115 protein-coding genes, 2 tRNA genes and 1 riboswitch (1 of these 118 cut by a window edge) are annotated in these 109,459 nt (G+C 64.8%); of the genes, 55 read left to right on the top strand and 62 right to left on the bottom strand.

What is annotated here, in order from left to right:
• On the bottom strand, positions 1 to 500 hold the 5' end (the start) of the coding sequence (gene ileS, locus XH84_RS16655; RefSeq protein WP_128921571.1) for an isoleucine--tRNA ligase. It extends 2,545 nt beyond the left edge of the window; the window shows 500 of its 3,045 coding nt (coding positions 1–500); the start codon lies at positions 498 to 500; the stop codon falls past the left edge of the window.
• 207 nt (positions 501 to 707) lie between these two features.
• Complete coding sequence (locus tag XH84_RS16650) at positions 708 to 1,679, bottom strand: bifunctional riboflavin kinase/FAD synthetase (RefSeq protein WP_128921570.1); 972 nt, start codon at positions 1,677 to 1,679, stop codon at positions 708 to 710.
• A 230-nt stretch (positions 1,680 to 1,909) separates the two neighbouring features.
• Between XH84_RS16650 and XH84_RS16645 the strand changes: the two genes are divergently transcribed.
• Positions 1,910 to 2,305: a response regulator gene (locus tag XH84_RS16645; protein WP_008567674.1), complete on the top strand. Its 396-nt coding sequence runs from the start codon at positions 1,910 to 1,912 to the stop codon at positions 2,303 to 2,305.
• Positions 2,306 to 2,501: 196 nt separating this feature from the next.
• On the opposite strand, the gene XH84_RS16640 is transcribed toward XH84_RS16645, so the two are convergent.
• The 9 genes from XH84_RS16640 to uvrC all read right to left on the bottom strand — a co-directional run bounded on the left by XH84_RS16640 (position 2,502) and on the right by uvrC (position 11,300).
• On the bottom strand, positions 2,502 to 3,356 hold the full coding sequence (locus XH84_RS16640) for a TIGR01459 family HAD-type hydrolase (RefSeq protein ID WP_128921569.1): 855 nt from the start codon (positions 3,354 to 3,356) through the stop codon (positions 2,502 to 2,504).
• Positions 3,357 to 3,371: 15 nt separating this feature from the next.
• Complete coding sequence (locus tag XH84_RS16635) at positions 3,372 to 4,877, bottom strand: EAL domain-containing protein (RefSeq protein WP_128921568.1); 1,506 nt, start codon at positions 4,875 to 4,877, stop codon at positions 3,372 to 3,374.
• A 162-nt stretch (positions 4,878 to 5,039) separates the two neighbouring features.
• Positions 5,040 to 6,170 (bottom strand): YihY/virulence factor BrkB family protein, encoded by a 1,131-nt coding sequence (locus XH84_RS16630; RefSeq protein WP_128921567.1) that lies wholly within the window; start codon positions 6,168 to 6,170, stop codon positions 5,040 to 5,042.
• Positions 6,171 to 6,758 (bottom strand): phage holin family protein, encoded by a 588-nt coding sequence (locus XH84_RS16625; protein WP_128921566.1) that lies wholly within the window; start codon positions 6,756 to 6,758, stop codon positions 6,171 to 6,173.
• Between the two features lie 92 nt (positions 6,759 to 6,850).
• Positions 6,851 to 7,810, bottom strand: coding sequence for a 50S ribosomal protein L3 N(5)-glutamine methyltransferase (gene prmB / locus XH84_RS16620; RefSeq protein ID WP_128921565.1), 960 nt, complete (start codon positions 7,808 to 7,810; stop codon positions 6,851 to 6,853).
• Entirely contained in the window at positions 7,810 to 8,292 is a 483-nt protein-coding gene (locus XH84_RS16615; protein WP_128921564.1) for a molybdenum cofactor biosynthesis protein MoaE, read from the bottom strand. Before XH84_RS16615 ends, prmB begins: the two co-directional genes overlap by 1 nt.
• A 3-nt stretch (positions 8,293 to 8,295) precedes the next feature.
• Positions 8,296 to 8,547 (bottom strand): molybdopterin converting factor subunit 1, encoded by a 252-nt coding sequence (gene moaD / locus XH84_RS16610; protein ID WP_128921563.1) that lies wholly within the window; start codon positions 8,545 to 8,547, stop codon positions 8,296 to 8,298.
• Complete coding sequence (pgsA, locus tag XH84_RS16605; RefSeq protein WP_128921562.1) at positions 8,544 to 9,161, bottom strand: CDP-diacylglycerol--glycerol-3-phosphate 3-phosphatidyltransferase; 618 nt, start codon at positions 9,159 to 9,161, stop codon at positions 8,544 to 8,546. The genes moaD and pgsA overlap by 4 nt, the downstream gene beginning before the upstream one ends.
• A gap of 96 nt (positions 9,162 to 9,257) precedes the next feature.
• Positions 9,258 to 11,300 (bottom strand): excinuclease ABC subunit UvrC, encoded by a 2,043-nt coding sequence (uvrC, locus tag XH84_RS16600; protein WP_128921561.1) that lies wholly within the window; start codon positions 11,298 to 11,300, stop codon positions 9,258 to 9,260.
• Between the two features lie 255 nt (positions 11,301 to 11,555).
• Between uvrC and XH84_RS16595 the strand changes: the two genes are divergently transcribed.
• Entirely contained in the window at positions 11,556 to 12,179 is a 624-nt protein-coding gene (locus XH84_RS16595) for an outer membrane protein (protein ID WP_164936512.1), read from the top strand.
• A gap of 127 nt (positions 12,180 to 12,306) precedes the next feature.
• Here XH84_RS16595 and XH84_RS16590 read toward each other — a convergent pair whose 3' ends face one another.
• The 4 genes from XH84_RS16590 to XH84_RS16575 form a co-directional block, all read right to left on the bottom strand.
• Positions 12,307 to 12,522, bottom strand: a complete 216-nt coding sequence (locus tag XH84_RS16590) for a cold-shock protein (protein WP_008544396.1) — start codon at positions 12,520 to 12,522, stop codon at positions 12,307 to 12,309.
• Positions 12,523 to 12,788: 266 nt separating this feature from the next.
• Positions 12,789 to 13,649: a 23S rRNA (adenine(2030)-N(6))-methyltransferase RlmJ gene (locus XH84_RS16585; protein ID WP_128921559.1), complete on the bottom strand. Its 861-nt coding sequence runs from the start codon at positions 13,647 to 13,649 to the stop codon at positions 12,789 to 12,791.
• A gap of 216 nt (positions 13,650 to 13,865) precedes the next feature.
• Positions 13,866 to 14,570: a ribonuclease T2 family protein gene (locus XH84_RS16580; protein WP_128921558.1), complete on the bottom strand. Its 705-nt coding sequence runs from the start codon at positions 14,568 to 14,570 to the stop codon at positions 13,866 to 13,868.
• Between the two features lie 119 nt (positions 14,571 to 14,689).
• Positions 14,690 to 15,151, bottom strand: a complete 462-nt coding sequence (locus XH84_RS16575; RefSeq protein WP_128921557.1) for a hypothetical protein — start codon at positions 15,149 to 15,151, stop codon at positions 14,690 to 14,692.
• A 185-nt stretch (positions 15,152 to 15,336) separates the two neighbouring features.
• Between XH84_RS16575 and XH84_RS16570 the strand changes: the two genes are divergently transcribed.
• The 3 genes from XH84_RS16570 to XH84_RS16560 are packed head-to-tail and all read left to right on the top strand — an operon-like array spanning position 15,337 to position 16,941.
• The gene (locus tag XH84_RS16570; protein ID WP_128921556.1) at positions 15,337 to 15,624 is read left to right on the top strand and encodes a hypothetical protein; all 288 of its coding nucleotides are present in this window, start codon (positions 15,337 to 15,339) and stop codon (positions 15,622 to 15,624) included.
• A 43-nt stretch (positions 15,625 to 15,667) separates the two neighbouring features.
• Positions 15,668 to 16,198: a DUF3617 domain-containing protein gene (locus XH84_RS16565; RefSeq protein WP_128921555.1), complete on the top strand. Its 531-nt coding sequence runs from the start codon at positions 15,668 to 15,670 to the stop codon at positions 16,196 to 16,198.
• Positions 16,199 to 16,212: 14 nt separating this feature from the next.
• Positions 16,213 to 16,941 carry a haloacid dehalogenase type II gene (locus XH84_RS16560; protein WP_128921554.1) on the top strand — a complete coding sequence of 243 codons (729 nt, stop codon included), beginning with the start codon at positions 16,213 to 16,215 and terminating at the stop codon, positions 16,939 to 16,941.
• A 15-nt stretch (positions 16,942 to 16,956) separates the two neighbouring features.
• Here XH84_RS16560 and XH84_RS16555 read toward each other — a convergent pair whose 3' ends face one another.
• The 3 genes from XH84_RS16555 to XH84_RS16545 are packed head-to-tail and all read right to left on the bottom strand — an operon-like array spanning position 16,957 to position 19,634.
• On the bottom strand, positions 16,957 to 18,345 hold the full coding sequence (locus XH84_RS16555; RefSeq protein WP_128921553.1) for an ATP-binding protein: 1,389 nt from the start codon (positions 18,343 to 18,345) through the stop codon (positions 16,957 to 16,959).
• Positions 18,346 to 18,363: 18 nt separating this feature from the next.
• Complete coding sequence (locus tag XH84_RS16550; protein WP_128921552.1) at positions 18,364 to 19,095, bottom strand: response regulator; 732 nt, start codon at positions 19,093 to 19,095, stop codon at positions 18,364 to 18,366.
• A complete protein-coding gene (locus XH84_RS16545) occupies positions 19,092 to 19,634 on the bottom strand; it encodes a MarR family winged helix-turn-helix transcriptional regulator (protein WP_128921551.1) in 543 nt (180 codons plus the stop codon). The genes XH84_RS16550 and XH84_RS16545 overlap by 4 nt, the downstream gene beginning before the upstream one ends.
• 337 nt (positions 19,635 to 19,971) lie before the next feature.
• Between XH84_RS16545 and XH84_RS16540 the strand changes: the two genes are divergently transcribed.
• The 4 genes from XH84_RS16540 (at position 19,972) to XH84_RS16525 (ending at position 23,728) form a co-directional block, all read left to right on the top strand.
• Positions 19,972 to 21,054 (top strand): branched-chain amino acid aminotransferase, encoded by a 1,083-nt coding sequence (locus tag XH84_RS16540; RefSeq protein WP_128921550.1) that lies wholly within the window; start codon positions 19,972 to 19,974, stop codon positions 21,052 to 21,054.
• A 207-nt stretch (positions 21,055 to 21,261) separates the two neighbouring features.
• Complete coding sequence (gene hisS / locus XH84_RS16535) at positions 21,262 to 22,818, top strand: histidine--tRNA ligase (RefSeq protein WP_128921549.1); 1,557 nt, start codon at positions 21,262 to 21,264, stop codon at positions 22,816 to 22,818.
• Positions 22,819 to 22,873: 55 nt separating this feature from the next.
• Complete coding sequence (locus XH84_RS16530) at positions 22,874 to 23,137, top strand: tautomerase family protein (protein WP_128921548.1); 264 nt, start codon at positions 22,874 to 22,876, stop codon at positions 23,135 to 23,137.
• A 198-nt stretch (positions 23,138 to 23,335) separates the two neighbouring features.
• Complete coding sequence (locus XH84_RS16525; RefSeq protein ID WP_128921547.1) at positions 23,336 to 23,728, top strand: thioesterase family protein; 393 nt, start codon at positions 23,336 to 23,338, stop codon at positions 23,726 to 23,728.
• A 123-nt stretch (positions 23,729 to 23,851) separates the two neighbouring features.
• Here XH84_RS16525 and proC read toward each other — a convergent pair whose 3' ends face one another.
• Both proC and XH84_RS16515 read right to left on the bottom strand, forming a co-directional pair.
• Positions 23,852 to 24,676, bottom strand: coding sequence for a pyrroline-5-carboxylate reductase (proC, locus tag XH84_RS16520; RefSeq protein ID WP_128921546.1), 825 nt, complete (start codon positions 24,674 to 24,676; stop codon positions 23,852 to 23,854).
• 202 nt (positions 24,677 to 24,878) lie between these two features.
• Positions 24,879 to 25,379: a type III secretion system chaperone family protein gene (locus XH84_RS16515; protein WP_128921545.1), complete on the bottom strand. Its 501-nt coding sequence runs from the start codon at positions 25,377 to 25,379 to the stop codon at positions 24,879 to 24,881.
• 407 nt (positions 25,380 to 25,786) lie between these two features.
• A riboswitch (FMN riboswitch) is annotated at positions 25,787 to 25,945 on the top strand.
• Positions 25,946 to 26,022: 77 nt separating this feature from the next.
• Here XH84_RS16515 and XH84_RS16510 point away from each other — a divergent pair.
• Positions 26,023 to 26,595, top strand: coding sequence for a 6,7-dimethyl-8-ribityllumazine synthase (locus XH84_RS16510; RefSeq protein WP_128921544.1), 573 nt, complete (start codon positions 26,023 to 26,025; stop codon positions 26,593 to 26,595).
• A 162-nt stretch (positions 26,596 to 26,757) separates the two neighbouring features.
• Here XH84_RS16510 and XH84_RS16505 read toward each other — a convergent pair whose 3' ends face one another.
• The 5 genes from XH84_RS16505 to lgt all read right to left on the bottom strand — a co-directional run bounded on the left by XH84_RS16505 (position 26,758) and on the right by lgt (position 31,487).
• On the bottom strand, positions 26,758 to 27,711 hold the full coding sequence (locus tag XH84_RS16505; RefSeq protein WP_164936511.1) for a ribose-phosphate pyrophosphokinase: 954 nt from the start codon (positions 27,709 to 27,711) through the stop codon (positions 26,758 to 26,760).
• Between the two features lie 192 nt (positions 27,712 to 27,903).
• Positions 27,904 to 28,521 carry a hypothetical protein gene (locus XH84_RS16500; RefSeq protein ID WP_128921542.1) on the bottom strand — a complete coding sequence of 206 codons (618 nt, stop codon included), beginning with the start codon at positions 28,519 to 28,521 and terminating at the stop codon, positions 27,904 to 27,906.
• Between the two features lie 216 nt (positions 28,522 to 28,737).
• Positions 28,738 to 29,505: a peptidoglycan editing factor PgeF gene (gene pgeF, locus XH84_RS16495; RefSeq protein ID WP_128921541.1), complete on the bottom strand. Its 768-nt coding sequence runs from the start codon at positions 29,503 to 29,505 to the stop codon at positions 28,738 to 28,740.
• A complete protein-coding gene (locus XH84_RS16490; protein ID WP_128921540.1) occupies positions 29,505 to 30,620 on the bottom strand; it encodes a class I SAM-dependent methyltransferase in 1,116 nt (371 codons plus the stop codon). The genes pgeF and XH84_RS16490 overlap by 1 nt, the downstream gene beginning before the upstream one ends.
• Positions 30,621 to 30,641: 21 nt before the next feature.
• Positions 30,642 to 31,487, bottom strand: coding sequence for a prolipoprotein diacylglyceryl transferase (lgt, locus tag XH84_RS16485; RefSeq protein WP_128921539.1), 846 nt, complete (start codon positions 31,485 to 31,487; stop codon positions 30,642 to 30,644).
• A gap of 391 nt (positions 31,488 to 31,878) precedes the next feature.
• Here lgt and XH84_RS16480 point away from each other — a divergent pair, with 391 nt between their 5' ends.
• The 4 genes from XH84_RS16480 (at position 31,879) to ychF (ending at position 34,943) form a co-directional block, all read left to right on the top strand.
• Positions 31,879 to 32,139, top strand: coding sequence for an accessory factor UbiK family protein (locus XH84_RS16480; RefSeq protein ID WP_128921538.1), 261 nt, complete (start codon positions 31,879 to 31,881; stop codon positions 32,137 to 32,139).
• Positions 32,140 to 32,315: 176 nt separating this feature from the next.
• Positions 32,316 to 33,029: a 50S ribosomal protein L25/general stress protein Ctc gene (locus tag XH84_RS16475; protein WP_128921537.1), complete on the top strand. Its 714-nt coding sequence runs from the start codon at positions 32,316 to 32,318 to the stop codon at positions 33,027 to 33,029.
• 60 nt (positions 33,030 to 33,089) lie between these two features.
• Positions 33,090 to 33,689 (top strand): aminoacyl-tRNA hydrolase, encoded by a 600-nt coding sequence (gene pth / locus XH84_RS16470; RefSeq protein WP_128921536.1) that lies wholly within the window; start codon positions 33,090 to 33,092, stop codon positions 33,687 to 33,689.
• A 156-nt stretch (positions 33,690 to 33,845) separates the two neighbouring features.
• Positions 33,846 to 34,943 carry a redox-regulated ATPase YchF gene (gene ychF, locus XH84_RS16465; RefSeq protein ID WP_128921535.1) on the top strand — a complete coding sequence of 366 codons (1,098 nt, stop codon included), beginning with the start codon at positions 33,846 to 33,848 and terminating at the stop codon, positions 34,941 to 34,943.
• Positions 34,944 to 35,085: 142 nt separating this feature from the next.
• Here ychF and XH84_RS16460 read toward each other — a convergent pair whose 3' ends face one another.
• Positions 35,086 to 35,382 carry a DUF4282 domain-containing protein gene (locus XH84_RS16460; protein ID WP_128921534.1) on the bottom strand — a complete coding sequence of 99 codons (297 nt, stop codon included), beginning with the start codon at positions 35,380 to 35,382 and terminating at the stop codon, positions 35,086 to 35,088.
• 166 nt (positions 35,383 to 35,548) lie between these two features.
• Between XH84_RS16460 and XH84_RS16455 the strand changes: the two genes are divergently transcribed.
• The 3 genes from XH84_RS16455 (at position 35,549) to XH84_RS39850 (ending at position 36,829) form a co-directional block, all read left to right on the top strand.
• On the top strand, positions 35,549 to 36,001 hold the full coding sequence (locus XH84_RS16455) for a MaoC family dehydratase (protein WP_128921533.1): 453 nt from the start codon (positions 35,549 to 35,551) through the stop codon (positions 35,999 to 36,001).
• Positions 36,001 to 36,483, top strand: coding sequence for a MaoC family dehydratase (locus XH84_RS16450; RefSeq protein ID WP_128921532.1), 483 nt, complete (start codon positions 36,001 to 36,003; stop codon positions 36,481 to 36,483). Before XH84_RS16455 ends, XH84_RS16450 begins: the two co-directional genes overlap by 1 nt.
• A 199-nt stretch (positions 36,484 to 36,682) precedes the next feature.
• The gene (locus XH84_RS39850; RefSeq protein ID WP_164936510.1) at positions 36,683 to 36,829 is read left to right on the top strand and encodes a hypothetical protein; all 147 of its coding nucleotides are present in this window, start codon (positions 36,683 to 36,685) and stop codon (positions 36,827 to 36,829) included.
• 42 nt (positions 36,830 to 36,871) lie between these two features.
• Here XH84_RS39850 and XH84_RS39845 read toward each other — a convergent pair whose 3' ends face one another.
• The 5 genes from XH84_RS39845 to XH84_RS16430 form a co-directional block, all read right to left on the bottom strand.
• Entirely contained in the window at positions 36,872 to 37,009 is a 138-nt protein-coding gene (locus XH84_RS39845) for a hypothetical protein (RefSeq protein ID WP_007614812.1), read from the bottom strand.
• A 359-nt stretch (positions 37,010 to 37,368) separates the two neighbouring features.
• Complete coding sequence (locus XH84_RS16445; RefSeq protein WP_097657569.1) at positions 37,369 to 37,791, bottom strand: hypothetical protein; 423 nt, start codon at positions 37,789 to 37,791, stop codon at positions 37,369 to 37,371.
• A 242-nt stretch (positions 37,792 to 38,033) separates the two neighbouring features.
• On the bottom strand, positions 38,034 to 38,957 hold the full coding sequence (locus XH84_RS16440; protein WP_128921531.1) for a hypothetical protein: 924 nt from the start codon (positions 38,955 to 38,957) through the stop codon (positions 38,034 to 38,036).
• 267 nt (positions 38,958 to 39,224) lie between these two features.
• On the bottom strand, positions 39,225 to 39,665 hold the full coding sequence (locus tag XH84_RS16435; protein ID WP_128921530.1) for a nuclear transport factor 2 family protein: 441 nt from the start codon (positions 39,663 to 39,665) through the stop codon (positions 39,225 to 39,227).
• A 231-nt stretch (positions 39,666 to 39,896) separates the two neighbouring features.
• Positions 39,897 to 40,343 (bottom strand): nuclear transport factor 2 family protein, encoded by a 447-nt coding sequence (locus XH84_RS16430; RefSeq protein ID WP_128921529.1) that lies wholly within the window; start codon positions 40,341 to 40,343, stop codon positions 39,897 to 39,899.
• A gap of 280 nt (positions 40,344 to 40,623) precedes the next feature.
• On the opposite strand from XH84_RS16430, the gene XH84_RS16425 reads away from it, so the two are divergent.
• A complete protein-coding gene (locus XH84_RS16425) occupies positions 40,624 to 40,857 on the top strand; it encodes a hypothetical protein (RefSeq protein WP_128921528.1) in 234 nt (77 codons plus the stop codon).
• Between the two features lie 104 nt (positions 40,858 to 40,961).
• On the opposite strand, the gene XH84_RS39840 is transcribed toward XH84_RS16425, so the two are convergent.
• Both XH84_RS39840 and uvrB read right to left on the bottom strand, forming a co-directional pair.
• A complete protein-coding gene (locus XH84_RS39840) occupies positions 40,962 to 41,135 on the bottom strand; it encodes a hypothetical protein (RefSeq protein WP_164936509.1) in 174 nt (57 codons plus the stop codon).
• A 259-nt stretch (positions 41,136 to 41,394) separates the two neighbouring features.
• A complete protein-coding gene (gene uvrB, locus XH84_RS16415; protein ID WP_128921527.1) occupies positions 41,395 to 44,385 on the bottom strand; it encodes an excinuclease ABC subunit UvrB in 2,991 nt (996 codons plus the stop codon).
• Positions 44,386 to 44,646: 261 nt separating this feature from the next.
• Between uvrB and XH84_RS16410 the strand changes: the two genes are divergently transcribed.
• Positions 44,647 to 45,888, top strand: a complete 1,242-nt coding sequence (locus tag XH84_RS16410; RefSeq protein WP_128921526.1) for a hypothetical protein — start codon at positions 44,647 to 44,649, stop codon at positions 45,886 to 45,888.
• A 38-nt stretch (positions 45,889 to 45,926) separates the two neighbouring features.
• Here the strand turns inward: XH84_RS16410 and XH84_RS16405 are convergent, their stop codons facing one another.
• From XH84_RS16405 to XH84_RS16395, 3 genes are all read right to left on the bottom strand, one after another.
• Positions 45,927 to 46,157 carry a hypothetical protein gene (locus tag XH84_RS16405; RefSeq protein ID WP_128921525.1) on the bottom strand — a complete coding sequence of 77 codons (231 nt, stop codon included), beginning with the start codon at positions 46,155 to 46,157 and terminating at the stop codon, positions 45,927 to 45,929.
• Between the two features lie 57 nt (positions 46,158 to 46,214).
• Positions 46,215 to 46,439 carry a hypothetical protein gene (locus tag XH84_RS16400; protein ID WP_028134417.1) on the bottom strand — a complete coding sequence of 75 codons (225 nt, stop codon included), beginning with the start codon at positions 46,437 to 46,439 and terminating at the stop codon, positions 46,215 to 46,217.
• Positions 46,440 to 46,551: 112 nt separating this feature from the next.
• The gene (locus XH84_RS16395; protein WP_128921524.1) at positions 46,552 to 47,469 is read right to left on the bottom strand and encodes a LysR substrate-binding domain-containing protein; all 918 of its coding nucleotides are present in this window, start codon (positions 47,467 to 47,469) and stop codon (positions 46,552 to 46,554) included.
• A 153-nt stretch (positions 47,470 to 47,622) separates the two neighbouring features.
• Here XH84_RS16395 and XH84_RS16390 point away from each other — a divergent pair, with 153 nt between their 5' ends.
• The 3 genes from XH84_RS16390 to XH84_RS16380 all read left to right on the top strand — a co-directional run bounded on the left by XH84_RS16390 (position 47,623) and on the right by XH84_RS16380 (position 49,430).
• Positions 47,623 to 48,402, top strand: a complete 780-nt coding sequence (locus XH84_RS16390; RefSeq protein ID WP_128921523.1) for a sulfite exporter TauE/SafE family protein — start codon at positions 47,623 to 47,625, stop codon at positions 48,400 to 48,402.
• Positions 48,399 to 48,629, top strand: a complete 231-nt coding sequence (locus XH84_RS16385; protein ID WP_128921522.1) for a hypothetical protein — start codon at positions 48,399 to 48,401, stop codon at positions 48,627 to 48,629. Before XH84_RS16390 ends, XH84_RS16385 begins: the two co-directional genes overlap by 4 nt.
• A 102-nt stretch (positions 48,630 to 48,731) precedes the next feature.
• A complete protein-coding gene (locus XH84_RS16380) occupies positions 48,732 to 49,430 on the top strand; it encodes a glutathione S-transferase family protein (protein WP_128921521.1) in 699 nt (232 codons plus the stop codon).
• Positions 49,431 to 49,555: 125 nt separating this feature from the next.
• On the opposite strand, the gene XH84_RS40820 is transcribed toward XH84_RS16380, so the two are convergent.
• A complete protein-coding gene (locus XH84_RS40820) occupies positions 49,556 to 49,750 on the bottom strand; it encodes a cysteine-rich CWC family protein (protein WP_128921520.1) in 195 nt (64 codons plus the stop codon).
• 114 nt (positions 49,751 to 49,864) lie between these two features.
• Between XH84_RS40820 and XH84_RS16370 the strand changes: the two genes are divergently transcribed.
• From XH84_RS16370 to hmuQ, 3 genes are all read left to right on the top strand, one after another.
• Complete coding sequence (locus tag XH84_RS16370) at positions 49,865 to 51,412, top strand: DUF1800 domain-containing protein (protein ID WP_128921519.1); 1,548 nt, start codon at positions 49,865 to 49,867, stop codon at positions 51,410 to 51,412.
• 2 nt (positions 51,413 to 51,414) lie between these two features.
• Positions 51,415 to 52,629 carry a DUF1501 domain-containing protein gene (locus tag XH84_RS16365; protein ID WP_128921518.1) on the top strand — a complete coding sequence of 405 codons (1,215 nt, stop codon included), beginning with the start codon at positions 51,415 to 51,417 and terminating at the stop codon, positions 52,627 to 52,629.
• 272 nt (positions 52,630 to 52,901) lie between these two features.
• Complete coding sequence (gene hmuQ, locus XH84_RS16360; RefSeq protein ID WP_128921517.1) at positions 52,902 to 53,225, top strand: heme-degrading protein HmuQ; 324 nt, start codon at positions 52,902 to 52,904, stop codon at positions 53,223 to 53,225.
• Positions 53,226 to 53,243: 18 nt separating this feature from the next.
• Here the strand turns inward: hmuQ and XH84_RS16355 are convergent, their stop codons facing one another.
• Positions 53,244 to 54,185, bottom strand: coding sequence for an aldo/keto reductase (locus XH84_RS16355; protein ID WP_128921516.1), 942 nt, complete (start codon positions 54,183 to 54,185; stop codon positions 53,244 to 53,246).
• Here XH84_RS16355 and XH84_RS41405 point away from each other — a divergent pair.
• Complete coding sequence (locus XH84_RS41405) at positions 54,184 to 54,315, top strand: hypothetical protein (RefSeq protein ID WP_283811953.1); 132 nt, start codon at positions 54,184 to 54,186, stop codon at positions 54,313 to 54,315. The two genes, XH84_RS16355 and XH84_RS41405, sit on opposite strands and share 2 nt — an antisense overlap.
• 121 nt (positions 54,316 to 54,436) lie before the next feature.
• Here the strand turns inward: XH84_RS41405 and XH84_RS16350 are convergent, their stop codons facing one another.
• From XH84_RS16350 to XH84_RS16330, 6 genes are all read right to left on the bottom strand, one after another.
• On the bottom strand, positions 54,437 to 54,892 hold the full coding sequence (locus XH84_RS16350; protein ID WP_128921515.1) for a GNAT family N-acetyltransferase: 456 nt from the start codon (positions 54,890 to 54,892) through the stop codon (positions 54,437 to 54,439).
• Positions 54,893 to 54,970: 78 nt separating this feature from the next.
• Positions 54,971 to 55,780: a PAS-domain containing protein gene (locus XH84_RS16345; RefSeq protein ID WP_128921514.1), complete on the bottom strand. Its 810-nt coding sequence runs from the start codon at positions 55,778 to 55,780 to the stop codon at positions 54,971 to 54,973.
• Positions 55,781 to 55,908: 128 nt separating this feature from the next.
• The gene (locus XH84_RS16340) at positions 55,909 to 56,067 is read right to left on the bottom strand and encodes a hypothetical protein (RefSeq protein ID WP_164936508.1); all 159 of its coding nucleotides are present in this window, start codon (positions 56,065 to 56,067) and stop codon (positions 55,909 to 55,911) included.
• Positions 56,068 to 56,140: 73 nt separating this feature from the next.
• Complete coding sequence (locus XH84_RS39835) at positions 56,141 to 56,317, bottom strand: hypothetical protein (RefSeq protein WP_164718788.1); 177 nt, start codon at positions 56,315 to 56,317, stop codon at positions 56,141 to 56,143.
• 158 nt (positions 56,318 to 56,475) lie between these two features.
• The gene (locus tag XH84_RS16335) at positions 56,476 to 57,126 is read right to left on the bottom strand and encodes a glutathione S-transferase family protein (RefSeq protein ID WP_128921512.1); all 651 of its coding nucleotides are present in this window, start codon (positions 57,124 to 57,126) and stop codon (positions 56,476 to 56,478) included.
• Positions 57,127 to 57,183: 57 nt separating this feature from the next.
• The gene (locus XH84_RS16330) at positions 57,184 to 57,468 is read right to left on the bottom strand and encodes a hypothetical protein (RefSeq protein WP_128921511.1); all 285 of its coding nucleotides are present in this window, start codon (positions 57,466 to 57,468) and stop codon (positions 57,184 to 57,186) included.
• 252 nt (positions 57,469 to 57,720) lie between these two features.
• Here XH84_RS16330 and XH84_RS16325 point away from each other — a divergent pair, with 252 nt between their 5' ends.
• The 7 genes from XH84_RS16325 (at position 57,721) to XH84_RS16295 (ending at position 66,203) form a co-directional block, all read left to right on the top strand.
• Complete coding sequence (locus XH84_RS16325; RefSeq protein WP_128921510.1) at positions 57,721 to 58,923, top strand: pyridoxal phosphate-dependent aminotransferase; 1,203 nt, start codon at positions 57,721 to 57,723, stop codon at positions 58,921 to 58,923.
• Between the two features lie 361 nt (positions 58,924 to 59,284).
• Complete coding sequence (locus tag XH84_RS16320) at positions 59,285 to 59,764, top strand: DUF992 domain-containing protein (protein WP_128921509.1); 480 nt, start codon at positions 59,285 to 59,287, stop codon at positions 59,762 to 59,764.
• Positions 59,765 to 59,964: 200 nt separating this feature from the next.
• Positions 59,965 to 62,013, top strand: a complete 2,049-nt coding sequence (locus XH84_RS16315; protein ID WP_128921508.1) for an elongation factor G — start codon at positions 59,965 to 59,967, stop codon at positions 62,011 to 62,013.
• Between the two features lie 427 nt (positions 62,014 to 62,440).
• A complete protein-coding gene (locus XH84_RS16310; RefSeq protein ID WP_128921507.1) occupies positions 62,441 to 62,713 on the top strand; it encodes a helix-turn-helix domain-containing protein in 273 nt (90 codons plus the stop codon).
• A gap of 113 nt (positions 62,714 to 62,826) precedes the next feature.
• Positions 62,827 to 64,569 carry a SulP family inorganic anion transporter gene (locus XH84_RS16305; RefSeq protein WP_128921506.1) on the top strand — a complete coding sequence of 581 codons (1,743 nt, stop codon included), beginning with the start codon at positions 62,827 to 62,829 and terminating at the stop codon, positions 64,567 to 64,569.
• 111 nt (positions 64,570 to 64,680) lie between these two features.
• Complete coding sequence (locus tag XH84_RS16300; protein WP_128921505.1) at positions 64,681 to 65,520, top strand: shikimate dehydrogenase; 840 nt, start codon at positions 64,681 to 64,683, stop codon at positions 65,518 to 65,520.
• 56 nt (positions 65,521 to 65,576) lie between these two features.
• Positions 65,577 to 66,203 (top strand): hypothetical protein, encoded by a 627-nt coding sequence (locus XH84_RS16295; RefSeq protein WP_128921504.1) that lies wholly within the window; start codon positions 65,577 to 65,579, stop codon positions 66,201 to 66,203.
• 224 nt (positions 66,204 to 66,427) lie between these two features.
• On the opposite strand, the gene XH84_RS16290 is transcribed toward XH84_RS16295, so the two are convergent.
• Positions 66,428 to 67,564, bottom strand: a complete 1,137-nt coding sequence (locus tag XH84_RS16290; protein ID WP_128921503.1) for an alpha-hydroxy acid oxidase — start codon at positions 67,562 to 67,564, stop codon at positions 66,428 to 66,430.
• Between the two features lie 115 nt (positions 67,565 to 67,679).
• On the opposite strand from XH84_RS16290, the gene XH84_RS16285 reads away from it, so the two are divergent.
• From XH84_RS16285 to XH84_RS16230, 12 genes are all read left to right on the top strand, one after another.
• Positions 67,680 to 67,889, top strand: a complete 210-nt coding sequence (locus XH84_RS16285; protein WP_128921502.1) for a hypothetical protein — start codon at positions 67,680 to 67,682, stop codon at positions 67,887 to 67,889.
• Between the two features lie 179 nt (positions 67,890 to 68,068).
• Positions 68,069 to 69,412: a phosphoglucosamine mutase gene (gene glmM, locus XH84_RS16280; RefSeq protein ID WP_128921501.1), complete on the top strand. Its 1,344-nt coding sequence runs from the start codon at positions 68,069 to 68,071 to the stop codon at positions 69,410 to 69,412.
• Positions 69,413 to 69,735: 323 nt separating this feature from the next.
• Positions 69,736 to 70,983: an MFS transporter gene (locus XH84_RS16275; RefSeq protein ID WP_164936507.1), complete on the top strand. Its 1,248-nt coding sequence runs from the start codon at positions 69,736 to 69,738 to the stop codon at positions 70,981 to 70,983.
• Positions 70,984 to 71,220: 237 nt separating this feature from the next.
• Positions 71,221 to 72,063, top strand: a complete 843-nt coding sequence (locus XH84_RS16270) for an outer membrane protein (protein ID WP_128921500.1) — start codon at positions 71,221 to 71,223, stop codon at positions 72,061 to 72,063.
• A gap of 169 nt (positions 72,064 to 72,232) precedes the next feature.
• Positions 72,233 to 72,994 carry an outer membrane protein gene (locus XH84_RS16265; RefSeq protein WP_206734173.1) on the top strand — a complete coding sequence of 254 codons (762 nt, stop codon included), beginning with the start codon at positions 72,233 to 72,235 and terminating at the stop codon, positions 72,992 to 72,994.
• 75 nt (positions 72,995 to 73,069) lie between these two features.
• Positions 73,070 to 73,660, top strand: a complete 591-nt coding sequence (locus XH84_RS16260) for a glutathione S-transferase family protein (protein WP_128921499.1) — start codon at positions 73,070 to 73,072, stop codon at positions 73,658 to 73,660.
• Positions 73,661 to 73,676: 16 nt separating this feature from the next.
• On the top strand, positions 73,677 to 74,135 hold the full coding sequence (locus tag XH84_RS16255) for a GNAT family N-acetyltransferase (RefSeq protein WP_128921498.1): 459 nt from the start codon (positions 73,677 to 73,679) through the stop codon (positions 74,133 to 74,135).
• 267 nt (positions 74,136 to 74,402) lie between these two features.
• Complete coding sequence (locus XH84_RS16250) at positions 74,403 to 74,594, top strand: hypothetical protein (RefSeq protein ID WP_245471757.1); 192 nt, start codon at positions 74,403 to 74,405, stop codon at positions 74,592 to 74,594.
• Positions 74,595 to 74,673: 79 nt separating this feature from the next.
• Positions 74,674 to 75,846 carry a phosphoserine transaminase gene (locus XH84_RS16245; RefSeq protein ID WP_128921496.1) on the top strand — a complete coding sequence of 391 codons (1,173 nt, stop codon included), beginning with the start codon at positions 74,674 to 74,676 and terminating at the stop codon, positions 75,844 to 75,846.
• A 240-nt stretch (positions 75,847 to 76,086) separates the two neighbouring features.
• A complete protein-coding gene (gene serA / locus XH84_RS16240) occupies positions 76,087 to 77,676 on the top strand; it encodes a phosphoglycerate dehydrogenase (RefSeq protein WP_128921495.1) in 1,590 nt (529 codons plus the stop codon).
• A 224-nt stretch (positions 77,677 to 77,900) separates the two neighbouring features.
• Positions 77,901 to 79,073: a thiolase family protein gene (locus XH84_RS16235; RefSeq protein WP_128921494.1), complete on the top strand. Its 1,173-nt coding sequence runs from the start codon at positions 77,901 to 77,903 to the stop codon at positions 79,071 to 79,073.
• Positions 79,074 to 79,323: 250 nt separating this feature from the next.
• On the top strand, positions 79,324 to 81,297 hold the full coding sequence (locus XH84_RS16230) for a methyl-accepting chemotaxis protein (protein ID WP_128921493.1): 1,974 nt from the start codon (positions 79,324 to 79,326) through the stop codon (positions 81,295 to 81,297).
• Positions 81,298 to 81,418: 121 nt separating this feature from the next.
• Here the strand turns inward: XH84_RS16230 and XH84_RS16225 are convergent, their stop codons facing one another.
• On the bottom strand, positions 81,419 to 84,910 hold the full coding sequence (locus XH84_RS16225) for a PAS domain-containing sensor histidine kinase (protein ID WP_128921492.1): 3,492 nt from the start codon (positions 84,908 to 84,910) through the stop codon (positions 81,419 to 81,421).
• Between the two features lie 565 nt (positions 84,911 to 85,475).
• On the opposite strand from XH84_RS16225, the gene XH84_RS16220 reads away from it, so the two are divergent.
• The 3 genes from XH84_RS16220 (at position 85,476) to XH84_RS16210 (ending at position 87,375) form a co-directional block, all read left to right on the top strand.
• Entirely contained in the window at positions 85,476 to 85,910 is a 435-nt protein-coding gene (locus XH84_RS16220; protein WP_128921491.1) for a phasin, read from the top strand.
• 427 nt (positions 85,911 to 86,337) lie between these two features.
• Positions 86,338 to 86,414 (top strand) — tRNA-His (locus XH84_RS16215).
• 454 nt (positions 86,415 to 86,868) lie between these two features.
• Positions 86,869 to 87,375, top strand: coding sequence for a hypothetical protein (locus XH84_RS16210; RefSeq protein ID WP_128921490.1), 507 nt, complete (start codon positions 86,869 to 86,871; stop codon positions 87,373 to 87,375).
• Positions 87,376 to 87,578: 203 nt separating this feature from the next.
• Here the strand turns inward: XH84_RS16210 and XH84_RS16205 are convergent, their stop codons facing one another.
• The 4 genes from XH84_RS16205 to XH84_RS16190 are packed head-to-tail and all read right to left on the bottom strand — an operon-like array spanning position 87,579 to position 91,407.
• Entirely contained in the window at positions 87,579 to 88,313 is a 735-nt protein-coding gene (locus XH84_RS16205) for a class I SAM-dependent methyltransferase (RefSeq protein ID WP_128921489.1), read from the bottom strand.
• 47 nt (positions 88,314 to 88,360) lie between these two features.
• Entirely contained in the window at positions 88,361 to 89,308 is a 948-nt protein-coding gene (locus XH84_RS16200) for an AEC family transporter (protein WP_128921488.1), read from the bottom strand.
• Between the two features lie 6 nt (positions 89,309 to 89,314).
• Positions 89,315 to 90,244: an HpcH/HpaI aldolase/citrate lyase family protein gene (locus XH84_RS16195; protein ID WP_245471756.1), complete on the bottom strand. Its 930-nt coding sequence runs from the start codon at positions 90,242 to 90,244 to the stop codon at positions 89,315 to 89,317.
• Positions 90,241 to 91,407 (bottom strand): CaiB/BaiF CoA transferase family protein, encoded by a 1,167-nt coding sequence (locus XH84_RS16190; RefSeq protein ID WP_128921487.1) that lies wholly within the window; start codon positions 91,405 to 91,407, stop codon positions 90,241 to 90,243. Before XH84_RS16190 ends, XH84_RS16195 begins: the two co-directional genes overlap by 4 nt.
• Positions 91,408 to 91,938: 531 nt before the next feature.
• On the opposite strand from XH84_RS16190, the gene XH84_RS16185 reads away from it, so the two are divergent.
• Both XH84_RS16185 and XH84_RS16180 read left to right on the top strand, forming a co-directional pair.
• Positions 91,939 to 92,283 carry a hypothetical protein gene (locus tag XH84_RS16185; RefSeq protein WP_128921486.1) on the top strand — a complete coding sequence of 115 codons (345 nt, stop codon included), beginning with the start codon at positions 91,939 to 91,941 and terminating at the stop codon, positions 92,281 to 92,283.
• Between the two features lie 363 nt (positions 92,284 to 92,646).
• Positions 92,647 to 93,324, top strand: coding sequence for a ParA family protein (locus XH84_RS16180; RefSeq protein ID WP_025032179.1), 678 nt, complete (start codon positions 92,647 to 92,649; stop codon positions 93,322 to 93,324).
• 79 nt (positions 93,325 to 93,403) lie between these two features.
• Here XH84_RS16180 and XH84_RS16175 read toward each other — a convergent pair whose 3' ends face one another.
• The 5 genes from XH84_RS16175 to trxB all read right to left on the bottom strand — a co-directional run bounded on the left by XH84_RS16175 (position 93,404) and on the right by trxB (position 97,277).
• The gene (locus tag XH84_RS16175) at positions 93,404 to 93,568 is read right to left on the bottom strand and encodes a hypothetical protein (protein WP_164937390.1); all 165 of its coding nucleotides are present in this window, start codon (positions 93,566 to 93,568) and stop codon (positions 93,404 to 93,406) included.
• A gap of 134 nt (positions 93,569 to 93,702) precedes the next feature.
• A complete protein-coding gene (locus tag XH84_RS39830; RefSeq protein ID WP_164936506.1) occupies positions 93,703 to 93,849 on the bottom strand; it encodes a hypothetical protein in 147 nt (48 codons plus the stop codon).
• 160 nt (positions 93,850 to 94,009) lie between these two features.
• Positions 94,010 to 94,918: a 4-hydroxy-tetrahydrodipicolinate synthase gene (gene dapA / locus XH84_RS16170; protein ID WP_128921485.1), complete on the bottom strand. Its 909-nt coding sequence runs from the start codon at positions 94,916 to 94,918 to the stop codon at positions 94,010 to 94,012.
• A gap of 464 nt (positions 94,919 to 95,382) precedes the next feature.
• Positions 95,383 to 96,306, bottom strand: a complete 924-nt coding sequence (locus tag XH84_RS16165; RefSeq protein ID WP_164936505.1) for a LysR family transcriptional regulator — start codon at positions 96,304 to 96,306, stop codon at positions 95,383 to 95,385.
• A gap of 5 nt (positions 96,307 to 96,311) precedes the next feature.
• Positions 96,312 to 97,277 (bottom strand): thioredoxin-disulfide reductase, encoded by a 966-nt coding sequence (trxB, locus tag XH84_RS16160; protein WP_128921484.1) that lies wholly within the window; start codon positions 97,275 to 97,277, stop codon positions 96,312 to 96,314.
• Positions 97,278 to 97,544: 267 nt separating this feature from the next.
• Here trxB and XH84_RS16155 point away from each other — a divergent pair, with 267 nt between their 5' ends.
• Complete coding sequence (locus XH84_RS16155; RefSeq protein WP_027547667.1) at positions 97,545 to 98,024, top strand: Lrp/AsnC family transcriptional regulator; 480 nt, start codon at positions 97,545 to 97,547, stop codon at positions 98,022 to 98,024.
• 359 nt (positions 98,025 to 98,383) lie between these two features.
• Here XH84_RS16155 and greA read toward each other — a convergent pair whose 3' ends face one another.
• The 3 genes from greA to XH84_RS16140 all read right to left on the bottom strand — a co-directional run bounded on the left by greA (position 98,384) and on the right by XH84_RS16140 (position 103,841).
• Entirely contained in the window at positions 98,384 to 98,857 is a 474-nt protein-coding gene (gene greA, locus XH84_RS16150) for a transcription elongation factor GreA (RefSeq protein ID WP_018643807.1), read from the bottom strand.
• A gap of 207 nt (positions 98,858 to 99,064) precedes the next feature.
• Positions 99,065 to 102,529, bottom strand: coding sequence for a carbamoyl-phosphate synthase large subunit (carB, locus tag XH84_RS16145; RefSeq protein WP_128921482.1), 3,465 nt, complete (start codon positions 102,527 to 102,529; stop codon positions 99,065 to 99,067).
• Between the two features lie 142 nt (positions 102,530 to 102,671).
• Entirely contained in the window at positions 102,672 to 103,841 is a 1,170-nt protein-coding gene (locus XH84_RS16140; protein ID WP_128921481.1) for an MFS transporter, read from the bottom strand.
• A 109-nt stretch (positions 103,842 to 103,950) separates the two neighbouring features.
• On the opposite strand from XH84_RS16140, the gene XH84_RS16135 reads away from it, so the two are divergent.
• The gene (locus tag XH84_RS16135) at positions 103,951 to 104,322 is read left to right on the top strand and encodes an ArsR/SmtB family transcription factor (protein WP_128921480.1); all 372 of its coding nucleotides are present in this window, start codon (positions 103,951 to 103,953) and stop codon (positions 104,320 to 104,322) included.
• 171 nt (positions 104,323 to 104,493) lie between these two features.
• Here the strand turns inward: XH84_RS16135 and XH84_RS39825 are convergent.
• Both XH84_RS39825 and XH84_RS16130 read right to left on the bottom strand, forming a co-directional pair.
• Positions 104,494 to 104,569: transfer RNA gene (locus tag XH84_RS39825), tRNA-OTHER, on the bottom strand.
• 54 nt (positions 104,570 to 104,623) lie between these two features.
• On the bottom strand, positions 104,624 to 105,325 hold the full coding sequence (locus XH84_RS16130) for a class I SAM-dependent methyltransferase (RefSeq protein WP_128921479.1): 702 nt from the start codon (positions 105,323 to 105,325) through the stop codon (positions 104,624 to 104,626).
• Positions 105,326 to 105,435: 110 nt separating this feature from the next.
• Between XH84_RS16130 and XH84_RS16125 the strand changes: the two genes are divergently transcribed.
• Positions 105,436 to 105,957 carry a Dps family protein gene (locus XH84_RS16125; RefSeq protein WP_128921478.1) on the top strand — a complete coding sequence of 174 codons (522 nt, stop codon included), beginning with the start codon at positions 105,436 to 105,438 and terminating at the stop codon, positions 105,955 to 105,957.
• A 108-nt stretch (positions 105,958 to 106,065) separates the two neighbouring features.
• On the opposite strand, the gene XH84_RS16120 is transcribed toward XH84_RS16125, so the two are convergent.
• Positions 106,066 to 106,587 (bottom strand): cupin domain-containing protein, encoded by a 522-nt coding sequence (locus XH84_RS16120; protein WP_128921477.1) that lies wholly within the window; start codon positions 106,585 to 106,587, stop codon positions 106,066 to 106,068.
• Between the two features lie 228 nt (positions 106,588 to 106,815).
• A complete protein-coding gene (gene carA, locus XH84_RS16115) occupies positions 106,816 to 108,006 on the bottom strand; it encodes a glutamine-hydrolyzing carbamoyl-phosphate synthase small subunit (RefSeq protein WP_128921476.1) in 1,191 nt (396 codons plus the stop codon).
• A gap of 146 nt (positions 108,007 to 108,152) precedes the next feature.
• Here carA and XH84_RS16110 point away from each other — a divergent pair, with 146 nt between their 5' ends.
• Together XH84_RS16110 and XH84_RS16105 are read left to right on the top strand one after the other, a co-directional pair.
• Positions 108,153 to 108,863, top strand: coding sequence for an alpha/beta fold hydrolase (locus XH84_RS16110; RefSeq protein ID WP_128921475.1), 711 nt, complete (start codon positions 108,153 to 108,155; stop codon positions 108,861 to 108,863).
• 51 nt (positions 108,864 to 108,914) lie between these two features.
• Positions 108,915 to 109,370 (top strand): GatB/YqeY domain-containing protein, encoded by a 456-nt coding sequence (locus tag XH84_RS16105; RefSeq protein ID WP_128921474.1) that lies wholly within the window; start codon positions 108,915 to 108,917, stop codon positions 109,368 to 109,370.
• The last annotated feature ends 89 nt before the right edge of the window (positions 109,371 to 109,459 follow it).

Raw genomic sequence — 109,459 nt, 5'->3', positions numbered from 1 at the left:
ATGACGCCGAGGCGCTTGAACTCCTCGCGTTGCACGCCGAGCCAATGCGTGGCGTAGGCACGGCACTCCCGGCGGAAGTCGATCATCGCAGCACTGTCGCGGAAGTCGGGCTTCTGCTTGCCCTTCTTGCGATAGTGCTCTTCCTCGACCTTCCACTCGATCGGCAGGCCGTGGCAATCCCAGCCGGGCACGTAGTTGGAATCGAAGCCGAGCATCTGCTGGCTCTTGGTGACGAGATCCTTGAGGATCTTGTTCAGCGCCGTGCCGATATGGATGTTGCCGTTGGCATAGGGCGGGCCGTCATGCAGCACGAACTTGGCGCGGCCCTTCGCGCTCTCACGCAGCTTCTCGTAGAGGCCGATATCGTACCAGCGCTTGAGGATCTCCGGCTCGCGCTGTGGCAGGCCGGCGCGCATCGGGAATTCGGTCTGCGGCAGGAACAGGGTCTTCGAATAGTCTTTCGCTTCAGACTTTTGGGACTTTTGCGGCTTTTCGGACATGAGGCTGACTGGCTCGGAATGGCGCGGGAACGGATGGCGATGCGGAATCGCGGGGGTGAAACGACCAAAATCCCGGTCTTGCGCCGAGCCCTTGGGCTCAGGCGGAAGCCGGGCCGCTAATCCCTATGATGCGCCGCGCAAACATGGGCTCTCCATAGCAGGGGGCCAAGGGAAGCGCAAAGGTTCGGGGGAGGCCGGTTTCAGGCCTCAATCGAGGGCGCCGAGCCGCGGAAACGCGTCCGGGGCGGCGGCCAGGATGGCGCGGGCACGGGTGGAATCGTCGTCCATCTGCCGGATCAGGGCTTCGATGCCCTCGAATTTCAGCTCCTCGCGGATGAAGCCGATGAAGGCGCAGTCCAGCGCCTGCCCGTAGAGGTCGCCCTTGAAGTCGAACAGGAAGATTTCCAAGAGCGGGGCACCGTTATCGAAGGTCGGGCGGCGCCCGAAGCTTGCCACCCCGTCCAGCCGCTCGGCGCCACGGCCGACCCGCACCGCATAGATGCCGTGCTTCAGGCCGCAATTGGCGTCCAGGCGAATGTTGGCGGTGGGATAGCCGAGATCGCGGCCGCGCTTCTCGCCGTGAATCACCTCGCCGGTGACGAACCAGGGCGCGCCCAGCATGGCGGTGGCCTCGTCGAGCTGGCCCTCGGCGAGGGCGATGCGGATGGCGCTGGAGGATACCGGCCGCTCATCGATGTCGACATGCGGCTGCACATCGACCTCGATGCCGAGCCGGGGCGCCTCGTTGACCAGCAGGCTCGGCGAGCCGACCCGGCCCTTGCCGAAATGGAAGTCGTAACCCACCGCGATTCCGCTGACGCCGAGCCGGCCGATCAGGTCATGGTGAATGAAATCTTGCGCGGTGGTGCCGGCGCGTGCCTTGTCGAAGGTCATGACCACGGCGCCGGCAAGCCCGGTGCCGGCCAGAAGCCGCAGCTTGGCGTTTTCGTCCGTCAGGCGGAATTGCGGAGTGTTGGGGCTGAAGAACCGCCGTGGATGCGGCTCGAAGGTCAGCGCCAGCGCAGGGCGGCCATGCGCCCGGCCCATTTCCATGGCAGCGGCGATCACGGCGCGGTGACCGAGATGAACCCCGTCGAAATTGCCCATGGCGACCACGGCGCCCCTTGGAATCGCGGAAACCGGCGTGGTGTCGCGGATAACGTTAAAATGCGGGGCCATCAGGGGAATTCTCGAACCGGCGGGACCGGCCGGGACCGTGGCGCGCCCGGCCCGATGAAGTCAAGCGGAAGGGGGGCGGGCCGAATCCCACGCAATTTCGGTTCTTTCGGGGTGCCTCCAATTAACGCGCTGTTTAACGCCTTGGTGCTAGTCCTTGCATCTGGAACAGGCGGGCTCCGGCCCGGCGGGTCCGATCGTAATATTCCTGGGTATGCGTTGGGGGAGTCGAGATGGCGGTTGATTTGTCGATGCCGGTTCTGGTGGTGGACGACTACAGCACCATGATCCGTATCATCAGGAATCTGCTGAAGCAGCTTGGCTTCGAGAACATCGATGATGCCAGCGACGGTTCGGCAGCGCTGAACAAGATGCGCGGCAAGAAGTACGGGCTCGTGATCTCCGACTGGAACATGGAGCCGATGACGGGTTACGACCTCTTGCGCGAAGTGCGCGCGGATCCGAACCTCGCCACCACGCCGTTCATCATGATCACGGCGGAATCCAAGACCGAGAACGTGATCGCGGCCAAGAAGGCCGGCGTGAACAACTACATCGTCAAGCCGTTCAATGCGGCGACGCTAAAGACCAAGATCGAGGCGGTCTTCCCGGACATGGCGAGCGCGTAAGGACGCTGTTCGCCGGACAGCAATTTTCCGTTTGGAACGTCATGCCCGGGCTTGTCCCGGGCATCCACGTTTTTGGCTGCAAAAGAGGAAGACGTGGATGGCCGGGTCAAGCCCGGCCATGACGGTGTCTGGGGCTTAGAGATTCGCCTAAAGCCGACATCCCTTCAAGCCGCAGCTGTCACCACTTCAATAGCCGTCACCACTTCAATTCGCGCATCAGCGCCTTCGGCGGGTGGCCGAACAATTCCATCACCGATGCCGGGTCGAGCTGGTCGAGGCCTTCGAACTCCTCGGCATGGATGCCGCGGGTCACGAACAGGCAGTCGATGCCGAATTCGCGCGCGCCGGTTAAGTCGGTGCGGACGGAATCGCCGATCGCCAGCACCTTTTTCCGGTCGATCGGGTGGCCCTGGCGTTCACCGGCGAGCGCCATGGCGCGCTCGTAGATCGGCCGGTGCGGCTTGCCGTAGAAGATCACTTCGCCGCCGAGTTCGCGATAGAGCTCCGCGATGGCGCCGGCGCAATAGATCAGCCGGTCGCCGCGTTCCACCACGATGTCGGGGTTGGCGCAGATCAGCGTCAGCTTGCGCTCGCGCGCCTTCAGCATCATGCCGCGATAGTCTTCCGCCGTCTCGGTCTCGTCGTCATAGAGGCCGGTGCAGACGATGTAGTCGGCTTCCTCCAGCGGCGCGGTCTTCGCATCGAGGCCGCGATAGATCGAGTTGTCGCGCTCGGGGCCGAGCCAGAACATCTTGCGGCCCGGATGCTCGGCGACATAGAGCCGCGTCAGGTCGCCCGAAGACACGATGGCGTCATAGGTCTCGTCAGCGACGCCGAGCTTGCGCAATTGCCGCTGCACGGAATCGGCCGGCCGCGGTGCATTGGTGATCAGGATCACCGTACCGCCCTGGCTGCGATAGGTGTGCAACGCTTCGCAGGCTTCGGGGAAGGATTCGAGGCCGTTATGGACGACGCCCCAGATGTCGCTGAGCACGACGTCCACACCGCCCACGAGCTCGCGCAGGCTTTCGGCGAAATGTAGCGTGGTCATGAGGCGCGGGGCCGATCAGATGCGGCGCGCCAGCGCCGCGTTGCCGGTGATGCGTTGTGCCGCAGGAGCGGCTGACGTCGCGCCAGATGTCGCGCCTTGGCTGGGGGGAGCGGAGCCATTGGATCCCTGAATGTCCTGCGCCTGGTTCGGCGAGGCCCCGCCGGTAGCAGATGCTCCCTCCGGCCGCAATGGCCGGGGCGGTGCGAACAGGAAGCCCTGGCCGAACCGCACGTCATAATCGAGCAGGTCCACGACCGCGCGTTCGCCTTCGATCCTTTCGGCGATCAGGTCGATGCCGAAACGGCCGAGCAGGTCGGAGAGGTCGGACGGATGAATGTCCGAGGTCGAGGCCTGCCTGGGGTCGAGCAGCAGCGTGGCCGGCACCTTGATGAAGCGCACCCCGCGGTCGGCCAGCTCGCGCGGCTCGATGCGCAGATCCGTGACGTGGTCCATCGAGAAGCGGAAGCCGCGCTGGGCGAGCGCTGCGAGATTCTCGGTCTCGGCCGGGCCGAGATTGCGGAACGTCGATTGCTTGAACTCCAGCACCAGCGAGGGCGCCAGCGCCCGGTTGGCTTCGAGGAAGTCGAGGCATTGTGCGAAGGTGGTGGAATTGCCGAGCGTGGAAGCGGCGACGTTGCAGAACACGCCGACGTCCTTGTTGCGCACCATCAGGCGCCGCAGCACCTGCACGCAGCGCAGCATCACCATGTTGTCGATGCGCCCGATTAGCCCGGAAGCCTCCGCGATGCTGATGAACTCCTCGGCTGCGACCAACTGGTCGCGTTCGTCGCGCAGGCGCGTCACCGCCTCGTAGAACCGCACCTTGCGCTGCGGCAACGTCACCATCGGCTGGAGAAAGATGTCGATGCGATTCTCGTCGATGGCGTTGCGCAGCGTCGCCAGCAATTGAGTCTGGTTGCGCCCAGTGGCCGTCTGGATCGGGTTGTTGGTCGGGGCCCGGACCGCCGGCGCCGGTCGCGGCTGCGCCAGTGAAGGCGGAGGTGAAGGTGCTGCGGGAAGCGAGGGAGGGGCGGCTGGCCGCTCCTCGAACGGCGCAACCAGATCGATCGGCGCCTCCGGCTCGGATCCGGCGACCGGGGCGGGAGCCGGCGCGGTGCCGGCCAGCATGTCCTCATGGGCCGACACGGTGGTGGCGAGCTGTTTGACCAATCCGCCGAGCTCGTTGATCTCGCCGACCACCGACTGGATGCGGTCGGAGTTGGTCGAATTGGACGAGACGATGCGTCCCTCGATCGCAGCTAACCGGCGGCCGAACTCGGCCACCTGGCGGGCGAGGTCGGCAGTGCCGCGCGACAGATCGGCGATCTGGCCGCCGACGTCGCTGCGGTCACGCAGCCGCATCGACACGGCGTTGTAGAGGATCAGGAAGGTCAGCGCGGTCAGCGCCACGATCGCGGATTCGGTTCCGCTGATGCCCGCGACGGCGTAGAGGACAAGCCCGAGCGAGGCCGCGACCAGAACCATGCAGATGGCGATGAAGATCGTCGAAATGCGAATCATGCCGCGCGTTACGCCTCAAGAGCTGACTGCCTCACCCGGGAAAACACGGGAGGCTGTACCATCCCGTCACGCCTCATGCTCCCCCGAGCCGCATGACCTTAACATCATTGTTGATTCGAGGGGATAGCGGCCGCGCGCCGGCGCCTTCGGGCCGGCGCGGAGTCAGGATGGCGCGGCGGCGCCGACGGTGTCGGCCGAGACGGCCTCGCGGGTGCCGAGCGGCTTGGGCGGTCCGGTGGTCGTGTCCTTCAGCGTCTGCCGCTCGATCTCCGAATTCAGCTCGGCGCCGAACATGATGACGATCGCCGACATCCACATCCACATCATCAGGCCGATCGCGGCGCCGAGCGAGCCGTAGGTCGCGTTGTAGTTGGCGAATTCCGAGAGATACCAGGACAGCAGCGCCGAGCCGGCGATCCAGAGGAGGGCGGCCATCACCGCGCCGAGGCTCAGCCATTGCCAGCGCGGCGCATCGCGGCTGGGCGCGAAGCGGTAGAGGATCGCGAGCGCCACCAGCAGGATGAGGAACATGAGCGGCCATCGTGCCAGCGCCACGATCAGCTTGCTTTCGGGCGCCATGCCGAGATGATTGAGCGCGAGCGGGAAGGCAACGACAACCCCCACCATCACCAGCAGCGCCGCGATGCCGCCGGCCGTGAAGGCCAGCGACACCATGTTGAGCTTGATGAAGCTGCGCTTCTCGCGCTCCTCATAGGCCACGTTGAGGGCATCGAAGATCGCCTTGACGCCGGCATTGGCGCTCCAGATCGCCAGCAGAAGGCCGAACAGGAAGGTGACACCGAGGGTGGTGCTGCCATGCGACACCACGCGCGCCACCTGGTCCTCGACGATCTGGAACGAGCCCTCGGGCAGCATGGTCGCCAGCGTCTGCAGATTGGCGCTGATCGTCTTGGGATCGGCGAACAGGCCATAGGAGGAGACCAGCGCCGTCACCGCCGGAAAGATCGCGAGCAGCCCGAAGAACACAACGCCGCCTGCCGTGGCCAGCAGGCGATCCTCGTCGACGCGCTGATAGGTGCGCCAGAAGATGTCCTTCCAGCCCGCCCACGGGATTGAGAACGGGCTCTTCGCATGACGGCCGTGGCCGGGCTGCACGGCGGCGCGCGCCGGGTGTGTTTCCGGTGAATTCGCCTCGCCTTTGCGGTGGTCCTGCGGTGGCTCCGACCCGACCAGGCCAGCGTCCTGAAAGTAGCGCTCCGCCGTCAGCACGAAGACGGCCGTCGCCGCCATCAGCAGCCAGGAGTCGATCTGTTCGGAGCGCCGCACCAGCATTTAGGCGTCCAATCTGTGGGTGTGACGCCTGCGGCGCGCCGCCGTGTACCCAGCAAGTCCGATCGCCGCGAGCATCAGGCCAAGCTGCACGGGCCGGTTGGTGCGCGCCGGCCAGGCTCTTGCGCCATGGCGGCGCTCGCCCGGCGCGAGCGGCACAAGGGGAATCGTGGTCGCGACCTCTTTAACGGCCTCCTTGACCGTTCCGCGCGGAATCCGCGGGGTCGCGATCGCAACGCGCAACCGGCTGGCCAGTGGCACGATCGGCTTGGACTTGCGCTTCATCTGCGCCATTGCCACGCCAGCGCAGACTGCCGCCAGCACCAGCAGCACTCCGGCGACGACACCGAAGCCCCAGAACTGCCCGTAGGTCATGCCGACCCAGCGGTACAGGGCGATCAGTCCGACGAAGAATGCAGCCACAACGAACAGGCCTGCGACCGCGAACAGCCCGCCGGCCACCGCGTAAGACGTCACCTTGCCGGTTGCCTGGCTGGTCTGGTCACGCAGATAGGATTGAGCGGCGCGTTTGACGTGGTTGAGCTTCAGCGCCATGCCGGCGCGCAGCAATTCGCCCGATGGCGCGAGCATGCGGACATCCTCCGAGAGCGAGAAAATTCGTTCGGGGGATGAACGTGGCGGTATTTGACTTGTTCCGACGGAGCTCCATCCGTCATGATGAATCAGCCGAGATCGGCGGCCGCGATCCAGAACACCTCGCCCTCGGAATCCTCGGTGTCGAGCCAGAGCAGCGGCAGTTCCGGAAAGGCCTCGTCGACCAATTCCCGGCCGCGGCCGATCTCGCAGATCAGCCCGCCATCTCGTGTCAGGTGATCGGGCGCCTCGCGCAGGATCCGGCGCACCACATTGAGGCCGTCGGCGCCGCCGTCGAAGGCGAGCTTGGGCTCGGCACGGCATTCCGGCGGTAGCGCGGCCATGCCCTCGGCATCGACGTAAGGCGGATTGGTGATGATCAGATCGTACCTGTTGTCGCCGAGCGGCGCGAACAAGTCGCCGCGATAGAGGCTGATCCGCTCCTCGAGTCCATATTCGCCGACATTGCGGGCGGCAACCTCGAGCGCGCCCTTGGAGATGTCGACGGCGTCGACCATGGCGTTCGGGAAATGATGCGCGGCGAGGATGGCGAGGCATCCCGACCCGGTGCAGAGATCGAGCACGCGCCCGACTTCCGTGGGGTCGTCGATCAGCGCGCCGGCCTCGCCGTCGCTGCCGAAATGCGAATCCAGGAGTTCGCCGATGAAGGAGCGCGGAACGATGACGCGCTCGTCGACATAGAAGGGCAGGCCACGCATGTAGGTCTTGTTGACGAGATAGGCGGCCGGTTTACGCGTGGTGATGCGTCGATGGATCAGATCGAGGATGGTCTTGCGTTCGGCCGCGGTGACGCGGGCGGGGGCAAAGGCTTCGAACTGCTCGGGATCGAGATGCAGCGCTTCGCCGACCAGGAAGGCGGCTTCCGCCACCGGGTCGGTCGTGCCGTGCGCAAAAGCGAGCTCGGCTTCGACAAAACGGCTCACGGCATAGCGGACGAAATCGAACAGCGTGACAAGCTCGCCGGATCCCACTTTCGCGAACTTCGGCGCAATGCGGCCGCGCGCGGTCTTTTTTGCAACTCGTGCCATCAGGATTTGGTCCAGCGTGCGGCGGCCGCGTCGTCACGGGCGTGGGCTTCGACCCAGCCGGTGCCGGTGGCGCTCTCTTCCTTCTTCCAGAACGGCGCGCTGGTTTTGAGGTAGTCCATCAGGAACTCGGCCGCCTGGAATGCGGCTTGACGATGCTGCGAGGCCGTCAGCACCAGTACGATGTTCTGGCCCGGCATGAAGCGGCCGACGCGGTGGATCACTGTGACGCCGTTCAGCGGCCAGCGCGATGTGGCCTCGTCGGCATGGCGCCTGATCTCTTCCTCGGCCATGCCGGGATAATGCTCGAGCGTCAGCGCCGCGACCTTCGCGCTGTCGTCGTCGGCGCGGCAGATGCCGGAAAAGCTCACGACCGCACCGATGTCGGTGCGGGTCTCGGTCAGGACCGCGATCTCACGGGCGATATCGAAATCGTCTTCCTGGATGCGGATGGTGACAGGGCAGGTGGTGACAGGGGAGGTCATGGCCTAGCCGCCGGTCATCGGCGGGAAGAACGCGATCTCGCGGGCGCCCGCGATCGCAGCGTCCGATTTGACGTGGGCGTGGTCGATGGCGGCGCGGATCACCTTCGGCTTCTCGAACGCGTAGGCATAGGCCTCGCTTTGGCCGGACAGCCAGGCGATCAGCTCCGCGACGGTGCGCACGGTTGCGGGCGGCTCGATGGTCTCCTCCGCCTTGCCGACGCGCTCGCGTACCCAGGCAAAATACTTCACCTTCATCCCTCGTCCTCCTTGATGAGGTGATGGATGCCGGCGCGGAAATAATCGTAGCCGGTGTAGATGGTCACGATCGCCGAGGCCCACAGCAGCGCGAGGCCTATCATCGAGACCACGGGCACGATCTCGTCGCCGGCAGGTCCCGCGAGCAGAAAGCCGATCGCAACGAGCTGGACCGTGGTCTTCCACTTCGCAAGCTTGGTCACGGGCACGCTGACGCGGAGCGCGGCGAGATATTCGCGCAGGCCCGAGACCAGGATCTCGCGGCACAGGATCACGATGGCGGCCCAGAGCGACCAGCCATGGATGATGCCGTCGGCGGCCAGCATCAAAAGGCAGGAGGCGACCAGCAGCTTGTCGGCGATCGGATCGAGCATCCGGCCGAAGGCCGATTGCTGATTCCAGATTCGCGCATAATAGCCGTCAAGGTAATCGGTGACCGCGGCGGCGATGAAGATGGCGACCGCGACCCAGCGCAGCCACAGCGGCTGATCCAGAATCGACTGCGCATAGATGCATCCGACCACGACCGGGATCGCGGCGATCCGGCCATAAGTCAGGAGATTCGGGAGGGACATCGCGCGGCTGGTCGTCCCTCGTGTCGTGGCGATGTTCATCCGTCCTACCAATACCGCTCAAGCCTGAAGGTCAACCGTTCCGCCCCCAGATGGGGTGCGGGATGCGACGACCATATGACCGAGGTCCCCTTTAGTTCATCCCGGCTGGGGATGGAAATACTCGAAAATCCTGCGGGCGCTCTCGGCGCTCACCCCTGGAACCTTGCCGAGATCGGCGATCGAGGCGCGTTCGATCTCCTTCAGGGTCCCGAAATGATGCAGCAAGGCACGTTTGCGCGACGGGCCGATGCCTGGAATCTCCTGCAAGCCGGCCTCGCGGATGTCCTTCTTGCGCAGCTTGCGGTGCGAGCCGATGACGAAGCGGTGGGCCTCGTCGCGCAGGCGCTGGATGAAGTAGAGCACGGGGTCGCGCGGCTCCAGCTTGATGGCCTCGCGTTCCGGCATGAACAGGGTCTCACGGCCGGCATCCCGGTCCGGCCCCTTGGCGACCGACATCAGCGACACCTGGGTCAGCCCGAGATTGGCGAAGATCTCGCGGACGGCGTTGAGCTGGCCGCGGCCGCCGTCGATGATGACGAGGTCGGGCCATTGCGGGAAATCGTCGTCCTTGGCCTTGGTGCCGGCGTCCTCGGGCGGACTGATCAGGCGCTTGAAGCGACGTTCGAGGACCTCGCGCATCATGGCGAAGTCGTCGCCGGGCGTGATCCCTTCCGACTTGATGTTGAACTTGCGGTACTGGTTCTTCACGAAACCATCGGGGCCGGCGACGATCATGGCGCCGACCGCATTGGTGCCCTGGATATGGCTGTTGTCGTAGACCTCGATGCGCTTGGGCGAATGCGGCAGGCTGAGCGTTGCGGCCATGGCGTCGAGCAGACGACTTTGCGTGGCGGTGTCCGCGAGCTTGCGGCCGAGCGCCTCGCGTGCATTGGTCAGCGCGTGAGCCACGAGCTCCTTCTTCTCGCCGCGCTTGGGCGCGGCGACCTCGACCTTGTGACCGGCCTTGATCGCCAGCGCGTTGGCGAGCAGCTCGCTCTCCTCGATCTCATGCGAGAGCAGAATGTTCCTCGGCGGCGGCTTGTCATCGTAGAACTGCGCGAGGAAGGAGCCGAGCACCTCTTCCGGGGTGAACGACTTCTCCGCGCGCGGAAAATAGGCGCGGTTGCCCCAGTTCTGGCCGGTGCGGAAGAAGAACACCTCGACGCAGGAGAACCCGCCCTCCTGGTGGATGGCGAACACATCTGCTTCCTCGACCGTGCGCGGATTGATGCCCTGCTGCGACTGGATCGCCGAGAGCGCGGCAAGGCGATCGCGGTAGAGCGCGGCGCGCTCGAACTCGAGCTCATTGGCGGCCCTCTCCATCTCGCCGGCAAGCTCCTGCTTCACCGCATGGCTCTTGCCGGACAGGAAGTCGCTCGCCTCGCGCACCAGCGTCGTATAGCCGCCGAAGTCGATCTCGCGGGTGCAGGGGCCGGCGCAGCGGCGGATCTGGTAGAGCAGGCAGGGCCGGGTGCGGCTCTCGAAGAAGGAATCGGTGCAGGAGCGGATCAGGAACGCGCGCTGCAGCGCCGTGATGGTGCGGTTGACCGCGCCGGCGGAGGCGAACGGACCGAAATAGCGCCCGGGCCGGCTCTGCGCGCCGCGATGTTTCAGGATCTGCGGCGCCCAATGGTCGCCGGTGATCAGGATATAGGGAAACGACTTGTCGTCGCGCAGCTGCACGTTGAAGCGTGGCCGCAGCTGCTTGATGAGGTTGGCTTCCAGCAGCAGCGCTTCGGTCTCGGTGTTGGTCGAGACGATCTCAACCGTCACGGTGGCCGCGATCATGCGCAGGATGCGCGCCGGCTGCGGCGCGCTTTGCCGCGCATAGTTCGACAGGCGCTTTTTGACGTTCTTGGCCTTGCCGACATAGAGCACGTCGGCATTCGCATTGAGCATGCGATAGACGCCGGGCGAGGTCGGGGCGAGGCGGACCGCGCGCTCGATCGCCTCGTGACCGGTCGCAAGCGGTTCTTCGCCGACCGCGCCGCTCTCTTCGAGGATGTCGGGCAGCCGCGCCTCGTCCTCGTCGTCGCCGCCGGTCGTCGCGGGATCGAGGTCGGGCGGCGTGTCGCTCGCGGCAGCCTGGGGCAGTTTGCGCGCGCGGTCGTCCGGATTGTCGGTGGAATCGTGAACCATGGGGCGAATTTAGGCGCTGGGGGTGCCGATTTGAAGTTCCGGCCGTGCGGCACGCACAGGACGGCGGCGCAGTTCCCGGTAACGCTTCCTTAAGTCTGTTAAGCGCTCGGTAACCCAGCTTAACAGCCCTTTAACTTAAAACTCTCGATAAATCTTACGCGAAAAAGTGGTGGTTCCGTAACCATGCGGTTTTGCCTCGCGCGGCGGCGCAGGCGCCGGCCGCATCTGGTGACGGCAGTTGCGTTGGAGTGTGTGATGAAGAGGCTCGTTGTGGGCGCGGCCGCGTTGGTTGCAGCCGGCTGGACAGCTTCGGCAGAGGCCGCCGATCTCAGTTACGGGCAGCGCGCCCCCTATACCGTCAACCAGCCGCTCAATGCCTATAGCTGGGCGGGTCCCTATCTGGGCGGCAACATCGGCTATGAATGGGGTTCGGTCGACAACAATCCCTCGAAGCCGTCGGGCTTCGTCGGCGGCGTGCAGGCCGGCTACAATTTCCAGAACGGCCCGTTCGTGTTCGGCGTCGAGGGCGATATCCAGGCCACCGGCGCCGAGGATACTTTCGCGCCGTGGAAATTCTCCAATCCTTGGTTCGGCACCCTGCGCGGGCGCGCCGGCTATGCCTTCAGCAACGTGCTTTTCTACGGCACCGCGGGCCTTGCCTTCGGCGAGCTGCGTGGGCAGACTTTCGGCTGGGCGGAATCGCATACCACCGCGGGCTGGACCATTGGCGCCGGCGCGGAAGTCGGCCTCGCTCCGAACTGGAGCGCCAAGCTCGAATACCTCTACATCGATCTGTCGACGAGTCAGTTCGCAATTACGGGCGTGTCAAACGGCTATAGCGCCAGCGTTGTTCGCGCAGGCGTGAACTATCGTTTCTGATAGCTGAAGAAGAAAATACCGGACTACAACCTCCCGGCCGCTCGCGGCCGGGATTTTTTTGCGCCAAGTATTTTTTGCGCCAAGTATTGCGCGACGTAATTGCGCCGGGTGTTTTGCGTCAGGCCCGCTAGGAAAGGATGACCAGGTTGACCGCCTTCGGTCCCTTCCCCTTCTTGTCCGGTTCGACTTCGAAAGTAATGCGCTGTCCTTCCGCAAGGTCCTTCAGGCCGGCCCGCTCCACAGCAGTAATGTGCACGAAGACGTCGCGGCCGCCGTCGTCGGGCTTGATGAAACCGTAGCCGCGTTCGCCGTTGAAAAACTTAACCGTTCCCGTCATGGCCATCGGGAAACTCCCCCTCATTGCTCCTCCGCCGCGACGCAGACTCACGTCACGACATGACCGGGCGTTACGAAGCCCGGGAGAGCTGGCCATCCTTGGACGGACCCTAACGGTCCGGCCGGATCTTTCTTAGGCCTTCACTCCGCCGCAACCATTCGCGGAAGCGGAACGTAAAGCCAGTCACGCAAACAGCATAATACGGTTCTCTGCAGATTGACTACCGCTCCTGCATATTTTTCCCAAGAATGCCGGAGTGTTACGGCCTTGCTTTAAGGCTTGGGTACCTCCAATCGGAATCTGGCAGCGCCGCCCTGGCCGAGCGGCATTTCCAGCTCGGGCAGGATGGTCTTGAGTTCGCCCTGCAGCGTGTAGGGCGGATTGACGATCAGCAGCCCGGTGGAGGCGAGCGCCCCGCCATCGAGCTGGGGCGCGACGCTGAACTCGAGGCGCAGACATTTTCCAGGTGGTTTTGCTGCAGCTGCGAGCCGCGCCACCGTCTGGGCCAGCGTGTCGGTGGCACGCCGGTTCTTGGCCGGATACCAGATGACATAGATACCAGTCGGCCATTTCGCGTAGGCGGTGGAGAAGGCTTCGCCCAGCCGCTCGAACTCGTCCTTGGCCTCGAAGGGCGGATCGATCAGCACGAGGCCGCGCCGCTCCTTTGGCGGCACGAAGGCCGGCAGCGCCACCCAGCCGTCGAGGTCGACCACGCGGGCCTGTTCGTCGCGGCGCAGCACGCCGATCAGCGCTTTCCGCGCTTTCGGCTCGAGCTCGCAGGCGACGAGCCGGTCCTGCGGCCTGAGCAGGCCGCGCGCGATCAGCGGCGAGCCCGGATAGGCCTTGAGCTCGCCCTTCGGATTGAAGGCGCGGACGATGTCGAGATAGGGCTTGGTCAGCGCCGCGCTCTCGTTCGACAGGCGGGCCTGCATCAGCCGCGCGATGCCGGTCAGCCATTCACCGCTCCGGCGCGCCTCGTCGCTGTCGAGGTCGTAGAGGCCGGCTCCCGCATGGGTGTCGATGACGCGGAACGCCCCCGGCTTGTCCTGCAGATAGGTGATGATGCGCGCCAGCACGATGTGCTTGATGACATCGGCGAAGCTGCCGGCGTGGAAGACGTGGCGATAGTTCATGAGAAGAGCACTACGCCACGTGATGGCTTGAGCAAAGAGGCACAATCACGTGTCCCGGACGCGTCGCAGCGTATAACGCTGCGCTGCCGAGCCGGGACCCAACAGGGGGCATGGAGTCCTATGCAGCATGGGCCCCGGCTCTGCAGCGCACCGCCGAAGTGGCGCGGCGCTGCGTCCGGGGCACAAGAGGAGAGTGCAGCGCGCGCAACGATGGGATCAACCGCCCCTGATCGGCGGCATCGTCACCTGCTCACGCCGGCAGGCGCGGCGATCGGTTTCATCGCAGTCGCGGAATTGCAGGTCCTTGCTGAGGCAGATGCGGACCTCGGAGAGCCGAGTGCGGTTGCAGGTGACCGAGACGGCGGCATTGCTCAGCCCCGGATTGGCCTTGATGAAGGCCTCCTCGACTTCCGCGGGCGCCACGGTCTTGGCCTGCGACAGATCGAGATATTCGGCCGGAATCTTGATCGCGGCGCGCGCTTTGCGGATCGTCTCGAAATAGCTGCGGTCGGCGAGGCCCGAGCAGGTGCCGTGCTTGTCCCATTCGTTGAAGATCAGCCCCGGCGCCGGCATCAGATCGAGCATCGAGGAGACGATGCTGCGGTTCAGCCGCGGCGCGGGCCGCTGGCAATATTCCGGGAAGCCGTTCTCATATTGCGGCCACAGCCCGTGCACCACGAAGGCGTAGGGCCGTCCGCCGCACTGGATCTGGGAGCGGCCGCCACGCTCGGCCGCCTCCTCGCAGAACGAGGGCGACCATGACAGCGACAGCACATAGAAATCGAACTCGCCCGGCGCGTTCTGCCGCTTGTCCTGGGCCTTGGCGTCACCGGCGAACGAGGCGAGGCCCGCGGCAAGGATCAGGGAAAGGGCCAGCGAGATCACCAGGCGGGAGAAGGAATGCAATCTGGAATGAAACATGGCAACGCCCCTCAACTAGACTGTGCAAGGAAGCCTAGCAGGCGACAGGAACATTTCAAGAACAGAATTCAGCCGACGCCGTTTGACCGCTGACCGCCCCGAATCGGGGCGCTTCGAACTCAAGGCCTGGCGGCGCGGCAGGCCGGATTGTAGGCCCAGTTGCGGTCGAGCCCGACCACGCACCATTCGACGCCGCTGCCGTAGCCGGCGAACCCACCATCCTCGATGAGCGAGAAATGCACCTTGCGCACCTTGCCGTCGTTGAGCATGGCGTCAGCGGTGCAATAGCGGCGGGGAATGTTGTCGGACTGCCAGGGCCGGAACGCGGTCTCGTGAACGGCGGAGAACCCGGTGATCTTCAACGAGGAATTCCAGAACGTACTTTCCTTTTCCCAGAACTCGGTCGCGATCGTCGGCAGCGCCCTGTCGCAATCGGCGACGGCGCCGTCATAGCGCGGTCCGCTCAGCCAAAAATTCATCTCCAGCGGATTGGCGGCCCTGGCCTCGCCGAGCGACACCGCCCCGAACATGAGGCCGAGCACGGCGGCATAGCGGAATGATTTCAGGGAGGGCGCGCGCATGTTCAATCCGGACAGCTAAGGTCTTGCGAAGGTGGGACGGTGCCGCGAAGGCCGGGGGAGGTCAAGTGCAGCGCGGCAACACTTCGCCAGGAGTTGACCACAGTGTCGCGGTCGGCAGGGCTTCGGTTCTTTTCACTTCCATCCCGGCACCGTAGACTGGCGGCCAGGAAATCGGAGTGACGGGAATGCGAATCATTGCGGCCGCGGGCTTTCTTGCCCTGGGTATGATGGCGAGCCAGTCGGCGCGCGCCGACTACGTGCCGCCATTCAAGGGCAACGACACCGGCGGCATCATCGCCTATTCGATGGCGACCCAGGTCGATGCCCGGCAAGTGGCGGTCGATCACTGCGCGCGCTATGGCAAGGTCGTGAAATTCCTTGGGGTGCAGGCCTATGAGGGCGGCTATATCTCGTTCTCCTGCCGCTGGGTGCCCTATGGCGCCGCCGACCAGCCGATCCGCACGCTCTACTGAGGCGTTGTCGTAACGCCGCTAGTCTTAGTCGGGAGCTTCTCGCATGACGCGCAAACTCGCTTTGCTCGGCTCGACGCTTTGCCTCGTGGTGTCGGCGGGCAGCGCCATCGCCGACGATCTGCCGGTGCGCAAGGCCGGTCTTTGGGAAATGAAGATGGTCAGGACCGGCACGCCCATGCCTGAGATGACCATGCAGCATTGTACCGACGAGACCGTCGACAAGGAGATGAACAACAACGTCTCGCCGATGGCCAAGCAGATATGCTCCAAGCAGGACATCAAGAAGACCGCCACCGGCTATGTCAGCGATTCCGAGTGCAGCGTCGCCGGCATCAGCACGACCTCGCACGCCGAGATCACCGGTGATTTCAATTCGGCCTACACGGTGAAGACCTCGTCGCACGCGCAGGGCGGCGCTGCCGGTGCGGCGGGGCGCGATACGACGATGCAACTCGACGCGAAGTGGCTGGGGGCCTGCAAGCCGGATCAGAAGCCCGGTGACATCGTGATGCCCGGCGGCTTCAAGATGAATGTGCGCGATATGGACAAGCTGAAGGCGCTACTGCCGAAGTAGGAACGGGTGCGGAGATGAATGCGAACGGGCTTGCGGACATCAAGGCAATCACGTTCGACGTTCAAGGCACCTGTGTCGACTTCTACCAGCCGATCCTGCGCGCCGGTGCCGCGATCAATGAGACTAAGGGGCTCGACATCGACTGGGCGGCCCTGTCAACAGAGTGGCGCGAACTCTACCGCGCTTCCATGAATGCCGTGATTGCCGGCCATCGCGGTTGGTTGCGGGTCGACCGCATTTATCGGGAAGCGTTGGACAAGCTTGTGGAAACGCGAAGCTTGTCGGATCGCCTCGATGATGCCGAGCGTGATGAGCTGAACAATGTGTGGACGAGGCTCGACGCTTGGCCGGATGTAGTCGAGGGGCTGACGCGGCTTCGTCGACATTATCTGACGTCGACGTTGTCGAACGCTGGCATGGCCAGCGTGATCGCCCTGGTCAGGAATGCCGGCCTGCCATTCGATGCCGTGCTGACGGCGGAGCTGGCCAGGAGCTACAAACCCGCGCCGGCGGTCTATCAACTCGCCGTCGATTATCTCGGCTACCGGCCGGATCAGATCCTGATGGTTGCTTGCCACAAATACGATTTGAAGGCGGCGCGCGCGTTCGGCATGAAGACGGCTTTCGTGCCTCGCGCATTGGAGTTCGGCCCCGAGGCCGCGCCCGATATCTCGCCCGAGAGCTGGTTCGACGTCTATGCGACCAGCTTCATTGACCTTGCCGAGCAACTGCAAGCTGTCTAACGGCGGCTACGTCCGTCACACCGGAATCCTCACGCTCGCCCTCAATCCCCCCATCGGACTGTCGCCGAGGGTGATGTCGCCGCCGTGGGAGCGGGCGATGTCGCGGGCGATGGCAAGGCCTAGGCCCGTGCCGCCTTCGTCCTGGTTGCGGGCATTGTCCAACCGCAGGAACGGCTTGAACACCTCTTCGCGCAAGTGCGTGGGAATGCCCGGCCCGTCGTCGTCGACGGTCACGGTCAAATAACGGTGATCGCGCTGGCCGGTGATGGCGATGCTCTTGCCGTAGCGCGCCGCGTTGGTGACGAGGTTGGCGAGGCAGCGCTTGAACGAGGCCGGCTTCACCGTCACCACGGGCAGGCCGTGGAAGGCGACGGTCGCGGTATGGCCGTGGCGCTCGGCATCGCCGCGCAGCTCCTCGAGCGCCTGCGCCATGTCGGTCGGCTGCGACTGCTCGCCGGAATCGCCGCGCGCAAAGGCGAGGTAATCCTCAAGCATCATCGACATCTCGTCGACGTCCTTGCGCATCCCCTCGAGCTCGGGGCTGTCGCCGATCAGCGCCAGCTCGAGCTTGAAGCGGGTCAGGATGGTGCGCAGATCGTGGCTGACGCCGGCAAGCATCGCGGTGCGCTGCTCCATCGTGCGCTCGATGCGCGATTTCATCTCGAGGAAGGCGACGGAGGCGCGCCGCACCTCGCGGGCGCCGCGCGGCCTGAAGTTCGGTGCCTCGCGGCCCTTGCCAAAACTTTCAGCGGCGTCGGCAAGGCGCAGGATCGGCTTGATCTGGTTGCGCAGGAACAGCACGGCGACGATCAACAGGATCGAGGACGTGCCGACCATCCAGAACAGGAAGATCTCCGAGTTTGAGGCATAGGCGGCGCTGCGCTGCGCGAACACGCGCATCACGGCATCGTCGAGCTGGATGCGGATCTCGACGACATTGGAGCGACCGACCGTGTCGATCCAGAACGAGCGCCCGATCTGGCGACCGAGCTGCACCGACAGGGTCTGGTCGAGCAGCGAGAAGAACGGCTTTGGTCCCGGCGGCGGCATGTCGCCGGCGGGCAGGAAATCGACGACGAGGCCGAGCCGCTGCTGCGCGATGCGGCGGATCTGATCGCGATCCTTATCTTGCGGATAGCCCTTGTAGACGTCGATCAGTGCGGCGATGTCCTGCACCACCGCGGCCGACAGGCGGCGCGTCACCGTGTTCCAGTGTCGCTCCATGAACACGAAGGCGACCACCGATTGCAGCACCACCATCGGCACGATCATGATGAGGAGCGCGCGGGCATAGAGGCCGGTCGGCATCCAGCCCTTGAACGCGTGGCCCATCCAGCCATTGGCCGCCGAAACGCGGCCGGCGGCGCTCTTCAAAAGCGTCAGGCCGGTGTCGATCGTGCTCATCTGGCGTGCTTCACTTGATTATGGCGAGGCCACCAGCCGGTAGCCGATGCCGCGCACCGCCTGGAGGAACAGCGGATTGGCGGGATCGGTCTCGATCTTGCGCCGGAGGCGGTTGATCTGCACGTCGACGGCGCGCTCGTTGACGCTGCCATTGCCGGTCAGCGCGCTGCGCGGCACGGTCTCGCCCGGCGTCTCCGAGAGAATGCGCAGCATCTCGCGCTCGCGGTCGGTGAGGTGGATGACCTCCTCGCCCTGGCGCAGCTCGCCGCGATCGAGATGGTAGACGTAGGGACCAAAGGCGATCTTCTCGATCGTCGTGGCCTGCGGCGGCGGGGCGGCGCGCTTGAGGATGTTGTTGATGCGCAGCGCCAGCTCGCGCGGCTCGAACGGTTTTGCCACGTAATCGTCGGCGCCGATCTGCAGGCCCTCGATGCGGGCCTCGGCTTCATGGCGCGCCGTAAGCATCACGATCGGCACCGAGGAGGATGTGCGGATGAAGCGCGCGAGATCGAAGCCGGTCTCGCCGGGCATCATGACGTCGAGGATCAAGAGGTCGAAATGCAGACCCAGCAATTTTGATCGTGCATCGCCGGCGCTGGCGGCGGTGGTGACGCGATAGCCCTCGCTGGCAAGGAAGCGCGAGAGCAGATCGCGAATGCGGCGGTCGTCGTCGACCAGCAGCAGATGCGGGGCGTCGTCGGCCGGGCGCGCCGGCGGGCGGGCGAGAGTGGCAGCGAGCGTCACGGTCACTCCTTGGTGGTTTGATTGACGGAAGCGAAAATGGTCTCGAGCACCTTGTCCGGATCGTCCCGATCGATCATCGCGCGCAGGAAGCGCTTGACCGTCTCGGCATCCTGCGGACCCATCTCGGCGAGCGCCTTGGTGATCCGCGTGGTCTGCAAACCGGCAAGTTTCTGCACCAGCGCCTCGCCCTTCGGCGTCGCGTAGAGCAGGCGCTGGCGGCGGTCATTGTCGCCGGTCTTCTGCACGATATAGCCCTCGTCCAGTAGCTGCTTGAGCACGCGGCCGAGCGACTGTTTGGTGATGCGCAGGACGTCGAGCAGATCGGCAACCTTGAGGCCGGGATAACGGTAGACGAAGTGCATGACCCGGTGATGAGCCCGGCCGAAGCCGAAAGCCTCCAGCTCCTGGTCGGGATCGCCGACGAAATCGCGGTAGGCGAAGAACAGCAGCTCGATGATATCCCAGCGCAAATTGGCTCCATCGCCTGCGGCCGGCCGAGGCTCGGCGGCATCTTGAGAGGAAGTCGCGAAATTTATGTCAGGCATATTGACGTATCTTGGGTTCAATGTTACAAAACGATCAACCCGGACGAAATTTTAGATCGTTTCGCGGCGGGTGTCATCGAAGCAGGACGGCGAAAACAGCCGGACAGGCGACGACGGCCGGATCAGATCTACCGTGCGATTGTCGAGCGGCATTTCGGCAAAACATACTGGACTTCGGTCTCCCGCAAAAGCATGTCCTGCCCGACATGCTGGCCACGGGAAACCGGCCGTAACAAGGCTGGCGGTGGTCCAGCCGGAAACCAATCCAGCCAGCTGGCCCCGAACGGGGCAGGCGGGCGCCAGAACAGCGCCGATACCGGCAGCGGGAGCCAAGGACATGAGCATGACATTCGACATCCAGCCCGCAACCAATCCGACATCCGAAAAGGACCGTGTGGCCAAGCTGGTGGATCCCGGCTTCGGGCGGGTCTTCACCGATCACATGGCGATCGTCCGTTACAATCAAGCCAAGGGTGGCTGGTACGAGGCGAAGATCGAGGCGCGGGCCAACTTCCAGATGGATCCCGCCGGGGCCGTCCTGCACTACGCGCAAGAGATCTTCGAAGGTCTGAAGGCCTACAAGCGCGACGACGGCGGCGTGAACCTGTTCCGCCCCGACGCCAATGCGCGGCGCTTCAAGGACTCGGCCGACCGCATGGCAATGGCGCAACTGCCCGAGGATGTCTTCATCGAGGCGGTCGAGCAGCTCGTGCGCATCGATCGCGCCTGGATGCCGGGCGGCGATGGCAGCCTGTACCTGCGGCCCTTCATGATCGCGAGCGAGACCTTCCTCGGCGTCAAGCCGTCGTCCGAATACATCTTCGCGGTCATCGCCTCGCCGGTCGGCTCCTATTTCAAGGGCGGTCCCGCGCCGGTGTCGATCTGGGTGTCGGAGAACTATACGCGCGCGGCCGTCGGCGGCACTGGCGCCGTCAAGTGCGGCGGCAATTACGCCGCGAGCCTGCGCGCGCAGGCCGAAGCGATCCAGCACGGCTGCGATCAGGTCGTCTTCCTGGACGCGATCGAGCGCCGCTACATCGAGGAGCTCGGCGGCATGAACATTTTCTTTGTGTTCGACGACGGCTCGCTCTCGACGCCGCCGCTCGGCACGATCCTGCCCGGCATCACCCGCGATTCCATCATCGCGCTCGCCCGCGATGCCGGCAAGACCGTGCGCGAGGAGCCGTATTCGCTCGACCAGTGGCGCAAGGATGCGGCCAGCGGCAAGCTGAAGGAAGCGTTCGCCTGCGGCACCGCGGCCGTGATCTCGCCGATCGGCAAGGTGCGCTCGGTGAGCGGCGATTTCGAGATCTCGGGCGGCGCCGCCGGCCCCGTCGCCATGGGCCTGCGCAAGCAGCTCGTCGACATCCAGTACGGCCGCACCAACGATCCCCACAACTGGATCCGCAAGGTGTTCTAGGGACTCTCGTGTCCCGGACGCGCAAAGCGCGAGCCGGGACCCAGGGCGCCAGCGGTTGGACCCCGGATCAGCAGCGCACCACGCCGCCAAGAGGCGGCGCGTTGTGCAGCATCCGGGGAACGCCGATCAGCACGTCATGAACGGATGGAGCAGCCGTAGGGCGAGCAGGCAGTTGCCGCCCCCCGCGTCGGCTGGTAAACGCCGCGGATGGCCGAGAAATCCAAAAAACCGCAGAAACTGAAGGCGCGCCTGCCGCGCGGGCTCGAGGATCGCGACCCTGCCGCGATCCGGGCGACGCGCGAGATGGTGGAGAAGATCCGCGCCGTCTACGAGCTCTACGGCTTCGAGCCGGTGGAGACGCCGGCGATGGAATATACCGACGCGCTCGGCAAGTTCCTGCCGGACCAGGACCGCCCGAACGAGGGCGTGTTCTCGTTCCAGGACGACGACGAGCAGTGGATCAGCCTGCGCTACGATTTGACGGCGCCGCTCGCCCGCTACGTCGGCGAGCGCTACGGCACCGACGCGCTGGTCTTGCCCTACCGCAGCTACCGTGTCGGCTACGTGTTCCGCAACGAGAAGCCCGGTCCCGGCCGCTTCCGCCAGTTCATGCAGTTCGACGCCGACACGGTCGGCTCGGCGACGCCGGCGGCGGACGCCGAGATCTGCATGATGGCGGCGGATACGATGGAGGCGCTCGGCATCGCGCGCGGCTCCTATGTCGTGAAGGTCAACAACCGCAAAGTGCTCGATGGCGTGCTTGAAGATATTGGGCTCGGCGGGGCCGAAAACGCGGGTCGTCGTCTGACGGTGCTGAGAGCCATCGATAAATACGATCGACTTGGTGCAGAGGGCGTCGAGCTTCTGCTCGGCCCAGGCCGAAAAGATGAGAGTGGCGATTTCACCAAAGGCGCGGGTCTAGATAAAGATCAAATACAGAAGGTGCTGGTGTTTACACTCCTACAGAGCGGAACGATGACCGAACCAGAGCATGTTGGGCAGGGCGCGTATGTCGAGAGTAACAAGGGAGTGCTCGACGGCTTAATGACCCACTTCGGAGCAAATGAGACCTCGCGAGCTGGTGTCGAAGAACTCAAAATGATTTCAGAACTGGTCGAGGCCGCGCGTTATGGCCGAGATCGCATCAGTATCGATCCCTCCGTCGTGCGCGGCCTCGAATATTACACCGGCCCCGTCTACGAGGTCGAACTGCTGCTCGAGACCAAGGACGAGAAGGGCCGCCCGGTGCGCTTCGGCTCGGTCGGCGGCGGCGGGCGTTACGACGGTCTCGTCTCGCGCTTCCGTGGCGAGCCGGTGCCGGCGACCGGATTCTCCATCGGCGTCTCGCGGCTTCAGGCCGCGCTGACGCTGCTCGGCAAGCTCGACACCAAGCCCGACTTCGGCCCCGTCGTCGTCACCGTGTTCGACCGCGACCGCGTCGCCGACTACCAGAAGATGGTTGCGTCCTTGCGCAGCGCCGGCATCCGCGCCGAGCTCTATCTCGGCAACCCCAAGAACATGGGCAATCAGCTCAAATATGCCGATCGCCGCAACTCGCCGTGCGTGATCATCCAGGGCTCCGACGAGAAGGCGCGCGGCGAGCTGCAGATCAAGGACCTGATCGAAGGCGCCAAGGCGGCCGCGGCGATCGCCTCCAACCAGGAATGGCGCGAGAGCCGGCCGGCGCAGTTCTCGTGCAGCGAAGCCGATCTCGTCGCGAAAGTGCGCGAGGTGCTGGCCCGCCATGACGTGAGCTGGGGCTAGCCATTCGCTGACGTCGTCACGCTCGGGCTTGTCCCGGGCATCCACGTCCTGTTTGATGGCAAAGAACGTGGATGGCCGGGACAAGCCCGGCCATGACGAAAGCAGGGAGACGACGATGCCTGAGATCACCATCAGCATGGCCGAGGGCCGCACCGACGAGCAGAAGGCCGGCATGATGCGCGACATCACGCAGGCGCTGGTGAAGAATCTCGGCGTCGATGCCGATGCCGTCGTCATCCAGATCAACGAAGCCCCGCTCCGTCACAAGATGAAGGGCGGCAAGACCTTCGTGGAACGTGCGGCGGCGGCGAAGAAGTAGCAGCGCCGTCGCGGCAAACGCCGCTGTCGTCCCGGACAAGCGAAAGCGCAGATCCGGGACCCATAACCACAGGGAGTGGTTATCTGGCGAAGCGGCAACTCCGAATCCCCGCAGCCACGACGTCCTGTGGTTATGGGTCCCCGGATCGGTGCGCGCTTAAGGCGCGCTTGTCCGGGACGACACTGTTTGTGAGGCACCATGGACGCACGCGAGTTCATCACAATCGGCATGAGCGCCGAGCGCACGCTGGTGGTGCCGGCCGAGCGCACGGTCGGGCATTTCGTGCCCGGCATGCCTTTTGTCTATGCGACGCCGATGATGATTTTGGAAATGGAGATGACCTCGGGCGACGCGATCCGCGCCGCGCTCCAGCCGGGCTGGGTCACTGTCGGCACCGAGGTCGATATCCGCCATCTCGCGGCCGCCCTCGTCGGCGCAACGGTGCGGACCACGGCGAAGGTCATTGCGGTGGAGCGCCGCGTCATCCGCTTCGAGGTCGAGGCCTTCGAGGGCACGCGCAAGCTCGGCGAGGGCCGCCACGCGCGCGGGCTCGTCAATGTCGAGTTGTTCAACAAGCGGTTGTCTAAGTAGGGTGGATTAGCGAAGCGTAATCCACCAACGTTCGCGATCGCTGAAGCATGGTGGGTTACGCCTTCGGACTGCGCTTCGCGCAGCCGACGGCTAACCCACCCTACGAAGATACGGCCCCTGTCTTTACTTCGCGAGCTCCTTCGACCGCTGCGTCGCCGCTGCGATCGCGCGGATCATCAGCTCGCGCAGGCCCGGCTCGCCCATCAGCACCCCGAGCGCTGCGGCGGTGGTGCCACCGGGCGAGGTGACGTTCTGGCGCAGCGTGCTGGAAGGTAGCTCCGACCGGTGCAGCAGCTCGCCGGAACCGGCGACGGTCTCGCGCGCGAGCTTCGTCGCCAGCGGCTCGGGCAGCCCGGCCTCGATGCCGGCGCGCGCCAGCTCCTCAGCGAGCAGGAACACATAGGCTGGCCCCGAGCCGGAGACGGCGGTCACCGCGTCCATCAGGTCTTCGTCCTCGACCCATTCGACCGCGCCGGTGGCGCGCAGCAGCGCATCGGCCACCGCGCGCTGCGCAGGGCTGACGTTGTTCGCCGCGACCGCGACGGTGATGCCGCGGCCGATCGCGGCCGGCGTGTTCGGCATCGCGCGCACCACGGCGCCGCCGCAGACTTCCTGGAGCGATGCGATCGTTGTTCCCGCCATGATCGAGACCACCGAGGTCTTGTCCGAGACGAACGCTTTCAGCCTTGCGCCGGCGTCGCGGAACATCTGCGGCTTCACCGCGACGACCAGCGTCTCGACGGGGCCGGCGGTCTTCACATCAGGATTCAGCGCGACGCCCTTGGCGGCCAGGGCGGAGATCTCGGGCGCGATGTGCGGATCCATCACGGCCACGCGGCGCGGGTCGAGCCCGCCCGAAAGCCATCCGGTCAGCATCGCGCCGCCCATCTTGCCGGCGCCGGCGAGCAGGATGGTGCCGGTGATGTTTTGGAGGGGGTTGTTCGCCATCGCTGTTGCCACACACTCGCTGTCGTCCCCGCGCGAGCACTTGCTCGTCGCGTTACCACAGGCGGTTCTAGTGGATGAAGGTGTTGGCAACAAGCCGCGTGCCACAAGAGACATCACGCGGTATGGGTCCCGGATCTGCGCTTCGCTTGTCCGGGACGACGTCGGGGAGAGAGGGTGGCCCCCTCCGCTCTTGCAGCGAGACTTACGCCTCGCCCACCGTATCGAACATCGCGGCGTCCATCGCCTCGGTGGTGGTCTTGCCTGCCCACACCACGAACTGGAACGCCGGGAAATAGCGCTCGCAGGCGTGGATGGCGCCGGCGAGCATGGCCTCGCATTGCGCGGTCGAGGCGGTGAGGCCGCCCGGCAGCACCAGGGCCTGGCGGTGCATCACCATGCCGGTGTTGGTCCACAAATCGAAATGACCGACCCACAGCTGCTCGTTGACGGCAGCGACGAGCCGCTGCACCTCGCCACGACGCGCGAGCGGAATCTTCATGTCGAAGGCGCAGGCCAGATGCAGCGCCTCGATCTCGCCCATCCAGGTGAAGGAGAGCTGGTAGTCGGTCCATTGTCCCTTCGAGACAATCGTGAGTTCGTCTTCGCCGGAGCGTTCGAACGGCCAGTTGTTGCTGGCAGCGATATCCTCGACCACCGCGAGCGGATGGCTTTTGGAATCGATAGTGCCTTCGAGCAGGGACATGCCGTCTCGACCTCTTGCCTTCTTGTTGTCCTTGATACGCACGCGGTCGGCCCGGCACGCTCCCTCAACGTCGCTGCTGCGATCCCTCAGGGTCGCTCTTGCGATCCCTCGGATCAGCGCGGGCCTGTCGCGGATCAAGTGATGTGATTTGCGGAATCTGCGCAACGGGGTCCCGAGTCCGTCCACAAGCCAGGACTCGTTCGTCCACAGCTCATCTCCGCCACAATTCTTAACGGAGAGAACAAACCGGAGTCGGACTAGCCGGGGCCGCCAATCGTTAATTCCGTCCCGTGAGGGCTGCTCCCGCCGCGATGGCATGGGACCATGCGCTTTCCCCATGAGGAACACGCTTGCTGCGGCCGCCGGGCGGCGTCATATTTCCGGTCAGGCCGTTCATTCCGGACGGCCGATGTTCTCAGGGCGGGGTGAAAGTCCCCACCGGCGGTAAGGGCCGAAAGGCCTAAGCCCGCGAGCGCCTTCCGTGGGGGGTATCCCGAAGGGAAGGGTCAGCAGATTCGGTGCAACTCCGAAGCCGACGGTTAAAGTCCGGATGAAAGAGAACGGTCGGTGGCAGACGCATCGCAAGGTGCGGCTGTTTGTCGTTCCGTGTGCCCTGATTCTGGTCCTTAAACCGAGGAAAGCCATGAATCAGATGTTGCAAGATCCCCAAGTCCAAGCTGCCCAAGCCGAAATTGAAGTTCCCCAACCGCCGGTTCCGCAAGGACCCGCGCCCGACCATCCGCGCTTCGCAAAGCCGCAGCGGGTGGCTTTCGTACAGGCCTGCTGGCATCACGACGTCGTCGAGGAGGCCCGCATCGCCTTCATGAAGGAGGCCGCGGCGCGGCATCTCACCCATGTCGACGTGTTCGAGGTGCCAGGCTCGTTCGAGATCCCGCTGCACGCGCAGGTCCTTGCCAAGACACGGCGCTACACCGCGATCGTCGCCGCCGGCCTCATCGTCGACGGCGGCATCTACCGGCACGAGTTCGTCGCCGACACCGTCATCAAGGCGCTGATGGACGTGCAGCTCCGCACCGAGGTGCCGGTGTTCTCGGCCGTGCTGACGCCGCAGCAATTCCACGAGACCGAGGTGCACTACGACTTCTTCCGCAAGCATTTTGCCATCAAGGGCGTCGAGGTGGCGGCCGCCTGTGCGGAGACGTTGCTCGGCCTGGAGCGTCTGCGCGGCCAGGTCGCAGCGGGGATCGTGGGGTAGGATGTCTCTCCCTCTCCCCGCGTGCGGGGAGAGGGTTGGGGTGAGGGGGAGTCTCCGCGGCGACGGTTAGAGTTGGACTCGCGGAGAGTCCCCCTCACCCGGAATTCAAGCTTCGCTCGAATTCCGGCCTCTCCCCGCAAGCGGGGAGGGGCCAAGAAGAAATCAGTCGAACAGGCTCGACACCGACTCTTCCGCCGCGGTGCGCGCGATCGCGTCGGAGATCAGGCTGGCGATCGGCAGCGTGCGGATGTTCGGCGCCTTGGTCACGGCGTCCGTCGGTAGGATCGAATCAGTGATCACCAGCTCCTTCAGCTTGGAGCCGGAGATGCGCGCGGCCGCGCCGCCGGAGAGCACGCCGTGGGTGATATAGGCGTAGACGTCCTTGGCGCCCTTGGCGATCAGCGCGTCGGCGGCGTTCACCAGCGTGCCACCGGAGTCGACGATGTCGTCGACGAGGATACAGGTGTAGCCGGCGACATCGCCGATCACGTTCATGACCTCGGATTCGCCCGGGCGCTCGCGGCGCTTGTCGACGATCGCGAGCGGGGTGTTGATGCGCTTGGCAAGGCCGCGCGCGCGGGCCACGCCGCCGACGTCGGGCGAGATCACCATCACCTTGGAGAGGTCGAACTTTTCCTTGATGTCGCGCACCATCAACGGCGCCGCGTAGAGATTGTCGGTCGGGATGTCGAAGAAGCCCTGGATCTGGCCGGCATGCAAATCGAGCGTCATGACGCGGTCGACACCAGCCTGCGTGATCAGATTGGCGACGAGCTTGGCCGAGATCGGCGTACGCGAGCCCGATTTGCGGTCCTGCCTTGCGTAGCCGAAATAGGGCAGCACCGCGGTGATCCGTCGCGCCGAGGAGCGGCGCAGCGCGTCGGTGATGATCAGGAGCTCCATCAGATGGTCGTTCGCGGGAAACGAGGTCGACTGGATGACGAAGGCATCCGAGCCGCGGACGTTCTCCTGGATCTCGACGAAGATCTCCATGTCGGCGAAGCGCCGCACCACCGCTTTGGTCAGCGGCAGGTCGAGGCCTTGCGCGATCGCCTGCGCGAGCGCCGGATTGGAGTTGCCGGCGACGAGCTTGATGGAGCCGTTTTTGGCCGACATGGATGCTTCCTCCCGCGCTTTGCTGGATACGACGTTCAACATCTCTGATCCCACTGGAAGCACGGTTACGACGGGCGAGGAAATATCAGGCGGGAGGCTGCAATGGCAACCCGGAAGGCTACGTTTTCCCTTCGAAAATCCTGAGTCGGGCCAACGGTTTGGCCGCAACTTGAGGCCGTGGTTTAGCGGGGGTTATCGCTCGGCATAGCCGAGCGCCGAAGCCGGCAACTCGGCCGCCGGGGCCTCCGGAATCACGCTCGCCACCGCTGGTCCCCGCAAGCCTGGCGCTGCGCCAGGGCCATCCGGTGTTCCGTTGATCATGTTGGAAAGTCCGCTGAATCCGGCCTGGGCGATCTTCCGCAGCACCAGATCGTCGGCAGCCGCCCACGCGTCGCGACCGCCCTTGGCTGAGGCCGGTTCCTCCCCTGACAGGCGCAGCGCGCGCTGCTGGTTGGCGTCGTAGACGTCCCAGACCCAGGCGATCACGGTCTTGCCGCGGACGATCTGGGCCGACAGGTAGCTGCGCACGCGGTAGGCGGCCGTCCCCTCGCGGGAGACCACGGACAGGCTGCGCAGCTTGGATTCGCTGTCGAGGACGCCGACCATGCGGTCGAACACCTGAGGCGGCGGGCCGTCGATCGATTCGAAGGCGACCGTTGCCCCGGAGCCGGCGCCCGGCGCCATCGCATAGGAGTTGGCGGCGCTGCCACCGCCGCCGGCGCAGCCGCCAAGCGCGGTCGCGGCTGCCAGCAGCATGATCGCCAGCACGCGCGAACCCGCACGGCGCAAGATGAATGACGCGTCCCTCATTATGGAGGGCAGCGATATCGTTAAAATCGGTTAAGGTCTAGGGCGGCTGCGACACAGATTTTCCCGCAAACGAGATTTGAGCGGGAATTGAGATAACTCCACTCGTCATGGCCGGGCTTGTCCCGGCCATCCACGTGCCTCCTCATGTGCGGCTAGGCGTGGATGCCCGGGACAAGCCCGGGCATGACGACTGAGAATGTGGCGCGACCCGCGCGTTCACCCCTCCAGCGCGATCGCGTGGACGTGGCGGCCGTAATCCGGCTCCTTGCGATGCACCGAGCGGCGATAGCTGAAGAAGCGTTCGTCGGCGTAGGTGTCGAGACCGAGATCGTCGATCATCAGGATGCCGGCGGCCTCCAGCCGCTGACGGATGAAGCCGGCGAGATCGAACATCGCGTGTCCTTCGCGCACTGACGGGATGAAGAACATTGCGTTGTCAGCATCCGCCTCGATGAAGCGCGCCACGAACTCGTTGCCGACCTCGTAGCTGTCCTGGCGGATCAAGGGACCGATCGCTGCGATGATGCCGCCGCGCGTTGCGCCGAGCCGTTCCATCGCGGTGATCGTCGCCTCCAGCACGCCGGTGAGCGCGCCTTTCCAGCCGGCATGCGCGCCGCCGATCACGCGCGCATCGGGGTCGACGAACAGCACCGGTCCGCAATCGGCGGTGGAGACGCCGAGCGCAATGCCGGGCGTCTTGGTCACCAGCGCATCACCCTTCGGCCGCGGTCCGCTCGGCCACGGTGTCACAGCAACGAGCACGTCGGGCGAGTGGATCTGGTGCAGGCTGATGAAACGGTCCGCGGCGACGCCGACATGCTCGGCCATGCGGCGGCGGTTCTCCGCAACCAGGGCCTGATCGTCGTTGGAGCCGAGCCCGCCGTTCAGCGCGGAATAGATGCCGCTGGAGACGCCGCCTTCACGCGTGAAGAAAGCATGGCGCAGGCCGGGCACCGCTGCCAGCAGCGACGAGGTGAGCGTCATCAATTGCCTCCGGCCTGTTCGAGATCGCTGAGGCCGGCAATGCCTGTCAGCCGCGGCTCGGAGATGCCGAGCACTTTGAACATCGAGCCCATGCCGCTGCGTCCGGTGTCCGTCAGGCGCTTGAGCGCGATCGAAATGTCGGTGGCCACTTCCGGCGTGGCCTTCTGCATCAAGGCGGCGGCCCTTGTATCGATGCCGATCCGCTTGAGGAAGTCGCCTTGCGTCACCGGCCCGTGCACGCGCGCGCCGACATCCTCGGCCGCGCGCGCCAGCGCCTGGAAGTCGACATGGGCGGTGACGTCGGCCTGGCCCGGCGCCTTCAAGGGATCGGCGAAGGTGTGGCGGGCAATCGCCTGGAACGTGTCGCCGGCATCGCTGCGCAGATGACCATAGTCGATGATTAGGACCGCCCCGTCCTGGTCGCGCACGCGTGTGGCGAGCTTCATGATCTCGCCGTCGGGCCGCCATTCGAACACGGCCCCGATGGGGGCGGCGCGCACCAAGGGCGGTAGCAGCACCTCGAAGCGCGGCGTGGGCTCCGGCGCAGCGCCGAATTGAAGCTTTCCGTTGCTGTCGATCTCGATCACGCGCTCGTGCCAGCCGTTCTCGTGGCGGACCATCTGGTGGATCGGCAGCACGTCGAAATATTCGTTGGCGAGGATGATGGATGGGCCTTCCGGCACGTCGTCGATGCTGTCGTGCCAGGAAATGTTGCGCACGGCGGACAGCGCCGCATTCTGCCGCTCGCGCAGGACGGGATTGACCTCGACCATGTGGATATGGAGCGCCTGGTAGAGCGGGGGCAGCACGCGCACCGCACGCAGCGCATCCGCCATCATGGTGCCGCGGCCCGGTCCGAGCTCGATCAGTCGCAAAAATTGCGGCGAGCCCATCTGCTTCCACACCGAGGCGGTCCACAGTCCCAGCAGCTCGCCGAACATCTGGCTGACTTCGGGCGCGGTGGTGAAGTCGCCCTCGCGCCCGAGCGGATCGCGCGAGGCGTAATAGCCATGGCGCGGATGCATCAGGCACAGTTCCATGTAGCGCCAGACCGGCATGGGGCCTGAGGATTTGATCAGCGCCTTGATCTCATTGAGCAGCGGCTGGTCGGTCACGGCGTACTTTCTCGAAATGAATTAACGAATGGCACCGAGGGGCTTCGGCGCACCGCGCCGGACTGCCAATACAATAAGTATGAGGCCTACGATAAGCATCGGGATCGACAGCAGCATGCCCATGGTTAATCCGCCCCAGAGGAAACCAAGCTGTGCGTCCGGTTCGCGGAAATGCTCGCCGGCAATCCGGGTCAGACCATAGATCAGGATGAAGGCGCCGAGGATCATGCCGGGCCGCTTCAAGGCGCCGAAGCGGATCATGATCGCGAGCACGGTGAACAGCAGAATGCCCTCCATGCCGGCCTCGTAGAGCTGGCTCGGATGACGCGGCAGCTGCGTGGGATCGTTGGGGAAGATCATCGCCCAGGGCAGGCTCGCGTCGGTGGCGCGCCCCCACAATTCGCCGTTGATGAAATTGGCGATCCGCCCGAGCAGCAGCCCGACCGGGGCAACTGCAGTGGTGATGTCGCCGAGCGACAGGATCGGGATCTTGTTGCGGTAGGCGAACCACATCACCGCGACGACGCAGCCGAGGAAGCCGCCATGGAAGGACATGCCGCCCTCCCACAATTTGAAGATCGCGGCGGGATGATCGATGAAGAAGGGCAGGTTGTAGAACAGCACGTAGCCGGTGCGGCCACCGAGGATGATGCCGAGCGTGACCCACAGGATGAAGTCGTCGACCTGGAGCAACGAGATCGGCGCAGGCCCGGCCCACAGGCGTTCATTCTTGAGGAGCGAGCGCGCATAGAGCCAGCCGAACACGATGCCGCAGATATAGGCGAGCGCATACCAGCGGATCGCGAACGGACCGATCTCGAGCGCGATCGGCTTGAAGGCGGGAAAGTCGATGAGCAGAAAGGGCATCGCGCCTTGCTTCTAGAGTTGATGGGCAAGCTGCGGCCCCGACGGAGCTGCACTCCTTCCCCCGCTTGCGGGGGAAGGCAGGGGAGAGGGTGCTTCGACAACGAAGACTCCCCCAGAGGAAAGAACCCTCACCCGGCACTTCGTGCCGACCTCTCCCGCGAGCGGGAGAGGTGCACCGAATTCGCGGATGCTTCGATCCATATCGCTCACACGAGATTGCGGCGGTCGAGCGCCAGCAGACGCCCTGTGATTCTTCTTATGCCGGGACGTTGAGTACGATTGCAAGGAAACCGGAGCATGACAAGGATACCACCGCGCGGCCCTTGAACCGCTCCCTCTGGATTGCCATTGTGTCTCGGAGAGTTCGCGCAAAGTTTATCGGAGGCCCGCCATGACCCAGACCAGCAACCGGTTTTTCGACGAGATCGGCCGCCTGATGAACGACGCCGCGGGTGCCGCTCAGGGCGTCAAGCGCGAGTTCGACACGGTGATGCGCAGCCAGGCGGAAAAATTCCTGCGCGACATGGATCTGGTCAAGCGCGAGGAGTTCGAGGTGGTCAAGGACATGGCCCGTCTGGCGCGTGAGGAGAACGAGGCGCTGAAAGCGCGAATCGCGGCGCTGGAGGCCAAGCTCGGCGGGGCGCCGACGTAAGGCACTCGTCCTTACCTCCAGGGGAGGGTAGCCCCCCATTCTCCTTGTCATTTCCGCATCTTCCGGCTAAAAGCCCGCCAAGTTCGTGGCCCCCGCACCCCTGGAGGCTTGCTGCGAGCTATGCCATGGGCCGCGCTGCGGCCCATTAACTTTTGCAAAAACAAGGACTTAACGACATGGCGACGACCGTCAAGGAATTGAAGGCGACCGCACGTCCGAAGAGCGGCAAGGGGGCCGCCCGGGCTGAGCGTCGCGCCGGGCGAGTGCCCGGAGTGATCTATGGCAACAACCAGCCCCCCGTCACGATCTCGATTGAAGATCGCGAACTGCGCCAGCGCATCCTCGCCGGCCGGTTCCTGACCACGCTGGTGGACATCGATCTCGAGGGCAAGAAGCACCGCGTGATTCCGCGCGACTACCACCTCGATCCGGTCAGGGACTTCCCGATCCATGTCGACTTCATGCGGCTCGGCGAAGGCGCCACCATCCGCATCAGCGTGCCCTTGCATGTCGTGAAGGCGGAAACGTCCCCGGGCGTGAAGCGCGGCGGCACGGTCAACATCGTCGCCCACGCGATCGAGCTCGAATGCGGTGTCGAGAGCATTCCGCAGTACATCGAAGCCGATGTCGGCTCGCTGGAAATCGGTCACTCGCTGCATCTGTCCGACGTCAAGCTGCCGGCCGGCGTGAAGGCGCTGACCCGCGAGGACGCGACCCTCGTCACCATCGTGCCGCCGTCCGGCTACGCCGAAGAGCAGAAGGCCGCGGCTGCGGCTGCAGCTCCTGGCGCTGCTGCGGCAGCTCCGGCGGCTGGCGCTGCGGCTCCGGCCGCGGCTGCTGCACCTGCCGCGGCTGCCAAGGCTCCCGCCGGCGGCGACAAGAAGAAGTAATCTCTCAAAGAGCCGGCGCGCGGTCCCTGATCGCGCGCCAGCTGAGGGGCGCGCCGCGTCATGCGACTCTTTGTTGGGCTCGGCAATCCCGGCGCGAAATACGCACGCAACCGGCACAATATCGGCTTCATGGCCGTCGACGAGATCGCGCGGCGTCATGGCTTTGCGCCATGGCGCCGCAGGTTTCAGGGCGAGACCTCGGAAGGCGCGCTCGGCACGGAGCGCGTGATCCTGCTCAAGCCGACGACCTACATGAACGAGTCCGGCCGCAGCGTTCAGGATGCCGCGAGCTTCTTCAAGATCGCGCCTGGCGACGTCACGGTGTTCCACGACGAGCTCGAACTGCCGCCGGGCAAGGTGCGGGTGAAAATCGGCGGCGGCATCGCCGGTCACAACGGCCTGCGCTCGATCTCGGCGCATATCGGCAACGACTACCGCCGCGTGCGCCTCGGCATCGGTCATCCCGGCGTCAAGGAACTGGTGCACGGCCACGTGCTGTCGGACTTCGCCAAGGCCGACAACGACTGGGTGGCGACGCTGTGCGAGGCGGTGGCCGAGCACGCAGGCCTGGTTGCCAAGGGCACGGACGCGACCTTTGCCAACAGGGTGCATCTCGCCATGCAGGCGAAGGGATTTTTGACCAAGGACGACAAGGAGTAGGGTGGGTTAGCCGACGACGTCCGCGAGCTTCGACAAGCGAAGGCGCAAGGCGTAACCCACCATGCCACGACCGGAAAATTGGTGGGTTACGCCGCGCAGATGCGCCTTGCGCATCTACAGGGCTAACCCACCCTACGCACTGCGTTAGAGGATACCATGGGATTCAAATGCGGGATCGTCGGATTGCCCAATGTCGGCAAGTCGACCTTGTTCAACGCGCTGACCGAGACGGCCGCGGCCCAGGCCGCGAACTATCCGTTCTGCACCATCGAGCCGAATGTCGGCGAGGTCGCCGTGCCGGATCCGCGGCTGGAGAAGCTTGCCGCCATTGCCAAGTCGGGCCAGATCATTCCGACCCGGCTGACCTTCGTCGACATCGCGGGCCTCGTCCGCGGCGCCTCGAAGGGGGAAGGCCTCGGCAACCAGTTCCTCGCCAACATCCGCGAGGTCGACGCCATCGCGCATGTGGTGCGCTGCTTTGAAGATTCCGACATCACCCATGTCGAGGGCAAGATCGCCCCGCTCGCCGACATCGAGACCATCGAGACCGAGCTGATGCTCGCCGATCTCGACAGTCTCGAAAAGCGCGTCGATAACCTCACCAAGAAGGCCAAAGGTAACGACAAGGACGCCAAGGAGCAGCTCGACCTCGTCAACCGCACCTTGGTGCTGCTGCGCGAGGGCAAGCCGGCGCGCCTCGTCGAGCGCAAAGCCGAGGAGGAGCGCGCCTTCGGGATGCTCGGCCTGTTGTCGTCCAAGCCCGTGCTCTATGTCTGCAACGTCGAGGAAGGCTCGGCCGCGTCAGGCAATGCGTTCTCCAAGGCCGTGCAGGACCAGGCCGCCAAGGAAGGCGCGGTCGCCGTCGTCATCTCTGCCAAGATCGAGTCCGAGATCGCCACCATCTCACGTGAAGAGCGCGCCGACTTCCTGGAGACGCTGGGTCTGGAGGAAGCCGGCCTCGATCGCCTGATCCGCGCCGGCTACACGCTGCTCGACCTCATCACCTATTTCACGGTGGGCCCGAAGGAAGCGCGCGCCTGGACCATCCATCGCGGCACCAAGGCGCCGGGCGCGGCCGGCGTCATCCATACCGATTTCGAGAAGGGTTTTATCCGCGCCGAGACCATCGCCTACGAGGACTACGTCGCGCTCGGCGGCGAAGCCGGCGCGCGCGATGCCGGCAAGCTCCGGCTCGAAGGCAAGGAATACGTCGTTGCCGACGGCGACGTGATGCATTTCAGGTTTAATACGTAAGCTGGATCTCGTGCCCCGGACGCAGCGCAGCGCTCTTGCGGTGCGCTGCAGAGCCGGGGCCCAGAAGACTTGATTGCGGATGCATGGGTCCCGGCTCTGCGTCGCGTCATTTCATGCCGCGCCGCGTCCGGGACACGAGACCTCACCGCATCCCGCCGCCCTGGTCGCGGATCGCGCCGAGATGCTCGTTGATGCGGAAGACGATCAGGATCAACTCCGCGAGGATGCGCGAGAACACCACGCCGACGACGACGCTCGCAATCGACGACAGCAGCACCAGGAAGCCGCCGAACGGGCTGATCGCCATCGCGGCCAGGCCGGAGAAGATGCCGGAGAGGCCGAACAGGCAGATCAGCGCGATCACCAGCCAATAGAAGGTCTTGATGATCGTCGGCGTGATGAAGCGGTCCCACTGAAACAGGTCGCTGAATGAAAACATTGCTCTCCCCAGGGCATTGGGCCTTGGTAAATGGATCTCGGTCCTCGGTCGATCCGACTCAGATCAACGCCGCCACCCGGTATGTAGCACGAGCCATGCGGGCCGGCGGGTTGAGATTGCCGCAAAGTGCGGCCACAATCTGTCATTCCTGCAAAGCTTTCCCAAGATGACCCTGACCTTCGAAGATTTCCCGCCCGGCCGGTTCGGTACGTTCGGCCCGCGACATGTCACCCGCGACGAGATTTTGGCCTTTGCCGCCGAGTTCGATCCGCAGCCCATGCATCTGGACGAGGAGGCCGCCAGCAAAAGCATGCTGCGCGGCCTGTCCGGCTCGGGCTGGCACCTCTGCTCGCTGATGATGCGGATGATGGCCGATGGTTTCATCACCCGCGCCGCATCGCTGGGGTCGCCCGGCGTCGACGAGGTGCGTTGGCTGTCGCCGCTGCGGCCCGGCGATGACCTCATGCTCGATGTCGACGTGCTGGAGGCGCGCACGTCCAAGAGCCGGCCCGAGCTCGGCATCGTCAAGTTCAAATGCACCGCGCGCAACGCCAAGGGTGAGGCGCTCGCCGAGATGACGTCGCCGATCCTGATCAAGCGCTGCGAGGGAGCGGTCTGATGCGGTTCTTCGACGACATCGAGATCGGTCAGCGCCGCGAGATCGGCACCTATACGTTCACGGCCGAGGCCATCAAGACATTCGCCGCCAAGTTCGATCCGCAGCGTTTTCATCTCGACGAGGAGGAGGGCAAGAACTCGCTGTTCGGCGGGCTCGCCGCGTCGGGCTGGCACGTTGGCTCGGCCTGCATGAGCCTGCTTGTCGCGGACGGCCAGCGTCTGGCGCGCGAGGCGGCCTCGCGCGGCGAGGAGGTTGCGGTGTGGGGCCCGTCGCCGGGCTTTCGCGACCTGCGCTGGATCAGGCCGGTGCTCGCCGGCGATACGATCGCGTACGTCAATGTCGTCACCGACAAGCGCAGCTCGGCCTCGCGGCCTGGCTGGGGCATCCTGACCGCCCGCACCACCGGCACCAACGAGCGCGGCGAGGAGGTCTATTCCATCACCGCTTCAGCCTTCGTGCCGATGCGTGCGAAGGCCGGTTAGATCTGTTCCAAGATGAACGGTCCAAATCGGTGGGCAAGTGTTGCTCGCGCGCTATGGACGGGATTCGGGACGGCTGCCATAAGCCTGCGCAACATGGTTACCCCTCGCAGTTTGGCGGGAACCAGTCAGTTGCTAACTAATTATGAACCTGTCGCTGTCTATTTGAAACGAATTGGGCAGACGACAGGGGACGAGGACCATGGCTGATCGCGGCGCACTCAAGCTCGTTGGATTTATCTTCGCGACCGCGACGCTGGCCGTGATGCTGGTCGCCGGCATGGTGGTGAAGGGGTATGCCGATGGCGCCTACACCCTGGAAGCCTCGGCCGTCGACGCCAGCCGGTAAGAGTTCGTTCATTCTTCGCGGCCGGCATCCGGCCGCCGCATCTCAGCGGCTATAGACGAACGCCAGGATGGCGATCGCAACCGCCAGCAGCCCGACAAAGCGCAGCATGATCGTGCCGAATTGATTCGGCGCGGGCCGCAATGGTATCGGGTCCGTGGTGTCGGGCCGAATGCTTTCCATGTGAGATGTCCCCAAGCCCGGCCGTGGCGGCACGGGCGCCTGGCATTGGTCGCCAGGGACGGGGGGAGGGTTCAAAGTGAACGGCGCTGGCTGCGTTGACGATGTGAACGCGTATCCACCGCAGCGCCGTCGTCGCGGCCACACCCTCCGTTGTCATGCCCCGGCTTGACCGGGGCATCCAGTGCGCCGAGACCTCTCGCTCGATCACTGGCTTCTCTGGAATACTGGATCGCCCGGTCAAGGCCGGGCGATGACACCTTTGTTGGAGAGGCAGTGTGGGCCCTATCGCACCTCCCAGAATCAAAACCGCCGCGCTCCCTGCCGGGAACGCGGCGGTTCGGTGATGCTTGGTCGAACGATCAGCTGTTGCGCAGGCCGTCGGCGGCGCGCTTCCACTGCGCGACGTTGTCGGCGATCATGCGGGTCGACTTCATCGCGGCCTGGCTGAGCTGGGCATAGCCGGAGATCTCGCGCTGGACGCGCTGGCCTTCGGCATGGAGCAGATCGCGCAGGCTCTCGAGCTCGGAGATCAGGTTCTCGATCTCGGCGAGCGAGGTGCCGGCGACGCGCTGGATCAGCGAGTTGACGTTGTTGACGGTGGCTTCCGCGCTCGGGTCGAGCGGCGGCGCGTCGGTGGTGGTCGACGCCGGACGGCGCAGATAGGCGATATCATTGCGGACGAAATCACGGATCCCGGCCTCGACCTCCGTCACGGCGGCAAGGTTGGTGTCGACCGTCTCGGTCTCGGTGGCTTCGATCTTTTCCGGACGCATGGCGTTCATCGTTGTTCCCCTGTTCGCGTTGAGCGCAGCGCGAGTGTCCCCCGCACGACGACGTCTGTGAGGCTTCCCTATCAGGGCGTCCGATTTTGACCGCAAATGGGCCGAGATGCGGCAAGGGCGGACCATTCGGGGGTTTTGCCGTGGCATATGGTTAGGAGAGTGTGAATGGCGTTGCGGCGGTGGATACGCGGCTCGGTCGGCGCCTCACTCCCTCGCCCCGCTTGCCGGGAGAGGTAAGAAACTCACCAGCTTTTCTTGAAGCCGGCCGTCAGGCTCTTGTTGATCGCGCCTTGGGAGGTCTCGCCGACCGAGCCGGAGACGGTGACGTTGTCGAACAGCTTTTGCTCGGCGCCGACTTTGCGCAGCCATTTGTCGTCGGTGGTCGACAGCGTCTGGCCGGCGGTGATGCTGGTGCCGGTGTCAGTGAGAGTAACCTTTGCGGACTGGTCGGTTTCGTAATTGCGGGTGATGTGGCCGCCGATGCCGGGCACAGCGGCGGTGCCCTGCTGGTTGACGCTGTAGCCGTTCTGGAGCGTCAATGAAGTGTCGCTCGACAGCGGCACCGATTTGGTCAGCGAGGCCCCGATCTTGCTCTGTTCAGAGCCGGGATCGACGCGGGCTTCGACCGCGGTCTTGTCCCAGATCGAGCCCGCGCCGGGCGCGGTCGCCGTCGCCCAGGCGCTGCCCGAGGATTGCGGCAGGTTGCCGCCGTTGGTGGCCTTCTGCGCCAGCAGCTCGGACATCGTCCGCGGCTCGTTCGTCACCGTCATGTCGGCGCCGATCCGCGTATCCCAGAACGAGAACACGGACTGCTTCACCTTCACCGCCGAGGACCCGTTCGCGTTGGCATTGGACGACCAGTCCAGCCCGTCCTTGGCGGCGGCCTGGGCGCGCTTCTTGGCGGCCAGGGGGTCAATGCCGGTGCCGGCATCGACTGCGAGCTGGCTCCAGTCGAGCTTGTCGACGTCGATGCCCTTGAGCACGTCGGGGTCGTTGACGTCGGGCGCCTCTGCCACGGCCTCCGTCGCGGCCTCGTCGTCAGCCGCGGTCGCTGGTGGGGAGAAGGGCGGAATGATCTGCGCCGAGACCGTCAGCACCGAGCCCAAAATGAATGCGGCCCCCAGCACTGGCAGCCTGGTCCAGCCAAACCCTGTCGAGAATTCCATCGTCCTGCCCGCGAGCCCCAGCGCATGCTTTCCGATAATATATATCGGCCGTCAGCAAAGACCATGCGCCATTCCGCGCGGGAAAATGCTGGTCCATCGTTGCGAAATTGTGGCGGTGCCTTCGAGGCCCCGAACCAACGGGCCGCGCCAAAGGCGCGCGCCCGATGACGAGTTCTTGACGCGACGGCATCCGGCGGGGCTGGAGGCCAGGACGTCGCAGCCGGCATCATCATCGGTCCCGAACAGCGGGGCCCGTTGGCGTCCCCCTCAGCCGACGCTGGTCATCTTCGGCAGATGAATGGCGCGGCCGAGTGCCTGCTCGACCAGGTCGAACGTGTCGATCAGGACGCGCATGCTGACGAGCTTGCCTACCCTGAACTGGGCGAACTGCGCGACCCGCAAGCTGATCGGCTTGTTGGAATCGAGGGCGGTCAGTGAATAGCGCACCATCGAGGCGGCGGAATCGACGCCGAGCATGATGCTCTCGCGGTCGAAGCGGCGGACCTGGAAATTGTCGGCGAGCTGGCGGATGACGTCGAGCACGGCGTCCTTGCCCTGGCGCGCGCCGAGGAACGGAAACATGTCGATCGGGCCGTAGAGCGCCCATTCGACGTCCTCGTCGATCAGGGCCTCGATATCCCCGAAATGCCGGTCGTTGATCGCACGGTGCAACGCGCGCGAGAAACGCCAGAGGCTGTGCTCTGTCATTTTGGGCCGTCCTGAAGCTGGCTTGCGAAAAAAACGGAAAAGGACCCCATGCGCAGTCAGGCGCCGGGGAGGATCAACTCATTTGTATGCGAACAAAATACCGAACTTCGGCCAAAACGCAATTCACGTTTTCGCAATGCACAATTGAACGGACTTTGTGAGATCTACAATAGAACCCCGTAACCTTCCGGGCGCGGGTTCCGATCCGGAGTCCGGCCGGGAAGATAAGGATCAATCCACCCGCGCACCCGTGATCAACGGGCCGATCTCGCGCTCCAGCACCTGCTGCACCAGATCGTAGGAATCGATGATCTCGCGGATCTCCGCCACCAGCCCGCCCCGGAACGTATAGAACACGGCCATGTCGAACTGCACGATGCGGTCGTTGCTGCGCTTCCTGAAATAGGTGTTCATGTAGGTCGCGACCGCCTCGCCCTCGGCGACGACGTGTGGCGCCTTGTAGCGGACCTCCGAATAGCGCGACCAGATCGTCTGCCAGAGCTCGCGCAGCTCGGCCTTGCCGTGGCGCGGCACCATGTGCGGCAGCACGTCGATCGGCGGGTGGGTGAGGAAGTCGACGTCGTCGGTGCAGCACGCCAGCGCGGCCTCGATGTCGCCGCGCGCGAAGGCGTCGAGCAGATGCAGCACGCGTTGCCTGTTCAGCGATTCAACCGTCATGCTGCTCCCGCCCTCGTCGGCAGTGGATCACAAACGCTACCGCGGGCCTCGCGGGTCCATCAATCCGCAAAAACACAGGGTGCTTGCCAACTATGACGCGCGAGCGCCATGCCGCGTTCATGGGGGGCGATGGCGGGCCGCGCACTCGGCTGCGTGCGGACTTTTGCTCCTGGCGATGACGCCCCACGCCTATCTGCGAGGCGTGCGTGGCCCAGGTGCTGGAACTCGGACCCATCCGCGCTCGTTGAGGGTCTGACATCGCATCCGGAGACACCGATCCATGAAATCTCTTGTCGCCATCGCCACGGTGCTGCTGATGTGCAGCGCGACCTCCGCCGTCAACGCCAAGGGCTGCATCAAGGGCGCCATCGTCGGTGGCGTCGCCGGCCATTATGCCGGCCATCACGGCGCACTCGGCGCCGCCGCCGGCTGCCTCTACGGCCGGCACCACGCCAAGGAGCAGGAGAAGCAGCGACAGCAGCAGGGCCAGGTGAACGGGCAGGGGAAGTTGTAGGACGCCCTGCATCCGCGTCGGCTCTCCATTCTTGCCCAACTGAGGTGCGTGAGGGGAAGCCGCCGCGCGTCGGACGACAGTCGGAGCCGTGCTCCCTCGACCCGTCATTGCGAGCGCAGCGAAGCAATCCAGAATCCCTCCGCGGAAAGACTCTGGATTGCTTCGCTGCGCTCGCAATGACGATGTTGGAGCAGTTGTGAGCCGCCTTCCTGCTCAAGCTCTGCGGCAATCACGATCTCGTCCGCGATCCCGGCGTCGCCATCGCCTCGCTCGCCCACGCACTATTCGCCGTGAGCTTCGGTCCGAGCTTCCCGCACCTCTTCAAGACCGTGAGCCGAAATTCTTCGAAGCCCATTTGTCGCTGTCCGACAAGATCACGGCATGGCGCACCCAGCCGGTCGCCTCGCTTCAGCTCGTCACCCTCGTGCCGCTGCTGTCGGTGACGGCGAGCGTGGGGTGAGGAAGGACGTCTCTCCGCCGTCATTCCAAGACGCTGCCGGCGGGCCCTAGCCACGAGCGGCATTGTCGATTCTAGCCCTACCTCTTCTTCCACCCCCCACGCCGCCCCGGCATCCCACCCGTCGACTTCGGCGCCGGCCCGAACTCCGGCCCCGACTGCCGCGAATCCGTCGGCTGTATGATGCGACTCGTGCTTCCGAACGGCTTTGCCGGCAGCGTCTGCTTTTCGCGGTAGGGCAGCGATTCCGGGCCGTGCATCTCGTCGAGATGTGGCTTGTGGACCTTCGAGCCGCTGTTGCTGCCGCTGGCTTTCAGCGCCGAGCCCACGGTCTTTTTCTTCATGGCGCTGACGGGCAGGTTGGCGGCATCGCCGTACTTCCTGGTGCCGGCGTAGGCGCCGGCCTTGCCCTGCACGGTGCGTTGTTTTGCGGTGGGGTCGTCGACGACCGCAAGCTCGGTGGCGCGCAGGCGCTTGACCTCGTCGCGCAGGCGCGCGGCTTCCTCGAAGTTCAAGTCGGCGGCGGCCTCGCGCATCCTTGTTTCGAGATCGGCGAGCACGGCTTCGAAATTGTGGCCGATCGAGATGACGTCGTCGGTCATGTCGTGGCCGCCGACTTCGACCAGCACGTGGTCGCGCTCGTAGACCGAGTTGAGGATGTCGCCGATCTGCTTCTTCACGCTCTCCGGCGTGATGCCGTTGGCATTGTTGTACTCGACCTGTTTTTCGCGGCGCCGGTTGGTCTCGGCGATGGCGCGCTCCATCGAGCCGGTCATCTGGTCGGCATAGAGGATCACCTTGCCGTCGACGTTGCGCGCGGCGCGGCCGATGGTCTGGATCAGCGAGGTCTCGCTGCGCAGGAAGCCTTCCTTGTCGGCATCGAGGATCGCGACCAGCGCGCATTCGGGAATGTCGAGGCCTTCGCGCAGCAGGTTGATGCCGACCAGCGCGTCGAACGCGCCGAGGCGAAGATCCCTGATGATCTCGATGCGCTCGATGGTGTCGATGTCGGAGTGCATGTAGCGGACGCGGATGCCCTGCTCATGCAGATATTCGGTGAGGTCCTCCGCCATGCGTTTCGTCAGCACCGTGACGAGCGAGCGATAGCCGGCCTGCGCGGTGGCACGCACCTCGCCGACGAGATCGTCGACCTGGGTGCGGGCCGGGCGAATGTCGACCGGAGGATCAATCAGTCCGGTGGGGCGAATGACCTGTTCGACGAACACGCCGCCGCTCTCGTTCAGCTCCCAGCCGCTCGGCGTCGCCGACACCGCGACCGTCTGCGGCCGCATCATGTCCCATTCCTCGAAGCGGAGCGGGCGGTTGTCCATGCACGACGGCAGGCGGAAGCCGTATTCGGCCAGCGTCGCCTTGCGGCGGAAGTCACCGCGGAACATGGCGCCGATCTGCGGGATGGTGACGTGGCTCTCGTCGGCGAAGATCAGCGCGTTGTCGGGCACGTATTCGAACAGCGTCGGCGGCGGCTCGCCGGGCCGGCGTCCCGTGAGGTAGCGCGAATAATTCTCGATGCCGGCGCAGCTCCCCGTCGCCTCCATCATCTCGAGGTCGAAGGTGGTGCGCTGCTCCAGCCGCTGGGCTTCCAAGAGGCGGCCCTGGTTGTTGAGCTGGTCGAGCCGCTGCTTCAGCTCTGATTTGATCGACTTGATCGCCTGCACCAGCGTCGGGCGCGGCGTCACATAGTGCGAGTTGGCGTACATCTTGATGAATTCGAGCTCGTCCTGCTTGTGGCCGGTGAGCGGATCGAACTCCTCGATGGTCTCGATGGTGTCGCCGAACAGATTCACGCGCCAGGCGCGGTCCTCATAGTGCGCCGGGAAGATGTCGATGACGTCGCCCCTGACGCGGAACGTGCCGCGGGTAAAATCGGCCTGGGTGCGCTTGTACTGCAGCGCGACGAGGTCGGCGATGAGCTGGCGCTGGTCGATGCGCTCGCCCTTCTTCAGCGCGAAGGTCATCGCAGTATAGGTCTCGACCGAGCCGATACCGTAGATGCAGGACACCGAGGCGACGATAATGACGTCGTCGCGTTCGAGCAGCGCGCGCGTCGCCGAGTGGCGCATGCGGTCGATCTGCTCGTTGATCGAGGAATCCTTCTCGATATAGGTGTCGGTGCGTGGGACGTAGGCTTCCGGCTGGTAGTAATCGTAATAGGAGACGAAATACTCCACCGCGTTGTCCGGGAAGAAGTTCCTGAACTCGCCATAGAGCTGGGCTGCGAGCGTCTTGTTCGGTGCCAGGATCAGCGCTGGGCGCTGCGTCTTCTCGATGACCTGCGCCATGGTGTAGGTCTTGCCCGAGCCGGTGACGCCGAGCAGCACTTGCGTGCGGTCGTTGCGCTGGACGCCTTCGACCAGCTCCGCGATCGCAGTCGGCTGGTCGCCCTTGGGCTGATATTCCGACTTGATCTCGAAGCGCACGCCGCCTTCGGACTTTTCCGGCCGCGGCGGGCGGTGCGGCGTCCACACCTTGGTGGACCCGTCGTCCTTGCGGAACTCCGGCCGGCCCTCGCGGATCAGCGATTCCAGCGCATCCGCGGTCGCCTTGACGCCGAGTGCCTCCATCTTGGAGCGCGGCGGACGCGCCAACGCCTCGGCGTCGTCCTCCTCGGTGGGCAATCCAAGCTGCCGTGCCAATTCCGGATCGAGCGTCGGGATCGTGGCCGCGGTTCCGTAATTGGCCTGCGGTGCTTCTTCCAGTTCGCCAATTTCGGTGGATTGCCGGGCGCCCGGCGGCTGCGGATTGGGCCGCAGCGGCATCGGCGACGCATTATCCTGGGGAAACGCCTTCGGCGTCGAGGCCCGCGCGCGATGGGCCGCGGCCTCGCCGCCCGAGCGGCGGTCGCGCGAATTGTCCGGCGGCGGCTGCAGGCCGGTGCCCGATCCAAGCCCGGCATCGCCGCGATTGATCGCGGGATTGAGCAACTCGGCCAGCGCCGGCCCGATCGGCTGCACGTCTGGGCGATGAGCTTTGGAATTTGGCGCCCTGGAATTCAGGGCCTTGGTCTTGGGGGATTTGCCGGATTTTTCGGAGGATGCAGGTTTCTTCGCCATGCAGCGAATATGGGACGAGTCCGCCCCGCAATAAAGGGCGAATGCCTGTTGCTATGCAGGCTGCTGACAGCAGGTTGGCAGCAGGATCGGCGGTCAAGGCCAAGCCGGCTCCGAGGGCGGCCTGCTGCAATGGAACCCGAGCTTGTGGAAAACGCCGCAGTCGTATCGGATTCCAACCGCAACCCACTCGCGAATCGAAACCTCCCATGGCGACATTCGCCTATAGGCTGAGTTTTTTATTTACGAAATTGGGGGCGGGGAATGCTGTTCGGAATGGGACGCCGCATTGCCGCGGCGGCCGTTGCGCTGTCGATGCTGTCGGGCTGCGCGGAGATTGATCGAAGGGGTGGAACGGTCGCGGAGATAGAGGACTACGTACTCTTCGTTGCCAATACGAAGAGCCATAGATTGTTCAGATCGTACCTGTTGGCCGGTGTACTGCTCGCAGCCGCACGACAAGGTAGCCACAACGAAACTGACAAGGCCGCGATCGAAGGAAATCTGAAAACAGTTCTGACCATCTCGTCGGAGGCGTACAATTGCCTTTATCCAAGGGGCACAGGCAAATACATCGTCGTTGGTTTCGACGATGCAACCAAGGTACAAAATGCGCCTAACAAGATCGGAACGATCGATGCGTCCGGCTATACGGAGCCTGCCATCTGTCAGTTCTTTGACGAGAAGATGGCGCGACTCGATTACGCCCTTTTCAGGCTCGCATTGTCTTCATTGTTCAACGCTCAGAGCAATGTCTACTTGGGCGAAATCCGTGACAAGCTGATGGGGAAGATTCCGGTCCTGTCGTCGACCGCGAAGGCCGCGATCTACGCCAACAAGGCGGTCAACGAAACGACGACAATCGTCGATGACCTTCTCAACTTGAGTTTCTCGAGTGCGGGGCCGGTCGTCACCTTGCTGCCGCTCTACAGAGATTCGCTTGAGATCAATCTGTGGCTTATCATCGATAACCTGACGCGTCGTTGCTCTACGTTTGCGTGGGCAATTGATTGGAATGCGCCCGTTGATGCGACATACGATATTTCGTCAGAAGCGGCAGTCTGCAAAACTCTCGCCTACGCGCGCTACATCGTGAACAACGGCAACGGTAATTTGCGGCTTTGGCGGGCGTTTGTGTCGAATATGAACTACGCCACACTCAATTTCGATGCTTACGTTCCGCATTTTTATCTCGTGACGGCATTCATTTGGCGGACCTGCAAAAGCTTCTTCGACGCCGAGAATGCTTGCAAGACGGTGATGGCCAGGACACTTGCGGACGATCCCGTATATAAGGAAATCTTCGAGCAAAGGTATTTTATCAGGGGGACGGGTGGACGCTTCTATAGCGTCAAGCGGCAAACGCCGACCGAATATGCGCGTCAGCCCGTTCCGACTCGTCCCTCCGAACCGCCAAGCGCAGTTGCGGCCCCGCGGCGTGAGCCAGAGTCCACAGGCTCGATCGAGCAGTCAAAGCCCGCCGCACCTAGCGTGCCGACGCGGTAGTCGACATGCGACGCGCGCGGGCTCCTGGCAGCAGGGGCTCACGCCGCCGGCAGCGGACCCTCGTCGTCCGCGCTGGCCTGATACGGCGTCAGGATGTCGAGGTGGATGCCGCCGCAATCGGTGCAGCGCATGGTCCAGTACTCGTTTCCGGCGCGCCCGCCGATGACCCGCAGCACGGCGAGATCACCGTCGCATTCCGGGCAATTCGACAGCACAGTGCGGCTGTAGATCCTCGGCCGCGACGTGTCTTCGAATTCGATGACTGACATGACCGGTTGCCCCTTCTTGCGCTGCGCTGTCCCTGGCTGGCTTGCCGTCGTGGCCGCTTATTCGTCGTCGCTGTCGGTCCGCCGGCGGAAGCGGTCGATGTGATGCTTGGCGTCGGCGATCGCGGCGTTCTGATCGGGCCAGGCGAAGCCGACTTCCATGGCCGGAAACAGCACGCCGTCGATGGCGAGGGGGCTGAGATCGGCGCGGCGAATGCGGGCGTGCCAGAGGCCTTTGCCAGCCTCGAAAGATTCGATGTCAAAGCCGTCGTAGAGCGTCGTCATGGTCGTCCCCGAAGTTTTCCGTACGTGTCTTGTTGGAGGGTCAGGGGACCACGTTTGGGTATTTCGGAATGTGAAGCCGTTCACAAGCGGCCGGCTTTTTTGCTGTCGGGCGTCAGTTCCGCGCGGTAGGACGGCCCGTTCGCTTCACCGGCCGGGCGGCGGGTTCCGCCGCCGCGCGCATGATCCAGCGGCGGAACGCGGCAAAGTCGCGCTGCTCGGTCTGAAAGCTGCGATAGAGCAGATACCAGCGCATGCCCTTGGGTACCGAGAGGTCGAATGGCGCGACCAGCCGGCCGGCGGCGAGGTCGTCGTCGATATAGGGGCGGATGCCCATGGCGATGCCGAGCCCGTCGGCCGCGGCCTGCAGCGCCTGGCCGTAGAACTGGAACTCGGGCCCGCGCGCATTGATGCGGGTGACGCCTGCGGCCTTCAGCCAGATCGGCCAGTCCTCGGCTGAGTGCGCCACGCGGATCAGGCTCGGGCCCTTCAGGTCGGACGGGCGCTTCAGGCCGCTCGCGAGGCGGGGCACGCAGACCGGGGTGAGGTCGCCGGCGAACAACGGCTCGGCGACGAGGCCGGGCCAGTCGCCGGTGCCGAGCTTGATGCCGCAGCTCCAGTCCTCGCCGAACGGCACCGACGCCCCGCCGGTGGTGAAGCGCACTTCGATATCGGGCTCCTCGCTGCGAAATTCCGACAGGCGCGGGATCAGCCAGCGCATCGCAAAGGTATGGCCGACGCCGATGGTGAGCACGCGGACGCTTGCAGGCGCCGTCACCTGCGCGGTGAGGCTGGCCAGCGCATCGAAGATCGGCGTCAGCCCGCTTTGATAGGCGCGGCCGGCCTGCGTCAACACCAGGCGGTTGGCCTTGCGCTCGAACAGCGCAACGCCGAGCCGCTCTTCCAAGAGATGCACCATGCGGCTGACGGCGGCTGCGGACACGCTCAGCTCGAGCCCGGCCGCAGCAAAGCTGCCGGTCCGCGCCGCCGCCTCGAACGCCTTGATGCCGTTGAGAAACAGCAGCCGCCGCAAATGACCCACCCTCAGGAAAGCTGATGCCAGGCCAAGATAACTCAGTTTGCGAAGCCAGGGCAAGCGAGGCACCTTCTCCTTCGCCCTTCCCCGCAAGCGCGGCGCGGGAATCGGCAGCTTGCGTCCCTTACCTGCCGAAAGGAGAACGACCCCGTGACGCCCATCATGATCGCTGCCCTCGGATTGCTGATGGTCGCCACCGCGTTCCTGTCGGGGCTGTTCGGCATGGCGGGCGGGCTGATCCTGATCGGCGTGCTCCTGGCCCTGATGCCGCTGCCGACCGCGATGGTGTTGCACGCGATCACGCAGATGGCCTCGAACGGATGGCGCGCGTTCCTGTGGCGGGCGCATATCCGCTGGCGGCCGGTCGCGAACTACATGGTCGGCGCCGCCATCGCGCTCGCGGCGTGGTCGCTCACCCGCTACGTGCCGGACAAGCCGATGGCGCTGCTGCTGCTCGGCATCACCCCGTTCATGGCGCGGCTGTTGCCCGCGAACATCAAGCCGGATCCCGACCGTCTCTGGCAGGGTACGGTCTACGGCACGATCTGCATGGGCCTGATGCTGATGACCGGCGTCTCCGGCCCGCTGCTCGACACCTTCTTCCTCGGCGGCAATTTCGGCCGGCGCGAGAAGGTGGCGACCAAAGCGATGTGCCAGCTCGTCAGCCACTTCACCAAGCTGATCTATTTCGGCGGCATCATCGATCAGGCGGCGAGCCTCGATCCCGTGCTCGCCGGCGTTGCGATCGCAGCCTCGATGCTGGGCACCACGCTGGCGCGGCGCATCCTCGAAGCCATGACCGACCAGCAATTCATCGCCTGGTCGAACAAGCTGATCACCACCATCGCCTGCTATTACATCGCCTATGGCGGCTGGCTCATGGTTCGCACGCCAGTGCTGGCCGCCTTCGACAAGGGAGGTTTGCAATGAGCGAGACTGCCGATCCGCTGGTGCTGGACTTCGTCGAATGGGTCGCGCGCGAACCACGCGCCTATGCCGAGGTGATTTCGACCTGGAAGACCTCGTGCCCGCGCCTCACCATCTGGGAAGACGCCGCCGACCGCGGCTATGTCGCGCGCGAGACGATTGCCGGCCTCGGACTGGTGATCGCGGTGACGGAAGGCGGCGAGAGGTTGCTGCGCGCGAACGGGCGGTAATCTCTCCACATCGTCATTGCGAGCGCCAGCGAAGCAATCCAGAATGTCCTTCGCGGCGGCAGACTGGATTGCTTCGCTGCGCTCGCAAGGACGGAACAGCACATGTCACTCAAGCTCTACGAACTCGTCGGCATCGACGCCTCGCGTCCGTTCAGCCCGTATTGTTGGCGCACGCGGATGGCGCTGGCGCACAAGGGATTGTCGGCGGAATCGCTGCCCTGGCGCTTCACCGAGAAGAGCGCGCTTGCACCGCACGGCTCCGAGAAAGTCCCGGTGCTGCTGCACGACGACAAGCCGGTCGTCGATTCCTGGACCATCGCGAATCATCTCGAAGACAGTTTTCCGGACCGTCCGTCGCTGTTCGGCGGCGAGGGCGGCCGCGCCATGGCGCGCTTCATCAACGCCTTCGGCGACATCGCCATCGTCGGCGGCATCTTTCCGTTGATCGTCGCCGACATCCCGAACAATCTGGCGGAGAACGACGCTGCGTATTTTCGCAAGTCGCGCGAAGCGCGGTTCGGCGGCAAGAGCCTGGAAGAGGTCATGGCGAGCCGCGACACCGGCGTGGTTGCCTTCCGCAAGTCGCTCGAAGTGATGCGCCAGACGCTGAAGAAGCAGCCCTTCATCGGCCGCGACGCGCCGAACTATGCCGACTACATCGTGTTCGGCGGTTTTCAATGGGCGCGGGTGGTGAGCCCGTTCAAGCTGCTGGAGGCGGATGATCCGGTCTATGCCTGGCGCGAGAAGCTGCTCGATGCGTTCGACGGCATGGCGCGGAAGTCGCCGGGGTTTGCGGTGTAAGCTTCGTAGGGCGGGCAAAGGCGTAAAGCGCCGTGCCCACGTCTTCTCGCACACGCAAATGAAAATGGTGGGCACGCTTCCGCCTTCGCTCTTCGAGCTACGGCGGACAAGTCGCTTTGCCCGCCCTACGATACTGCCTCCGCCGCCCTGCGCAAGCACTCCCGGCACAGGCAATCCTCGCCCGCGACCGGCATCGGTAGCTTTGCTGTCTCCTCCGCGCACCAGCAATTGCCCGAGAGATCGCAACCGAACTCGGTGCCGCAGCGCGCGCAGGCGAGGCGGCGCGGTTCCGGCCTCGAGGATTCTTTCGGATTTGTCATGATTTGCGTCGAAGCTTCGCCGTGATTTTCATGTCGGGTTCATCGGTCGTTGCGGTATATTAGGCCTCGCGCGCGGACTCGGAAAGCGGCTCCCGGCACGCCAAGGACAAATCGATGGCCCGCGATTCGCAAGCCGCGCTCGTTGCGCTCAACCGTTTTGGCTTCGGTGCCCGCGGCGGCGCCTCGGGCGATCTGATCAACGCAGCCTCCGATCCGCGCGGCTTCGTAAAAGCGGAGCTCGCCCGTCCGACCGGCTTGCTGCTGGAGGCGCCCGGCCTGCAATCGACGCAGCAGCTCGGGCAGGCGGTCTTCGCCTATCAGGATCAGGTCAAGCAGGCGCGCGAAGCGGCAAAGGCCACAGCGCCCGCCGAGACGCCGGCGCCGACCGAGCAGAAGCCCGCGCTCCGCCGCAATCTCTCGCTGAACGCGGCCGCGACGGAGATCGCCGGCCAGATGGCACAGGCCAAGCCTGCCGACATCGCGGCGAAGCCGGAGTTGATGCAGCCAGGCGCAGCGGCGCCGGCCGCAAAGCCGGCGCCACAGCCGCTCAACGTGATTCAAAAGACCTTCCGCGCTGAAGCGCTGGCGCGGCTGCAGCGCGCGACGCTGGCAGAGTGCGGCTTCACCGAGCGTCTCGTCGTGTTCTGGTCCAATCATTTCTGCATCGCAGCGAGCAAGGGCGAGCTGGCGCGGATCTGGGCCGGCGCGTTCGAGCGCGAGGCGATCAGGCCGCACGTGCTCGGGCGCTTCGCCGACATGCTGAGGGCAGTCGAGCAGCATCCGGCGATGCTGTTCTTCCTCGACAACCAGCAATCGCTCGGCCCGGACTCGCGCGCGGGCCAGAATCGCAAGCGCGGCCTGAACGAAAATCTCGCGCGTGAGATCATGGAGCTGCATACGCTCGGCGTCGGCGGCGGTTATACGCAGGACGACGTCACCTCGCTCGCGCGCATCATCACCGGCTGGACCTTCGCCGGAAGGCAGGGGCAGTTAGGCCCTCCCGGCTCCTTCGTGTTCAACGCCAATGCGCACCAGCCCGGTCCGCAAATGCTGCTCGGCAAGTCCTACGAGCCGACGGGCCTCGCACAGGGCGAGGCCGCGCTCGCCGACATCGCGCGGCATCCCTCGACCGCGAACTTCATCGCCACCAAATTCGTCCGCCATTTCGTCGCCGACGATCCGCCGCCGGCGCTGGTTGCGCGCCTGCGCGATGTCTTCGTCAGGACCGACGGCGATCTCAGGACGCTGGCAACCGCGCTGGTCGATTCCGACGAGGCCTGGAAAGCGCCGCTGACGAAGATGCGCAGCCCTTACGATTTCCTCGTCGCCAGCGGCCGGCTGCTCGCGCGCGTGCCGGAGGATCCCGGCGCGTATCTCAACAATCTCAATCTGCTGGGCCAGCCGCTGTGGTCGCCGGCGGGGCCGAACGGTTTCCCGGATAGCAGCGCCGCCTGGGCTGCGCCCGAAGGGATGAAGCTCAGGCTCGATATCGCCGCACAGATGGGTGCGCGGCTCGGCAACAACATCGATCCGCTCGACCTCCTCGAATTCGCGGCGGCCGATGCGGCCTCGATCGAAACGCGGCGAACCGTCGAGCGCGCGGAATCGCGGCAGCAGGCGCTGGCACTGCTCTTGATGTCGCCGGAAATGCAGAGGAGGTGACGATGGACTGCACCGAGAACCGGCTGCTCACCTCGCGCCGCGGCCTTCTGCTTGGCGGCGCCTCGTTCGCGGCCTGGGCTTACCTGCCGAAATTCGCACGCGCCGCCGATGGGCGCGATCCCCGGCTGGTCGTGGTGATCCTGCGCGGCGCGCTCGACGGCCTTTCGACCGTCGCCCCGATTGGTGACCCCGATTATGCCGGCCTGCACGGCCCGATCGCGCTCGCGAGCGACGGCGCCCATCCCGCGATCATGCTCGACTCCTTCTTCGCGTTACATCAGGCCATGCCCGAGTTTGCGCGCATGTATCGCGACAAGCACGCCGCGGTGGTCCATGCGGTGGCGACGCCCTATCGCGACCGCTCGCATTTCGACGGCCAGGACGTGCTCGAAAGCGGCTATGCCGGGCCGGGCCGCGTGCAATCCGGCTGGCTCAACCGCGCGCTCGAAGCGCTGCCGCGCGGCGAGCGGGTGTCGAGCGGTCTTGCGGTCGGGCCCACCACGCCGCTGGTGCTGCGCGGCAATGCGCCGACCGTCGGCTGGGCGCCGCTGGTGCTGCCGCAGGCCGATGACGACACCGCGATGCGCCTCGTCGATCTCTATCGTCACCGCGATCCCTCCTTGGCCACGGCGCTGTCACAGGGGCTGCAACTCGACAAGGCCGCAAGCGGTGACGACATGAAACGCAAGCCCGGCAACGCCGTCGCACAGATGCGCCAAGTGGCGCGCGGCGCCGCCAAGCTGATGGCGGCTGACGACGGCCCGCGCATCGCCGCGCTCGCCTTCGACGGCTGGGATACGCATGCCAATGAAGGCGGCCCGGTCGGTCGTCTCGCCTTCCTGCTCGGCGGCCTCGACGGCGCACTCGCCGAATTCGAAAGCGGCCTGGCGGAGCGCTGGCGCGACACCGTCGTCGTCGTCGCCACCGAATTCGGCCGCACCGCGCGCATCAACGGCACCGACGGCACCGATCACGGCACCGGCACGATCGCACTGCTCGCCGGCGGCGCCGTGAAGGGCGGCCGCGTCATCGCCGACTGGCCGGGTCTCAAGCTCGCCAATCTCCACGAGGGCCGCGACCTCAAGCCGACCACGGACTTGCGCTCGGTGATCAAGGGCGTGCTGCAAGGGCAGTTCGGGCTGTCCGACCGCGTGCTGGCGGAAACGGTGTTTCCAGATAGCGCGAGCGCGAAGCCGATCAAGGGATTGGTTTCTTAACCTCTCCCCGCTCTTGGCGGGGAGAGGTCGGATCGCTTTGGCGCGCGATTGCGCGCCTGAGCGATCCGGGTGAGGGGCAGGGCACATTGTTGCGCAAAGGGGTAGTCCATCCGACTCGCATAATGACAGTGCCCGTATCGTGGTCTTCGCCTATAGTTCAAACCGAACTCGCCGAGACGGCCCCTCACCCCACCCTCTTCCCGTAAGAACGGGGCGAGGGAGCGAGAGAACGGTGCCTCCCTCACGATCGTCTTTGCAGGAGAACCACAGCCATGTACATCGCCATGAACCGCTTCCGTGTCGCCAAGGGCTCCGAGGCCGACTTCGAGCAGGTCTGGCTCACGCGCGACACGCATCTGGACAAGGTGCCGGGCTTCGTCGAATTCTATCTGCTGCGCGGGCCGGAAGCCGAGGACCACACGCTCTACGCCTCGCACACGGTCTGGGCGAACCACGCCGCGTTCGAGGCCTGGACCAAGTCGGAGGCGTTTCGCGCCGCGCATCAGCGGGCCGGCGACAACAAGCCGCTCTATCTCGGCCATCCCCAGTTCGAAGGTTTCGAGGTGATGCAGACGGTCGGGCGCGGCGCGAAGTAACGCGCCCCGCCGCAGAGTTCAGCTCAGAGTGATCTTGTCGATCTCGGCAAGATCATCCGCGCTGAGCTTCCACGCGATCGCCTTGACGTTCTCCTCGATCTGCTCGACGCGGGTGGCGCCGGCGATCACGCTCGACACCTGCGGGCGCGCGGCGAGCCATGAGAACGCGAGCTCGAGCATGCTGTGGCCGCGCGCCTTGGCAAAGGCCTGGAGCTTCTCGACCATGTCCTCGTTGCGCGGCGTGACGTAGCGGTCGCGCAGTCGCGGAGTTTGGCCGAAGCGGGTGTCGCCGGGCGCGGCCTCGCCCTTCCTGTATTTGCCGGTGAGGAGTCCGCTCGCGAGTGGAAAGAACGGTAACAGGCCGAGTTTGTATTCCGTCGCTGCCGGCAGCAGATCCTTCTCGATGTCGCGCACGACGAGAGAATATTCGTCCTGGCAGGAGACGAAGCGGCTCACGTTCATCGCGCGGGCGACGTACTCCGCTTCCGCGATACGCCAAGCCGGGAAGTTGGAATTGCCGATGTAGCGGATCTTGCCCTGGCGGACGAGATCGTCGAGTGCGCGCAGGCTCTCCTCGATCGGCGTCAGCGGATCGTAATCGTGCTGCTGATAGAGATCGATGTAGTCGGTCTTCAGCCGTTTCAGGCTCGCTTCCACGGCCGCCATGATGTACCGGCGCGAGGCGCCCTGCTTGGTGCCGTCTTCCGCCATGGGCTTGGCGTATTTCGTCGCCAGCACGATGTCCTTGCGGCGATCGCCCAGGACGGTGCCGAGCACCGTCTCCGAGCCGCCCATGTTCGAATAGATGTCGGCGGTGTCGAACAGCGTGATGCCGAGATCGAGTGCGCGGTGGATCACCTTGCGCGAGGTCTCCAGATCCGTGCGCTGGCCGAAATTGTTGCAGCCGAGCCCGACCGCGGACACGCGAAGGCCGGAGGCGCCGAGATTGCGAATTTCCATGGAAGATCCTGTCAGCGATGAGGGCGGCATTCTGACCACCGCGCACCGCAGCAGCAAGGCGCGCGCCGCGCTGCAGCCATGCTGGCAAGGCGGACAAAAAAACGCGGCCCCTGTCAGACGCGGCGACTGACGGGGACCGCTTTGGGGCGCTTGATCGGTGACGGGGGGCCTGATCAGACGCAGGTGCAGCCTAATCCCGCTATGTTACGCGCGGGTGACAGCGGGAGTTATCCACAGGGTGCGCGCGGGGATCAGAACAGCTTGCGATAGACGATGAAGCCGGAACGCTCCGCGACCTTGTCGTACAGGCGCTGCGCCGTGAGATTGGTCTCGTGCGTCTGCCAATAGACGCGTGGCGACCCCGCCAGCTTTGCGCGTTCGTAGACGCCATGGATCAGGGCCGAGGCGACGCCCTTGCCGCGCGCGGATTCGAGCGTGAACAGATCCTGCAGATAGCAGGACGGCTCGATCGCCGTGGTGCTGCGATGAAACAGATAGTTCGTCATGCCGAGCAGCTTGCCGTCGCTCTCGGCGACGAGGCCGTGCACCGGCTCATAGGCATCGAAGAAGCGCTGCCACGTCATGCGCGTGATCTCTGGCGCAAGCGCGGTCGGGCCGGAGCGGCCGTAGAAGGCGTTGTAGCCGTCCCACAGCGGCAGCCATTGATCATAGTCCTGCCTGGTGACGGAGCGAATGGTGAGCGACATGTGTGGAGGTCCCGCGATCGATGAGCTCACTTCATACGTGATGACAGGTGCAACGATCAATCGCGAAGGGCCGAATGGTCATTCCGCGACGCGCAGATAGCGGATCAGCTTGCGGCTGGTGGGATCGCGCAGCGAGCGATAGTAGTCGGCGCGTGCCGGCGGGTCGGTGTGGCGCACGAGGTCGGTTACCGGGGTATAGCTGAGCATCCGTCCGCCGTCCGGCAGCGCGGCGCAGACGAAGCGCAGCACTTCGCCGGTGCGCAGGGCGATGTTGATCGGCGTGGCATCGCCGGTCCGCACCATCTCCATGCGCTGCGCGATGAAGGTGCCCAGTTCGTCTTCGGGCAGCTCGAACGCGCCGGTGTCGCGGCCGTGATACATCAACGCGATGAAGGGCGGCTTGCCGTCGGCGATCTCGTCCGGCAACGCGAAATAATCGCGGAACGCGCGGTTGATGAACTCGGCCCGCGTCTCGGCATCGAGCAGCACGATGCCGATATCGACCTGGTCGAGCGCGGCCGACAGCCGCGCGGCCGTGGCATGGCTTCGGCGCTCGGCCGCGAACGTGCCGAGCAGCCGCTCCCGCATCAGGCCGATGATGAGGGCGGTGCCGGCAGCGGTGATGGCCAGGAGGCCGAGCTGGACGAGATCGGCGAAAGAGGTGGAAACGCCGTGACGACTGAGCAACAACAGCGTCGCACCGATCACCGCGACGGCTGCGCTGGTGATGGCGGAGGCGAGACCCGACAATGCGCCGGCGAGCGCCACGAGGCCAACGAGCAGCGGGGCCGGCGAGGGCGGGGGGATCAAGCGATCGGAGAGCATCGCCAGCAGCAGGGTTGCTGCCGTCAGCATCGGACCGGAGATCGCACGCCATCCGAACCGCATGGGCCAGTCTCGCTCCTCCCGAACGAGGTAAGGTCGCAACACTGGCTGATCGTTGCGCCATTGCGATGCGCTTTCGTGCGGTGTGCTTAAGGCGCGTTTGCCCGCAAGTCTCAGGCTTTCGGATGATTTTAGACCAAGTGCGCGTGCTTGAGCGGCTGTTGCAGCGCAGGCGCATTCAGCGTCGACGTCCCCGGCCCCTTGCGGGTGCCGACGACAATCAACAATGACGCCGCGACCAGGATGGCCGCAGTCAATGTGATTGCAACGACTAGTACAGGTGATTTCATCGACGTCCTGTCGCGATGCCGGCCGGCGCGGGGCATGCGGCGCCTTGAAGGCTGGACCAGGATGAAACGGGAATCAGACCGGCAGGCCCATCGCCATGGTCGCCTTGGTCGACAGCACCGTCAGGGTGACGATCAGGCACAGCGAGAGCGCGGCGACGGCGAGTGAGGCCGCGACCGCGTTGGTCAGCCGGGAAGACGCGACGGTGGCGGGATGGCCCTGAAAGCCTGCCGTGCCGGACGCCCGTGTCATGGTCTAAATCCTTCAACACGCGAGCGAATCACCCGCGACTTTCCACAATTTCCCAGTTTCAACCGGCAATATTGCGGCGGCTATCGCGGTGAAAATGGCCGGATTGCGGCAAATATTACCTTTATACCCGCTATTCCCCAGAGCAGGGCGGGGCACCGTCATGCGCTGGCCGCGATGCTGGCGGGGTCGTCGATGTCCGCCGGCCGCCAGTCCATCGGCACGAAGCCGGGCGCGGCTTCCACCCGCTTCAGCCAGTCCCGGATCGCCGGGAAGGCCTGGAGGTCGAAGTCGCAGCGGTCGGCCAGGTGGGTGTAGCCGTACAGCGCGATGTCGGCGACCGTGAGCTGGCGCGCGGCGAAATAGGCGTTGGTCTTCAGGTGGTTCTCCATCACCTGCAGCGCGCCATAGCCGCGTTCCATCCAGTCCTCCAGGGAATGGGTCTGCAGGTCGCGGCCGCCCTTGACGAGCGACAACCAGAAATAGGCGGCGCCGATATTCGGTTCGAGCGCGTGCTGCTCGAAGAACATCCATTGCAGCGCCTCGGCGCGGTCGATGCGATTCTCGGGCGCAAGCGGGGTGCCGACGGCGACGTACCAGAGGATGGCGTTCGACTCGGCGAGATAACGGTCGTCGCCGACCTCGAGCAGCGGCACCTGTCCTGACGGGTTCTTGCTCAGAAAGTCCGGCGTGCGGCTCTCGCCGCGCAGAATGTCGACCTCGATCGCTTCGTAAGGCACGTTGAGCAGCGCCAGCGCAAGGCGGACCTTGTAGCTATTGCCCGAGCGTTGCATCGAATAGAGCTTGTACATTCTGGAAGTTCGATTCCGAGGACGGGAAGACGCGGCGCTCGTTGGCCCGCAGCGCGGCTAAACAATGATGCCGATGCGAATCCGCCGCAAGTGCCGGCCAATAGAAAAACTCGAAAACCCTACCGCATTGCAATGCGGCGGAAGATCATTTCCGTAGCGCCATGCAACCCAGTTCACGCTTGCGTCAACGCGCGGACCTATCGCCGCGCGTTTGTGTGAAGGGCTGAGCAGCAGTGATAAGGGCGCCGAAATCTCCACAATGTCATGGCCGGACTTGACCCGGCCATCCACGTCTCCAACCGCGGCAGGAAGAACGTGGATGCCCGGGACAAGCCCGGGCATGACGACCTTCCGTATGGTCGCGCACGGCCTGAAATTGCTCCGAGGACAAGCCTTGTCGGATATGAGGGGTTTGCGCGGCAAGTTTGCGGAAAATTGCGGGGACTCCAGCCTTGAACCGCTCCAGATCCGTAAACTTTCTCGGGATCGGACCGAAGTTTCTTGCGGTGCAGCGGCTCACGTTTTAGGGTGGCTGCATTCCCACAATCGGAGTCGTGAGGCGAATGGTTTCACGACGCTTGTCAGGAGATGACGATGTCCTTCCTTGCCGCTGCGCTCGACCGTGTGAAGCCGTCCGCGACCATCGCGGTCACGGATAAAGCACGCGCGCTGAAAGCGGCGGGCCGCAACGTCATTGGCCTCGGCGCCGGCGAGCCCGACTTCGACACGCCCGCCAACATCAAGCTGGCGGCGATCCGCGCCATCGAAGCCGGCAAGACCAAGTACACTGCGGTCGACGGCATCCCCGAGCTGAAGGAGGCGATCATCGCCAAGTTCCAGCGCGAGAACGGGGTCGCCTACAAGCCGAACCAGATCATCGTCGGCACCGGCGGCAAGCAGGTGCTCTACAACGCACTGATGGCCACCATCAATCCGGGCGACGAGGTGATCATTCCCGCGCCGTATTGGGTCAGCTACCCCGAGATGGTGGCGCTCGCCGGCGGCGAGCCGGTGCCGGTGGTCTGCACCGCCGCGACCGGTTTCAAGCTCCAGGCCGAAGCGCTCGAGCGCGCGATCACGCCAAAGACCAAATGGGTGATCCTGTGCTCGCCGTCGAACCCGACGGGAGCCGCCTACACGCGTTCGGAACTGAAGGCGCTGACCGACGTGCTGGTGAAGCATCCCCATGTCTGGGTGATGACCGACGACATGTACGAGCACCTCGTCTATGACGACTTCCAGTTCACCACGGTCGCGCAGGTCGAGCCCGGCCTCTATGATCGCACGCTCACCGTGAACGGCGTCTCCAAGGCCTATTGCATGACCGGCTGGCGTATCGGCTATGCCGGCGGTCCGGCGCAACTCATCAAGGCGATGTCGACGATCCAGTCGCAGTCGACCTCGAACCCCTGCTCGATCGCGCAATGGGCCTCCGTCGAGGCGTTGAACGGTCCGCAAGAGTTCATTCCGGCCAACAACAAGGTGTTCAAGGAGCGCCGTGACCTCGTGGTCTCCATGCTCAACCAGGCCAAGGGGATCGAGTGCCCGCGTCCCGAAGGCGCATTCTACGTCTATCCGTCCTGCGCCGGCACCATCGGCAAGAAAGCGCCGTCGGGCAACTTGATCTCGAACGACGAGCAGTTCGTCACCGAGCTGCTGGAGACCGAGGGCGTCGCCGTGGTGCAGGGTTCGGCCTTCGGCCTCGGACCTGCGTTCCGCATCTCCTATGCGACCAAGACCTCGGACCTCGAAGACGCCTGCAAGCGCATCCAGCGCTTCTGCGGCAATCTGCGGTAAGCCTGTTGCGACGAGAATTGAAAAGGCCCGCCCCGCGCGGGCCTTTTTTATTTGGGGTGGAACGGAGCCGGATGGTCTTCTGCTCTGGTCGACGTTGTGCCTTGTCCCTCACCCGCCGCGCTTCGCGCGTCGACCTCTCCCCGCTGAAGTGCGGGGAGAGGTTAAGCGACGCCGTCAGGCAGGCACCGCTCTCTCACTTCCTCGCCCCGTTCTTACGGGGAGAGGGTGGGGTGAGGGGCTTCTCTCCACGACGGCGATTTTAGAGAGGTCCGATCTGGCTCCCACAACACTCTTGTGGCATAGAGGCGCAACGCGGATGGGGCGCTCTTTGCTCGCATCACATCATCGCCGGAGATATTTCATGCGCCGTTCGTTCATCTTCGCTGGGCTCGCCGTCGCCAGTCTCATTGCCTCCAGCGTCAGCGGCAGCGCGCAGCAGCGGATGGCGCGGGTCGGCGTGCTCGAATGCCGCGGCGGCGCCAGCGTCGGCTTCATCGTGGGATCGGTGACCCATCTCGGCTGCGTGCTGCGCGCCGATGGCTTGCCTGACGATCGCTATGTCGCGACGATCCGCAAGGTCGGTGTCGACATCGGCATCACCCAGGAGACGGCTTTGGCGTGGGGCGTGTTCGCACCGGTCGATCGGCTCGGCCCGGGCGACCTCTCCGGCAATTATGCCGGCGCGCAGGGCAGCGCCTCGGTCGGCGTCGGCTTGGGAGGCAACGTGCTGGTCGGCGGCTCCAACAATTCAATCGCGCTCCAGCCGCTCAGCGTGCAGGGCCAGGTCGGTCTCAACGTCGCCGCCGGCCTCGAGAGCCTGGAACTCCGCCCGGGCCGTTGAGACGTAGAGCAGGCTGTCTCTCACCTCTTCCCTGCGAGGGGAGGTGGAACACCGACTGATCGCATCAGGCACTATAAGACTTGATCTAAGTGACGACGCACCGCAGCGACGTTTGATGCTTGCCAAATCTCGGCGACGGGCAGAGCATCTCCGTTTGCCGACCCAATCACGGGCCGAGCTCCACATCAAGGAGGCGGCGAATGGGACAAGACGTCAGAAGTCCCCGAGGTCCACGGTGCATCGCGCTGGTGGGCCCTTTCCAAAGCGGTAAAACCACACTTCTCGAAGCAATACTTGCGCGAACGGGCGCCATCCCGCGCGCCGGCAGCGTCGATGCCGGAACTTCCGTCGGCGACGCCACGCCAGAGGCCCGCCATCACAAGATGACCGTCGGGCTGACTGCCGCCACCACGAGTTTCATGGGCGACAGCTACACCTTCCTCGATTGTCCCGGTTCCGTCGAATTCGCCCACGACATGCGCGCCACGCTGCCCGCGGTCGATGCGGCGATCGTGGTCTGCGAGGCCGACGAGAAGAAGCTGCCGCAGCTTCAGATCATCCTGCGCGAGCTGGAGGAGCTGAAGATCCCGCGTTTCCTGTTCCTCAACAAGATCGACCGCGCGAGCCAGCGCATTCGCGAGTCGCTCGCGATGCTGCAGCCCGCCTCCCGCGTGCCGCTGGTGCTGCGCCAGATCCCGATCTGGAAGGACGAACTGATCGAGGGCTTCGTTGATCTCGCCCTGGAGCGCGCCTTCGTCTATCGCGAGCACAAAGCCTCCGAGGTGGTCGCGCTCGAAGGCGGCGATCTCGATCGCGAGAAGGAAGCCCGCTTCTCGATGCTGGAGAAGCTCGCCGATCACGACGATACGCTGATGGAGCAACTGCTCGAAGACATCCAGCCGCCGCGCGATGCCGTGTTCGACGATCTTGCCCGCGAATTGCGCGAGGGGCTGATCTGTCCCGTGCTGCTGGGCGCCGCCGCGCGCGAGAACGGCGTGCTGCGCCTGATGAAGGCGCTGCGTCACGAGGCGCCTGGCATCGCGGAGACCGCAAAACGCCTCGGTGTGCCCGAGACCAAGGACGCGCTCGGCTACGTCTTCAAGACGCTGCATTCGCAGCATGGCGGAAAGCTGTCGCTGACGCGGCTGCTCGCAGGTCACCTCGACGACGGTGCGACGCTGCAATCAGCCTCGGGCGGAGCGGGGCGCATCTCCGGCATCCTCGCCGTCAACGGCGCCTACGACACCAAGCGTGCTGCGGCCGAGGCCGGCGATACGGTGGCGCTCGCCAAGCTCGATCCGATCAAGACCGGCGACACGGTCTCGAACGGCAAGACGCCGCCTGCCGCGTTGATCGAAATCGAGCCGACATCTCCGGTGCTCGCGATCTCGATCGCGGCCACCGATCGCAAGGACGACGTCAAGCTCGGCCAGGCGATGGCGCGGCTGCATGAGGAGGATCCTTCGCTGGTCGTCGTGCAGAATGCCCAGACCCACGACACCGTGTTATGGGGACAGGGCGAGATGCACTTGCGCGTCGCCGGCGAGCGGCTGCGCGACCGCTTCGGTGTCAAGGTCATCTCGCATCCGCCGGGTATCGGCTACCAGGAGACCATCCGCAAACCGATCACCCAGCGCGGACGCCACAAGAAGCAGTCCGGCGGTCACGGCCAGTTCGGCGATGTCGTGCTCGACATCAAGCCGCTGCCGCGCGGCGACGGCTTCAAGTTCGCCGAGAAGGTGGTGGGCGGCGCCGTGCCGCGCAACTACATCCCTGCGGTCGAAGAAGGAGTCGTCGACGGATTGGCGCGCGGTCCGCTCGGCTTCCCCGTCACCGACGTGCAGGTGACGCTGACCGATGGCTCCTATCACAGCGTGGACTCCTCCGACCTCGCCTTCCGCACGGCGGCGCGGATCGGGCTCAACGAAGGCCTGCCGCAATGCCAGCCGGTCTTGCTGGAGCCGATCCACGTGGTCGAGATCGTCTGCCCGACCGATGCGACCGCCAAGATCAACGCGATCCTGTCGGCGCGGCGCGGACAGATCCTCGGTTTCGACACCCGCGACGGCTGGAGCGGCTGGGACTGCGTCCGTGCCATGATGCCAGAAGCCGAGATCGGCGAGCTGATTGTGGAGCTGCGCTCGGCCACCGCCGGCGCCGGCAGCTTCACCCGCCAGTTCGACCACATGGCCGAAGTCACCGGCCGTGCCGCCGACCAGATCATCGCCGCGCATCAACACGCGGCGTGATTGGTTTCGCGCGCGACGGGACGCGTACTCTCTCTCACCCTCTCCCCGCTCTTCGCGGGGAGAGGCGGGGTGAGGGGCTGTTTCCACGCGTGCCGCGTCTCAAGTCGGTCGCGCCCTCTCCCCTCATGGAGGAAGCGGCGCGCGAATATTTATCGCCGTCACCCTGAGGTGCTCGTCTTGCGAAGCAAGGCGAGCCTCGAAGGGCGACGGCCCGGCTGCAGCAGCTGGGCCGCCCATCCTTCGAGGCTCCCCATGCCGCCGCTTCGCGCCGCATGGCTCGCACCTCAGGATGACGGAGCCAATCGTGTGGCTGTGGCAGGGCGACCGATTGGATCGCCCGACCCTTGCGCTCACTCTCGAATGATGTATTTTAGATCATTGTATATGTTCTAGATATCATTTATAAGTGCTGGTAAGTGAGGCCGAGGTGATCACGTCATTCCAGATGCGGGCAGCCCGCGCGCTGCTCGGCATTGACCAGAAAACCCTGGCGGAGCTTGCCGGAGTGTCGTTGCCGACCATCCAGCGGATGGAGGCCTCGACCGGCAATGTGCGTGGCGTGGTCGAGACCCTGATCAAGGTGGTCGAGGCGTTCGAGCGGGCCGGCATCGAGCTGATCGGCGAGCAGGTCCGCAGCGACAGCGGTGGGCGTGGCGTTCGCCTGAAGGAGCCCGGGCCGCCGCGCCGCGTCGGAGCATGATCGGGCGTTGATCGTGCGTGGGATCAAGATGGGCCAGCGCATCGTCGCACCTCGGCAACACGGGACGCACGATGCTTCGGAGCATCGAGGGGCAGCGGAGCATTTTTGCTGAGATGAGCATCACAAGCGATCAGGCGAGCCGGCTGCACCGGCTGCGCCAACCGACTTTTGCCGAACTGTATCTGCCGAAACTCGTCACCGTCTGGCGTGAAGGCTACGGTCTTGAGGATTTCGGCGCCGACGTCTTCGCGGGCCTGACGGTTGCGATCGTGGCGCTGCCGCTGTCGATGGCGATTGCGATCGCCTCGGGCGTGACTCCGGACCGCGGCCTCTACACCGCCGTGGTCGGCGGCTTCATCGCCTCGCTGCTCGGCGGCAGCCGTTTCCAGATCGGCGGACCTGCCGGCGCGTTCACCGTATTGGTCGCGGCGACCGCGGAGCGCCACGGCGCCGACGGCGTCATCCTCGCCACCATGATGGCGGGCCTGTTCCTGATCGCCGCCGGCCTGTTGCGGATCGGGACCTACATCAAGTTCATTCCCTATCCGGTGACGGTCGGCTTCACCGCCGGCATCGCCGTGATCATCTTCGCCAGCCAGCTCCGCGATCTCTCGGGCATCACGCTCGCGGGAAAAGAGCCCAGCGAATTCGTGCCGAAGCTGCTCGCGCTCGCCGGCGGCCTCAACAGCGTCAATCCATCCGCGGTCGCAGTCGCCGTCGTCAGCATCGCCATCATCGCGGCCTTGCGGATTTGGCGGCCGTCCTGGCCCGGGATCCTGATCGCGGTGGTGTTGGCGGCCGTCGTGTGTGCGGCGTTCTCGCTACCGGTCGAAACCATCGGATCGCGCTTCGGCGGCATTCCGCGCGAATTGCCCTCGCCGGCCTTGCCGGCGTTCTCGATCGCGAAGGCGACCGCCGTGCTGCCCGATGCGATCGCGTTCGCGCTGCTGGCCGCCATCGAATCGCTGCTGTCTGCGGTGGTCGCCGACGGCATGACCGGGCGCCGTCACCGCTCCAATTGCGAGCTGGTAGCGCAAGGCGCGGCCAATTTCGTCTCGGCGCTGTTCGGCGGCATCTGCGTCACCGGCCTGATCGCGCGTACCGCCACCAACATCCGCGCCGGCGCACGCGGGCCGCTCGCGGGCATGCTACATTCGGTCTTCCTGCTGCTGTTCATGCTGATTGCGGCGCCGCTTGCAAGCTACATCCCGCTCGCCGCGCTCGCCTCGGTGCTGGTCGTGGTGGCCTGGACCATGGCGGAGAAGCATGAGTTCGGCACATTGCTGCGCTCGTCATGGGGCGATGCCGTCGTGCTGCTCGCAACCTTCCTGCTGACGATCTTCCGCGACCTGACCGAAGGCATCCTGGTCGGCTTCGCGCTCGGCGCGGTGCTGTTCATCCACCGCATGGCGGAGATGACGGGCATCGAAGAACGCTCGCCGCTGGCCGCGGCCGATCGTCCCGACGACGGCAATGGCGACCGCGTTCCCTACGATTCCGCGCTTGCGGTCGATCGCGACGTGCTGGTCTACCGCATCACCGGCGCGTTCTTCTTCGGCGCGGCCTCCGCGATCGGAGGCGTGCTCGACGCCGTCGCCGACAAGCGCAAGGCCTTCGTGGTCGATTTCGCCGCGGTGCCGTTCCTGGATTCGACAGCGGCCAACGTGCTCGGCCGCGTCGCCGCCAAGGCGCACCGCGAGGGCATCCGGCTGTTCATCACCGGGGCTTCGCCCGCGGTCCGCCGCGCGCTGCTCACCCATGGCGTGACGCCGCCGCGCGCGCGATATCGCCAGAGCCTTGAGCGCGCGATCGCCGACATCAAGGGCGGCGCAAGTGAGGAGGCTGCGGCGAGCTGACGGCGCGCGGTTATCGACCGGCCGGCTGACCGACATTGTGGCCTCCGTGCGCTTGACAGAGCGGGCGCGACGCGAAATGGATCGCGTCGGGAATTCGGCCCCGAGGGAAAGATGACCGCGTCCAAATCGCCTGCAGCCTGTCTGATCGGATGGCCGGCCGCGCATTCGCGCTCGCCGCTGATCCATCATTACTGGCTGCGCACGCTGGGCATTGAAGGCGGCTACGTCATCGAGGCGGTGCCGCCCGAAGACTTGCGCGATTTCGTGTTGCGGCTGTCGCTGCGCGGCTTCGTCGGCGCCAACGTCACCATCCCGCACAAGGAGAGCGTGCTGGCGCTGTCGACGCCCGACGCTCGCGCCAGGGCCGTGGGCGCGGCCAACACGCTGTGGTTTGCCGATGGCGAGCTGCGCTCGACCAATACCGACGTTGAAGGTTTCATCGGCAATCTCGACGCCAGCGCGCCCGGCTGGGACGCGGCCGAGGAGGCGCTGGTGCTGGGCGCCGGCGGTTCCTCGCGTGCGGTCGTGTTCGGGTTGCTCGAACGCGGCATCAAGCGCGTCCATCTCGCCAATCGGACCATCGCGCGGGCCGAGGCGCTGGCAAGGCAGTTCGGGCCGAAAGTGCAGCCGCTGCCCTGGGACGCGATCGGCGATGTGCTGCCGCGCGCAAAGCTTCTCGTGAACACGACCTCGCTCGGCATGCACGGCCAGCCCTCGCTCGATGTCGACGTCGCGCGCCTGCTGCAGGCGGCGGTCGTTGCCGACCTCGTCTACGTCCCGCTGGTGACGCCGCTGCTTGCCGCGGCCAAGGCGCGTGGCCTGAAGACCGCCGACGGGCTCGGCATGCTGCTGCATCAGGCGGTGCGCGGCTTCGAGCTGTGGTTCGGCCGGCGGCCCGAGGTCACGGCCGAGCTGCGCGCATTGATCGAGGCCGATCTCACAAAGACTTGAGAGAATAGGGTGGGTGCTTCGGAGTTCTCTATCCGTGGGGACAACCGGAGACCGTCATGTCTGTTCAACGTGCAACTTTCACACGTCCGCTGATCGCCGTCGCGATGGTGGCCGTATCGACTTACTTCGCCTTCGCCCAGAAGGCGCCGGTGCCGACGCGGGTGCGCGGCACCATCGAAGCCGTCAACGGCGACACGATGCAGGTCAAGTCGCGTAGCGGCGAGGACGTCAAGCTGAGCATCGCTCCTGACGTGAAGGTATCAGGGATCACCAAGATCTCACTCGCCGAGATCAAGCCGGGTTCGTTCATCGGCGCGACCACGGTGCCAGGACCGGCCGGCGGCCAGAACGCCGTCGAGGTGCACGTGTTTCCGGAGAGCATGCGCGGCACCGGCGAGGGCTCGCGGCCCTATGACCTCAAGCCCAATTCCAGCATGACCAATGCGACGGTGGCCGAAAGCGTCGTCGGCAACGACGGCCATACCCTGCTGGTCAAGTACAAGGACGGCGAGAAGAAGGTGTTCGTCGCCGACAATACGCCGGTGGTGACCTTCGTGCCGAGCGACAAATCCGAGTTGAAGCCGGGTGCGAAGGTCATCGCCTTCATGCAGCAATTGCCGGACGGCTCGTTCGAGACCAACCGCGTCAGCGTCGGCCGCGACGGCCTGACACCGCCGATGTGAGGCGCGGGATATATTGCGCAACTACCGCGACAGACACCGCTGTCGTCCCGGACAAGCGTCAGCGCAGATCCGGGACCCATAACCACAGGGTCAAGTTGTTGCGCGAAGGAGGTAACTCCGAGTCCCCATAGCCACGTCCGCCTGTGGCTATGGGTCCCGGATCGGCGCGCGCTTAGGGCGCGCTTGTCCGGGACGACGGCCGTGTTTGACGCGACGGTTTCGCCTCACATCGCAATGATATGATCGTCGATCTCGTCGATCCGGTTGACGCCGCACAGGCCCATGGTGGTGAGCAGCTCCTTCTGGATGATGTCGATCGCCTTGGCGACGCCGGCCTGGCCGCCGGCCCCTAAGCCATAGGCATAGGCGCGGCCGATCATGCAGGATTTCGCGCCGAGCGCGAGCGCGCGCATCACGTCCTGGCCGGAGCGGATGCCGCCGTCGAACATGATCTCCATCCTCTCGCCGACCGCATCCGCGATCTCGGGCAGCACCTCGATCGAGGACGGGGCGCCGTCGAGCTGACGGCCGCCATGATTGGACACGACCAGGGCCTGCGCGCCGGTCTTGGCGGCTTCCTCGGCATCCTCGACGTCGAGGATGCCCTTGATGATCAGCTTGCCCGGCCAGATGCTGCGGACCCACTCGACGTCCTTCCAGCTCAGCGACGTGTCGAACTGCGAGGCGGTCCATTCGGCGAGGCGGTTCAGATCCTCGGTGTTCTTGACGTGACCTGCGATGTTGCCGAAGGTCCGGCGCTTGCCTTGCAGCACGCCGGAGACCCAGGTGGGCTTGCTGGCGAAATCCAGCAGCTTCGACAGCGACCATTCCGGCGGCACCGTCATGCCGTTCTTGATGTCGGCGTGGCGCTGTCCGATCACCTGGAGGTCTACGGTCAGCACCAGCGCGCTGCACTTGGCCGCGATCGCGCGCTGGATCAATTCCTTGATGAAGCCGCGGTCCTTCATGACGTAGAGCTGGAACCAGAACGGCTTCTCGACGCTGGCGGCGATGTCCTCGATCGAGCAGATCGACATGGTCGATTGCGTGAACGGGATACCGGCGGCCTGCGCGGCGCGGCAGGCGTGGATCTCGCCGTCGCCATGCTGCATGCCGAGCAGGCCGACGGGCGCGAGCATCAGCGGCATGGTCGAGGGCTCGCCGAGGATCGTGGTCGAGGTGTCGCGCTTGGAGACGTCGACCAGGATGCGCTGGCGGAACTTGATCGCCTGCATGTCCTCGCGGTTGGCGCGCAGCGTCTCCTCGGCATAGGAGCCGCGGTCGCAATAGTCGAAGAACGCCTTCGGCACACGACGCTTATGCAGGGCGCGAAGATCGTCGATACAGGTAATATGCTTCATGCTCGTTTCCCCGGCCCGTCTTACTCGGAAGTCTTGCATCGGAAGATTTCGAGGTCATCTAGCATGGTTGGATGCACAGCCAAATCGTTTGCAGAACGTTTTGCAGGAGAGTGCCATGACGAGGCCGCACGCCGGACCTTCCCCGGAAGAGCTCAAGGAAAAGCATGATCTCGAGGAAGCCCTGGAAGAGGGGCTGGAAGAGACCTTTCCGGGCTCCGATCCCGTCAACGTCACCCAGCCGGCGCCGAGCCGCGGGGACAGCCACGTGAAGCGCAGCGGCGAGACCGGGTTCCGCCCCGTTTCGCCGTCTGGGCGGGAAACATAGTGTTAACAGGACGTTAGCGGATTGGCGGGAGTTCCGGTTCCGTAATCATTCATCATATTTTTTGAAGCCAAGTTAGCCGCACAAGCATTATAAGACCCCAAGCAAATCAGGGATGCGGGGCCTGTTCGGGCAGCCCGTGGTTGTCGAAGGGATTCCTGGTCGTTGCGTTGGGGGACGATATGAGCCGCAAATATTTCGGGACGGACGGGATTAGGGGCCGCGCCAACGGACTGATCACGCCGGAGCTCGCGCTCAAGGTCGGCCAGGCCGCAGGCCTTGCGTTTCAGCGCGGTGACCACCGCCACCGTGTCGTGATCGGCAAGGACACCCGCCTTTCGGGCTATATGATCGAATACGCGATGGTCGCCGGTTTCACCTCGGTCGGCATGGACGTGCTGCTGGTCGGGCCGATGCCGACGCCGGCGGTCGCGATGTTGACCAAGTCGATGCGCGCCGATCTCGGCGTCATGATCTCCGCCTCGCACAACCTGTTCGAGGACAACGGCATCAAGCTGTTCGGCCCGCAGGGCTTCAAGCTGTCCGACGACGTCGAGCGGCAGATCGAGCAGCTGCTCGACGAGTCCCTCGACAAGAGGCTCGCGCAGAGCGCGAGCTTGGGCCGCGCCCGCCGTATCGACGGCGTGCATGACCGCTACATCGAATTCGCCAAGCGCACGCTGCCGCGCGACCTCTCGCTCGACGGCCTGCGCGTCGTGGTCGATTGCGCCAACGGCGCCGCCTACAAGGTGGTACCGGAAGCGCTGTGGGAGCTGGGCGCCGACGTCGTGCCGATCGGCGTCGAGCCCGATGGCTTCAACATCAACAAGGAATGCGGCTCGACCTCGCCGGAAGCGCTGTCGAAGAAGGTGCGCGAGATGCGCGCCGACATCGGCATCGCGCTCGACGGCGATGCCGACCGGGTCATCCTAGTCGACGAGCGCGGCCATATCGTCGACGGCGACCAGCTGCTCGCAGTCATTGCGCAGAGCTGGAAGGAAGACGGCCGGCTGTCGCGTCCCGGCATCGTCGCCACCGTGATGTCCAATCTCGGGCTCGAGCGCTTCCTGAAAGGGCAGGGGCTCGATCTCGTCCGCACGCCGGTCGGCGACCGCTACGTGCTCGAGCAGATGCTGAACGGCGGCTACAATCTCGGCGGCGAGCAGTCCGGCCACATTATTCTGTCCGACTACGCCACCACCGGCGACGGGTTTGTTGCGGCGTTGCAGGTGCTGGCGGTGGTGCAGAAGCTGCGCCGCCCCGTCTCCGAGGTCTGCCACCGCTTCGATCCGCTGCCGCAGATCCTCAAGAACGTCCGCCACAAGGGCGGCAAGCCGCTCGACGATTCCGACGTCAAGTCGGCGATCTCCGACGGTGAGAAGCGGCTCAACGGCCACGGCCGCCTGTTGATCCGCTCGTCCGGCACCGAGCCCGTGATCCGCGTCATGGGCGAGGGCGAGGACCGCATCCTGGTCGAGGACGTCGTCGACACCATCGTCTCCGCGCTCGGCCAGGCCGCGGCTTAGGATTTCTCAGGCGCGAGCGGGGTGGGGTGATCTCACCCCACGTGCAGTATCGTAGGGTGGGCAAAGCGAAGCGTGCCCACCACTTCTGTGCCGTGGGGCACGGCGCAATCGCGCCTTTGCCCGCCCTGCAATTCCTTCGTCTTGGCGAGATACGAGACCCTCATGGTGAGGAGCCCGCCAGAGGCGGGCGTCTCGAACCATGCTGGCCGCGCTGCTTCGCGGCAGACCAAGCGCATCCCAGCCATTTGCGATTGGCGGTGGTTCGGTCGCCGCCAGCATCGTACCTAGCAAGCTGCGGCCATCTGCCGCGCCGGGATGTTGCATTGAACAAGCCTGTCGTCGTCTCAGAGGAAGCGCTGACCGAGCCCGTCGTCGTCGCTGACGTCGCACCCGCCGCCAAAGCAGCAGGGCCGGCTTACGTCGTGCTCGCCGGCATCAGCTTCTCGCACTTCCTCAACGACACCATGCAGTCGCTGATCGCCTCGGTGTATCCGATCCTGAAGGACACCTACGCGCTCGATTTCGCGCAGATCGGCATGATCACGCTGGCCTTCCAGTTCACGGCCTCGCTGCTGCAGCCCGTGGTCGGGCACTACACCGACAAGAAGGCGCAGCCCTATTCGCTGGCGATCGGCATGGCCTCGACTTTCTTCGGCCTGCTGCTGCTCAGCGCCGCGCAGCAATATCTCGTCATCCTCGTCGCCGCCGCACTGGTCGGCCTCGGCTCGGCGGTGTTTCACCCGGAGTCGGCGCGCATCGCGCGGCTCGCCTCGGGCGGCCGCTACGGCTTTGCGCAATCGGTGTTCCAGCTCGGCGGCAGCTTCGGCACCTCGATGGGGCCGGTGCTGGCGGCGCTGATCGTGGTGCCGCTCGGGCAGGGCAGCATCGCCTGGTTCTCCTCGATCGCGTTCCTGGCGATCCTCATCCTCTGGCGCATCGGCCGCTGGTACGCGCCGCAGATCAAGGCGAGGAAGATGGCGCCGGTTCAAGCCCATCCCGACGCGCCGAGCTCGCGCCGCGTCGCCGTCGCGCTGCTCGTGCTGGTCGCGCTGCTGTTCTCGAAACAGCTCTACGTCTCGAGCCTGTCGAGCTACTACATCTTCTATTTGATCGACCGCTTCGGCGTGTCGACGCAGGCCGCCCAGATCTATCTCTTCATCTTCCTGGCGGCGAACCCGGTCGGCGCGTTTCTCGGTGGCCCGCTCGGGGATCGCTTCGGCCGCAAGATCGTGATCTGGATTTCGATCCTCGGCGCGCTGCCGTTCACGCTGGCGCTGCCCTATGCCGGGCTGGTTGCCAGCGCGGTGCTCAGCATCGTCATCGGCCTGATCATCTCCTCGACGACGTCGTCGATCATCGTGTTCGCGCAGGAGCTGGTGCCGCACCGTTTCGGCATGATCTCCGGCGTGTTCTTCGGCGTCGCCTTCGGCATCGGGGGGCTAGGGGCGGCCGTGCTCGGCAAGCTCGCCGACCACACCTCGATCGAGTTCGTCTACCAGGTCTGCGCTTATCTGCCGGCGATCGGCTTGCTTGCGGTGTTCCTGCCCAAGCTGCCGCGGCACACGCGTTGACGCGTCCTCTCTCGCTGCAGCGCACTTTCACGGATCGTTAGCAATTGCGGCCAAGTCGTCGCATTTGATGCGGCATTCTTGCAACGCTCACGCGCCGCGCGCGCGAGTAGTCAGAAAAAATCAACCTTAAAAATTAGGGTTAAGTGGCGCTTAAACATTTGCTGGCATCGTCCGCACCGTGAGTTTCCAGAACGTGAGGCCTGCGTATTTGCCTCACCGGCCATAAGGACGAAGCCAATGCGTAGCGTTAAGTCTCTCCTTGCCGCGGGTGCGGCAACCCTGATCTCGTCGATGGCGTTCGCCGCCGATATGCCGATCGCGGCGCCCCCTCCCATGTACGCGCCGCCGGCTCCGCCCGCAGACTTCGGCGGCTGGTATCTGCGCGGCGATATCGGCATGACCAACCAGAGCGCCAAGAGCATCGAGAGCGCCCTGCCAGCCGGGTATTCGAAGACGACGGAGGGCCTCGGTTTCGACTCTTCGCCGCTGTTCGATCTCGGCGTCGGCTATCGCTTCAACAACTGGTTCCGTGCGGACGTGATCGGCCAGTATCGCGGCAAGGCCAACCTCCATGGCGCCGACAACGTCATTGGGCCCGGCTTCGTCGGCTCCAATAACTACAGCGGCAGCAAGTCCGAATGGGTCGTCATGGCCAACGCCTATGTCGATCTCGGCACGTGGTGGTGCATCACCCCGTTCATCGGCGCCGGTGTCGGCGGCTCCTACAACAAGATCAGCGGCTTCCGCGACGACGGCGTGTCGTACACGGTGGGCAATACTCCGCCCTTGGCCAACAGCGTCGCTTACTTCGCCGACAACGGGAAGTGGAATTTTGCCTGGGCCGCGCATGCCGGTCTCGCCTACAAGGTCAATCCCGGCTTCACCGTCGAACTGGCGTACAGCTACATGAACCTCGGCGACGCCGCGCCCGGCAATTTCCGCTTGTTCGACAACAGCGCCTCGGGCCCGACCTCGATCAAGATCAAGGAGCTCACCTCGCACGACGTCAAGCTCGGCGTGCGCTGGGATCTCAACAGCCCGCCGGTCTACGCGCCGCCGCCGCTCGTCACCAAGGGCTGATCGGCAGCCTCATCGCCTAAACTTTCTTAACGGCGCGGGATCATCCCGCGCCGTTTTGCTTTGCGTATTTTTCATGGCGAGCGGCGACGAAGGCCTCCAACGCAACCATTGGTTAAGGTTAACGAGCCATGATCACGGGCGAAAAGTTCGAGTTCGATGGAGCGTTGCGATGCGTGGGCTTTTGTTGGCAGCGGTGATGTTGGGGACGGTGTCAGCCGCGCACGCGGCCGACATGCCGGATCTGCCGATCTTGCGCGGCAGCTTCACCGACGGCCTGACCAATGCCCGGCCAAACTGGCAGGGCTATTACGTCGGCGGCCAGGGTGACTACGGCAAGATCACCTCGAAGATCTCCTCCACCATCAACAGCGATATCCAGTCGACCTTCGTCACTCCGGGGCCGGCCTACAACTGGCAGCCGCTTGCAGCCGCGCAGAGCAGCACTGCCGGCTACGGCGTGTTTGCCGGATATAACGGGCAATGGGACGACGTGGTGCTCGGCATCGAGGCGAACTACATCCATGGCGGCTTCAAGTCGACCTCGAGCTCGACGGGACTGACCTTCGACAATACCAGTACCGTCGTTGCCACCACGAAGACATCCGCGGTCGTCGGCATCTCGGACTTCGGCTCGCTGCGCATGCGCGCCGGCTACGCCTGGGGATGCTTCCTGCCCTACGCCTTCTTCGGCGGCGGCCTCGGAAGCCAGACGGTCGACCGCTACGCCTCCGCTAGTCCGGCGTCGGTGCAGCCGCCGACGACGTCTGCAACCAAGACCAAGCTGGTCTACGGTTACTCTGCCGGCGCCGGCGTCGACGTCGTGCTGGTCGGCGGACTGTTCGCCCGCGCCGAATACGAATACCAGCGCGTGACGTCGGACATCGAATCGAACATCCACTCCGTCCGCGCCGGCCTCGGCTACAAGTTCTGACGCGACGTCGCCGCGCCGCGGTTGACAGCTCGGCGCCGTCCTGATGCTCTGCGCCAAACGCGGGGCGCGGCAGCGATGAAGGTCTACGGCGACAGCAATTCAGGAAACTGTCTGAAGGTGAAATGGGTCTGCGATCATCTCGCATTGCCCTATCAATGGATCGAGACCGACACGCGCAAGGGCGAGACGCGCACGCCGCAATTCCTGAAGATGAACGGCGCCGGCCAAGTGCCCACCGTCGCATTCGACGACGGCCGCACGCTGGCGCAGTCCAACGCCATCATCCGTTATCTCGCCCGCGACAGCGCGCTCGTTCCGCGCGACGCCTTTACGGCCGCGAAGATGGACGAATGGCTGTTCTGGGAACAGTACAGCCACGAGCCCTATATCGCGGTGTGCCGCTTCCTTCTCGTCTATCTCGGCAAGGACGCATCCGAGCTCGACCCCGACAAGGTCAAGCGCGGTTATGCGGCGCTCGACCGCATGGAGCAGCATCTTTCGGCCAGCCGATTCTTCGCCGGCGAAGCGGTATCGCTCGCCGACGTCTCGCTGCTCGCCTATACCCGCGTGGCGCACGAAGGCGGCTTCGACCTCGGCAAGTATGCTTCCGTCCGCCGCTGGATCGGCGAGGTCGAAGTGTCTCTCGGTCTTCCGCCGGCGCGCTGAGGCTGGAGTTCTCGACATGAGCACCCTCTCCATTCGTTGTGCGCGCCCCGACGACGTTCCCGCGATCGTGGCGATGCTGGCCGACGATCATCTCGGCCGCGCTCGCGAGCGCGTCGAGGATCCCTTGCCGGCCGCCTATTACGACGCGTTCGCGCGGGTCGAGCGCGATCCGAATCTCACGCTCGTGGTGGCCGAGAGCGAGGGCAGGGTGGTCGGCTGCCTGCAACTCGCGATCCTGCCGGGCATCAGCTCGCAAGGCGGCAGTCGCGGCCTGCTCGAAGACGTGCGCGTTGCCACTGATTGTCGCAGACGCGGCATCGGCGAGCAGTTGGTGCAATGGGCGGTGACGGAAGCAAAGGCGCGCGGCTGCAATCTGGTCGAATTGCTGACGCACCACACGCGAACCGACGCGCAGCGCTTCTACAAGCGGCTCGGATTCACAGCGAGTCACGTCGGTATGACTGTCCGCTTCTGAGGCAGCAAGAGCGTTTTCGAAAGTGGATACCTGTTCGCGTCAAGAAAACGCGTCAATCCACAAATCCACAGTCCCGTTGCGATTGTATCGGAATGGGGCTTTGGCCGCATGCGTTGCTTGATCAGCGGAATCGGATCGCACCTTCGTTCATCTTAAGGCCTGATAAACTACCCGTCCTTCGTTCATGTTCCCACAGGAACGAACGGTGCTACGTAGCGTCAGAAACCGGGCTCGGTCGGTTCGGGGATTTCGATGACAAGCTATTCCATGATCAAGGTCGGCAACGATTATGTCGTGCAGGCCAACGACAAATGCATTTTGAAAGTCGGCAGCCGCCGCCGGGCCGCGCAATTGATCAGCGAGGCCACGGACTTGCTGAACGCGCTCGCTGTCGTGGAATCCCCCGATATCGCAGCGGAAGCCCCTTCACTCCAGCGTGAGACGCCGGAACTGCCTTGACTGCTCTGCCCGATTCCCGTATCAGCCGCGGCGGGACACCTCCCCCCAACGGGAGGCTTACTATCTGGAAGGGTAGACGATGACTGTAGCGAAGCCCGCTTCGCGGCCGAACGTGCCGCATTTCTCCTCCGGCCCCTGTGCCAAGCGCCCCGGCTGGAATGCCCAAAATCTCAAGGACGCAGCGCTCGGCCGCTCGCATCGCGCGAAGGTCGGCAAGACCAAGCTCAAGCTCGCGATCGATCTGACGCGCGAAGTGCTCGAGGTGCCCGCCGATTACCGCATCGGCATCGTGCCGGCCTCCGATACCGGCGCGGTCGAGATGGCGCTGTGGTCGCTGCTCGGAGCAAAGCCCGTCACCACGCTCGCCTGGGAATCCTTCGGCGAAGGCTGGGTCAGCGACATCGTCAAGGAATTGAAGCTCAAGGACGTCACCAAGCTGAACGCAGCCTATGGTGAAATCCCCGATCTCTCCAAGGTCGATCCCAAGAGCGACGTCGTTTTCACCTGGAACGGCACCACCTCCGGCGTGCGCGTGCCGAACGCCGATTGGATCAGCGCGACCCGCGAAGGCCTGACCATCTGCGACGCGACGTCCGCAGCGTTTGCGCAGCCCCTCGACTGGCCCAAGCTCGACGTCGTCACCTTCTCCTGGCAGAAGGCGCTCGGCGGTGAAGCCGCGCACGGCATGCTGATCCTGTCGCCCCGCGCGGTGGAACGGCTCGAAACCTACAAACCGGCCTGGCCGCTGCCGAAGATCTTCCGCATGACCAAGGGCGGCAAGCTCAATGAGGGCATCTTCGTCGGCGAGACCATCAACACGCCGTCGATGCTCTGCGTCGAGGATTATCTCGACGCGCTGAACTGGGCCAAGTCGATCGGCGGCCTCAAGGCGTTGATCGCGCGTGCCGACGCCAACACCAAGGTGCTCGCCGATTGGAAGGCGAAGACGCCCTGGATCGACTTCCTGGCCAAGGATGCTTCGATCCGGTCCAACACCTCGGTGTGCCTCAAGTTCACCGATCCCGCGATCACCTCGCTCTCGGACGACGCGCAGGCCGACTTCTCCAAGAAGCTGGTCGCGTTGGTCGAGAAGGAAGGCGCCGGCTACGACTTCGCCTATTACCGCGATGCGCCGGCCGGCCTGCGCATCTGGTGCGGCGCCACCGTCGAAGCAAGGGACGTCGAGCTGCTGACGCAGTGGATCGACTGGGCCTTCGCCGAGACCAAGGCAGCGCTCGCCAAGGCGGCGTAGCTGTTTTCTTCGCCTTTCCCCGTTCTTACGGGGAGAGGCCGGGTCGCTCTCGGCAATGCGCAGCATCGTCCGATGCGATCCGGGTGAGAGGCTCTCTCCACGAGCACCTCGCCTGTGGCTGCCCTCACCCCAACCCTCTCCCCGTAAGAACGGGGCGAGGGAGAGCAAAGAGCTTCCGCGCAATTCCTCGTTCCGGCCCGCGGGCCGATCCTCCCTTAGGGACGGTGAAGGACACATCCCATGACCAAGCCCAAAGTTCTCATTTCCGACGCGCTCTCTCCGGCCGCCGTTCAGATCTTCAAAGACCGCGGCGTCGAGGTCGACTTCCAGCCCAATCTCGGCAAGGACAAGGACAAGCTCGCCGAGATCATCGGCAATTACGACGGCCTTGCGATCCGCTCGGCGACCAAGGCGACCGCCAAGATCCTGGAGAAGGCGACCAATCTCAAGGTGATCGGCCGCGCCGGCATCGGCGTCGACAACGTCGAGATTCCCGCGGCCACGGCCAAGGGAATCATCGTGATGAACACCCCGTTCGGCAATTCGATCACGACCGCCGAGCACGCCATCACCCTGATGTTGGCGCTCGCCCGCGAGATTCCGCAGGCCGATGCTTCGACCCAGGCCGGCAAGTGGGAGAAGAACCGCTTCATGGGTGTCGAGATCACCGGCAAGGTGCTGGGCGTCGTCGGCTGCGGCAATATCGGCTCGATCGTCGCCGATCGCGCGCTCGGCCTGCGCATGAAGGTGATCGCGTTCGATCCGTTCCTGTCGCCGGAGCGCGCCAAGGACATCGGCGTCGAGAAGGTCGAGCTCGACGACCTGCTCAAGCGCGCCGACTTCATCACGCTGCATACGCCGCTGACCGAGAAGACGAAGAACATCATCGACGCGGCCGCGATCGCCAAGATGAAGAAGGGCGTGCGCCTGATCAACTGCGCCCGCGGCGGTCTCGTCGACGAGCAGGCGGTGGTCGATGCGCTCAATTCCAAGCACATCGCCGGCGCCGCCTTCGACGTCTTCGTCGAGGAGCCCGCGGCCAAGAACGTGCTGTTCGGTCATCCCAACGTGATCTGCACGCCGCATCTCGGCGCCTCCACCACCGAAGCGCAGGAGAACGTCGCGCTGCAGGTCGCCGAGCAGATGTCGGATTACCTGCTCACCGGCGCGATCTCGAACGCGGTCAACTTCCCCTCGATCACGGCGGAAGAAGCGCCGAAGCTGAAGCCGTTCATTGCGCTCGCCGAGAAGCTCGGCTCGTTTGCCGGCCAGCTCACCGAGAGCGGCATCCTCAAGGTCGAGATCACCTATGAGGGCCACGTCGCCGAAATGAAGATCAAGGCGATCACCTCGGCCGTGCTGTCGGGCCTGCTGCGCCCGATGCTGGGCGAGGTCAACGTGGTGTCGGCGCCCGTCGTCGCCAAGGAGCGCGGCATGGTGGTGGACGAGATCGTGCGCGCCGCCCAGAGCGACTACGAAAGCCTGATCACCGTCACGGTGGCGACGGAGCGCCAGGAGCGCTCGGTCTCCGGCACTGTGTACCATGACGGCAAGCCGCGATTGGTCGACGTCAAGGGCATCCGCGTCGACGCCGAGTTCGGCAAGTCGATGATCTACGTGACCAACGAGGACAAGCCGGGCTTCATCGGCCAGTTCGCGAGCCTGCTCGGCGATGCCAAGATCAACATCGCCACCTTCCATCTCGGCCGCGTCGCGCCCGGCAGCGATGCCATCGCTCTGGTCGAGGTCGACGGCGCGGTGCCGGCGGACCTGCTTGCCAAGGTGCAGGCGCTGCCGCAGGTCAAGCAGGCCAAGGCGCTGACGTTCTAGCTGTTGTCATTCCGGGGCTCGCGGAGCGAGAACCCGGAATCTCGAGATTCCGGGTTCGGCTCTGCGAGCCGCCCCGGAATGACGAAGAACATATATTCCGACCCGCGGAACAACGCCGCCCTCCTTCGCGGGAGGCGGCGTTTTTGTTTTCCGTGCCCGTCAAACTTTGTGTACCAATGGCGCCCAGGACGCTTCGTACCAATCGTTCGACAAGGGAGAAACACATGCGTGAAGCCGTCATCGTTTCCTATGCGCGCACGGGCCTCGCAAAATCCGGCCGCGGCGGGTTCAATATCACGCCGCCGATGTCGCTCGCGGCCCACGCCATCAAGCACGCGGTGGACCGCGCCGGCGTCGACAAGGACTATGTCGAGGATTGCTATCTCGGCAATTGCGCCCATGGCGCGCCGAACATCGGCCGCCAGGCCGCGCTGCTCGCCGGCCTGCCGAAGACCACGGCCGGCGTCTCGGTGAACCGCTTCTGCTCCTCGGGGCTGCAGACCATCGCGATGGCCGCCAACTCGATCCGCTCCGACGGTGCCGACTGCATCGTCGCCGGCGGCGTCGAGAGCATCTCGATTCCCGGCGGCGGCTCGCCGAAGGAATCGATCGACCCTGAATTGCTCAAGGTCGCGCCTGACATCTTCATGGCGATGATCGACACCGCCGACATCGTCGCCGAGCGCTACAAGCTCAGCCGCGAATACCAGGACGAGTTCTCGCTGGAATCGCAGCGCCGCATGGCCGCCGCCCAGCAGGCGAACAAGTTCAAGGACGAGATCGTCCCGATGAAGACCAAGATGAAGGTCGTCGACAAGCAGACCAAGGCCGAGAGCATCGTCGACTACGTCGTCGATCGCGACGAGTGCAACCGGCCCGAGACCACGATGGAAGGTCTCGCCAAGCTGGAGCCGGTAAAGGGGCCCGGCAAGTTCGTCACCGCCGGCAATGCCAGCCAGCTCTCCGACGGCGCCGCCGCTGTGGTGCTGATGGAAGCCAAGGACGCCGAGAAGCGCGGCCTGAAGCCGCTCGGCCGCTTCGTCGCCTGGGCGACCGCCGGCTGTGAGCCCGACGAGATGGGCATCGGCCCGGTGTTCGCAATTCCGAAGCTGCTCAAGCGCACCGGCCTGAAGATCGACGACATCGACCTGTGGGAGCTCAACGAGGCCTTCGCCAGCCAGTGCCTGTATTGCCGTGACCAGCTCGGCATCGATCCCGCCAAGTACAACGTCAATGGCGGCTCGATCGCGATCGGCCACCCCTTCGGCATGACCGGCGCCCGTCTCACCGGCCATCTGCTGCAGGAAGGCGCCCGCCGCAAGGCCAAGTGGGGCGTCGTCACCATGTGCATCGGCGGCGGCCAGGGCGGCGCCGGCCTGTTCGAGATCTACAGCTGATCCGGACCGTCACGGTCACTTGAAGACAGCCAGGCACGGCGCCACCGGCGCCGTGCTTTTTTTATTGGCCATGCGCGTGTATCTCACCGTGCATAAGGTGCCGTCACAACGTTTCGTTGGGACCCCCGTACCTCTCGTGTGGCGGGTATCGTGCATAAGCACGTATTCCTACGTGTCCGCAAATTAACGGAAGTTTCCTCGCCTTGAGGTTTCATAAACCGCATCAGCCACAACCAATTTTGAAGCCCAGATGCGATTTTTTTCTCTCCGGCTCACGCACAAGATCACCGCGATCGGCGTCATTGGCGTCATCGGTGTCGTCCTCATCGGCGGCATTCATCTCTACGGCGAGAGGGCGATGGCGGTCTATCGCGACGCCGCCGACGACGCGCGCACCGTGTTCGAGCTCAACAACAGGATCGCGGTCGAGCTGCTGGAGGCGCGCCGCGCCGAAAAAGATTTCCTGCTGCGCAGCGACCCGGCCAAAGCGCAGCGTCAGGTGGAGATCAGCAGGCAGGTGGCGCTCGACATCGAGACGCTGCGCGGCAGGATCGCAGCCCTCGGCAAGCCCGAGCTGGTGCAAAAGATCGACGCGATGAATGCAGCGCTGAAGACCTACCAGGCGCACTTCGCCGCGGTGGTCGAGGAACGGCGGCGGCTCGGCCTCGACGAAAAATCCGGCCTTGAGGGGCGCCTGCGCGGTTCCGTCCACGGCATCGAGAGCGAGGTCGACCAGCTTCTGAATTCCCAGCTCAAGGTGATCATGCTGATGATGCGCCGGCACGAGAAGGATTTCATGCTGCGTCGCGATGCCAGATATGGCGACGACATGAAGAAGCGCGCCGCGGAATTCGCGGGCAGCCTCGATGCTGCCGCCATCCCCGACAACGCGAAGACCGAGCTGCGCCAGAAGCTCGCTGACTATCAGCGCGACTTCGTCGCCTGGATGGAGACCGCGCTGAAGCTTGCGATCGAGTTGAAGGCCATGTCCGAAGCCTTCGCCGCGGTCGAGCCCGTGATCGAGCAGGTCTCGAAATCGGTCGACCAGATCCGCATCGAGGGAGACCGGCTGAACGAGGCCGAGCGCGCCAGCATCCAGTTCTGGATCGGCGTCGCGATCGCGCTGATCGCATCAAGCGTGCTCGGCCTCGGCATCTTCATCGGCCGCTCGGTCTCGAGGCCTTTGACCGCGATGCGCGCGGCGATGATCCAGCTCGCCAACGGCAATTTCGCCATCGTGCTGCCCGGGCTCGGCCGTCCCGACGAGATCGGCGAGATCGCGCAAGCCGTCGAGACGTTCAAGGTCAATGCCGAGCGGAAGGCGAAGGAGGAGGCGGACGAGAAGATCAGGCAGGACAAGCTCGCCGCCGAGCGCCGCCGCGCCGACATGATCCGCATGGCCGACGATTTCGAAGGCTCGGTCGGCGAGATCGTCGAGACCGTGTCGTCCGCCGCCAACGAGCTCGAAGCCTCGGCCACGTCTCTGACCACGACAGCCAGCCGCTCGAGCGAGCTTGCCACGCTGGTCGAGGCGGCGTCCGAAGAGGCCGCGACCAACGTTCAGTCGGTGGCGTCCGCGGCGGAGGAGCTCACCGCCTCCGTCAACGAGATCAGTCGCCAGGTGCAGGCCTCCGCGCGCATGGCCGGCGAGGCCGTCAGCCAGGCCGGGCAGACCAACGACCGCGTCAGCGAATTGTCGAAGGCGGCCGCGCGCATCGGCGACGTGGTCGAGCTCATCAACGCCATCGCGGGCCAGACCAACCTGTTGGCGCTGAATGCCACCATCGAGGCGGCGCGCGCCGGCGAAGCGGGGCGCGGCTTTGCCGTGGTGGCGTCGGAAGTGAAGGCCCTGGCCGAGCAGACCGCGAAGGCGACCGGCGACATCGGTCAGCAGATCTCGAGCATCCAGGTCGCGACGCAAGACTCCGTCGGCGCCATCAAGACCATTGGTGGCACCATCGAGCGGCTGTCCGAAATCTCCTCCACCATCGCGGCCGCGGTGGAAGAGCAAGGCGCGGCGACCAGCGAGATCTCGCGCAACGTCCAGAACGCCGCCGCCGGCACCACGCAGGTCAGCGCCAACATCTCAAGCGTGCGCCAGGGCGCGACCGAGACCGGATCTGCCTCCTCGCAGGTGCTGTCCGCGGCACAATCCCTGTCGAACGACAGCAACCGGCTGAAGATCGAGGTCAGCAGGTTCCTGGAGACGGTGCGCGCGGCGTGAGGTAAGGCGGCGAACCGGCAATAGAGTAAATGGATCGTCCCGCGCGCGGGGTGAGGGCTCTCTCCTCTAGGGGAACACCCTCTCCCCGCCCCTCTCCCGCAAACGGGAGAGGCAGAACACCCTAAGCCCCCGCCAGCGCCGGTGCGAACACCACTTCGATCAGCGTGCCGTGGCCCGCGCTCTTGATGTTGAAGCGGGCGCGGTTGGCTTCGACCAGGGCCTTGGTCAGCGACAGGTTCAGCGCCGCACTGTCCGCGGCATCGCCCGGCGGCGGGGTGCGGAACGGCTCCATCGCGGCGGCGACTTCGCGCTCGGAAAGGCCATGGCCGGTGTCGCGGATGCGCAAGGCAATCTCGCCGCGGTCGGTCACGGCGGTGGAGACGATGACCTGGCCGCCGGCACTGGCGAGCCGGATCGAGTTCGAGATCAGGTTCATGGTGATCTGCCGCATCGCGCGCGCATCCACATTCACCTGCGGCAGCGCATGCGCGAGCGAGGTGCGGATGATGATGCGCTCGCGATTGGCCTGCGGCTGCATCACCGTCACGCAGGCTTCGACGAGGTCGTTGAGGTTGAGGTTGGCGAAGCTGAGGTCGAGCTTGCCGGTCTCGATCCGCGACAGCTCCAGCAAATCGTCGATGATCGCGATGACACGCTCGCCGGAGGCGCGGATGTCCTTCATGTATTCGCCGTAGCGCTCGTTGCCGAGCGTGCCGAAGCGCTCGGAGATCATCACCTCGGCAAAGCCGATGATGGCGTTGAGCGGCGTGCGGATCTCGTGGCTGATCCGCGCCAGCATGTCGGCCTTGGCGTTGGCGGCACTGTGGACGAGGCGGCGGGCCTGCGTCAGCTCGCTCTCGCCCTTCTTCGCGTGAGAGAGATCGCGGAATACGGCGAAGAAGTTCGGCCCGTCGGGCCGCGTGCGGCCCATGATCATCGCGAGCGGAATGACGCCGCCCTTCTTCTCGCGCCCCAGCACCTCGCGGCCGTGATCGAGCAGGCTCGCAATGTCCTGGCTCTTGAGGCTTTCGAGATAGTCGACGACGATCTGCTGGCTCTCGGGCGCGAACAGCGTCAGCAAATTCTGCTCCAGCAGCGCCGTGCCGTCATAGCCGAACAGCGCCTCCGCGCTGCGGTTGCAGGCGTGGATGTTGCCTTCGGCATCGAACATGACGATGCCCTCGGCCGTGGTGTCGAGGATCGCCGCGAGATCCTCGGCCTCGGCTTCGCCGACCGCAGGATCGAGTTCGTCAGGGCAGGACTCCGAGACAATGGTCTCGGCGACAACAATCTCTTCGACAGCCGTCTCTTCGATGGCGGCTGCCGGCTGCGGCAGCGCGCAGATCAGCGCATGCGCGCTCTCGCCGTCCCAGTCGATCGTGTGCAGATGCGCTACGGTGGTCGGAAGCGGCGCTTCGCCGTTCGCGACCGTGGCGCTGATCGTGACAGGCGTGCCGGCTTGCGAGGTGCTGCTCGCCGAGGACACGCCGGGCTCGACATAGAGCGCATCCAGCCCGCCGGCATCCTCCAGGGCATGGATGTCGGCATAGCCCATGCGCGCGAGAAACGCCGGGTTGGCGTAGAGCAGGCGGTCGAGCCGATAGATCAGGATGCCCGTCGGCAACAGGTCGAGCAACGTGCGGTCGCGCGCGCTGGCGCCGCGTGGCGGCGGCGCGGGCTCGGTCAGCCATTCGGCCGCAGCTTGCGGCGCGGGCTCCGGCGGTTCAGTCGCGATCTCCGCCACGGGCTCGGACGCGTCCGCGATCGCCTCGCGCTCGCGCTCCAAGCGTTCGGACAATTGCCGCGCGAGCTCGTTGAATGCGCTGTTCTCGATCGGCGTCAGCGTCGGCGAGCGCGCATCGCCGGGCGGGCGGAACGGCACGACATTGGGCGGGGTTTCCAAGGAAGTCTCGACAGGCGTTTCCACTGATATGTCCGGATCTGTTGGATGTGAATTCGCGTCGCTGGTGGGTTCGGGTCGTTCGGGTTCGGCTGTCGGCTCAGGCTCGGGCGGGGCGATCGCCGGAGGCGGCGCCTCTGCCACCGGCTCGGGCTCAGCGATCGCCTCGTGCTCCGGCTCGACCGCATCGGCGGCCAGGCCGTGCTGCGTCGGCGGCTCAGCGAACAGCTCGAAGCGCCTGAGCGCATCGAGCCGGTTGAGGCCGTCGAGATCGCGGCAGACGCCAAAGCCCTTGAAGCCCGCGAAATTGCGCGCGGCATCGTAAATCGGCAGGCCCGCGAGCTCGACCGGCAGAAGCGCGCCGCCGTCGGTCGGCCAGTTCAAGGTGATGCCGGCCCAGGTGTCGTGGCTTGCCAGTGCCTGCGCGACGCGGCCATCGGGATCGAGCGAGAATGCCTCAGTGATCTCGTGCCAGGGACGGCCGAAGCCGCTAGCCGTGCGCGCGCCGATCAAGCGGATGAATTCGTCGGAGAGCAGCACAAAGCGGCCCTCTGCATCCGTCTGCCAGAGGAAGCGCAGCGGATGCTGACGCGGTGCGGGCGGCTCTTGGCCCGACGATGCGTGGCTCGATGGCGGCTCGACCATGCCGACACTGATCGGCGCAGCCTGCGGCGACACGATGGCTTGAAGCGGGTTTTCAACCGGAGTCTTTGGCGCGATGCCGGCGGCCTCGTCGGCCGCCTCATGCGCCGGGTTTCCACCGGTCTGTTCGACCGCGTCCTCGACCGTTGCAATGTCCTGCGCTTCGGGCGCGATCGTCTCATTTGCCGTGGGCGCCTCGATCGGCTCGGCGAACGCATCGAACAGGGAGATCCCGGCCGATACGTCCTGCGATGGCGGCGGCTCGCTCGGCATGGTCGCGGCGGCTTGCGCGGGTTCAACCGGCGGCTCGCTCGCATGATCCGCCGTCCGCACAGGCCCGGCAGGCATATGCTCGGAAGGCATATGCTCGGAAGGCATATGCTCGGAAGGCATATGCTCGGAAGGCTTGGCCTGCGCGGCGGCGGCCGGCTCGATCAGCGCGACCAGGCCGACATCGGCGCCTCGGCCGACCCGTTGCAGCACCATCTGGCCGATCCCGATCGGCGTCTCGGCGCGGCCTTCGCGCAGCGCATCGCTGCGCGCCCGTTCGAGCCCGGCCTCGCCGAGATCGCGGAAGCCGAGCAGGGCGCGGGCAGCGTCGCTGGCGCCGACGAACAGGCCGTCGGGCGCGAACGCCGCCATCGGCATTTTCGCGCCTTCGACCAGGCGATGCAGCCGCTCGATCAGCGGCATGCTCCGCAGCGTCGGGTCCATCGCGGTGACGAGCACAGCGTGGCTGCCGTCGGCAAAGGCGAGCCGGGCGCAGGCGCAGGTCATCAGCGTGCCGAGCTTTGCGCCGAAGCCGCGCAGACGTTCGAGCCGCACGGCGCCGTTGGCCGGCAGCTGGCGCGCGAGCCTGATCACCTGGCGGCGATGGGGGTCGGCAGGGCCGAACACCTTGTCCGCGAGCGCCGCGCTATGCGCCGCGCCGAACAATCTTGCGCCGACCGGATTGGCCCACAGCACGCGCGCGCCGTCGATCGACCACAGCCAGGCCGGCAGAGGAGAGGTCGCATGCACCGCCAGCCGCGGATCGCCCACACCTCGCAACTGGAAATCCGAACTCGTCATCCGACCGGCTTTAGTCTCACGCTTGACGCTGGCGGCTGCCGGGAATGACAGCCTTAAGAAAGGGTTAGTATCGCGCGCGCTCGCACGCAGGTCCACGGCTCCGGTGCTTCGGAGGTAATCCAAAGCCGCGATAACCTTAATCCCGCCACCCCCGCAAGCCGCCGCCCGGTTGCATCCAAGGGGATTCGGGGGAGGCGGCGGCATAGCAGCGTAATGAGTCTCGACGCGCGCTCCGAGAAAGGTCCGTTCCCTCCCCCCTTGCGGGGGAGGGTTAGGGGAGAGGGGTAGCCCAGCAAGCGGTGCCGATTGTCCACCGTTCCTCAACCCCCGGTTCCCCCTTACCGGAACCTCATCCTCCCCGAAATTAAATTTGCGCAACGCACCCTCGCGGCGCGTTGCGCTGCACAATATTGACATGATAAGCAGCAATAGTGCTGGGCGCTGGGCGAGCCATCTCGTTTGTTTCGCGTTTCCAGTCTTCGTTCCCGCCAACAAGAAGGCCCCGGTTGGCCGGCGGGCGCGCCAGAAGGCTCACTCCATTTTTTCATTATCGTGAGGGACGACCATGACAGGTGCGACTGATCCGTTTTCTGCCTCGATCATTCCGTTCGAGGTCCCCGAGCAGATGCGTGCGTTCGCCGAAAAGGGCGTGTCGCAGGCCCGCGAAAACTACGCCAAGTTCAAGGACGCGGCCGAGACCCACAACGGCACCGTCGAGGCCGTGTTCACCTCGGCCTCCAAGGGCGCGAGCGAGTACAATGCCAAGCTGGTGGAGTTCATGAAGGCCAACACCAGCGCTCATCTGGACTTCGCCCAGGAGCTGTTCAGCGTGAAGTCGCCATCGGACGCGTTCGCGCTGTGGACCAACCATTCCCGCAAGCAGCTCGAGACCTTCCAGTCCCAGGCCAAGGAGCTGGCCGAGATCGGCCAGCGCATCGCCGCCGAGACCGTCGAGCCGATCAAGGCCAGCGCCTCGAAGTACCTTCCGTCCGCCGCCTGAGCGTTCAGGTCGGTTTGAGTTCGAGAAACCCGGGCCGAAAGGCCCGGGTTTTTTCTTCGCCTCTCCCGCTTGCGCATGTGGGAATCAAGGAAGGTCGTCATGCCCGGGCTTGTCCCGGGCATCCACGTTCTTGGCGCCGGCCGAAAGCGTGGATGGCCGGGACAAAGCCCGGCCATGACGATGTGGAAGCTTGAGCGCCCTAAGAGCCAGGGGTCATACGCGGTGCCCTGCCGCAAGCGGAAGAGGGGCAGCGCAACACCTTGATGCCCGCCAACCCGCCCGATTTCCCCACACTGACGGTGATTTCCGCAAGTTTTTCACCCCATTGCGGCCTTGCCAAACCGGGCCGTTGCACCTAGTTTCCGCCCCGTCCAGCCCCCTCGGCGATGAGCCTTTTCAGGCACCCTTCAGGGCGGCTCACAAGGATGCAGTTGTAGCTCAGTTGGTTAGAGCGCCTGTCTGTGGAACAGGAGGTCGGTGGTTCGAGCCCACCCAACTGTACCAGTTTGATCAATAGTTTAGCGAAAATCCACAAATCTGATTTTGTTAAAGCTACCACCACGGCGACGAGTAGCGCGCGCTTAAGTTTGAGATTAAGTTTGAGATACGCGCTAGTTTTAGTGCGCGCCCAAAGCAAAAGCGGTGCATAAACTCTTTACAGAATCTTCGGTAGCTCTACTGTTCGCATATCGCGAAGGGACAATCTGTCTTATTCCGCAAAGACAAACGGCCCGAAGGGTTGCCCCAACGAGCCGTTTGCTGGTCCCGTCAGGTTACTGACGTGGATCGCCACGGGCGAGCGGAGCCGGATCGGACTTGGCAGTTGACCGGCTCTGCCGCCACAATTGCAAATCGGGATTGCCGACTCGCGCTAGGACTCTCAGGGAGAAAGATCCCGGTTTCAAGGGATTGAGAGCAGTTCCCCACGATTTGCCCGGGAAAAGTGAGCGGGCGCTGGATGATCGACAGATCGCCTATGGCCGGATCAGACGCATCGCTGTGGCCCGTAGTCGTCGGTGGGCTTTTGACCCTAGCGGGCACCGCTGCCGGTTCGGTGGTGACGATCATTCGCGAGATCGCGCAACATCGCCGCGAGGCAAAGAAGCGCCGCGCGGACAAGCTCGAAGAATTAGTGGCCGCGATTTATGATTTCGATCACTGGCTTGATGGTATTCAAAGTCGCCGTGCTTATGGGGAGCAGGACGTTCCAGTAACAGTTTCGCCGTTTGCCAAGCTGCAAGCCATCACGTCGATCTATTTCCCGCGCTTCTCGATAATGGTCGCGGAATTAGATATCGCCGCAAGTCAGCGACAGGTTTGGATATCCCAAGCCGCGGGCAAGAGGCTCGACAACGACATCGCTAATCTAAACATTGGTCAAAGCGAGGCGTACAGGCCCTATGCGGAAGAACGTGAGGCCCTGCTTGCTGCGCTCGGGAAGTTCGCTCGCGAAGAACTGCAATAGGTTCCGATCGCCCTCCGGCTCCGGCCTCGAATTCCGGAATTTTCTACGTCCTGCCGGAAGAGATATAGCCAAAGGTCCGCGAGCGAATTTTGGGCCCACCCCCGGGGATTACGGTGATAGTGCACTAAACTCCCTGCCCGGCGCCTGATATCCGAGCGCTCCTCAAGATCGATGTAGTGCCCCCAGCCCGCCAATCCCCGCGCTCACTCCTGCCGCCGCGCTGCCACAAGCAGCATCATTGGCCGTTCCAGCTCTTGCTCGAGCGCCGGGTTGTCCCTTATTTGTTGCGCCGACGGGGCGAATTCGTCGACGGCTTCGATGGTGAACCCGGCTCGGATCAACGCGCCGAGCGTCGTTCCGATCTTGCGGTGATACTTCACCACATCTTTCGCGAACCAATCGGTGCGGCGCTCCCCTTCGATCGCATAGCGATTGACGGGCCATGTCTTGCGTCCGTCCTCGTCCTCGATCCAGTTGGGATGGTCGGCAGCCATGAAGATCGGATGCTCGATCGAGAAGACGAGGTGGCTGCCCGGCGTGAGTGAGCGATGGATCATGCGCGTGAGCCGGTCGAAGTCGCTGATATAGTGGAAGGTCAGCGAGCTGAAAGCGAAATCGAAGGACGCTTCGGGAAGCTCGATCATCTCGAGGTCCGCAATTCGATAGGTGATCGCGGAATCCGTGGTGGTCTGACGCGCCCGGGCGATCATGCTCTCGGAGAGGTCGATGCCCAGAACCTGAATGGCGCCATTCTCACGCAGCCAGCGTGAAACCCAGCCGAACCCGCAGCCGAGGTCGATCGCGCGCCGGCCGGCGACGTCGGGAAACATGCCGCGCAACGCGGGCCATTCGGGTGCGCCGGCAAGGCCGTGCACCTGGCGTGGAAGCTGGCTGTAACCTGAAAAGAAATCGGGATTGTCGTAGATGTTCTGTGCCATGACACGCTCCGTCCAGCATGGTGGTCTGTCACACGCATGCGGCAGAATTACTTCACGCCTCCCGCCACCACCCACACCACCACCGGCAACGTCACCGCCGCCAGCAGCGTGCCCAGCGCCACCGCGCCCGACACCGGGTTCACCAGCCGCTGATACTGCACCGCGAAGATGTAGGCATTCGCGCCGGTCGGCATCGCCGCGAACAGCACGATGATGCCCGCTGGAATCGGCGGCAGGTCGAGCAGGCTTGCCAGCACGAACGCCGCGGCCGGCATCGCCGCTAGCTTCAGCGCGCACATCACCAGAATGCTCAGCTTCTCGCCCTTCACCTCGAAGCGGAAGAGGTTGATGCCGAGCGCGATCAGCGCTGTCGGCGAGCCCGCTTGGGCCAGGAGCTCGATGGTCCGGTCGATGACGGGGGTGAGACCGAGGCCGGTGAAGCGCCAGATGACGCCGGAGCCGATTGCCAGCATCAAGGGGTTGCGCGCGAGGTCGGCGAGCACGGGGCGGATCACCGAAAGCGCCGAGCCGGTGCGCTTGCGGCTGACCAGCTCCATCTGCAGGATGCCGCAGAGCCAGAGCAGCGGCGTGTTCACCGACAGGATCAGCGCCATCGGGCCCGCCGCCTCGTTGCCGAGCGCGGAGAGCACGAGGGGAATGCCGAGCATCACGATGTTGCCGTACACCGAGCCGATCGCGAACACGACGCCGTCTTCGCGATCTTCGTGCCGCGCGCGCAGGAGGGCCGAGATCGCTAGCGCCGCGATCCAGGTCAGCGCCAGCGCGCCGTAATAGGCGCCCCACATCCGCCAGGGGCTGACGTCGGGGAACTCCGAGACCACGATGGTTCGGAACAGCAGCGCGGGGATCGCGATGCTGAAGGCGAACTCGCTGATGCCCTTGTGCGCGCTCTCCGAGACGAAGCGAAACAGCACCGCGGCATAGCCGGCCGCGATCAGCGCAAACACCGGCGCGACGATCAGGAGCGTGGCCATGCGCGCTTAAGACCCCAGCCCGATGATCCGGCGTGCCATGCGCACATTGGCATAGTCAATCATCTTGCCGTCCAGCGTCACCGCGCCCTGGCCTTGCGCCTCCGCCTGCTCCATGGCCTCGACGATGCGCCGCGCCTCTTCCAGCTCCTGCTCCGACGGCATGAACGCGCGCAGCGTCGGCTCGATCTGATCGGGGTGGATGACCTGCTTGCCGTCAAAGCCCATCGCCGCGGCCTTTTGCGCGCTGCTTTCGGTCAGCCTGGCGTCGCGGAACGCGCCGCAGGGGCCGTCGATGGCGATGAGGCCGTGCGCGCGGGCGGCCACCAGCAGGCGCATCATCGGGTAGGCGAACAGGTCGAGCGGGGCGGAAGCGTAATCGCTCTGTGCCGATCCGACATGGCGATAGCCGTCCGGTGAGACGCCGATGTCGGAGGAGCGGGCGCCGATCGACGCCGCGAAATCGCCGACGCCGAGATGCAGCGCGGCGACGCTGTCGTGGCAGGCGGCGAGCGCGTCGACATTGACGAGGCCGAGCGCGGTCTCGATCAGCAATTCCAGCGCGACCGGCGCGGCGCGATCGGGCCCGGCGGCGCGTAGCTGATCGGCAATCGCAACGATGTCGCTCGTGCGCTCGGCCTTCGGCACGATCAAAGCATCCAGCCGGGGAAGCGCCGCCAGCGCGCGGATCTCTTCGGTGATGAACGGGCTGTCGACGGCGTTGATCCGCACGGTGACGCGCTTGTTGCCCCAGTCGAACGAGGCGAGGGATTGCACGGCCTCGCCAAGGGCAACGCTCTTCTCGGACGGCGGCACCGCATCCTCGAGATCCATGAACACCGCATCCGCCATTGAGGCCGCAGCCTTGGCGACGAGACGGGCGCGATGCGCGGGGACGGCGAGGTAGGCCCGCATTGGCCGCTGCTGCGCCATCGTCATGCGTCCTTCGCCAGACCGAGTTCACCGAGGATGGCCTGATTATGCTGTCCCACTTCCGGCACCGGATCCATCCGCGGCGAGAGGCCGGGAATGGTCAGCGCCGGCAGGAAGCTCATCACCGGCCCGCGTGGCGATCCGACGCTCTGCACCCGCGAGCGCGCATGCAGCTGCTCGTGCGCCAGGAAGGCCTCGACCGAATTCAGATGCGCGTTGGCGACCCCGGCCTCATCCAGCAGCCGCAACACCTCCTCGCCGGTCATGGCGGCAAAACGCTGCTCGATATGCGTCTGCAGCTCGTCGCGGTTCTGCATCCGCAGCGGATTGGTGCGGAAGCGCAGGTCGTCGGCGAAGCCGGCGTCGCCGAGCACGATGCGGCACAGCGACCGCCATTCCCGGTCGTTCTGGATGCCGAAGAAGATGGTGTTGCCGTCGCCGACCCGGAACGGGCCGTAGGGCGCGATCGTCGCGTGCCTGGCGCCGGTGCGCGGCAGCGGCCGGCCGGTGCTGTGTGTGTAGAAGGCGGGATAGCTCATCCAGTCGGTGATGGAATCGAACAGCGAGGCCTGGAAGGCGGTGCCCTTGCCGGTCCGCTCGCGGCGGTACAGCGCCATCAAGACGCCGTTGAGGATATACATGCCGGTGGCGATATCGACCACGGACAGCCCGACCTTGGCCGGCTCCGCCTCGGTGCCGTTGATGGCGAGCACGCCGGCCTCGCACTGGACCAGGAGATCATAGGCCTTCTTGTCGCTGTAGGGGCCGCCCGTGCCATAGCCCGAGACGTCGCAGGCGATGAGGCGCGGATATTTGTGCAGCAGCGATGCGGCATCGAGGCCGAGCCGCTCCGCCGCGCCCGGCGCGAGGTTCTGGATGAACACGTCGGCCTGCGGCAGCAGGGCGTCGAGCACCTTGCGGCCGTCCTCGCTCTTGATGTCGATGGCGAGGCTTTCCTTGGAGCGGTTGGTCCAGACGAACTGGCTCGACAGGCCGTTCATCACGTGGTCGTAGTCCCGGCAGAAATCCCCGGTGCCCGGCCGCTCGATCTTGATCACCCGCGCGCCCCAATCGGCCAGGTGACGGCTGGCCAGCGGGGCCGCGATCGCCTGCTCGAGCGAGACCACCGTGACGCCCGACAGCGGCAGCTCCGCTTCATTCCCCTCCATGCGATCGTCCTCCTCGCGTGCGCTTTTCGACCAGCGCAGGAGACAAGCCGGCCACCCCACGCGCATCTTCTTGGATGTGACATGATGCCCCTGTTTTGCCCGACAAGTCAAACCCGGTTTCGCTAAATCCTAAGACATGAAATGACACGGGATTACCGAGACTTGGCTACTGTGCATGGGGTTGTTTTCGCGTTTTTGCGCTGGAGGTCGGCTTGGGCCGGGCTGGCCTCCCTGTTGCCCACAGGGGCATCGCATATGAGAGCGATCTTGTCCGCGGCCATCCTTCGAGACGCCCGCCGTTGGCGGGCCCTCAGGATGTGGACCGGGGGCGCGGCACTGGTTTCAACGGGCACTCATGCCGCTTAGCCTCATCCTGAGGAGACCGCGAAGCGGTCGTCTCGAAGGACGAGGCGCGCGCTCAGCCCGCCTGTTGCCGAGACCGCACAGCTTGCGGCTTTCGCATCTCCCCTCGGTTGCCAACGAACCGCGGTTCACCCACTATCCCCTCCTGTTCGATATGTGGGGGGATCGATGCCGGCGCTTCGCTTCAAGACATCCTTGGCTGCTGCAACCCTCGGGATGGCCCTCGCCGTGCTGGTCCAGCCGAGTGCCGGCTTCGCCTACACCCAGGAGGAGCAACAGGCCTGCACGCCGGATGCGATGCGGCTGTGCGGCGAGTTCGTGCCGAACGTCGATGCCATCACCGCCTGCATGATCAAGAAGAAGGCGCAGCTCTCGCCGCAATGCCGGGTGTTCTTCCGCCCCGGACCCGAGCCGGACGAGATGCGCGCCGGCAAGCCGACCAACATCGCGCCCAAAACCGCGAAGAAGAGCACCAAGCCGGCGACCAAGAAGAAAAAGACCAGCGACGGCTAGGCGCGGGGCAATCGCGATCCTTTTTCGAAGCTTGGTAAGGTAACGGACTCCTTTTGTTCGCGCGGGCTGGTGCGAGGCTTGCGACGATCATGCGCAGGCACGATGGAAAAGAGTCGGATGCGGATTTGCGCGGCGAAGTTGCATCCGGCTTGATCGCGAACGAATGCTCAAAATGCGCACACAAACCAGCGCGCGGAGCGTTTCATTGCAGCTCGTGTCGCGCCCCGCACACCGCAGTGTGACTCAAAAGCCAGCACGCCTTGTTATTTCGTGACCGCAGCGCAACTCTCGACAAATTTATCTTTCACGAATCAGCGTGGTGATTCATTTTCGCGGCCTGGGGTCAATCTGGAGGCCGAAGGTATGAACGTCATTGTTTTTGCATCGCGTAAAGGCGGCTCGGGCAAGAGTACCCTCGCCGCACATCTTGCCGCACAGATCAAGGCGAGCAAGCAGGTCATGCTCGTGGACGCGGATCCGCAGGGCTCGCTGACGCTGTGGCACAAGCTGCGCGGCACCAACGAACCGCCGATCAAGGCGGCCGTGAACTCCGTCAGCGGCATCGTCTCCGCTGCCAAGCGCGACGGTTATGAATGGGTGTTGATCGACACGCCGCCGAACCTGTCGGCCGTCGTCGACGACGCGATCAAGAACGCCACCATGGTGGTGATTCCCGCCCGTCCCGGCGTATTCGACGTCAACGCGGTGCAGGAGACCATCCAGATGTGCCGCGCCGCGCGCAAGCCCTACGCGGTCGTGCTCAACGGTGCGCCGGCCAAGCGCGACGAAGCCGAAAGCCCGATCGTCACCATCGCCCGCGAAGCCCTGGCGAAATTCCGTGCGCCAGTGTGGGGCGGCCAGATCACCAACCGTTCGGATTTGCTGATGGCGCTGAGCCATGGCGAGGGCGCGCGGGAGTATCAGGCCGAGAGCCGTGCGGCTCAGGAAATCGCAAGGCTGTGGGCGGCGATCGAGCGTTCAGTGAAGGCCATTCGCGGCACGGCGTCGGCATCCGGCGCAATGCACAAGCAAGCAGCATAATTTTTTATTGATCATTCCCCGGACGAAAAACGCGCGGGAACGTCCGCGCGTTTTGCGTTTTCGGAATCTGCTGAAGCGGCTAGGCCACCATCAGCATGTAGAACACGATGACCGGCGACAGGGTCAGGATCACCGACCAGATGCCGACGGCCCAGAGAACGTCCTCGGTGGTAAAGCTCTGCTCGGTGGACAGCTGCTCCTGTCCGGCGCCGAAATACGACGCCATTTCATTCTGACTATTCACAAAACGCCCCCGCGATTTCTTCGCTTATGGGCGTGAACGATAGCTGTGATGCTTTAAAATTCCGGCTTGCGACGCCACTCGCATTTTGAACGCATTTGTGACGGCCGTTTAACCATCCGCGCGGGGTGCCGCCGTTAGGCGAGCCAGATCCGATACAGCAGCACCGGCATCAGGCCGAGCATCACCGCCCAGAACCCGAACGACGATACGACGAGAATTCCCTGCAAAAGATCGGCCGGCGCAAATTGTCGGGCGGCCGTCGGTCGGGTGCGATGCCCCATGGTCATTCCCCCTCTGAGAAGCTCCTGGAGAGAAACGATAGGGACGGATGCGTAAACGAGACGTGGATGCGTCATGCGGCGGGTGCGAAGGCTGTTGGGGTGACGTTAACCACGAGCGCGCGCTCTTACCCTCCCCTGCCCTACAGGGGAGGGTAAAGAACTACGCCGCGGCCTGCGTCCGTCGCGCGATCTCGCGATCGATGGTGGCGGCGAGTTCGCTGCTGACTTCCACCATCGGCAGGCGCACTTCGGGGCTGTCGATCAGGCCGCATCGCCACAGCCAGTACTTTGCCGGCGCCGGGCTCGGCTCGGTGAACAACAGGCGCGTCAGATCGGCGACCTCATGCCAGCGCGCCAGTGCCGCATCGTGGTTGCCGCGCTTCATCTCGGCATACACGGCCGCAAAGGTCGCGGTCTCGACATGGGCCGACAGCACGATGCCGCCATCGGCGCCGTCGGCGAGCGCCTCGAAGTAATTCGCGTCCTCGCCGGTGAGCACGCGAAATTCCTTCGGGCGGTCGCGCAAGAGCGCGATCGATTGCTCGCGACTTGCACCGCAATCCTTCAGGCCCACGATGTTCCTGTGCTCGGCGAGCCGCAGCATGGTCTGGTTGGTGATGTTCACCGAGGTGCGATAGGGAATGTTGTAGAGCGCGAGCGGCCAGGCGGCGTGATCGGCGAGCGCCTCGAAATGCGCCAAGAGGCCGCGCTGCGAGGGCCGCACATAATAGGGGCTCGCGATCAGATAACCGTCGATCGGCCAGTCCGCGGTCTCGTCGAGACGTTCCTGCAGCCGCGCGGTGTCGGCGCCCGACAATCCAAGGCAGATCGGCAAGGTGCGGCGGCCGGCGGCCATCTCGTCGCGCACGATCGCGACCAGACGTTCGAGCTCGGCCTCGCGCAGCGTCATGCCTTCGCCGGAGGTCGCTCCCAGGATGAAGCCGTCGATGCCTTGCGCGCTGTAGTGCCGCGTCAGCCGCCGCAGCGACCTCTCGTCGAGGGCGCCGTTCTGAAACGGCGTCACCAGCGGCAGCCACAGCCCGTGCAATTGTTCCTGTAGATCAGTCATGTTTCCAGCTCCTTCTCGGAAAAAAAACCTGAGACGGAGGGCACATGAAAAAACCCCGTCCAGGCGGCGGGGTTTTCGAAGATTTGCAGCGATGACCAAGCTTAGCTAGTGCGCGCAAAAATCCGAGGCCCCGGGATGGGGGCCTTTTTTCGAGGCGATGGCCTCGAACGAGATTGCGCACGACTTCGTGATCATTTGCAAATGATGCGGGGTATGCGTGGAACTGTCAATACACGCGGAAGGCGAAGGCCGATTTCAACGAAAAAAAGCCGGGCCCAAAGAGCCCGGCTTAAGGTATTGGCCACGTGAGGCCGACACAATCACCTTCCAAGAGGGATTACTGAACTCCCGCGCCACTGGAGGAGGGGGACAAATGCGCAACGCGAAGGCTCAGCCTACAAACAGTATGGGCTTGACGAGCGGCCTGCAGCAACAGCCGAGGCCGCATGTCAGTCATGCGGAAATCAGGACGGCCAGCGCTGCGCCTTGCTGACGACGAAGTCGCGGAACACCTGCACGCGCGCGACCGTCTTCAGCTCCTCGGGATAGACGAAATAAGTATCGAGCTGGATCGAGTCGGACTCGCCGAACAGCTGCACGAGTTTGCTCTGTTCCTCGACGAGGTAGTCGGGCAGGGCAGCGATGCCGAGGCCCTGCTGACAGGCGCGCACGAGACCGAGGATGTTGTTCACTCTGAAATAGGCTTCGCGCGGACCGGAGCCGTTGCGCCCGGCTTCGACCAGCCAGTTGCGGTTCTGCAGGTGCGGCGCGAAGCTGCCGTCGGCAAGCGTGATGATGCGGTGGGAGTCGAGCTCCTCCAGCGTGCGCGGCGTGCCGAAGCGCTTGATGTATTCCGGCGAGCAATAAGCGTGGAAGCCCATCGCGAACAGCTTGCGCTGGATGAGATCCGGCTGCGTCGGCTTGCGGGTGCGGATCGCAACGTCGGCCTCGCGCATGGAGAGGTCGAGCTCCTCGTCGGTGACGATCAAGGAGATCCGGATCTCCGGATAAAGCGCGGTGAACTCCCCGAGCCGCGGGATCAGCCAGTTGATGCCGACGCCGGGCGTGGTGGTGATCTTGAGGTCGCCGCTCGGCCGCTCGCGGCTGTCGGTAAGCTTGGCGCGCGCCGCCTGCAGCTGCATGAACACGTCATGCGCGGTGCGGAACAGGAGGTCACCCTGCTCGGTGAGGATCAGGCCGCGGGCGTGGCGGTGGAACAGCGAGACCGAAAGCTCCTGCTCCAGCGCCGAGACCTGGCGCGAGACCGCCGATTGCGACAGGCCGAGCTGCTCGCCCGCATGCGTGAAGCTGCCCGCTTCCGCCGCTGCGTGAAACACCTTCAGCTTGTCCCAGTCCATATCGGTAAATCCGTCGCGTGTTCGAGGCATGATCGTTATTCCGCTGCCGCGCGCTCGCTGGCGCGCAGGGCCAAGAAACGTTCGGCCTCGAGCGCTGCCATGCAGCCGAGGCCTGCGGCCGTGACGGCCTGGCGATAGGTCTCGTCGGCGACGTCGCCGGCGGCGAACAGGCCGGGCATCGAGGTGGCGGTCGAGTTCGGGGCGACCTCGACATAGCCCGACGGTTTTAGCTTGATCTGGTCTTTCACGAGCTCGGTCGCCGGTGCGTGGCCGATGGCGATGAAGACGCCGTCGGTCTTCACGTCCCTCAGCGCGCCGGTCTTGACGTTCTTCAGGCGCACATGGGTGACCTTGTTCGGGTTCTCGGTGCCGCAGATCTCGTCCACGGCGCAGTCCCAGATCACCTTGATCTTCGGATGCTTGAACAGACGCTCCTGCAGGATGCGCTCGGCGCGGAAATGATCGCGGCGATGCACGATGGTGACCTGCGAAGCATGGTTGGTGAGGTACAGCGCTTCCTCGACTGCGGTATTGCCGCCGCCGATCACGACGACGTCCTTGTTGCGGTAGAAGAAGCCGTCGCAGGTGGCGCAGGCCGACACGCCGCCGCCCTGGAACTTGGTTTCGGAGGGCAGCCCGAGCCAGCGCGCCTGCGCGCCGGTGGCGAGAATGACGGCGTCGGCGAGATAGACGTCGCCGGAGTCGCAGATGAGGCGAAACGGCCGCTGCGCGGCCTCCAGCTTGGTGACCAGGTCGGTGACGATCTTCGTGCCGACATGGACCGCCTGCTTCTCCATCTGCTCCATCAGCCAGGGGCCCTGGATCACGTCGGCGAAGCCCGGATAGTTCTCGACGTCGGTGGTGATGGTGAGCTGGCCGCCGGGCTGGATGCCCTGGATCAGGATCGGCTCGAGCATCGCCCGCGCGGCGTAGATCGCCGCCGTGTAACCGGCGGGGCCGGAGCCGATAATGACGACCTTTGCATGAACAGGAGCGGACATTTCGATGGACGCCTTTCACGGGGGATTTGCAGCGCGGGCGCGGAACATGCCGGGAGGCGTCGCGGTGGCGCTGAAATATCAGAGCTAATCTAAGCGTTCTGGTGAGCTATGCAAGAATTGCATTCCCTCTCGGCGGATTTTTCCAACAAGGAACAAAAGTCGATTGCGGTGCACGCGCAATAAAATTGCGCTGGCCATGCAGACTGGGTTATGAGGATTGCGACAAGCCCCACCATTACCGCCGTAAAGGCCAGGAGTTCCAATCACGTGTCGCGGAACCTAGACGAGATCGACCTGAAAATTCTCACTGAGATTCAGGCCGACGGTCGAATCACGAATGTCGAGCTGGCCAAGCGCGTCGGCATCTCGCCGCCGCCCTGCCTGCGCCGCGTCCGGGCGCTGGAGGAGGAGGGCTATATCCACGGCTACCGCGGTCTGTTGGATGCCCGCAAGCTCGGCTTCGACGTGACCGTGTTCGCCGCCGTGCACCTGTCCAGCCAGGCCGAGGCGGATTTGCGTGCTTTCGAGGAATTCGTCCGCGCCGAGCCGCTGGTGCGGGAATGCTGGATGCTGTCCGGCGAGGTCGATTTCATCCTCAAATGCGTCGCCCCCGACATGGCAACCTTCCAGGATTTCGTCACGCACCTCACCGCCGCGCCCCACGTCCGCAACGTGCGGACGTCATTGGTCCTGCATAATTCGAAGTACGAGGCGGCGGTGCCGCTGGACGTGAAGGGGAGACGGTAGGTCTCCACTCTCGTGCCCTGGACGCAGCGCAGCGCTTCTTGGCGGTGCGCTGCAGAGCCGGGGCCCATCTTACCGGGCCTTCCCGTGTTGCTTTCTGGGTCCCGGCTCTGCGCAGCAACGCTATGCGTTGCAGCGCGTCCGGGACACGTGAGTAGCGGACGCTGCTGCCGCACACTCCGTCATTGCGAGCGCAGCGAAGCAATCCAGAATGCCTCCGTGGAAAGATTCTGGATTGCTTGTCGCTTTGCTTCTCGCAATGACGAGGGGGAGAGTGCGTGCTCCACCTCGCGGGCAACATGCCAAACAAAAAGGCCGCGCATCGCGCGGCCTTTTCGAAACGTCAGTGAAGCGGCAAGTTCTTACCGCCACTCTACCTTGGTGATCTCGTACGCCTTGGCGCCGCCGGGGGCGTTGACTTCGACGGTCGACCCCTTCTTCTTGCCGATCAGCGCGCGCGCCAGCGGCGAGGTGATGGAGATACGGCCCTTCTTGGCGTCGGCCTCGACCTCGCCGACGATCTGCCACACCGTCTTCTTCTCGGTGTCCTCGTCGACCAGGGTCACCGTGGCGCCAAACTTGATGGTGTCACCGGAGAGCTTCGAGATGTCGATGATGTCGGCGCGCGCGAGCTTGTCCTCGAGCTCGGCGATGCGGCCTTCATTGTGGGACTGCTCTTCCTTCGCGGCATGATATTCCGCGTTCTCCGACAGGTCTCCGTGCGAGCGCGCCTCCGCGATATGCTCGATGATCCGCGGACGATCTTCCGACTGGCGCTTCTTCAATTCTTCCCCGAGCGCGACAAAGCCGGCCTGGGTCATCGGAACCTTTTCCATCTCTTCTCTCGTCCTTCAGCTGCGCGCCCCGCAAAGACCGGGGCGCGGCAACCTTGATTCGTCGGTATTCCCGGGGCTGAATATGAGCCCATCGGGACGTTATGTGGGTCTGGCGCCGGAACAGAACAACCACATGGCCGGACAGTTCCTCCGGCCATTGCGGGTTCATTGCCAATCACTTAGCGGCGGTTTTGCCGCCGCTAGCGATCAGGTTTCCGAAAAGTAGCTCTGCAGGGTACGAACCTCAAGGTCCCCGCCCAGATAGGCGCGGATGCCCTGCGCGGCCGCCACGGCCCCGGAAAGAGTGGTGTAATACGGCACTTTATGCAAGAGGGCCGCGCGCCGCAGCGAACGGCTGTCGGCCAGCGCCTGCGGGCCTTCTGTGGTGTTGAAGACGAGCTGGACGTCGCCATTGGTGATGGCGTCGACGATGTGCGGCCGTCCTTCCAGCACCTTGTTCACCTTCTCGGTCGGGATGCCCTGGTCGGTCAGGAAGCGCTGGGTGCCGGAGGTCGCCAGCACCTTGAAGCCGAGCGAATGCAGTTCGCGCACGGCTTCCGCGATACGCGTCTTGTCGCTCTCACGCACCGAGACGAACACCGTGCCCTTGCGCGGTACTCGCGTGCCGCCGCCGAGCTGGCTCTTGGCGAAGGCGACCTCGAAGTTGCGGTCGATGCCCATGACCTCGCCGGTCGAGCGCATCTCGGGGCCGAGCACCGTGTCGACGCCGGGGAAGCGCGCGAAGGGGAAGACCGATTCCTTGACGCCGACGTGCTTGAGCTTCGCCTTCTTCAGCTTGAAATCGGCGAGCTTCTCGCCCGCCATGATGCGCGCGGCGATCTTGGCGACCGGCGTGCCGACCACCTTGGCGACGAAGGGCACGGTGCGGGAGGCGCGCGGATTGACCTCGAGCACGTAGATCTCGCCGTCCTTGATGGCGTATTGCACGTTCATCAGGCCGACCACGTCGAGGCCGAGCGCGAGCTCACGGGTCTGACGCTCCAGCTCCTCGATCATCTTCGCGTCGAGCGAGTGCGGCGGCAGCGAGCAGGCGCTGTCGCCGGAATGGATGCCGGCTTCCTCGATGTGCTCCATGATGCCGACGATGAAGGTGTCCTTGCCGTCGCAGAGGCAATCGACGTCGATCTCGGTGGCATCAGACAGATAGCGGTCGAACAGCAGCGGGTTCTTGCCGAGCACGGTGTTGATCTGCCCGGTCTTGTCATTCGGATAGCGCGCCTTGACGTCCGCCGGCACCAGCTCCGGCAACGTGCCGAGCAGATAGTCGTTGAGCTGGTTCTCCTCGCGGATGATCTGCATCGCGCGGCCGCCGAGCACGTAAGACGGGCGCACCACCAGCGGCAGGCCGAGATCTGCGGAGACGAGCCGTGCCTGCTCGACCGAATAGGCGATGCCGTTCTTCGGCTGCTTGAGGCGAAGCTTGTCGAGCACGCGCTTGAAGCGGTCACGGTCCTCCGCAAGGTCGATGGCATCGGGCGAGGTGCCGAGGATCGGCACTTCGGCGGCTTCCAGCGCGCGTGCCAGCTTCAGCGGCGTCTGGCCGCCGAACTGCACGATCACGCCGTGCAGCGTGCCGTTGCTGCGCTCCTTGGCGATGATCTCCAGCACGTCCTCGGCGGTGAGCGGCTCGAAATAGAGCCGGTCGGCAGTGTCGTAGTCGGTCGACACCGTCTCCGGATTGCAGTTGACCATGATGGATTCGTAGCCGGCATCATGGAGCGCGAAGCAGGCGTGACAGCAGCAATAGTCGAACTCGATGCCCTGGCCGATACGGTTGGGCCCGCCGCCGAGAATGATGACCTTCTTCTTGTCGGACGGGGCGCTCTCGTCCGCCGGCGCGCCCGCAAACAGCGCCTCATAGGTCGAATACATGTAGGCGGTGGGCGAAGCGAATTCGGCCGCGCAGGTGTCGATGCGCTTGTAGACGGGGCGAACGCCGAGCGCATGGCGCTTCGCGGTGACCTTGGCCTCCGTCGTCTCGGCGAGCACTGCAAGCCGCGCGTCGGAGAAGCCCATGGCCTTGAGCGAGCGCATCCCGAAGGCATTGTTCGGCAAGCCATTCTTCCGGACCTTTTCCTCCATGTCGACGATGCCGCGCATCTCGCCGAGGAACCACGGGTCGATCTTGCAGGAGTTGAAGATGTCCTCGTTCGACCAGCCGAGCCGCATGGCCTGGGCGACCTGAAGAATGCGGTTCGGCGTCGGCGTGCCGAGCGCGGCACGGATCGCGTTCTTGTCGTCGTCGCGGCCGAGACCCTCGATCTCGATCTCGTCGAGGCCGGTGAGGCCGGTCTCGAGCCCGCGCAGGGCCTTTTGCAGGCTTTCCTGGAAGGTGCGGCCGATCGCCATGACTTCGCCGACCGATTTCATCGACGTGGTCAGCGTGGTGGAGGCGCCGGGGAATTTCTCGAAGGCGAAGCGCGGCACCTTGGTGACGACGTAGTCGATGGTCGGCTCGAACGAGGCGGGCGTGGCGCCGCCGGTGATGTCGTTGGCGATCTCGTCCAGGGTGTAGCCGACCGCGAGCTTGGCGGCGACCTTGGCGATCGGAAAGCCGGTGGCCTTGGACGCCAGCGCGGAGGAGCGCGACACGCGCGGATTCATCTCGATGACGACCATACGGCCGTCGTCCGGATTGACGCCGAACTGCACGTTGGAGCCGCCGGTCTCGACGCCGATCTCGCGCAGCACCGCCAGCGAGGCGTCGCGCATGATCTGGTATTCCTTGTCGGTCAGCGTCAGCGCCGGCGCCACCGTGATGGAATCGCCGGTGTGCACGCCCATCGGATCGAGGTTCTCGATCGAGCAGACGATGATGCAATTGTCCTTCTTGTCGCGCACCACCTCCATCTCGTACTCTTTCCAGCCGAGCACGGATTCTTCGATCAGCACTTCGTTGGTGGGAGACGCATCGAGGCCGCGCTCGATGATGTCGAGGAACTCTTCCTTGTTGTAGGCGATGCCGCCGCCGGTGCCGCCCATCGTGAAGGAGGGGCGGATGATCGCGGGCAGGCCAATCTCGGACAGCGCCATCATCGCCTGCCCCAGCGCGTATTCCTGATAGCGCTTGCGGCGATCGCTCTCGCCCAGCGTCCACTGCCGCTCGAGTTCTGCGAGCGCTGCACCGGACGCCTTCTCACGCTCCGCCTGGTACTTGTCGCGGAAAGACTTCTTTAGGTCGGAGGCGTTGGCGAGCCGCGACTTCGGCGTCTCGAGCCCGATCTTGGTCATGGCCTCCCGGAACAGCTGGCGGTCCTCCGCCTTGTCGATGGCGTCGGCGGTTGCGCCGATCATCTCGACGTGGAACTTGTCCAGCGTGCCCTGGCGGCGCAGCGACAGCGCGCAATTCAGCGCGGTCTGTCCGCCCATCGTCGGCAGCAGCGCGAAGCCGCCGGGAATGACGTGACGTTCCTTCTCGATGATCTTGGCGACGATCTCGGGCGTGATCGGCTCGATATAGGTCGCATCGGCCAATTCCGGGTCGGTCATGATGGTGGCCGGGTTGGAATTGACGAGGACGATGCGGTAGCCCTCTTCCTTCAGCGTCTTCACCGCCTGGGTCCCCGAATAGTCGAACTCGCAGGCCTGGCCGATCACGATGGGACCGGCGCCGATGATCAGGATGGTGGTGATGTCTGTACGTTTGGGCATCAACTCTCGCCGAAGTGGAATTTGGGCAAAAAAAAGGGCGCGCTTGCTGCGCGTCCCTGTGGCCGAGAGCGCGGTGGTCTCCCTCGCGCGCGGGTGGGTCTTAGACCAGTTTTCGGGGCGGCGAAACCCCGAAAAACGCCCATCAACCGGCAATTTTGACCGGTTTTGGCCGGGCCTGCCAGCCACGGGCGAGATGCACCAGAAGCGAGGCCGCAACGCTCGATCCGCCGATCCAGCCGAGGTCGGTCGGCGACAAGGTCGCCAGCACCGCGCCCCCGAGCGCTCCGCCGATGGCGAAGCCGAGATACATGGCGGAGGCATTGAGCGAGAGCGCGATCATCGAGGCCTGCGGCTCGATCCGGATGATGCTGGCGATCTGGGCTGGATAGAACGCCCAGCCCGAGATGCCCCAGAGGAAGATCGCGCCCAGCACGGCGTAGTGGGCCTGGCCGGGCATCAGCTTCAGGACCAGCGAATGCAGGATGAGGGCGCTCGCCATGCCGGCGAGCCCGAGCGCTGCGGTCGCGAGCGAGCCGAGCCGGTCGGCCAGGACGCCACCAAGCATGTTGCCGATCGCCGCCGCGCCGCCGAACACCAATAGCGCCAGGCTGATCTGCGAGGCGTCGAAGCCGAGATTGCGCAACGGAACCGCGAAATAGGTGAATACGGTGAAGCCGCCGAGCGCCCATAAGATCGTGATCAGAAGCGAGACCACGACATTGCCGTGGCGCGCCACCGCGAGCCGTTCGCTGAGCGAAGCCGTGTTGCGCGGCAGCCCGCGGGGCAGCCCGAGCAACAGGCCGGCCAACGCGATGGCGCCGATCAGCGCGACCATGGCAAAGGTCGCGCGCCAGCCGAGCCAGCTGCCGACGAGATTGCCGAGGGGAACGCCGATGACGGTCGCAACCGTAAGACCCGAGGTCACCAGCGCCACCGCCCGGCCCCGCCGTTCGGGCGATGCGACGGCGACCGATACGGAGAGGGCCGTCGGCATGCATAGACCCGAGCCCACGGCCATGAGCATCCGCGAAGCCAGCAGCAGGGCATAATTGGAAGCCACCATGGCCGCGATATTCCCGGCGATGAAGGTCGCCAGCGCCAGGGCGAGTGCGGTACGGCGGTCGAGGTTGTTCAGCGTCACCGCCAGGATCGGCGAGCCCACGGCGTAGGTGAGAGCGTAGGCGGTGACCAATTGCCCGGCAGCGGAAACAGAAATCTGCAAGTCCCCGGCGATGCCGGGCAAAAGTCCTGCGATAACAAAGCCTTCGGTGCCGATCGCAAAGGCCGCCAAGGCCAGCCAGAACACGCTCATTGGGGAAGTCTCTATGTTCAACATCTATTGAACTATCGTCCTTGCTGATCCAGGAGTCAATTTGTTCAAGAACTATTGAACATTGCGACAGTTTAGCTATGATTCGTCCATGAGCCGTACTCCGCTTCACCCGACCCGCGAGCAGATCGAGCTGCCGATGGTTCTGGATTGCCTGAGCGATCCGATCCGGCTTGCCATCGTCTATCAGCTCGCCCAGCAAGAACGTGTCAGCAGCGAGCTCTGCTGCGGCGACTTCAGCGGGCTCGGCGCCAAGTCGAACCTCGCCTACCACTTCGCCAAGCTGCGCGAATGCGGCCTGATGCAGACGCGCGTGGCAGGCACCAACCGCTTCATGCGATTGCGCCGCGAGGATCTGGATGCGCGCTTTCCGGGCCTGCTCGATGCCGTGATCAAATCAGCGGCCAGGGATGCCGGGCGGCTTCAGGTGCTGTCCGGGTGTGACGTGGTGAAGATGGATTGAAGGCAGATGTTGCCTCGGGGGGCAGTCGAAGCGTGCCCGTCGTCGCCCTTCGGGCTTCGCCGAGGCAGCCTTCGCTACGAAAGGGCTTGCCCAGCCGAACCCGCCGCCGCTCTGCGAGCTAAGCGCGGCAAGGCTGGCTTGCCTAGCCGAAGCTGCGTAAGCAGCGAAGGCTGGAGACCCGGCCTGGATTTGAACCAGGATGAAGAGCGTTGCACCGCCCTCGCGTAGACGCTTCCGCCACCGGGCCGCGGCGATCATGACCGATCGGAGTAGGACAAGCCACCTCGGCTAATCGTTATGCTTAACGAACCAGAGGCGGCCAGCCGATGAAGGTCATGCGCCAGCGATTGTGGCCGATATTGGTATGGGCACGCTGGACTGCGAAACCCGCCGCTTTCAGCTTGGCGGTGATCTCGTCCTCGCTATAGCGCTGCAGCCCGATGCGCGTGCGCAGATGACGGTAATCCGACAGCGCGGTGCTGATCAGTCCGATCAGCGCGTCCTTCAGGAAGCCGTGCCGGAGGCCGAAGCCGAGTAGCGCGATGACGTCCCTGAACATGCCGACATTGGGCTGGAGGATGTCGCCCAGCACCAGCTTGCCGGAGGGCTTCAGGATACGGCGGATGTTGAGGAGCGCGGCATCGAGCTCGTCCGGCGTCATGTATTGCGCGACCGAGTTCATCACCACGAGGTCGATGGATTGGTCCTGCATCTTGCGCACGTCGTCGAGCGAGCGGACGCGGATCTTCGTATTCGGGGCAAACCGCGAGATCAGCCGGCCGCGCACACCCGGCGCGGGCTCGGCCAGGATCAGCTGGCCGCAGGCCGATGCCACCTGGTTCGCCGACAGCGCCTCGCCGCAGGCATAGTCCAACACCGTCGCGTCGGGCGAGGAGATGTAGCCGATGATGTCCCGCGCGATGATCTGGAAGTGCAAGTCGCGATGCAGCCTGCTGACATAGATCGTATGCGTGGAGTCGTAATAGTCGATCCAATCGTCCATGGCGTTTCGAAGGTCCCATCGGTTCCTGGGGCAGGAACCGGCGCTGCCGCCTTGCGTTAGGGGTGCGACGGCGCGCCGTCAATGTCCGCGTCCTAACAGGAAGGTCCCCCGTGAGCAAAACCAACAAGGTCTCGCCCGATCTCGATACCCCCACCGATCTGTCGCCCGACGGGGTCAAGAAGGTCTCTGAGGCGCTCAACGTGCTTCTGGCCGACGCCTTCGCACTGTATTTGAAGACCAAGAATTTCCACTGGCACATCAGCGGGCGGCACTTCCGGGACTACCATCTGCTGCTCGACGAGCAGTCGGAGCAGATCTTCGCCACCACCGACCAGCTTGCCGAGCGCGTCCGCAAGATTGGCGGCACCACGCTGAAATCGATCGGCCAGGTCGCAAAGCTCCAGACCATCAAGGACAACAACGAGGACTACGTCCCGCCGCGCGAGATGCTGCGCGAGCTGATGCAGGACAACAAGCACGTCGCAGCCGCCATGCGCAAAGCGCACGATGTTTGTGACGACGCCGGCGATGTCGCCAGCGCCAGCATCCTGGAAGTTTTCATCGACGAGACCGAGCGCCGGACGTGGTTCCTGTTCGAAGCCACTCGGCAGGAAGGCGGCAACGAGGCGTAGGCCGGGCTCTTGTAGGGTGGGCAAAGCGAAGCGTGCCCACCAACTGGGAATGGTGGGCACGGCGCGCAAGGGCGCGCCTTTGCCCACCCAACGGCACCGCGCTTGCGGCTACCGCCACAGCCGCATCAGCGCGCCATGCTTCCCCGTCACGGGATCGGCCAGCGGCAGTGCGACTTGTGGAATCGTCTTCAGCGCCTTGGCGTGGTTCTCCGGCGTTGCGCGCGTGATCTCCATCTTCGCGCCTGGCGGATAGGCCCCGATCACGCAGAAATCATCGCTGGCCTTGATGCATTGATGCCCGGTGCCGGCGGGGAGGATTGCGACGTCGCCGGCCTTGATGTCCAGCTCCTGGCCGTGATCGCCGCCGAAGCGAACCCGTGCACTGCCGCGCGCGACGCCGAGCACCTCATGCACCGTCGCGTGATAATGCAGATAGTCGTAGACGCCGTTGCGCCACGTGCCGCCCCAGCCGTTCGCCTCGAACAGATTTTCGATGGTCGCTTCCGGCTGCTTCGGATCGAGCTTCACCGCGCCCTGGTAGACCAGGAAGGGGCGGATGTTGTTCGGCACGAGCCCGTCATCCTCGAACACGATGGCGAGCGGCTCGGCATTGTCGCGGACGACGGACATGATCGGACTCCTGCGCGAGGATACCAGGGATCAACGAGCGGCGTGAGACGGCGTTCCTCGTTCCACCGTCATTCCGGGGCGACGCGCAGCGTCGAGCCCGGAATCCATCGCGCTGCAGAGTCTGTTGCTTGATGGATTCCGGGCTCGCGCTACGCGCGCCCCGGAATGACGAAAAAGCCCGGGGGCGAGCCCGGGCTTTTGTCGTGAAGTATTCGTGGAGAATGCGCCTTACGCGCTCTTCTTCTGCCGCATCAGGTCGGCGAAGCGCTGGAACAGATAGTGCGAGTCGCGTGGACCCGGTGAGGCCTCGGGGTGATACTGCACCGAGAACACCGGCTTGCCGTCGAGCTGGATGCCGCAATTGGAGCCGTCGAACAGCGAGATGTGGGTCTGCGTCGCGCCCTTCGGCAACGTTGTCTCGTCCACCGCAAAGCCGTGGTTCATCGAGGTGATCTCGACCTTGCCGGTGGTCTCGTCCTTGACGGGATGGTTGGCGCCGTGATGGCCCTGATGCATCTTCTTCGTCCTGGCGCCGACGGCAAGGCCCAGCATCTGGTGGCCGAGACAGATGCCGAAGGTCGGCGTGCCCGACTTGATGACGTCCCGGATCACAGGCACGGCATATTTGCCGGTCGCGGCCGGATCGCCCGGACCGTTGGACAGGAACACGCCATCCGGCTTCATCGCCAGGATGTCTTCGGACGAGGTCGTCGCCGGCACCACCGTCACCTTGCAGCCGACGCCGGCGAGCAGGCGCAGGATGTTGCGCTTGATGCCGTAGTCGATGGCGACGACGTTAAACTCCGGCTTGTCCTGACGGCCAAAGCCCTTGTCCCAGGCCCAAGGCGTCTCGTCCCAGGTGAAGCGCTGGCCGCTCGTGACCATCGGCACGAGGTCCATGCCCTCGAGGCCCGGCCATTCGCGCGCCTCTTCCTTCAGGCCATGCAGGTCGAACTCGCCGGTCTTGGAATGCGCGATCACGGCGTTGGGCATGCCCTTGCTGCGGATCAGCGCGGTCAGCGCGCGGGTGTCGATGCCGGAGAGGCCGATGATGCCGCGCGCCTTGAGCCACTGGTCGAGATGCTTGGTGGCGCGGTAGTTCGAGGGATCGGTGATCGCGGTGCGCAGGATCACGCCGCGCGCGCCGGGCGTTGCCGCCATGTTCACCGTCTCGATGTCTTCGTCGTTGGTGCCGACATTGCCGATATGCGGGAAGGTGAAGGTGATGAGCTGGCCGGCATAGGAGGGATCGGTGAGGATCTCCTCATAGCCGGTCATCGCGGTGTTGAAGCAGACTTCGCCGACGGCGTGGCCTTCAGCGCCGAGACCAAAACCTTCGAGCACCGTGCCGTCGGCAAGCACGAGGAGCGCGGTCGGTTTGTGGTCCGGCCAAGCGGGATCGTTGTCATGTTGTGTCATGAGCGCGTTTCATAGTCCCCGCGAGCGCCGCCGTCAAAGCGGGAGAAGCCGGATTCACATGCGTTTTTGCATATTTGACAGGCCTCCTCGGCCCCTTAAGCTCGGCCGCATAATTTCCGGTAATTTGCGGGGCTTGCGAGGCAATAATGGACCAGACCACCCCGATTCTGCTGGTTCCGGGGCTGGCCTCCTCGGCCCGGATCTACGCCCCCGTCATCCCGCCGCTGTGGCGGTTCGGGCCCGTGATGGTTGCCAACCATATCCGCGATGACAACATGGCCGCGATCGCGCGGCGGGTGCTGAGCGAGGCGCCGCCGCGCTTCGCGCTCGCCGGCCATTCCATGGGCGGCTACATCGCGCTCGAGATCATGCGCCAGGCGGGCGAACGGGTTATAAAACTCGCGCTGATCAACACCCAGGCGCGGCCCGATACCCCCGAGGCAACCGCGCGTCGCCGCGGCCTGATGGAGCGTGCCAGGCGCGGCGAGCTCCGCGCCATCCGCGAGGAGAGCTTTCCGGAGCTGGTACATCCGTCGCGACGCGATGATGCCGAGATTCTCAAGCTTGTGCACGCGCAGGACGAGGATGTCGGCGTCGAGGGCTATCTGCGGCAACAGGCCGCGATCATCGCGCGGGTGGACTCACGACCGACGCTTTCCGCCATCAGCTGCCCGACATTGGTGCTGACGGGCGATACCGACAACACCATCCCGAATGCGCTCTCGAAAGAGATGGCCGAGGGCATCGCCGGCGCAAGGCTCGTGATCCTCGAGCGCTGCGGACACCTGCCGCAAGCCGAGCAGCCGGAAGCCACCGTGCGCGCGCTCACCGAATGGCTCGGAACCGAGGTTGTCTAGAGGTCACGAACGGCCTAGATCAGGCGTCATCTATTCGAAGGGATCACGGTCATGCTGCGCGACGACATCAACAATGCGGTCAAGGAGGCCATGAAGGCCAAGGACGAGCGCAAGCTGTCCACGCTGCGCATGGTCAATTCGACCATCAAGAACGCCGACATCGACGCCCGCGGCAACGGCAAGCCGCCGCTGTCGGACGCCGATCTGCTCGGTGTGCTCCAGAAGATGATCAAGCAACGCCAGGAGGCGGTCGAGCTCTACGACAAGGGCGGCCGCGCCGAGCTCGCAGCGCAGGAGCGCGAGGAGATCGCGGTGATCTCGGCGTATTTGCCGAAACAGATGGCCGACGACGAGGTGAATAAGGCGATCGCGGACGCGATCACCGAGACGGGCGCCGCCGGCATGAAGGACATGGGCAAGGTGATTGCCGTGTTGCGCGCGAAGTACGCGGGGCAAATGGACTTCGGCAAGGCCAGCGGCTTGGTGAAGGCGGCACTGTCGGGCTAGGTGTGGAGCCTCAAGAGGTTATCCTTGGTCAAACCGAGCCTGCTGATCGGCGTTTGAGAGTCTATACCACCGTGAGGTCGGTGCCAGTT

Source organism: Bradyrhizobium nanningense (assembly GCF_004114535.1).
GTDB classification, from domain to species: domain Bacteria; phylum Pseudomonadota; class Alphaproteobacteria; order Rhizobiales; family Xanthobacteraceae; genus Bradyrhizobium; species Bradyrhizobium nanningense.
This window is presented reverse-complemented; position numbering and strand designations above follow the sequence as displayed.

Bases quoted from the DNA above. Each gene is read 5' to 3' on its own strand.
- XH84_RS16650 (WP_128921570.1), bottom strand. From the start codon at position 1,679: ATGGCCCCGCATTTTAACGTTATCCGCGACACCACGCCGGTTTCCGCG.
- XH84_RS16645 (WP_008567674.1), top strand. From the start codon at position 1,910: ATGGCGGTTGATTTGTCGATGCCGGTTCTGGTGGTGGACGACTACAGC.
- XH84_RS16640 (WP_128921569.1), bottom strand. From the start codon at position 3,356: ATGACCACGCTACATTTCGCCGAAAGCCTGCGCGAGCTCGTGGGCGGT.
- XH84_RS16635 (WP_128921568.1), bottom strand. From the start codon at position 4,877: ATGATTCGCATTTCGACGATCTTCATCGCCATCTGCATGGTTCTGGTC.
- XH84_RS16630 (WP_128921567.1), bottom strand. From the start codon at position 6,170: ATGCTGGTGCGGCGCTCCGAACAGATCGACTCCTGGCTGCTGATGGCG.
- XH84_RS16625 (WP_128921566.1), bottom strand. From the start codon at position 6,758: ATGCTCGCGCCATCGGGCGAATTGCTGCGCGCCGGCATGGCGCTGAAG.
- prmB (WP_128921565.1), bottom strand. From the start codon at position 7,810: ATGGCACGAGTTGCAAAAAAGACCGCGCGCGGCCGCATTGCGCCGAAG.
- XH84_RS16615 (WP_128921564.1), bottom strand. From the start codon at position 8,292: ATGACCTCCCCTGTCACCACCTGCCCTGTCACCATCCGCATCCAGGAA.
- moaD (WP_128921563.1), bottom strand. From the start codon at position 8,547: ATGAAGGTGAAGTATTTTGCCTGGGTACGCGAGCGCGTCGGCAAGGCG.
- pgsA (WP_128921562.1), bottom strand. From the start codon at position 9,161: ATGAACATCGCCACGACACGAGGGACGACCAGCCGCGCGATGTCCCTC.
- uvrC (WP_128921561.1), bottom strand. From the start codon at position 11,300: ATGGTTCACGATTCCACCGACAATCCGGACGACCGCGCGCGCAAACTG.
- XH84_RS16595 (WP_164936512.1), top strand. From the start codon at position 11,556: ATGAAGAGGCTCGTTGTGGGCGCGGCCGCGTTGGTTGCAGCCGGCTGG.
- XH84_RS16590 (WP_008544396.1), bottom strand. From the start codon at position 12,522: ATGGCCATGACGGGAACGGTTAAGTTTTTCAACGGCGAACGCGGCTAC.
- XH84_RS16585 (WP_128921559.1), bottom strand. From the start codon at position 13,649: ATGAACTATCGCCACGTCTTCCACGCCGGCAGCTTCGCCGATGTCATC.
- XH84_RS16580 (WP_128921558.1), bottom strand. From the start codon at position 14,570: ATGTTTCATTCCAGATTGCATTCCTTCTCCCGCCTGGTGATCTCGCTG.
- XH84_RS16575 (WP_128921557.1), bottom strand. From the start codon at position 15,151: ATGCGCGCGCCCTCCCTGAAATCATTCCGCTATGCCGCCGTGCTCGGC.
- XH84_RS16570 (WP_128921556.1), top strand. From the start codon at position 15,337: ATGCGAATCATTGCGGCCGCGGGCTTTCTTGCCCTGGGTATGATGGCG.
- XH84_RS16565 (WP_128921555.1), top strand. From the start codon at position 15,668: ATGACGCGCAAACTCGCTTTGCTCGGCTCGACGCTTTGCCTCGTGGTG.
- XH84_RS16560 (WP_128921554.1), top strand. From the start codon at position 16,213: ATGAATGCGAACGGGCTTGCGGACATCAAGGCAATCACGTTCGACGTT.
- XH84_RS16555 (WP_128921553.1), bottom strand. From the start codon at position 18,345: ATGAGCACGATCGACACCGGCCTGACGCTTTTGAAGAGCGCCGCCGGC.
- XH84_RS16545 (WP_128921551.1), bottom strand. From the start codon at position 19,634: ATGCCTGACATAAATTTCGCGACTTCCTCTCAAGATGCCGCCGAGCCT.
- XH84_RS16540 (WP_128921550.1), top strand. From the start codon at position 19,972: ATGAGCATGACATTCGACATCCAGCCCGCAACCAATCCGACATCCGAA.
- hisS (WP_128921549.1), top strand. From the start codon at position 21,262: ATGGCCGAGAAATCCAAAAAACCGCAGAAACTGAAGGCGCGCCTGCCG.
- XH84_RS16530 (WP_128921548.1), top strand. From the start codon at position 22,874: ATGGCAAAGAACGTGGATGGCCGGGACAAGCCCGGCCATGACGAAAGC.
- XH84_RS16525 (WP_128921547.1), top strand. From the start codon at position 23,336: ATGGACGCACGCGAGTTCATCACAATCGGCATGAGCGCCGAGCGCACG.
- proC (WP_128921546.1), bottom strand. From the start codon at position 24,676: ATGGCGAACAACCCCCTCCAAAACATCACCGGCACCATCCTGCTCGCC.
- XH84_RS16515 (WP_128921545.1), bottom strand. From the start codon at position 25,379: ATGTCCCTGCTCGAAGGCACTATCGATTCCAAAAGCCATCCGCTCGCG.
- XH84_RS16510 (WP_128921544.1), top strand. From the start codon at position 26,023: ATGAATCAGATGTTGCAAGATCCCCAAGTCCAAGCTGCCCAAGCCGAA.
- XH84_RS16505 (WP_164936511.1), bottom strand. From the start codon at position 27,711: ATGTCGGCCAAAAACGGCTCCATCAAGCTCGTCGCCGGCAACTCCAAT.
- XH84_RS16500 (WP_128921542.1), bottom strand. From the start codon at position 28,521: ATGAGGGACGCGTCATTCATCTTGCGCCGTGCGGGTTCGCGCGTGCTG.
- pgeF (WP_128921541.1), bottom strand. From the start codon at position 29,505: ATGACGCTCACCTCGTCGCTGCTGGCAGCGGTGCCCGGCCTGCGCCAT.
- lgt (WP_128921539.1), bottom strand. From the start codon at position 31,487: ATGCCCTTTCTGCTCATCGACTTTCCCGCCTTCAAGCCGATCGCGCTC.
- XH84_RS16480 (WP_128921538.1), top strand. From the start codon at position 31,879: ATGACCCAGACCAGCAACCGGTTTTTCGACGAGATCGGCCGCCTGATG.
- XH84_RS16475 (WP_128921537.1), top strand. From the start codon at position 32,316: ATGGCGACGACCGTCAAGGAATTGAAGGCGACCGCACGTCCGAAGAGC.
- pth (WP_128921536.1), top strand. From the start codon at position 33,090: ATGCGACTCTTTGTTGGGCTCGGCAATCCCGGCGCGAAATACGCACGC.
- ychF (WP_128921535.1), top strand. From the start codon at position 33,846: ATGGGATTCAAATGCGGGATCGTCGGATTGCCCAATGTCGGCAAGTCG.
- XH84_RS16460 (WP_128921534.1), bottom strand. From the start codon at position 35,382: ATGTTTTCATTCAGCGACCTGTTTCAGTGGGACCGCTTCATCACGCCG.
- XH84_RS16455 (WP_128921533.1), top strand. From the start codon at position 35,549: ATGACCCTGACCTTCGAAGATTTCCCGCCCGGCCGGTTCGGTACGTTC.
- XH84_RS16450 (WP_128921532.1), top strand. From the start codon at position 36,001: ATGCGGTTCTTCGACGACATCGAGATCGGTCAGCGCCGCGAGATCGGC.
- XH84_RS39850 (WP_164936510.1), top strand. From the start codon at position 36,683: ATGGCTGATCGCGGCGCACTCAAGCTCGTTGGATTTATCTTCGCGACC.
- XH84_RS39845 (WP_007614812.1), bottom strand. From the start codon at position 37,009: ATGGAAAGCATTCGGCCCGACACCACGGACCCGATACCATTGCGGCCC.
- XH84_RS16445 (WP_097657569.1), bottom strand. From the start codon at position 37,791: ATGAACGCCATGCGTCCGGAAAAGATCGAAGCCACCGAGACCGAGACG.
- XH84_RS16440 (WP_128921531.1), bottom strand. From the start codon at position 38,957: ATGGAATTCTCGACAGGGTTTGGCTGGACCAGGCTGCCAGTGCTGGGG.
- XH84_RS16435 (WP_128921530.1), bottom strand. From the start codon at position 39,665: ATGACAGAGCACAGCCTCTGGCGTTTCTCGCGCGCGTTGCACCGTGCG.
- XH84_RS16430 (WP_128921529.1), bottom strand. From the start codon at position 40,343: ATGACGGTTGAATCGCTGAACAGGCAACGCGTGCTGCATCTGCTCGAC.
- XH84_RS16425 (WP_128921528.1), top strand. From the start codon at position 40,624: ATGAAATCTCTTGTCGCCATCGCCACGGTGCTGCTGATGTGCAGCGCG.
- uvrB (WP_128921527.1), bottom strand. From the start codon at position 44,385: ATGGCGAAGAAACCTGCATCCTCCGAAAAATCCGGCAAATCCCCCAAG.
- XH84_RS16410 (WP_128921526.1), top strand. From the start codon at position 44,647: ATGCTGTTCGGAATGGGACGCCGCATTGCCGCGGCGGCCGTTGCGCTG.
- XH84_RS16405 (WP_128921525.1), bottom strand. From the start codon at position 46,157: ATGTCAGTCATCGAATTCGAAGACACGTCGCGGCCGAGGATCTACAGC.
- XH84_RS16400 (WP_028134417.1), bottom strand. From the start codon at position 46,439: ATGACGACGCTCTACGACGGCTTTGACATCGAATCTTTCGAGGCTGGC.
- XH84_RS16385 (WP_128921522.1), top strand. From the start codon at position 48,399: ATGAGCGAGACTGCCGATCCGCTGGTGCTGGACTTCGTCGAATGGGTC.
- XH84_RS16380 (WP_128921521.1), top strand. From the start codon at position 48,732: ATGTCACTCAAGCTCTACGAACTCGTCGGCATCGACGCCTCGCGTCCG.
- XH84_RS40820 (WP_128921520.1), bottom strand. From the start codon at position 49,750: ATGACAAATCCGAAAGAATCCTCGAGGCCGGAACCGCGCCGCCTCGCC.
- XH84_RS16370 (WP_128921519.1), top strand. From the start codon at position 49,865: ATGGCCCGCGATTCGCAAGCCGCGCTCGTTGCGCTCAACCGTTTTGGC.
- XH84_RS16365 (WP_128921518.1), top strand. From the start codon at position 51,415: ATGGACTGCACCGAGAACCGGCTGCTCACCTCGCGCCGCGGCCTTCTG.
- hmuQ (WP_128921517.1), top strand. From the start codon at position 52,902: ATGTACATCGCCATGAACCGCTTCCGTGTCGCCAAGGGCTCCGAGGCC.
- XH84_RS41405 (WP_283811953.1), top strand. From the start codon at position 54,184: ATGGAAGATCCTGTCAGCGATGAGGGCGGCATTCTGACCACCGCGCAC.
- XH84_RS16355 (WP_128921516.1), bottom strand. From the start codon at position 54,185: ATGGAAATTCGCAATCTCGGCGCCTCCGGCCTTCGCGTGTCCGCGGTC.
- XH84_RS16350 (WP_128921515.1), bottom strand. From the start codon at position 54,892: ATGTCGCTCACCATTCGCTCCGTCACCAGGCAGGACTATGATCAATGG.
- XH84_RS16345 (WP_128921514.1), bottom strand. From the start codon at position 55,780: ATGCGGTTCGGATGGCGTGCGATCTCCGGTCCGATGCTGACGGCAGCA.
- XH84_RS16340 (WP_164936508.1), bottom strand. From the start codon at position 56,067: ATGAAATCACCTGTACTAGTCGTTGCAATCACATTGACTGCGGCCATC.
- XH84_RS39835 (WP_164718788.1), bottom strand. From the start codon at position 56,317: ATGACACGGGCGTCCGGCACGGCAGGCTTTCAGGGCCATCCCGCCACC.
- XH84_RS16335 (WP_128921512.1), bottom strand. From the start codon at position 57,126: ATGTACAAGCTCTATTCGATGCAACGCTCGGGCAATAGCTACAAGGTC.
- XH84_RS16330 (WP_128921511.1), bottom strand. From the start codon at position 57,468: ATGCCCGGGCTTGTCCCGGGCATCCACGTTCTTCCTGCCGCGGTTGGA.
- XH84_RS16325 (WP_128921510.1), top strand. From the start codon at position 57,721: ATGTCCTTCCTTGCCGCTGCGCTCGACCGTGTGAAGCCGTCCGCGACC.
- XH84_RS16320 (WP_128921509.1), top strand. From the start codon at position 59,285: ATGCGCCGTTCGTTCATCTTCGCTGGGCTCGCCGTCGCCAGTCTCATT.
- XH84_RS16315 (WP_128921508.1), top strand. From the start codon at position 59,965: ATGGGACAAGACGTCAGAAGTCCCCGAGGTCCACGGTGCATCGCGCTG.
- XH84_RS16305 (WP_128921506.1), top strand. From the start codon at position 62,827: ATGAGCATCACAAGCGATCAGGCGAGCCGGCTGCACCGGCTGCGCCAA.
- XH84_RS16300 (WP_128921505.1), top strand. From the start codon at position 64,681: ATGACCGCGTCCAAATCGCCTGCAGCCTGTCTGATCGGATGGCCGGCC.
- XH84_RS16295 (WP_128921504.1), top strand. From the start codon at position 65,577: ATGTCTGTTCAACGTGCAACTTTCACACGTCCGCTGATCGCCGTCGCG.
- XH84_RS16290 (WP_128921503.1), bottom strand. From the start codon at position 67,564: ATGAAGCATATTACCTGTATCGACGATCTTCGCGCCCTGCATAAGCGT.
- XH84_RS16285 (WP_128921502.1), top strand. From the start codon at position 67,680: ATGACGAGGCCGCACGCCGGACCTTCCCCGGAAGAGCTCAAGGAAAAG.
- glmM (WP_128921501.1), top strand. From the start codon at position 68,069: ATGAGCCGCAAATATTTCGGGACGGACGGGATTAGGGGCCGCGCCAAC.
- XH84_RS16270 (WP_128921500.1), top strand. From the start codon at position 71,221: ATGCGTAGCGTTAAGTCTCTCCTTGCCGCGGGTGCGGCAACCCTGATC.
- XH84_RS16265 (WP_206734173.1), top strand. From the start codon at position 72,233: ATGCGTGGGCTTTTGTTGGCAGCGGTGATGTTGGGGACGGTGTCAGCC.
- XH84_RS16260 (WP_128921499.1), top strand. From the start codon at position 73,070: ATGAAGGTCTACGGCGACAGCAATTCAGGAAACTGTCTGAAGGTGAAA.
- XH84_RS16255 (WP_128921498.1), top strand. From the start codon at position 73,677: ATGAGCACCCTCTCCATTCGTTGTGCGCGCCCCGACGACGTTCCCGCG.
- XH84_RS16250 (WP_245471757.1), top strand. From the start codon at position 74,403: ATGATCAAGGTCGGCAACGATTATGTCGTGCAGGCCAACGACAAATGC.
- XH84_RS16245 (WP_128921496.1), top strand. From the start codon at position 74,674: ATGACTGTAGCGAAGCCCGCTTCGCGGCCGAACGTGCCGCATTTCTCC.
- serA (WP_128921495.1), top strand. From the start codon at position 76,087: ATGACCAAGCCCAAAGTTCTCATTTCCGACGCGCTCTCTCCGGCCGCC.
- XH84_RS16235 (WP_128921494.1), top strand. From the start codon at position 77,901: ATGCGTGAAGCCGTCATCGTTTCCTATGCGCGCACGGGCCTCGCAAAA.
- XH84_RS16230 (WP_128921493.1), top strand. From the start codon at position 79,324: ATGCGATTTTTTTCTCTCCGGCTCACGCACAAGATCACCGCGATCGGC.
- XH84_RS16225 (WP_128921492.1), bottom strand. From the start codon at position 84,910: ATGACGAGTTCGGATTTCCAGTTGCGAGGTGTGGGCGATCCGCGGCTG.
- XH84_RS16220 (WP_128921491.1), top strand. From the start codon at position 85,476: ATGACAGGTGCGACTGATCCGTTTTCTGCCTCGATCATTCCGTTCGAG.
- XH84_RS16210 (WP_128921490.1), top strand. From the start codon at position 86,869: ATGATCGACAGATCGCCTATGGCCGGATCAGACGCATCGCTGTGGCCC.
- XH84_RS16205 (WP_128921489.1), bottom strand. From the start codon at position 88,313: ATGGCACAGAACATCTACGACAATCCCGATTTCTTTTCAGGTTACAGC.
- XH84_RS16200 (WP_128921488.1), bottom strand. From the start codon at position 89,308: ATGGCCACGCTCCTGATCGTCGCGCCGGTGTTTGCGCTGATCGCGGCC.
- XH84_RS16195 (WP_245471756.1), bottom strand. From the start codon at position 90,244: ATGACGATGGCGCAGCAGCGGCCAATGCGGGCCTACCTCGCCGTCCCC.
- XH84_RS16190 (WP_128921487.1), bottom strand. From the start codon at position 91,407: ATGGAGGGGAATGAAGCGGAGCTGCCGCTGTCGGGCGTCACGGTGGTC.
- XH84_RS16185 (WP_128921486.1), top strand. From the start codon at position 91,939: ATGCCGGCGCTTCGCTTCAAGACATCCTTGGCTGCTGCAACCCTCGGG.
- XH84_RS16180 (WP_025032179.1), top strand. From the start codon at position 92,647: ATGAACGTCATTGTTTTTGCATCGCGTAAAGGCGGCTCGGGCAAGAGT.
- XH84_RS39830 (WP_164936506.1), bottom strand. From the start codon at position 93,849: ATGGGGCATCGCACCCGACCGACGGCCGCCCGACAATTTGCGCCGGCC.
- dapA (WP_128921485.1), bottom strand. From the start codon at position 94,918: ATGACTGATCTACAGGAACAATTGCACGGGCTGTGGCTGCCGCTGGTG.
- XH84_RS16165 (WP_164936505.1), bottom strand. From the start codon at position 96,306: ATGCCTCGAACACGCGACGGATTTACCGATATGGACTGGGACAAGCTG.
- trxB (WP_128921484.1), bottom strand. From the start codon at position 97,277: ATGTCCGCTCCTGTTCATGCAAAGGTCGTCATTATCGGCTCCGGCCCC.
- greA (WP_018643807.1), bottom strand. From the start codon at position 98,857: ATGGAAAAGGTTCCGATGACCCAGGCCGGCTTTGTCGCGCTCGGGGAA.
- carB (WP_128921482.1), bottom strand. From the start codon at position 102,529: ATGCCCAAACGTACAGACATCACCACCATCCTGATCATCGGCGCCGGT.
- XH84_RS16140 (WP_128921481.1), bottom strand. From the start codon at position 103,841: ATGAGCGTGTTCTGGCTGGCCTTGGCGGCCTTTGCGATCGGCACCGAA.
- XH84_RS16135 (WP_128921480.1), top strand. From the start codon at position 103,951: ATGAGCCGTACTCCGCTTCACCCGACCCGCGAGCAGATCGAGCTGCCG.
- XH84_RS16130 (WP_128921479.1), bottom strand. From the start codon at position 105,325: ATGGACGATTGGATCGACTATTACGACTCCACGCATACGATCTATGTC.
- XH84_RS16120 (WP_128921477.1), bottom strand. From the start codon at position 106,587: ATGTCCGTCGTCCGCGACAATGCCGAGCCGCTCGCCATCGTGTTCGAG.
- carA (WP_128921476.1), bottom strand. From the start codon at position 108,006: ATGACACAACATGACAACGATCCCGCTTGGCCGGACCACAAACCGACC.
- XH84_RS16110 (WP_128921475.1), top strand. From the start codon at position 108,153: ATGGACCAGACCACCCCGATTCTGCTGGTTCCGGGGCTGGCCTCCTCG.
- XH84_RS16105 (WP_128921474.1), top strand. From the start codon at position 108,915: ATGCTGCGCGACGACATCAACAATGCGGTCAAGGAGGCCATGAAGGCC.